The following is an 83,144-nucleotide window of genomic DNA, read 5'->3' as shown; positions in this document are numbered from 1 at the left end:
AAGCTGGATCATGTTATAATATTGCACTAATCTATAGCAATTGGAACACTTTATCTCAATCATCCCGTTAAGATTATAAATTTCTTACAGTTTATTGGACTTTAGTTTTGTTTACGGACATGCTAAATATGATGAATAATTGGAGATCNTTATTGTAAGTATTAAGAATGTTTATTGCTTTTGTAATATAAATGNATTACGAAGATTTAAGTTATTTAATCTTCTCATTAACGATTAAATTGACTCTAAGCTGGTTTAATCTACGTTATTTGATGTTTAATGCATTTAGTTATGCTGATCTTATTGAATTAGTAATTGGGTATATCAAGCTCTAAATATTCGATATAATATGGCTAGTATTGATTCTTAAATAATAATTCTATATGTTTATTAAACTTAATAATCAATACTTTAATTATGAAAAGATTAATTCTATTAGCCTCATTGATGATTGTTTGTCTGTCTATGAGTGCACAAGGTTTAAAGGGAGTATGGTTTGCTGGAGGTAATGTAAACTTTGGTAAGCAAGAGATAAATGTTACTTCAGGAGTTGAAAAAGTAACTCAAACATCTATTATGCCTTTGGTTGGTAGATTTATTTCTCCAACAGTTGCGGTAGGTGGTGCTTTGGGTTATAGTCAAGTAAAACATGACGACCTAAAGTCTAATACTTATACGATTATGCCTTTGGCTCGTAAATATTGGAATATTGCGGGTAATCTCTATGTGTTTGGTCAAATGGCTTTGCCTGTTGATATCTCTAATACCAAGAATAGCAATCCAAATACAGATGGTTTTGGCATTCATTTTCAAGTTGCACCAGGGTTTGACCTTATTGTAAATAGCTGGTTCTCGATTGAAGCCTCTTTTGTGCTTGTTAATGCTGGATATTCTCAGCATAAGCCTAAGGGTGGTGATACTGCACGTGATTGGAGCTTGAAGGGTAATACTATAGGTAGTAGCTCTTTTGGAGATCTATCAGTAGGTGTTAAGTTCTTATTCTAAGCGCGTTTATTCTTATTACATCTTAATAATAAAATCCCCTAAAACCTGTAGGCTTTAGGGGATTTTTATCTTATTGTAGTATCTACTGATCTCTTATCTCAACTGATCAGGAGCAAATTTGTCCATATCGTTGTAGTCGAGGTTTTCACCCGCCATACCCCAGATGAATGTGTAGTTGCTAGTCGCAGCTCCTGAGTGGATTGACCATTCTGGAGAAATTGCAGCTTGCTCATTTTGCATCCAAATGTGACGAGTTTGTTGTGGTTCACCCATAAAGTGACATACCGCTTGGTTTGCTGGTAGGTCGAAGTATAGGTAAGCTTCCATTCTACGGTTGTGTGTATGTGCTGGCATTGTGTTCCAAACACTACCTTCGTGAAGCATAGTCATACCCATTTGAACTTGACAAACATCTACTGTTTCTTTAACAATTAGTTGGTTGATTGTTCTACGGTTTGATTCTGCTGCACTACCCGCTTCGATTACGTTCGCATCTTTAAGAGTAATTAGTTTTGTTGGGAAAGCCTTGTGAGCTGTTGCTGAGTTGAAGTAAAACTTAGCTGGATTCTTAGCATCTTTCGAAGCGAAAACAACCTCGTGGTCACCTGCACCAACGTAAAGAGCTTCTTTGTTCTTTACTGTGTAGCTTTTCTTACCCACCTTTACAATACCATCACCACCGATGTTGATAATACCAATCTCTCTTCTGTGAAGGAAGTTTGGAGCTTTCAAGATGTCGATTGTGTCTAGAGCTAACTCTTTGTTAACTGGCATAGCACCACCTACGATAAAACGATCGTACATAGTGTATGTCATGTGGATCATATCTTTTTCGAATACTTTCTCGATTAAGAAATCTTTACGAATCTTTTCTGTCTCGTATTTTTTGAAATCTTCTGGGTGATGTGCATAACGTACATCCCATTCGATGTGTTTTTGAGCATTTAAGCTAAAGCCTGCAAACAGTAGTGATACTGCAAATAGAATCTTTTTCATGTTCATTGTTTTTTAATTAAGTACTTTATTTATACGTTTTCTTTGATATTACGTCTACGGTTAATCCACAGTAAAGCAAGTGTTCCTGCTCCTAGGATTAATGCACCAACCAACTTAAGGTTATAGTTTAGTTCGTAGATTATCCAAGTCAGTGGGCTGGCTGCAAAGTCAATTGTACCAACTTGTTGACCCGTTGTATATTTGTCTCCCGTAGCAGCAATTACCGATTCGGTAAAGATACCCGAAAGGCTTGTTACCATATAGTTACCCATAATCATTAAGATCAAACCAATTAGGAATGTCTTAAATACATTACCCTTAGTAAAGGGCAAGATCATAGGAAAAATATATAATAGACCAGCAAGACTCGTTAGGGGTAAAAACTTATTTCCAGGTAGGATAACCGATACGAATAGCAACACAGGAATCAAAAGAATAGTTGATACTAGTGTAGCTGGGTGACCAATTACTAATGCTGGAGTCATACCAATATAGAGTGAGTTGCTGTTTTTGAATTTCTTCTTAACAAGCTCGCGTGTTGCCTCAGAAATAGGAAGTAAACCTTCGATAAAGAGTGAGGTTACACGAGGAATGAGTTCCATTACGGCACCCATAATAATTCCTAATTGAAGGATTTTGGCAAAATCATACTGTGCTAGAGCACCTAGCAAACAGCCTACAATTACACCCAAAAAGATGGGCTCACCAAGTAGTCCAAATCTCTTTTTCATCTGATCGGCATCAATCTGAATCTTATTGATTCCAGGAATCATATCTAAGATCTTATTAAGTACCAAGGCAAAAGGAGCATAAGCCACAACAAAGGGTTGAGGAATAGAGATACCCTCCATCTTGTCGTAAAACTTAGCAAATGGTTTTGCTGTCATATCGGCAAGAACAAGAGAGATAACATAACAGATCACAGCTGCAAATAGACCATAGCCAAAGCTATCGGTCGCTAGTGCAACGATTGAACCCACAAAAGCATGATGCCAAAAATTCCAGATGTCGATATTCACCGTACGAGTTCCTTTGAAAATAAGTAGAACCACGTTAAGTGCAATACACACTGGAATCACCACAGCACCTACGGCTGAATTATAAGCAACCTCTGCAGCAGCAGGCCATCCAATGTCTAGAATATCTGTCTCTAGGTTGTAGATTGTTGCTAGTGCATCAACAGCAGGCCCTAGGTTATCGGTCAGAAGCTTGGTAATAACACCAAGTCCAACAAAACCAACACCCACATACAGACCCGAGCGTACAGCCTTTGTGATGTTAACACCCATGCAGACACCAATTATCGTAAAGATAATTGGCATCATCACACTGGCGCCCAATCCAATTACATAACCAACTCCTAAATTAAGGGAGTCTAAAATTGAATTAAGAAAATCCATAATTAAGCTTGTTTATATTTCTTAGCAATAGCAATAACCTCTTCGCATTTCTTAGAGATTACCTGCCAATCACCACTTTGAATTACTTCGCTTGGGAATAATTTAGAACCCATGCCCACACAAGCAACACCACCCTTGAACCAAGCAGCTAGGTTCTCTTCAGTTGGCTCAACACCACCTGTAACCATTGCATTTGTCCAAGGCATTGGAGCTTTTAGGTTCTTCACAAAGCTAGGGCCACCTACATTACCTGCAGGGAATACCTTAACCACTTCAGCACCTAATTCTTGAGCTTTATTGATCTCAGTTACTGAACCACAACCAGGGATGTAAGCCACTTGGCGACGGTTACAGATTTTAAAAATCTCTTCATTCATCATTGGTCCAACAACAAAGCTAGCACCAATTTGAAGATAAATAGCTGCTGTAGCTGGTTCAACAATCGAACCAATACCTAGCACCATCTCTGGGCAGTTCTTGATGGTCCATTTGTTTAGTTCAGCAAAGATCTCGTGAGCGAAGTCACCACGGTTGGTAAATTCGAAAGCACGAATACCTCCATCGTAGCAAGCCTTTACTACGGCTTCTGCTACCTCTACGTCTTTGTGATAGAACACAGGAACGATAGGACGTTCCAACATTGTGTTATAAACATGTAGTCTTGAGAATATTGACATATTGTGTTGTTTATTTTGGTTGTTTTCCGATATAAGCTAGAATTCCACCGTCAACATAAAGAATGTGACCGTTTACAAAGTCTGATGCACCCGAAGCAAGGAATACCACAGGACCTGAAAGATCTTCTGGATTACCCCAACGTGCAGCAGGAGTTTTCGAGATAATAAATGAATCGAAAGGATGTGGCGATCCATCTGCTTGTTTCTGGCGTAGTGGAGCAGTTTGAGGTGTAGCAATATAACCTGGGCCAATGCCGTTTACTTGGATATTGTGCTCACCAAACTCGCATGCAAGATTCTTAGTTAGCATTTTAAGTCCACCCTTAGCTGCTGCATAAGCTGAAACCGTCTCACGACCTAGCTCGCTCATCATTGAGCAGATGTTGATGATCTTACCTGCCTTCTTAGCAATCATACCTGGAGCTACAGCTTTTGATACGATAAATGGACCCACTAGATCGATGTCGATTACCTCTTTGAAGTCTTCAACCGACATTTCAATAACAGGAATACGTTTGATAATACCTGCATTGTTTACAAGGATATCAATAGTACCATGTTTTGCTTCCACATCTTTTACCATAGCTACGACTTGATCCTCTTTAGTTACATCACATACGTAACCATAAGCGTCAACACCGTTTGCTCTATATTCTGATTCTGCAGCTTTAACTGCATCTGCTTTACGTGCATTAAAAATTACTTTAGCACCAGCTTTTCCTAGAGCTGTAGCCATTCCCATACCGATACCATAAGTACCACCCGTTACAAGAGCTATTTTTCCTTCTAATGAAAAGTTGTTAATCATAATTGATTTTGTTTTTAATGAATAATGTTATTAGCGAGATACACGGCCCGATCCATCTCCACCCATAAGGTTTTCAACCTCAGGAACAGAAACCAAGTTGAAGTCGCCATAAACGGTGTGCTTCAAGCAAGAAGCTGCTGTTGCAAACTCTAATGCTTTTTGATCGTCATCCGTGTAAGTTAATAGACCGTAGATTAAGCCACCCATGAAAGAGTCACCACCACCTACTCGGTCTACAATATGAGTAATGTCATATCTCTTTGACATGTATAGTTTGTCTGAGTAAAGACAGCCACCCCAAGTATTGTGATTTGCATTGATAGAACCACGAAGCGTAATGATTACCTTCTTAGCTCTAGGATATTTTTTCATCATCTGTACACATACAGACTCAAACTCACGAGCATCAACCTGACCGCCAGTTTGAGATACATCGAAACCTTCTGGTTTGATGCCGAATACTTTTTCGAAGTCCTCTTCGTTACCTAGGATAACATCGCAACCCTCAACAAGCTTTGGCATAACCTCTTGAGCTGTTTTACCGTATTTCCATAAGTTCTTACGGAAGTTAAGGTCAGTCGAAACAGTAACACCCATCTCATTGGCAATTTGAATAGCCTCTAGACAAGCATCAGCTGCACCCTGTGAGATAGCAGGAGTAATACCAGTCCAGTGAAACCAATTTGCTTCTTTGAATACCTCTCTCCAGTTTACCATACCTGGCTTAATCTCAGCAATAGCAGAGTTAGCGCGGTCATAAACCACCTTAGAGGCACGAGAAACAGCACCTGTTTCTAGGAAGTAGATTCCCACACGATCACCACCTCTTACGATGTGATTGGTACCTACATTGTATTTACGAAGGTCAGAAATACACCAGTTAGCAATATCATTCTGGGGTAAACGAGTGATAAACTCTGTAGGGATACCATAGTTTGAGAGTGATACGGCAATGTTAGCTTCACCACCACCAAATGTAGCATTAAGTGAAGTAGACTGAATAAAACGATTGTAACCAGGAGTTGCTAAACGTAGCATGATTTATCCGAAGCTTACGACTTTCTTCATAATGGATGAATTAAAATTATTTTGACAAAATAGCAAAAATAATGATTATTTTTTATTAATGACACATTATAACTTTATTTATTAATGCTCATCAAGTGTCCTGAATTAGGGGTTTAGGTATTTCTTCTTTGAAAATAGGCATATTTCTCACAAGAACTTCCAATTCTTGTATTAAAGGTTGTTTATTAGAAAGATTGTGAATCTTTACATTAAGCTAAGATAAAATATTTGGTAAATTGAATATCCTGTATAGGTCATATCTAGAGGATCTTCTATTGTTTTATTGTTATTTATCGTATAAGTCGGCTTTAGTTGATGATTTAGTTAATAAGTAGTTCCTTCTTTAACTTAAAGTGTTGATATTCTTATGAAAGCCTCTGAATGTTTTTATATTTGTAGGTAACCTTAATCATAAGTCTTAATGAGAAAAATATATTTGCATTTTCTTTCATTATCAGCTACTCTATATCTCTTGATGATGACTTCTGTCGCTTATGCTCAAATTTCATCATTGAAGTTAGATTCCATACTTCTTCAGTCTAAAAATATACTTCAAGCTAACCCCCAAGAAGCTTTACGTAAGTCAAAGATGATAATGGATTATCGAGATTCACTTTTAAATACTGAAATACTCACCGAAGCTCTATTTATTTATGGTAGAGCTGCTAGCTACTTGGGCGATTTCGATACAGCTATGTTGTCGCTTTTTGATGCCATGTTGATTTGTCCTAGTACCTCTCAAGGTTTAAAAGCTGATATTTACATGGAAATATCAGATATCTATAATCGTTTAAAAGATTATAGACAAGCTTTTGAGTATAATGATAAGGCTTTGGCAATCTTTAAATCGCAACAAGATTCCATAGGGATTGCCTCTTCTTTTAATAACCGAGGGATTGTTCATGCCAATTTGCTTGAATTTGATGTGGCAGAGCAATTCTTTAAAAATGCTTTGGCTATTAATAGGCGTTTGGGTAATATTAAGAGTGTAGCCGCCAATTTGAATAATCTCTGTTTGTATGAAGGTAATTCAAAAGAGAAGCTAGGATTTATTGAGGAATCGATCGTAATCAACAAAAATCTTAATGCAAACTGGGCCTTGTGTGAGAACTATAACAATAAAGGTAAACAGCTTTTTTATGCAGGAAAATATGATGATGCTCTGGCTACTTTGCTTTGTGCTCAAAAAGAAATAGCTCAGGTGGGTAGCAAGGAGTTAGAGTGTGATAATTATGAGTATCTATCTTGGGTTTATAGTGCTATGGGGCAGTATGACAAGGCTTATAATTCACTTTATAAGTTATTTCTTCTTTCTCATGAGCTTTCTAATGGTCAAAAGCTCCGTAGTTTGGATAAGAGCATTGCTGATAAGAAACTTCAAGATGCGCAGAGACAGGTTGAGTTTAAAGAGAATGCAATGAAGATTGAAAACCTAAAGCGTAATGTCGTTTTTCTGTTCACGATTATTGTATTACTATTTGTTGTTTCTCTCTTTATTTACCGTTGGTCTAAGAAACGTAAGGATCTTGAGCTAGTGAGAGCTAAACTCGATTTGGAAAAATCGCAACGTGAACTTGCTGAACTGAAGATTTTGAAGCAGAATAAAGACTTAGAGAGTATCCAAGAAGATTTAAATCAAGTTAATAAAGAGGCCACTACGTTTGCGATGTTTATCAAAAGTAGAAATGAGTTGCTTGAATCGATCCAAGATCAAATTAAACATGGTGCTAAGCTCCCAGATGCAGAACTTAAGAGGCACTTACGACAACTCAGTTTATTCTTGATACAATATCAAGGAGGTAATCAGGTTGACAGTCTCTTATTGAAAAGTATAGAAGAAAAGAACCAATCCTATATTATTAGACTTGAAGAAAAGCACCCAGGTCTAACTCGTGGTGAAATTAATTTAGCCCTTCTTCTTCGTGTTAATTTATCGACAAAGGATATCGCTTTACTTTTAGGCTCAAATCCTAAGAGTGTGAATATGAATAGATATCGTCTTAGAAAGTCGCTACACCTAGACAGTGAAGATAACTTGGTAGAGTATCTTCAGCATGTTTAGAGTGTTAATTTATATATATGTATATAATGGTGATATACATGCAATGTAGATTGCTTTGTTGTTGTAATAGATTGATTTATAGTGTGGTGTAGTTTTGGATGTAGATATAAAAGAGCCTATTACTTATTGTTTGTAGATACTTTATTTGGATTAATTTAGTTTTTATTTCATGTTTATTGGTAATTATGAGTGTGAAAGTTTAATATTATTAATCCTTATACGAGAAGCTATGAAAAACAAGTATTATTTATCAAACAGATTTAAATACTTTCTGATTTGTTTGATGTTATTTTTCTCTACAGCAGTTCATGCTCAAAATATTCAACTGCGAGGTACCGTTCACGATACTAGTGGACAGCCCATTATTGGAGCAAGTATTTTAGTCAAAGGTACTGCTACCGGTACTGTTAGTGATTACGATGGACAATTTTCTTTAAATGTGTCTTCAAATTCAATCTTAGTTGTTTCTTACATTGGTTACAAAACTCAAGAAGTTTCTGTTAAAGGTAAATCCAATATTGATATCATTTTAGTTGAAGATGCGCTAATGCTTGACGAAACTATTGTCATTGGTTATGGTACTATGAAAAAGAGTGACATGACTGGAGCTATATCATCTGTAGATGTCGATCAGTTGGCCAATCAGGCTACAATAAACCCAGGAGAGGCTCTTCAAGGTAAAATAGCAGGTGTTAATGTTCAGAAGACTAGTGGCTTGGCAGGCTCAGGAGTGAGTATTAAAATCCGAGGTGTAAAGACTTTTGGTAGCAATGAACCACTGTGTATTATCGATGGCTTTCCGGGCGATCTAAATAGTGTGAACCCACAGGATATCGAATCTATGGAGGTTCTTAAAGATGGGGCTGCAGCGGCTATTTATGGTTCTGTAGCGGCCAATGGTGTAATTATCGTAACGACCAAAAACGGTAAAAAAGGTGACATTAAAGTTGACTTCTCGACTTTCTTCAGCTTTAAGAGTATCGCTAAATCTCTAGACATGCTTAATGCTACTGGTTATAAATCAGTACATAAACAGATGTATGATAACTGGAACGATTATGCAGCACTGACAGGAGAGAGGCCAGTTCAATTGCCTTCGTATATAACAAAGGAATCTGATGTCAATACCAATTGGGAAGATGCCATGGAGCGCTCGGGGCTTATGCAAAACTATATGGTAAGTGTACGGGGTGGTTCTGACAAGGCACAGTATTCGATATCTTATAATCACGTTGACGAAAAAGGAGTATTCTTGGGTAGCGATTTTAGGCAAGAGAATGCTAGAGCTAAACTCTTTATGACGAAGTATATCTTTGATTTTGATGCAAATATGTCGTTCAAATACACCGATTCTAAATCGCCTCAATATCAGATTAAAGAGATGTATATGATCTCCCCTCTAGTGCCTATCTATGATAAAAATCAAGAATATGGTTATGGTTTGACCGATTTTGACGATTTGCCAAATAACAGAAATATTATGGCAGACTATCATTACCGAAAGAGAACTAATAAAACTTATCATACTACAGCAAATATTGGACTTACGATAAATATAACGGACTGGTTAAACTTTAAGACCAGTTACGCTTACCGAGGAGAACACAACCGAGGTACTTATCATACTCCAAAATATATTGCTGATAGAAAATCTAAAACAGAATACCCCTCAAATAGTGCCAATACAGCCTATTGGGATGAGCAGATTTTTGATAATGTATTAAACTTCAATAAAGGCTTTGGGCGACATGGTGTAAATGCTATGGTAGGAAGCTCGATTACTACTGAGAAATATAGATGGGAAAGTGTTGGTGTAGAAGGAAAAAATACTACTCATAAAATAGTGGATGGCAAGCTAGTTTCTACTGATGAGCCAGGAGGTTTCCTGGATGAGAACTTCCCTACAATTAATGCAGGTATTGGTGGAACATTTAATGGTACGGGTAGTTTCTGGGAGTACAACCGTGCTTCTTTCTTTGGGCGACTCAATTATAATTATGCCGACCGCTATCTTTTCCAAGCAACTATGCGTTATGATGGTTCTTCAAAATTTGGTTCAGATGAGCGATGGGGTTCTTTCCCTTCGTTAGCTGTTGGTTGGAGAATTTCCGAAGAAGCTTTCTTTCCAAAAGACATTGCTTTACACAATTTGAAATTCCGATTTAGTTGGGGGCGTCTAGGTAACGAGGGAGCTTTGGGTAAATATGATTTCTTGGCTAAGATTACCACATATAATACATTCTATCAGGGTTATGTTAAAGGTAATGGAGCCAATCCTTGGCCCGGTAGTATTGCTCGAAGTCTCGAAAATAGATCACTAAAATGGGAAACTACAGACACGAAGAATATTGGATTTGACTTTGGCTTTTTCCAAAATGCACTTAGCGGTTCTATCAACTATTATCACAACATCACAAAAGACTTATTAATAACGAAGGTTTTACCTCCTTCAGCTGGCCTTGATAGCCCCGTATTAAATGTAGGAGAAATTGAAAATAATGGTTTTGAGTTGGAATTAAACTGGGTACACTCCGTTAAAGACTTTAACTATAATATTGGTCTTAACCTATTTACAACTCGTAACCGTGTTAAAGCGCTATCGGATGCCTCACAAGTACTCTATGGTGAGGGTTTGAAATATGGTGATGAGCATTTCCCTACGCAAACTAAAGTTGGAAAGCCCATAGGTAGCTTTTACTTATATAAGACTGCTGGCATATTCCAAAGCAATGAAGAGGTACAAAAATATGTTAATAAAGATGGTGGATTACTTCAGTCAAGTGCAGGTCCTGGTGATATCCGCTTTGTCGATGTCAACGGAGATGGTGTAATCAATGATGACGATAAGGTTTATTCGGGTTCGGGTATACCTAAGGTCGAAGCTAACTTAAGCTTCGGCGGATCTTATAAGGGTATTGATTTCTCACTACTATTTGGAAGTGCTTTTGGGCATAAATTGTATAACGGAAATAAATATTTCTATGAAGGTATGAACTCGGGATCGAACTTCCTCAAATCTACACTTCATGCTTGGACTCCTGAAAATACGAACACTAGTGTGCCAAGAGCAATCTATCAAGACCCTAACAGTAATACCCGTGAGTCGGATCGATTCTTAGAAAGGGGTGATTTCTTACGATTAAGACAACTTCAGATTGGTTATACACTGCCTAAGGCATTGACCATGAGAGCTTATTTGGAACGTTTACGATTTTACGTAAGTGCAGAGAATTTATTTACTATTACTGGCTACGATGGCATTGACCCTGAATTTTCAAGGGGGGTACTTAATATTGGTGTTGATCGATTGATTTATCCTTTTACTCGTTCGTTCACCGTTGGAGCTCAAGTAACATTCTAACACTTAAATCAGTTTATTATGAAAAAGTTATATTATATATTCTCCATTTTATTGGGGCTAACGCTATATTCTTGCGACGACTTTCTGTCCAAAACGTCACCCGATGAATTGACTTCTGGTTCGTTTTGGCGTAATCTTGACGATGCAGAAGCTGGAATCTCTGCTGCTTACTCTCAGTTAGAATACTCTATTGATACTTGGGCTTTTGCAGAAGTGCGTTGGCCAGTAGAGGCTTACCGAGAAGACTTAGTAGAATTAGGTAGTGATGCTATGAACTATCTGAATTGGGTTGAACTCTCTAACTTCAACTATACAAATGGTAACTCTCAGGTGAGTTCTTATTGGTGGAACAACTACGAGGGTGCAAGTTTCTCAAGTCAAGTTATCGATAAAGTACCTACAATACCTGAAGGTAAAATTAGCCAAGACTTGAGAGCACAAATAATCAATGAAGCTCATTTCCTGAGAGGTTATTATCACCTAAAATTAATTTTAAACTGGGATCAGATTATAATCCGTGATACATATATTACTTCTCAGGCTGACCTAAGTAAAGCTTTATCTACTCGAGTAGATGCGTGGGATTTCATTATTAATGAGTTTAATAAAGCGACCAAGTTGCCCAATAGTTATGATGCCGATAATCTAGGACGTGCTACTTCTGGTGCTGCTTATGCTTATCTAGGTTTAGCCTATTTGACAAGAGCCTACGAAGAGCCGACTGAAAAACAAGTGTTTTTACAGAAAGCTCTTGAGGCTTTCCAAGAAGTGAAAGGTTATGAGCTTGTTCGTGATTTTGGTAGTCTTTTCAACGGTAATGATCAAAACTCCAAGGAGTCTGTTTTCGAGCTTCAGTTCTCAAAGGTTACTGCCAACGGGGCTTGGTATCAGACTCAAGCTCATAAGTGGTTAGCTGTATCTGAACTGGGAGGTTGGGATGAGATCTTGCCGAGTCAATTTTTGGTTGACGAGTTTATGAAAGAGGGTGAAATCTCAAATTCTGGTGGGTACGATAAGCGATTATACCATACCATATTCTGTGATATCCCTTATTTTAATGACGGATCGGGTAAGGTTTATGGTGCTAACTATAACGATTGGTTTAGTGGTGGCAAGATTGCTTTTCATAAACTCTTACCTGCGACCAAAGAGCAGTTGTTCGAAAACTATATAGCCAATAATATTCCGTTAATGCGTTATGCTAATGTTTTGCTTATGCAAGCTGAAGCCCTAAATGAGCTGGGACAAACCCCCCAAGCTATTTCTTTAATCAATCAGGTTCGGGATGCTCATGGGGATATGCCTCCGATGGTTGGAACATCTCAAGAGGATGTCCGTAAGCAGATAGAGCATGAAAGAATCATTGAGTTTCCACTCGAAAACTGGCGTTGGTACGATCTACGTCGTTGGGGTAAACTCGAAGCAGCTATGCAAGCAGCGCAACGACCAAGCTTTAAAATGGATAAAAATGCTTTCTACCCTATACCTTTGACAGAGCTCAATGCGAACGAACTTCTAAAATAAATATTCATTGAATGACTTAAAGAGGGTAGTTGTCTGTTTATAGCTACCCTCTTTATATCTTAAAATACGGTTTATGAAAAAGCTTAATTTATTACTATTATTTATATTTCTGTTTTCTAAGAGCCCTACTTATTCGATGAGTAGTGAGCCTTGGCAAAACCCGACTATAAATGAGATAAATAGGGAGCCGATGCGTGCTCATTTTACGCCCTATATTTCTGAACAAGTGGCATTGGAACAATTAAAGAAACCCATACTAGAGCGTTTAAAACTTAACGTTGATGGAGAACGAAGACTCTCTTTAAATGGGATATGGAAGTTTAAATATGCCAAAAACCCCGAGTTAGCACCTAAAGAGTTTTGGAAAGCCGACTTTAATACATCCAACTGGAAACCCATAGAGGTACCTGGTAGTTGGGAGTTGCAAGGATTTGATGCTCCAATTTATACGGATGTTAGTTATCCTTTTCCTGTTAATCCTCCGTTTGTACCTACCGATTATAATCCTGTAGGGTCTTACTTGCATGAGTTTGAGGTACCTGCGGATTGGAATGGTATGGATATCTATTTAGACTTTGAGGGAGTTGAGTCGGCCTTTTATCTTTGGGTTAATGGCCAAGAGGTAGGTTATAGTGAAGATAGCCGTCTTCCAGCACATTTTAATGTAACCAAGTTTGTAGAAGCGGGTATAAATAAGTTAGCCGTAAAGGTTTTCCGTTATAGTGACGGCTCATATCTTGAAGATCAAGATTATTGGAAATATAGTGGAATTGAGCGCGATGTGTTTCTTTATGCTCGTCCAAAAACAAGGTTAAATGACTTTAAGCTATCTGCAGAGCTTGTTAATAACTATCAAGACGGTGATTTTAATTTGGCACTTGATTTTGACGGTTCTGATAAGGGCTATGTAGTAGATGTCCGTATTCTTGATCCCAAACAGAACACTGTTTTTAGTAAGAACGTTAAGCTTGCTAAGAATTTGGCTACGTATGATTTTCATTCTTCAATTCTACAGGTAGAGCAATGGAATGCTGAAACGCCTCATCTTTACACCTTATTAATTAATCTTAAAGACAGTAAAGGCAAAGAGTTAGAATCCATAGTGCATCCCTTTGGTTTTCGTTCTGTAGAGATGCGGAATGGACAAATACTGATCAATGATAAGGCTGTGCTCTTCAAGGGAGTCAACCGACACGAACACGATCCCATCAAAGGGCGTTCGATTTCAATTGAAAGTATGATTCGAGATATTGAGCTTATGAAACAGTTTAATATCAATGCTGTACGTTGTAGTCATTATCCCAACTATGCAGAGTGGTATGCTCTATGCGATTATTATGGCTTATATCTTATTGATGAAGCCAATATTGAGAGTCATGGCATGATGCACCATCCCGATTATACTTTGGCAAATTATCCCGATTGGGCTGATGCTTTTCAGCAGCGCATGGAGCGTATGGTGATTAGAGACCGAAACTTTACTTCTATTGTCACTTGGTCAATGGGTAATGAATCGGGCTATGGCAAGAATTTTGAGCAAATTTATCATTGGACTAAGGCGTTTGATCCTTCAAGACCTGTTCAGTATGAGGGTGGCGGATTTAAAGGTTTATCCGACATCTATTGCCCGATGTATGGTCGGATTTGGTTATTACAGCAATTTGTTAACCAACGTCAACCTCGTCCGTTAATCTTGTGTGAATATGCACACGCTATGGGTAATAGTGTAGGTAACTTGCAAGATTATTGGAATACGATCGAGAGTTATGAACAGTTGCAAGGTGGTTTTATTTGGGATTGGGTCGATCAGGTATTTGAGGCTAAAGACAAAAATGGTAATAATATTTGGGCTTACGGTGGAGATCTTGGTTTTGTGGGAGTACCCAACGATTCAAACTTCTGTGCTAATGGTTTAGTGACTGCCGATAGACAATTACATCCGCATATTTGGGAGGTTAAAAAAGTATATCAATACATTGATTTTAAGCCTAGCGCTTTTGTTGATCGGGGTTTAACAATAACCAATAAATATGACTTTATTGATCTTTCTGATTTTGAATTCCGTTGGGTGGTAGAGACTAATGGTGCTGTTGTCCAAGAAGGATTTCTTAATCTGCCACCACTAGGACCAGGTAAATCGTATGCGATGTCAATCCCCTATAACGATACCGATTTTAACCCACATAATGAGTATTTCCTTAAAGTGGAAGCTTATACGAAACAAAAAACAGAGTTGGTTCCTGAAAAGTTTTTGGTTGCTTATGAGCAATGGCAATTGCCACAACAAGAAGCTAAAAAAAGGTCCGTTGAACCCTATATCGGAAAGCTTAGCTTGACAGGTAAGGGTGGATTTACAACCTTAAAATCGGACAGGGTCAATCTTAAGTTTGATAATAGTTTAGGCGAGTTGATAGCGTATGACTATGATGGTAAACGTATGCTTAGCGATGGTTTTAGCCCTAACTTCTGGCGCGCGTTGACCGATAACGATGTTGCCAATAAGACGCTAGAGCGTTGTGCTATTTGGAGAGATATTGCCGATCATATTACCCTTGAAAACTTTGAGGTTAGTCTGGCTAAGGATAGTAAAGTGGGTTTGGCTGTTGCTTCATATCTTCATAAAGAAGGGGCATTTAAGTTAGATCTAACTTATAAGCTTAGAGCCGAAGGTATGCTTCAGTTGAGTCTTAAGTTTACGCCTTTAAAATCGGATTTACCGGAAATTCCAAGATTTGGAATGCGTGTAATTCTTCCTAAGGAGTTTGATAATATGACTTGGCTAGGTCGAGGGCCACACGAAAACTATGCTGACCGCAAATCTTCAGCTTTAGTTGGTCTTTATACCGACAATGTATGGGATCAGTTCCATCCTTATGTACGTCCGCAAGAGACTGCAAATAAGTGTGATGTACGCTGGGTTGCCTTGCTGAATTCTAAGAACCAAGGTTTCCTAATTCAAGGACAGCAGCCCTTGAGTGTAAGTGCTTGGAACTTTGAGCAAGAGGATATTGGTTATGTACCGTTTGATATTGAGCGCAAGCATGGAGGTAGCATTCAGAAGAAAGACCTGGTTTGGCTTAATATTGATAGCAAACAAATGGGTGTAGGTGGAGATACTACTTGGGGAGCACAAGTACATCCTCAATATACTATTACTCCAGATGCTCAAGAATATACATTTACTTTTATACCGTTATTCAAATCAGAAGTTGATTTAGTACAGGAGAGTGGTAAGTTATGGTTTTAAATATAGAATATTATGAATAAAATTAAGACATGGGTTTCTCTGATATGTCTATCGGTGGGTGTTTTAAGTTGTACTCAAGCCAAAAAAGGCGAGGATAAACCGATAGTAAGAGATTATTTAAACCAAATTATAGACCTGAGTTATACCCCTAACCAAGAGAGTAGGTGTGGAGGTTGGTTTGTTGACCAAGGTGCTTGGATAGGCTTTACACCTCCACAACAAGATCTGTGGTTGGATGGGTTTTGTGGACCATTTAGTCTTGATAGTAGGCGTTGGTTAGCCAAATCGGCTGTTGTGGTTTCACCAGATAACCAAGAGCAAGAAAAACTTTCATTTGGTGAGGTGAATTACTACCCAGGTTTGCTTTCGATGCAGTCTGTAGGTAAAGGGGTTCAGGTTGATCAGCGACTCGTCTTTGCTGATTCGAATACCGTTTTGCTTCATTTAAAGATTCAGGCAGATCAAGCGCAGTCGTTTAAACTCTCGGGGCAGGACTGGCTGGTTGACTCTAAGTTTGAAAAGAATGGGCACACTCTACTAGTTACTCATCCTACGGGAGAAATAACAGTACTTTCATTTCCATCCGACTTAGAGATTGAGTTGACCGATCAAAACTACAGTGTACAACTTGGCAGTGGGGATACCTTTGTTGCAATTTCTACTTTTGTGAATGAAAAAGAGAAGTTGAGTGGGCTACAAAAAGCTCAGGCTTATCTAACAAATGCAGCTGGGGTCTTTGCAAATAATAATACTCGGTGGGACGGTTACCTTAGTGCAATCTTAAGAGACGATATGCCACAGGCCTACGATCGTGTTGCTGCCAAAGCGATGGTTACACTGATGTCTAACTGGAAAGTGAGTCGTGGTGGTTTGCTTCACGAGGGCATGGTACCCAGTCATGCTGTTGGATACTTTATGGGCTATTGGGCTTGGGACACTTGGAAGTTTGCTGTTCCATTGGCTTCCTTAACCCCCGAACTATCCAAAAATATGATTCGTTCGATGTTCGATTATCAACTCGAAGATGGAATGATCATTGATTGCATCTATGTCGATACTGCCGAAAACAATGCAAGAGATAGCAAGCCTCCTTTGGCGGGTTGGGCTATTGATGCCGTGTTCGAAGCAACTAACGATACAACATTTCTGCGTGAGATGTATCCGCAGCTTCTGGCTTATCACCGTTGGTGGTATGAGCAAAGAGACCATAATAAAAATGGAATCTGTGAGTTTGGCTCGACTGATGGAACAATCGTTGCTGCTGCTTGGGAGAGTGGTATGGACAATGCCATTCGTTTTGATGGAGCTAAGATGGTTCAAAATGGGCCTAATGCTTGGAGCTTTGATCAAGAAAGCGTCGATTTAAATTTCTTCTTAGCATACGAATACGGATTGCTTGAGAAGTTTGCACAAGTGCTTAACCTACCTTTTGAAGAGCCCAATTACACAGAGCATATCCAAGATTATTTCTTTGATCAGGATACAGGTTTTTTCTACGATAAGAGAATTTTCACAGGTGAATTTGTAAAAGATCCGGGTAGTGAAGCTTATATTCCTTTTTGGGCAAGCTTGGCATCGAAAGAACAAATGGATAGGGCTATGACCTATTTTACGGATACCACAATGTTTGCCACTTACATACCTTTCCCAACCATTGCAGCCAATAACCCGAAGTATCTTCCAAATGGCTATTGGAGAGGGCCTATCTGGCTCGACCAAACCTACTTTGGAATCAAAGGGTTGCGCAATTATGGTCAGGATAATTTAGCCGATGAATATACCCGACAAGTTTTTGATCGTCTGGATGGTTTAACGGGTGACAAGCCCATTCACGAAAACTACGATAGCCATACGGGTGGATGTCTGAAAGCTCCTCATTTTAGCTGGAGTGCATCGCATCTGTTACTACTTTATAAAGAATATCGTGGCAGCTAACTGAATCTGTTTACTTGATTGATAAACCACCTTGTGGTTTCTATAAAATGCCTTACTCGCACTTAGCAAACTATCTACTCGGATGCTAAGGCCGAGTAGGGCATTTTACTATTGGCAGAGGTAACTACTTGTTTAAAAAAAGTTTTTCATCTACTGTTCTACCCAAAAAACAATACCTTTGTACTTCTTTAAAAAGATAGTGATGATGAATAGGTATTTTATTTACTTGGCCTATGATGGTTCAAATTACCATGGCTGGCAGATTCAACCCAACGGAAGTAGTATCCAAGAGTCTTTAATGAAAGCTCTTCAGACTTTTTTGCGTCAGGAGATCGAAGTGGTCGGAGCTGGGCGCACCGATGCTGGGGTACATGCCAAAATAATGATTGCCCACTTTGATATTGATCGTGTGCTTGATGTAGCAGTCGTTGCTGATAAGCTTAATCGTATTCTCCCTCAAGATATTGCAGTTTACAAGGTTGTAGCAGTTAAACCCGATGCGCATGCACGTTTTGATGCAACAGCTCGGACGTACAAATATTATATAACTACTCGTAAAGATCCTTTTCAGCGAAACTATGCTTACCGTATCCCCTTTGAACTCGATGTGGATAAGATGAATGCTGCTGCTCAGATTCTCTTTGAATATACCGATTTTACGAGTTTTAGCAAGTTGCATACCGATGCAAAGACTAATCTTTGTACCATTATGCAAGCCGATTGGGTTGTGGTTGATGCGCATAGCTTAGTCTTTACAATTAAGGCTAATCGCTTTCTTCGTAATATGGTGCGTGCTGTTGTTGGGACTCTTCTTGAGGTAGGTAGAGGTAAAATGGATTTAGACGGCTTTCGTCGAGTTATCGAATCCCACGATAGGGGAGTTGCAGGTACCTCGGTTCCTGGGCATGCTTTGTTTCTCTTTGATGTAGATTACCCCAGTGATTTGTTCGAAATTTAATTTATAACTATGTGGTTACTCTTAGCTTTTTTCTCGGCTCTATTTCTGGGTTTATATGATGTTTCTCGAAAAGTATCTCTTCAAGGAAATTCGGTTTTACCCGTTCTCTTTCTAAATACTGTCTTTTGTAGTTTGATATTCCTTCCATTTCTTCTTGTCTCTACATTCTTTCCAGATACGCTATCGGGGACTATATTTTATGTCCCCCCGATTGATTGGAAATCGCACGGACTCATCTTTATAAAATCAACTATTGTGTTGACCTCTTGGTGTTTTGGTTATTACGGTATTAAAAACTTGCCTTTGACCTTGGTCGGCCCTATCAACGCGACTCGTCCAGTAATGATTTTGGTTGGTGCAATGCTGATCTATGGAGAGCGTTTGAACCTTTATCAGTGGATTGGTGTAATACTTGCGATAACTTCGATTTTTTTGTTGAGCCGGTCTGGAAAAAAAGAGGGAATTAATTTTGTCAAAAACAGATGGATCATCTACGTTGCTATTGCTTCGCTTGCAGGTGCTACAAGTGGTCTGTATGACCGCTATTTGCTTAGAATCGTCGAGCCTATGGCTGTACAGTCTTGGTTCAATTTATATCAAATCCTTATCATGGGGACGATACTACTTATTATTTGGTATCCCCGCAGACGACAAAATACTCCTTTTCAGTGGAGGTGGTCGATTTTAATGATATCAGTATTTTTATCGATAGCCGATTTTGCTTACTTTTATGCACTTAGCTATTCCGACTCCATGATATCTATTGTATCCATGGTCCGACGGGGTAGCGTATTGGTTTCCTTTTTGTTTGGTGCTTTTGTTTTGCATGAGAGTAACCTGAAAAACAAGCTGGTCGATTTATCATTAATACTCATAGGTATGATCTTTTTGTACCTAGGAACAAAATAAGAAATATGAAAAAAGTAGGATTTTTATTGTCTTTACTCTTTTTGTGCTCTACGCTTGGAGCGCAACACATGAAAGATGTTTTCTTGAATATGCCCGACTCCATAACTCCGCTGCTTTCTGCTGTTAATAAAGCCGACTTTATCGACTTTTTGGACAGTAAGATGAAAGCCGAAGTAAAAAACTCACTGGGTGGTGATAGTGAAATGCAGGTTTTGAGTGATGACTATACACGCATTCAAATGACAAAAAACAGTTCTTGGCAAATGAAAATCTTACCCTTTAAAGAAGCTTATATTCTGGGTGTTATTCAAACCGTAAAAGGACCTGTTGAAAACAGTTGTATCACCTTTTATGACTCTGAGTGGAAACCTCTGGATGTAGCTGATTTTGTAGCATCTCCAAGGGCTTCTGATTTTTTGAATTTGGCTGAGTTTGAATCTTCAACTAGTGATACGAAATATATTGATCTCAAAGGACTTGATATGAGCTTGATTCGTTTCGATTTTGCTGTTGATCAACCCATTTTAGTGGCTACTTATACCACCCCTGAGTATCTAGATGAACCGATGCAAAAACAGGTAAAACCTTTTTTGAAACCTACACTCAGCTATTTATGGAATGGTACGGTTTTAGAAATTATTAAATAATCTAATTTTCGTAGAGAATAATTAGACTATGCTGTAGACAAGTGCTGTCTGCAGCATTTTTTTTAGATAAATCTATTTCAATCGTTAGAATTTCATCTAAATCTAATTATCTTTGCATAAAAACTGCAAGAATATGTCAAAGTTCTCTGTGATAGCATTTATGGCGGTCGGTATTTTACTCGGTTATTTGTTCCGTGGTGTAAAGATTACTTGGCTCCAAAAGCTAATTACTTTTTTAATTTGGTCACTGTTATTTCTCCTCGGTGTTGAGGCTGGAAGTGACGAATCTGTAATCAATAGTTTACCTACCATCGGAATGGAAGCTGTCATTATTACTGCAGCTGCTGTGCTGGGTAGTGTGATTTGTGCCAAATTGCTTTGGAATTATTTAAAGAGGGAAAAGAATAAATAAAGATACTATGTTAGGAAGTCTTATTATTGTTGCATTCTTTGTGATTGGTGTTTTACTAGCCATGTATGGGCTAATGCCCGAATCTCTTATTGAAAGCCATTTAAGTTTTTATGCGCTTTGTGCTTTGATGTTGTTTGTAGGGTTTAGTATTGGGCACGACAAAAAAACATTGAATAGTTTTAGAAGCCTCAATCCTCGCTTACTACTGCTTCCTTTGATGACTATTATTGGAACATTGGCCGGGACTTTTTTAATTAGCTTTGTACTGCCTCATCGTTCTCCATCCGACTGCATGGCTGTAGGCTCAGGTTTTGCTTATTACTCTCTTTCGAGTATTATTATAACCGATACTAAAGGGGCAGAATTAGGCGTAATTGCTTTGATGTCGAATATTATACGTGAGCTCTCTGCTTTGCTACTAGCTCCATTTTTTGTCAAGTACTTTGGTCGTTTAGCTCCAATTTCTGTAGGAGGTGCTACTTCGATGGATACCACATTGCCAATCATTACAAAGTATTCTGGAAAAGATTTTGTTGTTACTGCTATCTTTCATGGTTTGGTAGTCGACTTTAGTGTGATATTCCTAGTGACATTATTCTGTTCGTTCTAAGACAGATCTAAATTATATAATATACAATAGGCCGTATCTAAGCTCGAAACAGGGTTAGATGCGGCTTGTTTTGTGATTCCAACTCACTATAGTATGCCCAATAGAAGAGTGCACTTTATTTTATGCTCAAATATTGATAAGTATCTACCACCTAACTAGAATAAAAATTGTATTTTTGCACCAACTTTTAAAAACAACAACCATTTATGGATAGGATACGAGTAAAAGATAAGGAGTTTAAGGTATCGATTTCCCAAGCGGAAATAGCTAAGGAGGTAGAGCGTGTAGCCCAAGAAATCAATGAGGAACTTAAAGGTGAAGAGCCTTTATTTATTAGTGTACTCAATGGTTCGTTCATGTTTACTTCTGACTTGCTAAAGCATATTAGAATTCCTAATCAAATATCATTTGTAAAGTTGGCCTCTTATGAGGGCGTAGCTTCGACAGGTGAGGTAAAAGAAGTAATAGGTATAAACGAGGATATTACAAATAGAACCATAGTAATTATTGAAGATATTGTTGACACAGGACTTACCATGCAACGTCTTCTAGAAACTTTAGGTACTCGTAATCCAAAGAAGATTTATATTGCTTCTCTTCTTGTTAAACCAGGTAAGTTGAAAGTGGATTTAAACATTGATTTTGTTGCTTTCAAGATTCCTAATGACTTTATTTTAGGATACGGCTTAGATTATGATGGCTATGCTAGAAACTTACCAGAAATTTATACTGTAGTAGATTAATATCAAACTTAAATAATCATGTTAAATATCGTAATTTTTGGTGCGCCAGGTTCTGGAAAAGGAACACAAAGCGAGCGTATCGTTGAGAAGTATGGTTTAAACCACATCTCTACTGGGGACGTTTTGAGAAACGAAATTAAAAATGGCACTGAGTTGGGTAAAACAGCTAAAGGTTATATCGATCAAGGTCAGCTTATTCCTGATGCTTTGATGATTGACATTTTAGCACATGTTTTTGATGGCTTCAAAGGAGGCAAAGGTGTTATATTTGATGGTTTTCCAAGAACAACTCCTCAAGCTGAAGCGTTGAAAGAGATGTTGGAAAAACGTAACCAAAAGATTGCTGTTATGTTGGAACTTGATGTTCCAGAAAACGAATTGATGACTCGTCTAATCAAACGTGGTCAAGAATCAGGTCGTGCTGACGATAACGAAGAGACTATTAAAAAGCGTTTGGATGTTTATCATTCACAAACTGCACCCCTAATTGATTGGTACAAGAAGGAAAACCTTCATGCACATATTCAAGGTTTGGGTTCTATGGACGAAATTTTTAATAGCATTGTTCAAGTAGTTGATAATTTATAATTACTGAGTTATATAAAGTGTGACATATGGTGAGGGTTAGGCCTTCATCCTAGTGTCACACTTCTTTTTAGAACCTTTATAAGATAGTAAAATGGCTGAATCGAATTTTGTTGATTATGTAAAAATATATTGCCGTTCGGGCAAAGGTGGCCGAGGCTCTACGCACATGAGGCGTGAAAAATACGTACCTAAGGGAGGTCCCGACGGTGGCGATGGAGGTAGAGGAGGCCATGTAATCCTTAAGGGTAACCGTAACTATTGGACTTTATTGCACCTTAGATATGAGCGACATGTGTTTGCTGATCATGGTGGGTCTGGTAGTGGTAAAAAGTGTTTCGGTAAAGATGGTGCCGACAAGGTGATTGAAGTACCTTGTGGAACTGTCGTTTACAACGGTGAAACAGGAGAGTACGTTTGTGATATTACCGAGGATGGTCAAGAAGTAAAGCTTCTTCAAGGAGGTAGAGGTGGTTTGGGTAACTGTCATTTTGCGACATCAACCAATCAAGCACCACGCTATGCTCAGCCTGGAGAGCCAATGCAAGAAATGACCGTTATCCTAGAGCTTAAGCTTTTGGCTGATGTTGGTTTAGTTGGTTTCCCTAATGCAGGTAAATCTACTTTGCTTTCGGTTGTTTCGGCAGCTAAACCTAAGATTGGCAACTACCCGTTTACAACGCTTGAGCCTAATTTAGGGATTGTTTCTTACCACGACAACAAGTCGTTTGTAATGGCTGATATTCCTGGAATTATTGAAGGTGCTAGCGAAGGCAAAGGTCTGGGTTTACGATTCCTGCGACATATTGAGCGTAACTCAGTGTTGTTGTTCATGGTGCCTGCTGATGCAGATGATATTAGTAAAGAGTACGAGATTCTTCTCAATGAGATTAGAACGTTTAATCCACAGATGTTGGACAAACAACGAATCTTAGCAATTACAAAGTCGGATATATTGGATGATGAATTGATAGAAATGTTGACGCCAACTCTACCCCAGAGTTTGCCTTATGTGTTTATCTCTTCTGTCACACACAAGAACTTGAACGTGCTGAAAGATATCATTTGGGAAGAACTAAATAAAGAAGAAAATAAGATTAGCATTGTTCACGGTCCCTTAGAGATTGATAAGTCTAGACTTGAAGATGATGAGTTAGATTTCGATTATACATACGAAGATTCTGGTGAAGACGATGAGTTTGACGACGAAGATTTCGACGATGTTGAGTTCGAATACGACGAAGAATATTTTGAAGACGAAGAGGCTGATGAAGAAGCTAAAAACGAAAAATAATATATGTATTATTTGACAGAGAATAAAGAAATGTTGGGGTTTGGCAGTTTAGACTGCTACCCCAACATTTTTAATTTTACCACTACACGTAAAGGTGGTTTTAGTAAGGGCAATTATGCCAGTTTGAACGGATCTTACTATTCAGGAGATGAAAAAGAGTTAGTTGATCGGAATTGGGATCGAATACTATCTCATAGCAACATTCAGCCCCGCTTAGTAGTTCGACCCTATCAGACTCACGAAGATAAAGTCTTGAAGATTGATGAGGCATTCTTAGAGTTAACGCACCAAGAGCAAGAAAATGCAATTCAGGGTGTTGATGGGTTGATTACCAATATCCCAAAAGTTTTGCTAACAGTGGCAACTGCCGATTGTGTACCCATTACAATTTCTGAACCGGACTCGGGTGTAATTGCTGTGGTTCATGCTGGTTGGCGTGGTACGGTAAATAGAATCGTCAAAAATGCTATTCAGCTAATTATTGATTCTTATGGCTGTGATCCCACTAAACTTCTAGTTGGGATTGGTCCAAGCATCTCACTCAAAAGTTTTGAAGTAGGAGATGAGGTTGTTGATAAGTTTGAACGAGCTGGGTTTGAATTAAACAAAATTCTTTGGTATAATACCAGCTCAGACAAGCATCATGTCGATTTGTGGAAAGCCAATGCACTTTTGATTGCGTCTTGTGGCGTGCCTTTTGGTAATATATCTGTTGCTAATATTTGTACTTATGAACGACATGAAGAGTTTTTCTCTGCTCGTAGGCTAAGCATTAAGTCGGGAAGGACAATAACTGGAATCATGCTAAAAAAGTAAAACACAAAATGAAACTAACTATAACTGTATCTGATGAGCTGAAAGAGGTAGCTCCCGAGTTTAGAGGAGCTGCTATTATAGCTCAAGTTCAAAACTCTCCATTTAGCGAGTCGCTTTGGACCGAGATTAATCGAGTGAGCCAAGAGCTTAAAGAGGAGTTGACAATTCCTGAAATAAAAAACTTATCTACAATTGCGGCAACCCGAACGGTTTACAAACGTTGCAAAAAAGATCCCAACCGCTACCGACCTGCTGCCGAAGCATTGCGTCGTAGGATAGTTAAAGGTGAAGCACTTTACCAAATTGATACATTGGTGGACTTGGTAAATCTTGTTTCTATTGTTACGGGGTACTCGATGGGTGGTTTTGATGCAGCTCAAATCAAAGGATCGAGTTTGGTTTTGGGTATTGGTAAAGCTGACGAGGTTTTTCACGGTATTGGTCGTGGTCCTTTGAATATTGAAGGTCTCCCCGTATATAGAGATAAACTTGGAGGGATTGGTACTCCTACTAGCGATGAAGAGCGAACAAAGATGTCTGTTGATACAACTGAGCTTTTGATACTTATTAATGGCTATAGTGGTGAGGAAGGCTTGCAAGAGGCTGTCAGCTATACTATCGATTTGCTAGAAAAATATGTAGATGCACAAGAGGTAAAGTATGTTTTATACTCTTAATTTACAAAACCCTATTTAGGTGTGGTATGTTAATAAGCTAGGAGGATATTTAAATGTCTGAAGAATTAGAACTAAGATTAAAAGAACGAGATATTCGACCAACAGCTGTTCGGCTATTGGTCCTAAAGGAGATATTGACCATCCAGGAGCATCAAGCATTCAGCCTGATGGATCTTGAAACTCGACTGGATACAATAGACAAATCAACCATCTATCGAACATTGATGCTCTTTCATGAGAACTTGCTTATCCATAGTATCGATGATGGTACGGGTTCGATCAAGTATTCCATCTGTAAGCGTGGTTGTGACTGTTCTGTAATGGCTTCTCATGTGCATTTTTCTTGTACCAACTGTAACAAAACCTATTGTTTAGAAAACATAGCCATACCTAAGGTAACTCTGCCAGGTGGGTTTGAATACGAAAGTGCTAACTTCGTGTTCAAGGGCTTGTGCCCCGATTGTAGCAGAGGCTAAGCTTTAGATTGCAACCTAGTTGCACAAACTATGTGTTATCTTTGATATATACGAAATATCACAACTAAAGCAGTTACTTATGTCAAAAGATACACACAATAAAACAACCTCATGTTGCGGTGATAATTCATCCCATGCAACTTGCTGTGGTAATGCCGAAAACAAATCAGCAAACTTCTCTTGTTGCTCACACGATCATGCCCAGCACGATAGCTTGAGTTCTATTCCGTGGAAAACCATGCTTCCTATGCTTGTTAGTGCTGTCCTTCTGGTTGGTGGGCTAATCTTGCGTTCAGTAGGCTTTGAACTTCACACACTATTTTATCCTATTCTATTTGGAGTATCCTATCTCTTGGTGGGAGTTCCAGTAATCAAAGAAGCAGTGCAAGCTGTAGTTCGTGAAAATGACTTCTTTAATGAGTTCTCTCTCATGAGTATCGCTACTATTGGAGCTTTTGCTATTGGAGAATATCCCGAGGCTGTAGCAGTAATGCTACTCTATAATATCGGAGAACTGTTTCAGTCGATTGCTGTGGGGCGTGCAACCAAAAATATAGAATCACTTTTGGATGTCCGAGTTGAAGAGACTCGGCTTATCGACGATAAGGGTGCAATCACCACTGTTACTTCCGAAGAGGTACAAGTTGGGGATAGGCTGCAAATTAGAGTAGGGGATAAACTTCCTGTTGATGGGGTTTTACTATCCGAAAAAGCCAGCTTTAACACCGTTGCCTTGACTGGTGAAAGTGTTCCTCAAACAACTTATCTTCGTGAGCCTGTACTTGCGGGTATGATTAACTTAGATGGAGTTATCGAGATGGAGGCAACAAAGGTGTATAGCGATAGTGCCCTATCTAAAATCCTTACTATGGTTCAAGATGCAACCGAACGTAAGGCAAAGACAGAACTTCTAATCCGTAAGTTTGCCCGTTGGTACACACCTATTGTCTTTGGCTTAGCTGTGTTAGTAACTTTCTTACCCGCTCTATTTGTTGCGGATTATCAGTTTCAAGATTGGTTATATAGAGCATTGGTATTCTTGGTTATCTCTTGTCCTTGTGCATTGGTTATCTCTATACCTTTAGGCTATTTTGGTGGTATTGGTGCGGCATCTCGTCAGGGGATTCTTTTTAAGGGAGCCAATTATCTCGACCTAATGACAAGTGTTAATACCGTTGTTGTTGATAAGACAGGTACCATGACCGAAGGTGTATTTGAGGTACAAGATATTTTGGTTGCTGGTGATAAAGAAGAACTTCTATCCCTTACAGCGGCTGTTGAAACTTTTTCTTCTCACCCCATTGCAAAAGCGATCTTAAAATACCATAAGCCAAGTGATGCACTGGTAGCGCAACTTTCCGATATTGAAGAGGTTGCAGGTCAGGGACTTATCTGTAAGTTAAACGCAGAGCAGGTGCTTGTTGGTAATTACAAACTTCTCGATAGTTTTGGTATTGTTTACGATAAAGCAGTTCTTGATATAGTAGGTACAACAATTCTAACCAGTCGAAACGGAAAGTATCTGGGTGCAATATATATTGCCGACCGCATTAAATCCGATGCCAAAGAGGCTGTTCATCTCTTACAAAAAGATGGATCCGAAGTCATTATGCTTAGTGGTGATAACGATAAAATTACACAAAAAGTTGGTCAAACTTTGGGTGTCAATAAGGCAATCGGTGGTTTGTTACCCGAAGATAAACTAAGTTATATTGAAAAGCTAAAAGAGGATAAGAGTAGGGTAATCTGTTTTGTTGGTGATGGAATTAACGATGCACCGTCTTTAGCCTTGAGCGACGTAGCTGTTGCTATGGGTGCGATGGGTTCGGATGCAGCTATTGAGGTAGCCGATGTAGTGATTCAAACTGATCAACCCTCTAAGATACATCAGTCCATAAAAATAGCTAAAGCTACTCGAAAAATAGTATTTCAAAATATAGCTTTAGCTTTTGGTGTTAAGCTTCTCGTAATGATTCTTGGTGTTTTAGACATTGCTACCATGTGGGAAGCTGTAATAGCCGATGTTGGTGTTACCATCTTGGCTGTGCTAAATGCTGTTCGCATTTTGTACATGAAGAAGTTTTAGTCTAGTATAGCCCAAAAAGCTTTAGGTAGATAGACATTGTCTAAGGAGGTAGCTGCTTTGAAAAGAGTAGCTATCTCTTTTGGTTTAAATCCAGCAATACCACATCCTACGGGTGTTACCAAGAATTTTAAATCTTGTCTGTTTTGGGCAAACTCTATAAAATCGTTTACATAAGGTTCGACAGTCTCTAATCCACCCTGCATTGTTGGAATGGCATAGGTTTGTCCATGAAGTCCAACACCCTGTCCCCAAACGGCGCCCCATTTGTTATGTGCTACATTTGCAGCTCCTCCGACATGAAGTCCGGGTAAGTTACTGCCAAAAACAAAAATTTCGTTCTCATCCAAAGAGTTAATGTACTTTGGAGTGATTCTTTTTTCTAATTCTATTTCCATGAGTTAAATGTTGGTTTAGGCTAAATATAGCGAAAAAAATCGACAATCGGAAAAAACAAGTTTTAGGACATCAAATATTCTAGCTTATATCACTTTTGTTGTAGGCTTTTTCACCTTGTTGGGTTGAGCTTATTTAACTCCCTAAAAATGAGTAAGTCGTTTGGGCACGACCACTAGTTCGCATGGTATTAACTACCGACTGGTTTTAAAGAAACGAGTCAGCCATAAAAAAAGTGACCTCTACGGGGAGGCCACTTCAAATTTATTATCTCTAATTTACTTTAAATCTTGTCGAGTGCTTGTTGGATATCAGCAATAATATCTTCGGGATCTTCAATCCCTACCGAGAAGCGAATTAGGTCTGGGCGGATACCTGCATCGGCTAGTTGCTGGTCGCTAAGTTGACGGTGCGTATGGCTTGCGGGGTGCAATACGCAGGTGCGTGCATCGGCTACATGAGTAACAATTGCAGCTAGCTTTAGCGAGTCCATAAATTCAATAGAACTCTCACGTCCACCTTTAAGTCCAAATGAGATTACTCCACAAGAACCTTTGGGCATATACTTCTTCGAAAGTTCGTAGTATGGGCTACTTGGCAGATCACAATAGTTAACCCAAGCTATCTTATCGTTTGCTTCGAGATACTGGGAAACAAGTAAGGCATTCTTGCAGTGCTGAGGCATTCTTAAGTGAAGTGTTTCTAATCCTAGATTGAGTAGAAAAGCATTCATTGGGCTTTGAGTACTACCCAAATCTCGCATCAGTTGTACTGTTGCTTTCGTTAGGTAGGCCATCTTGCCAAAAGTTTCGGTATAAGTAAGTCCGTGGTATGATGGGTCAGGGGTGCATAGACCAGGGAATTTATTGGCATGAGCTGCCCAATCGAAATTGCCACTATCTACTACACAACCACCAATAGCCGAAGCATGTCCATCCATATATTTGGTTGTAGAGTGGACAATGATGTCGGCTCCCCACTCGAATGGGCGACAATTAATGGGTGTGGGGAAGGTATTGTCGATAATAAGTGGCACGCCTTGCTGATGTGCAATACGGGCAAACTTTTCGATGTCTAGCACTTCTAGTGTTGGGTTTGATACGGTTTCTCCAAACAATGCTTTGGTGTTGGGGCGGAAAGCCTTTTCGATTACTTCATCGGTATCGTTAGGATTAATGAAGGTCACGTCAATACCGAATTTTTTTAGTGTGACACCAAATAAATTATAAGTACCTCCATAGATTGATGCTGAGCAGACAAAGTGGTCGCCCGCTTCACAAATATTGGTGAGGGCAAAGAAATTGGCTGCCTGACCACTAGCAGTTAGAATGGCACCAATACCACCTTCTAGGTCAGCTATTTTTGATGCTACGGCATCGGTAGTTGGGTTTTGTAGGCGAGAATAAAAATAGCCTGCATCTTTTAAGTCAAAAAGACGTCCCATTTGGTCACTTGTGTCATACTTAAATGTAGTACTTTGGTATATAGGTAGCACACGAGGATCCCCCTTTTTTGGATTCCATCCTCCTTGTACACAAATTGTTGAACGCTTGGCTTTTGTTTTCATTTTTAGTTATTAAAGTATAATAAATAAGGATTGTTTGGATATACAATATTTACAAAAATAGAAAATTTAATGTACTTTTGAGACAATGAAAATTATTTAAGAATAAATACGCCAAAATGAAACATAGACTTTGTGCATGCTTGAAGCGAATTATATGTGTAATAGTCTTATTATATATTCCCATTTTTTCTCAAACTGCTTATTCTCAAGAACAAAAAGTTGTTCGTTCTCAACCCAAAACGGGTGAAGGAGTCTATGATTTATTACTTCGAAATGGCCGTGGATTGGAATATTTTAATGAGTTCGTAGCACTGAATAAAAAACGCTTGGGTAAGGACAACTCCCTTAAAATGGGTTTTTACTACATTATCCCGCCTAAAAAAACGGGTAAATCAACAGCTACTACCAAAACTGATGCTACTGTAACAAGCAAAAAAAAGCCGGCAGCTGATAATGTGAAAACACCTGAGGTAAAACCCGCTTCTACTATTATAGGAAAAACAATAACGGAACCTTTGTTTGGTCCCTCTAAGCAGACTTTTAAGATTGAATCTGAGCAACTAAAGGATGCTTGCTTTTATATTGTAAGTGGTCATGGTGGTCCCGACCCTGGTGCCATTGGTAAAATGGGGCATCACCATTTGCACGAAGATGAATATGCTTATGACATTGCTCTACGATTGGCTCGTGACTTGATGATTCAAGGGGCAAAGGTGCATATTATTATTCAAGATGCTAAAGATGGTATCCGTGACGATAGAATCCTATCGAATAGTAAGCGTGAAACCTGCATGGGGCAAAAAATCCCTTTGAGCCAGCTCGGAAGACTAGCTCAGAGAACCAACAAGATTAATGAGCTATATCAAAAAGACAAAAAGAACTATAAATATTGTCGGGCTATTTTCTTGCATATTGACAGCCGTACCAAGAATAAACGTGTGGATGTATTTTTCTATCATTACGGTTTAAATCCTAAAGGACTTGATCTAGCTACTACCATGAAAAATGAATTTTCCTCGAAATATAACCAGCATCAACCGAGTCGTGGATTTACCGGCACGGTAAGCACACGTAATCTATACGTGCTCAAAAATACACATCCGATAGGTCTGTTCGTGGAGCTTGGTAATATTCAAAACTCATTCGATCAAAAACGCTTTGTGGTGAGTTCCAATCGCCAAGCATTGGCTAAATGGATGTCACACGGGTTTATACTAGACTATAAAAAACAAACAGGTCGTTGATTTTGGAGAAAGATGAAATGAATAATAAACTGGCTTCTGGCTATTATGATACACTCTATTCTATAGCTTTGGATGTTGATTCTTTGCTGCTGTTTAAGTATAAGCAGTTACGAGATTTACTCGAAAGAATCTGTAGGACAGAAATGAATTTTGTTGACCTTCAAGCTACCGATTTATCGGCTCGAATTAGCTATGTTGCTGATAAATTTGACATCTCTTATTTAGAGCAACAGCGGCTTCATAGTTTTCGGTTAACCTCTAATGAGCTACTTCATACCAATACGGAGCCTCGTGAAGACTATTTCTTAAGAGATTTGAAAACAATCTCTTTTTTTGTACGCAAGCTTTATGCTTTAGATATTCCTTACGAGCTCTATCGTATTTTACCTACTCACGATGCTACATACCATGTGATGAAGCTTGGTGTGGAACTCAAGAAACAGATGCGAGTATGTTTCCAATCTGCGGATGATGAGTTTTTATACGTTTTGCCCGCCGAGGCTTTGGTCGATGAACCTCTTAAGGTTAGATATACTGTTGAGGAGGTTAACGACGAATTTACAAAGCTAAAGACCGTTGTGTGGAAACACGCTCAGCTCAATTTGCTCGATGTTAGCATTGATGATCAAGGTATCCTGACTCCTCGAATCATTGTGCTTGAACCGGACTATCTGTTAGACATTAGCTCCTTGGCCGAATGCTTTAGACCTTACGGGGCACACCCGCTCAATTATATCTTGGCACGAGTCAAATCGATCGATAACCCGAGACCTTTGCTGCTGGGAAGTATTGCCAATCACTTTCTTGATGAGTGGATTCATTACGGCGATCAGATTAGCTATATAACCAGTATGAAAAAGGTTTTCAAGAAGTATGCAATTGAACTAGCTTCTTGCCCTGACCTCGACTCACGCGAGTTGGAAGTGCAGTTTTTTAGCGACTGCAAAATGCACTTCGATAATATTGGGCAAGTAGTCAATCAAACCTTCAACCAAGAGGGGTATAAGCTCGATAAGCAGAATGCGGTTTTGGAGCCTTCTTATATTTGTGAGGCGTTGGGCATCCAAGGGCGACTCGACTATATGCAAAAGGATATGTCGTCTTTTATTGAAATGAAGTCGGGAAAAGCCGATGAATATGCTCTGCGTGGACGAATAGTTCCGCATCAGAACAATAGGGTTCAGATGTTGCTTTACCAAGCTGTACTACTCTATAATATGAACCAAGATAAGGAGCAAGTACGTGCCTACCTGCTCTATACTCGTTACCCCTTACTTTATCCTGCTCGAACTTCATGGCGACTTGTTCGTCAAGCCATTCAGCTTCGTAACGAGATTGTAGCCAATGAATACAAGACGCAGTCGGTTAATAGCCTGGAGTTTACAGAGCAGTTATTCGGTCAAATTCAAGCCGATAACCTGAATCAGTTAAAACTGGAGGGTAAGTTTTGGGAGAAGTACTTGGTACCCCAAATAAATGTAGTTAGTGAACGACTATTCAAGCTTTCAAAGGCTGATCGTTCTTACTTTTACGCTGTCTACAACTTTATAACTAAAGAGCTTTACACCTCCAAATCGGGGGATGTGGCCTATGAGGGTAAGCGAGGAGCAGCTACTTTATGGAACTCTTCGTTTAGTGAAAAATGTGAAGAAGGAGCTATACTCTATGACCTGAAGATTGGTCATAATAATGCGGCTGACCTGCATAAGCCTCATTTGGTTTTTGAGCGGAATAGGGAGTTAGAGGTTTCGGGTTTAGCTCTACCCAATTTCAGGGAGGGTGACGCTGTGGTACTTTATCAGCGTAACGGCTTAGGTGATAATGTGACTAATAAATTAGTCTTCAAAGGCAATTTAGAGCAGATTACAGATGACTCCGTTACCGTGCGCTTGCGTATGGCTCAGCAAAACTTAGATGTTTTGCCCGACGATTCGCTCTATGCTGTTGAGCCTGATAGTATGGATACTAGTTATCGTAATATGTACTTGGGTTTGGATGCTTTTCTGATGACTAATCAAGAGCGTCGAGATCTTATACTCGGAAAAAGAGCTCCTCGATTCTCGTCAAAATACGACACTCAAATTGCTAATGCACCTAATGATTTGACTAGAATAGTCTATAAATCGTTGGCTGCCGAAGATTACTTCTTGCTTGTAGGGCCTCCAGGGACGGGTAAAACTTCATTTGCTCTTAGGAGCATGGTCGAAGCCTTTCGCGAAGAGGGCAAAACAATCTTATTATTGGCTTATACCAACCAAGCCGTAAATGAAATCTGTAAGGCAATTAGTAAAATAAGCCCCGTGTTAGACTTTATTCGAATTGGGAGTGAGTTGTCGTGTGACTCTGTTTATCGCCCCCATTTGTTGGAGAATGTGCTCGAAAATTGCAATAATCGGTTGGCTGTTCGCAATAAGATAGATGCTTGTCGAGTTTTTGTTTCGACAGTGGCTAGTCTGAGTGGTAAACCCGATCTTTTCAGGCTTAAGCACTTTGATGTGGCTATTATTGATGAGGCTTCACAAATATTGGAACCTCAGCTTTTAGGATTACTCGCTGCTTCTGGTCCAAAGGGTGAAGATGGAATAGGTAAATTTGTTTTAATTGGAGACCATAAGCAACTTCCAGCTGTAGTACAACAAAAAGAAGCTACCTCTAAAATAGAGGCTGAAGAGCTCAATGCATTGCAAATATTTAATATGCGTGATGCTTTTTTTGAGCGTCTGTATCGAATAAATGCCCCCAATAGTGTGGAATGGTTGACTAGTCAGGGTAGAATGCATCCTCAAATTGCTGCTTTTACCAACTTCTACTTTTATGAGAATAAGTTGAGTTCTCTAAATTTGCCTCACCAGCTTGAGCACGAAATGCCGTTAAATAAGATTCTTAAATATCCAACCGATCAGGAGGTGACAGTATTGAAAAGTAGGGTGACTTTCATTGAGTCGGAGTTAGAGGTTTCCCCTGAGACTTACAAGATGAATAGTTCCGAAGCCGAAATTGCTGCTCATATTGCTTATCAAGTTTATCAGCGCTATAGTCAATTGTTCGACTCCGAGCATACCTTAGGAATCATTGCTCCTTATCGTACGCAAATTGCTTTGATTAAAAGCTGCTTGGAGCGTTATAAAGTGCCCGAACTCTCGGATATCTTAGTAGATACGGTAGAGCGATTTCAAGGTAGCGAACGTGATATTATTATCTATTCGTTCTGTGTAAATGCTCCTTATCAGCTCGATTTTTTGTCGAATATAATGGTTGAAGGAACTCAGCAAATCGATCGAAAACTTAATGTTGCCCTTACACGAGCACGCAAACAGTTGTTTCTTACAGGTGTACCTCATTTATTGAGATTAAATCCCATTTATAAGAAGTTATTAGCGTTCATTGACAATCGGTAGGTAGAATAGCTTAATCTTTTATTTTATTCTTGCAGAATATTATATTTATTAACTAGCTAAATATATTTCATGTTGTATCTTTGCTGGAACGTTTTTTCATAAAGAAAATATTTAAGGTTAGGAAAAAGGGAGTTGCGTATCTGATATGCAACTCCCTTTTTTGTTTTTATCTGATTTTTAACAATTATCTACTACAAGCCAAATAGACTCCAGCTGTTTCAATATCGGCTCCCATTGGAGGATTGTTTTTATCCAAATGAATCTCAATCTCTTCAACTTGCTTGAACCTTTCAAATAAGGCTTCACAAATCCGATAGACTACATGTTCTAGTAGTTTGGAAGGGGTACTCATCACTTCTTTAACAATACTGAAAACATCTGCATAACTTACCGTGTCTTCAACAGAATCGGTCTCGCCAGCTTTGCTGTAATCTACCTTTAGTTTTAGGTTGATTATGTAGGTGTTACCGACTTTCGTTTCTTGTGGAGATACGCCATGATAAGCGTAGATTTCCAAATTATTGAGTGTGATATAGCTATTGATTACATTCATCTGTTTTTGTGTTTATTGGTTTGATGTTAATTGATTGATGACTTCACTGAGTTCTTTATCCTCTAGTAATTGCTCCAAATACCCCGCCATTCTAAATTTCCATCGATGCTTGGGATTGGCAGGGATATTGATTTGTTCTTCGTTAGCACTGATTGTATCGTACCATTTTGGTGTGAGTGCCATCCAATCTTGTAATGCTTCAATACGGAGCATTGAGGCACCACAAAGTTCTCTATTTAATATCGAATAGGCAAGGGGCGGGTTCAATTTGTCGGGAACGGAATCTTTATTTCCCTCCAGCTCACGATATAGTTCTCGAGCTTGTACTCGATCATTCTCCCACCACCCACGCATCGTACTCATGTCGTGTGTTGAAAATGTACTAACTGAGAGATAAGGATTATTTGCAGGATTTCCTATTATTTGATTATGTGCTTTGGGCATGCGTTGTACTTCCAAACTCAGAATATCCAAGGCATTCATAACTTCGGGGACAGTTTGCGGAATCATACCCAAATCTTCTCCACAAACCATCATATTGCTTGCTCCAATAAGTTGGGGGAGCTTGAGAAGTGCTTCATCCATCCAAAACTGATTATGCCTTTCGTAATAAAAGCTGTGATAGAGCCTATCGAAAGCTAACTTATCTTCTGCACTTAGTGATTGATAGGTTGAAGTTTTGAATGCTTCAATTCGTGGATGAAAGAAGTTGGCTTGCTTCATGTCTTCAATAAACAAGACTTGTGTGTGCAATCCCATCAATAGTGGTAATACCTCTTTACCCATTCCTAGGTCCGTATTCTTTAAAAAGTAATCCCGTAATTTAGCTTGTGTGTTTACTTCTTCTTTAAAATGATATCGTGAAGTATCTATCTGTGTTAAGAGTTTGGATTTAACTAGCTCCTTATCTTCGCTACTTAGCGCGTCAAGGCTTTCTGTGCTGATATAGGGTTGAGTCTGTAACTCTTCGTTGAAGTTAAATCCATAACTAGATATTTCTCCAACAGATAGTGGTAAAGCGGGTGAGAACTGTCCGAGTGTGCCGTAAATAGCCGATCTTGGGATGCTCCAAATTCGGAAGAACCCTAAGATATGGTCGATACGATAGGCCTGAAAGAAATGTGACATGTAGTGAAGTCTGTTTTTCCACCAGCTGAAATCGTCTTTCTGTATATTTTCCCAATTGTAGGTTGGGAATCCCCAGTTCTGACCCTCTGTAGCAAAATCATCGGGTGGGGCACCTGCTTGGCAACTTATATGAAAAAACTCTGGATTGGTCCAAGCATCAGCGCTGTGTAGTCCTATACCAATCGGCAGATCACCTTTAAGCACTACACCTTTGCTATTGGCATAGTCGGACACCTCTTTAAGTTGAGTATAAAGATGGTATTGCATGAAGTAAGTATACTGGAGTTTCTCATAACTCTCATGCTGGGGATTATCAAACTCTTCGATCCATTCGATTCTGAAGTTTTGGTATTTGTCCCAGCAGTTGATGTCCGATGTCTCGTACTTATCTCTTAGCACTAAGTATACGGCATAAGGAGCGAGCCAATGTTTCTGCTCAGCATAAAACTCTTTAAACTTAGCACTCTTGAAAGTCTCTTTTCCCTTGAGTTTAAATATAGCATGACTGTAGGTTTGTTTTTTAGTCTGCACGTAGGGGAAGTCTATAGTTGTCAGTTGATTTATTTGTTTCTTCTCTTTTTGGTAAGTCGCTCCATAAGGGGTGTCGGCTATATCGAGCTCGTCTAGGTTTAGGTAGATTGGGTTGAGAGCAAAGACAGAGATACAACGGTAAGGGTAGGCGTCGTCCCAGCTGTTTGAACTTGTAGTGTCGTTTATCGGAAGTATTTGTACGACCTTTTGATTGGTAAGTAAAGCCCAGTCCACAAGTTGTTTGATGTCTAAAAACTCACCAATGCCCCAGCTGCGCTCACTTCGGAGTGAAAACACAGGCACTGCCGCACCACAAGCTTTCCAATGTGTACGTTCGAATTTAGCAAAGGCATCAAGTTTTGAATAGTAACTGTTTTGGCTCGGTGTAGGTGAGTGGTAATATCTATTATCACTTAACTCCCACGAAATAAGTGAACGGTCTTCTCTATTTAAAATAACGTACTTGTATTCCAATAGATTTTGCTTGTCTAAATTAAGTTTTGCCTTCCATTTAGGGAAATCGGAATCATCCATCATTAGCGCATTCTCAATATTCCAACTGCCTAGTTCTGCTGTATTACCACAGATGGCTAGTGTCTCGTGTGGAGCAATATTTGCTTCAATAAGAGTCAACTCAAAATTCTTATTTGTTACTGAGTGATGCTTGTTTTCTATAGATTCTCTTTTGTTCCACACCTTTGTAAAAGCACTCGTATAAAGTGGTGCTAGTTCGGGTTTATCTATCCAAGAGTCTTCAATATATATATTGGCTTTGTTAGATGTTGGTAGCTGATGCTTGAGTAAATAGAATTCCTGTCTTACTACTTGACCTTCCTTAAACACCAAATAGCTATAAGTCATATCAGATAATACCATATCGTTGAGTTCGACAGTCAGTTCCCAATGTTCGCCATTCTGGGTAATCATGGGGACAGCTCGTGTTAAATCATCATTTCCCAGTTGGGGGATATTTCCCACCATTCTGAGTTGTTCTCCCCACTGTGTGTGGTATTGTATTTTGAAATGGTACTTCATAGTTATTTTAGGTTTAGTGATTTAATACAATAATAGGTAATATCTAATAAGATTGAGGGCAAATGTAATGAAAAAACAGAGGATGTATACGCTAGCATATACATCCTCTATCTTTATCTGATTTTAAATTACAATTCTATCCGCAACGTGATGAACCACAGGTAGTACAAATCAAACAACCCTCTTGGTAGATAAGTGTTTCATTTTGGCAATTTGGACATTTAGTTCCTGTTGCTCTTGTTCCATTTTGTACATAGCGTTTCAAAGCTCTCTCAACACCGTTTTTCCAGTTGTTGATATTTTCGTTATCAAGCTGAAGTGAACCTACAAGTTTAACTACTTGATCGATTGGCATACCCCAGCGCAGAACTCCAGAGATTAGTTTTGCATAGTTCCAATAAACCTTATTGAATTTCTCTGATAGACCTTCAATAGTGGTTTTGTAGCCACGTTTGTTTACGAATTGGAAATCATATCGGTTGTTACCGTTTTCATCGACATTCTTGATGATATTTCCCGAGACTACACTCTTAGGCAATAGAATACCTTCGTCATCGTCTTGTAGACCTGTGAAAATCTCATAAGGTCTGTCTTCATAAAGACCTACAAATGCAACCCATTTTTCTTTATTGTTTTGGAAACGAACTACTTCTGCTTCAAGTACCTTAGGACGTTTAACTACTTCAGGGTTTGTTAACACTGAGCTGGAGGCTTGTTCTCCTTGTGTTGATTTATCTTTGTCTTTCTCTTTATTCGACTCTGTAGCAATCAGCACTCCTGAACGAGAACCGTCACGGTAAACTGTACAGCCTTTGCAACCCGCTTTCCATGCTTCAATATAGAGCTTGTTTACGAGTGCTTCGTCAACATCGTTGGGAAGGTTAATTGTTACGCTGATTGAGTGGTCTACCCATTTTTGGATACGTCCTTGCATTTTTACTTTCATCAACCAATCAACATCGTTTGATGTAGCTTTGTAGTAAGGCGATTTGGCTACAAGTTCATCTATCTCTTCTTGTGAATATCTTTTAGAAGGGTCATAACCATTTGCTTCCATCCAAGTCACAAACTTATGGTGGAACACGGTATACTCCTCGAAGGCATCACCTGTTTCGTCGACAAAATCAATACGAACATTAACGTCGTTCGGATTCACTTTTCTTCTGCGTTTGTAAACGGGTAAGAATACAGGCTCAATTCCAGAAGTTGTCTGAGTCATTAAGCTAGTAGTCCCTGTTGGCGCAATGGTCAAGCAAGCAATATTACGGCGACCATATTTTACCATCTTCTCGTATAAAGCAGGATCAGCCTCTTTAAGACGATTGATAAATGGGTTGTTTTCTTCACGCTTAGCGTCATATACATCAAAAGCTCCACGGTCTTTTGCTAGGTCAGCCGAAGCGTTGTAAGCAGCAAGAGCTACTGTTTTGTGGACAAGTTCAGAAAAATCTGTAGCTTCTTCGGTACCGTAGCGTAGATTCATGCCTGCAAGCATATCGCCTTCTGCAGTAATACCTACACCTGTACGGCGGCCTTGCCCTGTTTTAGTATATATTTTTTTCCAAAGTAAGTATTCTGTTCTTTTTACCTCTTCGCTTTCGGGGTCGTTTTCTATCTTCTTGATAATCGCCTCGATTTTTTCAAGTTCTAGGTCGATGATATCATCCATTATTCGTTGAGCTTTGCCTACGTGATCTTTGAATAACTCAAAGTCGAAGCTAGCTTGAGGCGTAAACGGATTGTTTACATACGAATATAAGTTGATTGCCAACAGACGACAAGAGTCGTAAGGACAAAGTGGAATCTCCCCACAAGGGTTAGTTGAAACTGTTTTATAACCAAGATCTGCATAACAGTCTGGAACAGATTCTTTTATGATGGTATCCCAGAACAATACGCCAGGTTCTGCTGATTTCCATGCATTATGAACGATCTTTCCCCAAAGTTGCGATGCATCAATCTCTTTAACTGTAGTAGGGTTTTCAGAGTCGATGGGGTAGGTCTGTGTATAAGACTGGTTATTGGTTACGGCAGTCATGAACTCATCGTCTAGCTTCACTGATACGTTGGCTCCAGTAATTTTACCTTGAGTCATTTTTGCATCGATAAAAGATTCTGAGTCTGGGTGCTTGATTGAAACCGATAGCATCAGTGCACCTCTACGTCCGTCTTGAGCTACTTCTCTAGTTGAGTTGGAGTATCTTTCCATGAAAGGTACAATCCCAGTAGAAGTTAGTGCAGAGTTTTTTACAGGAGAGCCTTTTGGGCGGATATGCGATAGATCGTGACCAACACCACCTCTGCGTTTCATCAGTTGGACTTGTTCTTCGTCCATTTTGATGATGCCACCATACGAATCTCCAGCTCCTTCTACACCAATAACAAAACAGTTTGACAATGAAGCTACCTGGTGATTATTACCGATACCTGTCATTGGGCTCCCTTGAGGAACAATATATTTAAATTTATCCAATAGCTTAAACAACTCTTCAGCCGATAATGGATTAGGATATTTCTTCTCCATTCTTGCGAGCTCATTGGCTATACGCCAGTGCATATGTTCAGGTGATTTTTCGTAAATGTTGCCATACGAATCTTTCATCGCGTACTTATTTACCCAAACTCTTGCTGCGAGTTCATCACCACCAAAATAGTTGAGTGACTCCTCGTAGGCTTCTTCATATGTATAAGTTGATACTGCCACAGATAGTGTTATTATAGGTTAATATATGGGTGATTATTTGCTTTTTTAGTGAACCTTTTATTGTCTATTGTGTCTGTTATTTGGAACACTAATTTGCTATGCAAAGCTAGAAATGTTTTTCTTTTTGAGCAACTAAAGTAAACTATTTATTTTTTAGTTGTCTGAAACAAAAATCTAAGTCTTTGATTAATAGTTGTTTGTGGTATTTGTGTTAGTTCGTAGTTACTCTTTTAGGTAAGTTGTGTTTTTTACGGCATTAAAATGTTATACTAAACTTAACTTAGTAGTAACATTTTGTTTGGCTAATTGTTTTGCTTAAATTAGGATTGTTAAAAAGTATTATCTCTTGTGTAGTAATTCTTGAATAGAATCCATATCTGCTCGGTAGTTTTTGTCAACCTCACATTGGTGTTTTACAGTTTTACACGCATGTAATACCGTCGAATGGTTTCTATTTCCGATAAACTTCCCAATTTTTGGTGTTGAGTAATCGGTGTATTCTTTGGTCAAATACATTGCAAAATGTCGAGCTTGTACAACCTCTCTTTTTCTAGATTTGGAGTGGATTAGCTTGGCTTCAATCTTAAAGTATTCCGAAACCGTGGTAATAATTTGATCGACCGTGATAACTTTCTTTTCGTCGCGCACTACTTTTTTTACGATACGCTGTGTCAGGTCAAGATCAATATTTTTATTGTAAATTGTAGAGTGCGCCATAATAGAAATTACGATGCCTTCAAGGTCTCTTACGCTGTCGTCTACGTTCTCTGCAATATAAGTAATAACCTCAGGAGGAAACTGCAAACCGTCACGATGAATTTTATTACGTAGGATATCTTTACGGAGCTCCACAGAGGGTCGTTCTAGTTCGGCTACCATTCCCCACTTAAAACGAGTGAGAAGTCTATCCTCCATACCCTGAAGGAGGACAGGTGGAAGGTCTGATGTCAAGATGAGTTGTTTGCCGTTTTGGTGCAGGTGATTAAAGATGTGGAAAAATGTGTTTTGTGTTTTGACTACACCTGCAAATTCTTGTATATCATCGATTATCAAAACATCGATAGTCTGATAAAAATTGATGAAATCATTGGTCGTGTTATTACGCACCGAGTCGGTATATTGAACCTGAAAAAGGTGGGCAGATACGTAAAGAACTCTCTTCTCTGGATACTGTTCTTTAATCCGAAGCCCTACAGCATTGGCTAGATGGGTTTTACCCACTCCCGAATTGCCATGAATAAATAAGGGGTTAAATACTGTTTTAGCAGGGTTTTCTGCAACTGCCTCTGCTACACTTCGTGAAAGCTTATTGCTATTGCCTTCAATAAAGGTTTCGAATGTGTAGTCGGGGTTAAGTCTTGGGTCTAATTCCTGTACTGCAGGTGGATTGGGTGCCTGGGGCCCCTGATTGATTCGTGTTTGTGATTGGGTAGTTGCTGTTTTTCTTACAGCTGTCGATCGATTGCTAGCCTCTAAATTAACTGTTGTACTGGCACTTTTGTCTACCATTACATTATACATCAGTTTTGCTCCTTCACCGATAACTTGATATAGGGTATGACGTAGCAAGTCAACAAACTTCTCTTCCAGAAATTCATAGAAAAATTGGCTTGGAACTTGAATTACTAGTGTCTTGTCCTCAAATTTTAACGGTGAAATAGGGGCAAACCAAGTATTGTATGTAGACTCCGCAACATTGTCTCTAATTATAGCTAGACAATCATTCCAAAGTGCAACATGAACAGGTTTATTCATAGGTGCTTTACGCTTTTAGAAATTTATAAATAAATTCTTGATACACAAATTTGATAATCTTATTTGATATAAACAAATGGATTTATTCTTGGATAATTAATTAAAAATACAAGGATAATCTTAAAGGATATCTTTTGATATACCTGTGTTTTTTTTACGGCCACTTAAAGCCGACAAATGTTTGTATGTCATTGATACATACACTCAATTGTCGAATTACTCTTTTATTTATCTTCGATAAAAAGAAGAAATATTAAATAAATTATTTAATAAAAAAGTAGTTTAAAGCAGGTGCTTATTCTAAAGGGTCAAACTACTTGTTTTTCTTGCCAAAGACAGAGAAATGAACATAACGTTTTGGGTTCAGCTTGATATCTTCGAGAAGTTTTGCTGCATTATCACCTGTTTCTGTTAGGCGATTGTATAGCGTTGAATCGTTTAAGAATAGGCCTAAAGTATTGTCTTTCTGACTTAATCTATCGGTCAGTGAGCTTATATTAGATACAGCGTTGTCGATTTTTGAATAGGTTTGCTGAATGTCTAACTCTGCTAGAGAATCACTAATCTTGACGAAGTTATCACCAATCACGTTCATCTTCGCTGTGAGTTGTGGAATATCATTTTTCATTAGTTTATTAAACTCTCCTGTCGCCAACTCTAGGTTTTGACTGCTTTTTTCAACTGCTATCAATGTATTGTTTAGTGCAGGGTGGCTTAATAATAAGTTGACAGAAGTTAGGATTGAGTCGAGCTTAGGGATTAGCTTTGATACCTCGGGTAGCATTTTACCCATTTCATCGGTCATTCCACTTTTAAGTACTCCGGGGATTGTGTCTCCTACGGCGTAGCTTTCACGAGGATTGTTTGCTAGTAGGATATTCATTTGAACTCCACCCATCAGTTCGGGTACGAGCTCACCACTACTGCCCTTAGGTATTCTTAAATCGGTTTCGAGTTCAACCTCTACAATAACATTGCCCGATTGATTGAAATCGTAGCCTATATCTCGCACTAGCCCGACTTTATAGCCATCGGCAAAGACGGGGCTTGACTTAGCAAGTCCATTTACATTCTTAAAAGAGACGTACATATAACTTGAGGGCTTGAACATGTCGATACCCTTTAAGTAATTGATGCCATATATCAATAGAAACAAAGCGATTACGCCAGCCAAACCTATTTTAACCTCTTTAGTAAAGAACTTCATTCATTAAATTTTAGTGTACGATATTGATTGATTTGTATCAGATGATTATTGTCCAATGAATTTATCCGATGCTACAAATTTAGCATAAAAAGAAGGAAACTACACCATAAACCAAAGTTTTTGCTCTTTAATGCTTTATCATCTTTAAAGCCGTTACATCTTAAAGCCTAAAAAGGACCTAGCCGTTAATACCTTACAACTTACTCGGTACAGGTAAATGAGTAAGTCGTTTTGGGTTTTACAGCTAGGTCCTTATTTTAGTAATAGTAATGTCTACAGGTTGAAATTACATTTTATTCCAGCCTTAAACCAAAATCCAGCTTGTGGGATATTACCCAAGTCAAAATAGGTACGGTTCAAAAGATTATTGGCTTCGGCAAAGACTTGATATTTATGCTCAGTCCACTGCACTTTCAAGTCAACTAAACAAAACGATGGATAGGGCCTCAGCACACCATCGGGTAGTTCTTTATTGCTAAAGTCGGTGTAGTCGCCCATTCGGTCTTGCCAACGGAAAGCCCAATTCATTGTAAGCTTATTGCTAAAGACTTTATGTTGTAGATTGGCGACAAATTTATGCTTTAGGTAGTTGAGTGCATAGTTTGACCTGTAAATCTCTACATGATCTTTCCTTTTTTGATCTATATAGGTGTAGCCGAGTTGTAAATGCTTGATCCATGAATTTCTTCCGTACCAAGCTTCTATGTCAAAGCGCGAGTTGAGTTCAACTCCTCGGTTGTCGAGCTTGAAGTTGGCCGAATGATAAACATCTTGTGCGTTATACATTACCCAATCGATCATGTGTTTGCCTTTATGGTAAAACCCTGTTACCGATGCCGATAGTATGCTGTTATGATACTTTACTCCGATATTATAAGCCTGTGTCTCCTCAGGTTTTAGACCGACATTTCCCTCTTGAGTTGGGCTCTTATAGTAGAGGTCTGTAAAGGTGGGCATGCGAAGTGCTTTATTCCAGGATGCAAATAACTTCCAATTATCAGTCGGTCGATAGGATAGATCCACTCCAGGATAAAACCTGTATTTATGATCTAAAGCGGTGTTCATATTAGCCATTACCCCAAGAGAAGCGGTAAACTTATCCAACAAGATATTATGTTCTAAATAATAACTAATGTTGGTGCGGTTATCTTTGTGGGTATAATAAAGATCTTTTTGTCCTGCAATTTTGACTTCTTGATCTTTGGTTAGTGGTTTTCCCAAATTGGTACTTAATATTCCTTCATTTCTGAATTCAGCACCAAATGCTGTTTTACCAATTAGTGATGAAAAATGCGCATTCAGATTGGCTCCATAAACATCGGTCATATGAAAGTTTTCGCCAGCAAGCTTCCCTTTGATAAGCTGAAAATTGTCGTACGTCCGATTCCAATATACTGTTGGAGCAAAGGTAAACCAACCTTTTGTTTTGGCTTGCACTGAGGTTAGAATCCGTTGGTTCTTTTCGTACTGGTCGTCGTATTTGGCTGAATAAAAAGTGTTAGCTCCATATTTTTGGTTGCTATATCCCAGTTGCCAATTGACATCAACGATATTGGAAACAGCACCTCCCTGATAAAACGCTTTACCTGTTTTGAAATCGCTATTCAGCGTTGCACCATCCGATTGCCTATAACTACCTGAAAGCTGATGTTTGAAATTTTTGTGGACTAGAGCTCCACGGGCTCCTGCGCCAAATAATCCGTAACCACCTGTTATCAGGTCGGCTCCTAACTGATTACTATCAGCGCCCTTGGTGACAATATTAATTGCACCATTAAATGCAGATGTGCCAAAGACACGTGCTGCAGGTCCTTCCAATATCTCAATACGCTCGATGTCGTCCATAGATACGGGAAAATCGGTAGTTAAATGACCAGTTTGTGGGTTGTTGATGTTGACTCCGTTTAGGAGTACCGTGATTTGATCGAATGTGCCCCCTCGGATGGATATGTCGGTTTGGATTCCGAATTCGCCTCGTTGACGGACGTCAATGCTAGCGACATGTTTGAGAAGGTCGTTAATACTTTGTACTGCCGCAGCCTGAATTTCAGGTTTCGAAAGTACAGTTACCATGCGTGCAGACTCTGTTTGTGTCAGAGGCACACGGCTACCTGTTACTTCAATTTCCTCGAGTGTGTAAGTTTGTAGTTCTTTAGAAGTTTCTTGTTGCGCAATTGCTACAGTTGGATTTGCAAAGCTAAGGGTAGCCAGTGTAAGTACTCCAATGTTAACTTCTCTTTTTAAAGAACTAAAAACAGAAAAACTCTTGTTACTGAAGCGTTTCCAGCGAACAGGATTGCTTTTTGTAAACTTGTTTTTTTTCATTTTAGAATTATTTTATAATAAAAAACGCTACAAAACTAAGGTTAATCATCGATATTTGTATACTATTGCTGTAATATAATTAGATAATATGTTGACATTCTTAAAAAACTGGACGCTGCCAGTTGCTATGGTCCTAGGAATCATAGGCTACCCCCTATTTTTAGCGCTAGAATTTACGGTTCCCTACCTGATTTTTTTTATGCTTTTACTTACTTTTTGTAAGGTTCCGATTCAGAACTTACGCATCAGGTTGCATCATTTTATAATGTTAGCGATTCAACTCGGTGGGGGAATGTTGGTGTTTTATCTACTTCGTCCTTATAATATTCTAATAGCAGAGGTTGGAATGGTCTGTTTTATCTGTCCAACAGCTACGGCTGCTGCAGTAATAACCAATAAGCTCGATGGTAATATGAACAGTGTGACAGCATATACCCTACTGAGTAATATTGTGGCAGCTTTTGCTATACCATTACTTTTTACAATGATTCAGGATGTTCCAACACTGAGTTTTACAGAGAGTATGTTAGCCATATTATATAAGGTGTTCCCCATTTTGTTTCTTCCTATTCTTGCTGCTTGGTTTATTAGTAAGCAGCTGCCCAAGGTTCATCATGTACTTGTCAATAAAACTGAGTTTGCATTTTATCTTTGGGCCTTATCGCTGTCAATTGCAATAGCAAAAACGATTCAAGCACTTAAGGACTACGATTTCAGTTGGTTACTTTTGCTAGGTATCTCTCTGATGGCTTTCTTTGTATGCTTTATTCAGTTTTATTTTGGTAAAAAACTAGGTACTCGCTTCAACGAAAAGATAGCTTGTGGACAAGCGCTGGGTCAAAAAAACACTATATTAGCAATTTGGATAGCCTATACTTACCTCAACCCTTTGGTTACCATTGGACCAGGTGTTTATATATTCCTTCAAAACGGTTTTAATGCGTGGCAACTTGCTGTTCATAGAAGACGGAAGGAAAGCAAGTTGGTTTGATTGAAAATAAAAGATTCCGACTATCTTTACATACATAATAAGTTATTGCATTTATGGATCCATACCATATTCTAGATAAATATTACTCGGATAATCCTGAGTTAAAACATGTTTTGATAACACATAGTCAGTCTGTTGCCGACAAAGCTGAAGCTATCGCTTTGACACATCCTGAGCTAGAGGTTGATGTTGAGTTTATTCGCCAAGCAGCTTTACTCCACGATATAGGGATTTTTCTAACTGATGCACCTGGCATACATTGTTATGGGCAGCACCCGTATATCGCTCATGGATATTTAGGTGCAGATATCTTGCGAAGTGAGGGTTTTCCTAGACATGCTTTAGTGTGTGAGCGACACACAGGAACAGGCTTAAGTCTTGATCTGATAAGGGAGCGAAACCTGCCTCTACCCCAGCGAGGTATGAAACCGATTAGTATCGAAGAACAAGTAATATGTTTTGCTGATAAATTCTTTTCGAAATCTCATATCGATCGTGAAAAATCGGTTGATCAAGCTCGTAAAAGTTTATTACGCTTTGGTAACGAGGGTGTTGAGATATTTGATAATTGGTGTAAGCTGTTTTTATAGCTTACAAAAATTGCTTAAAAAAGAAGTTTCACAAAGTTAATTAGATAGGAATATGTACTTTTGCAAATTAAAGTGTAATTTTGTAGGCCAATGAAGCCATTAAAAGCCCATTACTTGATCTTCGCATTTGCACTTCTGTTTCTTTGTTTGCCTTTATTTTTAATGGCTCAAGGTAAAAAGGAGAGTAATGTGAATCCAAATGTTAATGCTAAGGATAAACTCGTTAGTGATACCTTGGTTGCTGATACGACTCAAACAGATTCGTTGTCGGCTGACTCTTTGGCTACACCCAAGAAAAAAGATCCTATCGATGCTCCCGTCATATTTGAGTCGTCCGACTCTATTATTTATGAAATGGGTGGACTGGCCCACCTCTTTGGTAATGGTAAGGTAAATTACGAAAACATAGAACTTGATGCCGATATTATCACGATGAACTTAGACAGTAGTAATGTCTTTGCCCGTGGTGTTGTTGACTCACTAGGAGTACAGGCGAACACTGTCTTTAAAGATGGTGATATGAGTTACGATACGAAAGGTATCCGCTATAACTTTGCAACTCAAAAAGGCTTTATTAATAATATTGTTACTCAGCAAGGAGAGGGTTACGTGACCAGCTACGAGGCTAAGAAAGGAGATGGAGACGAGTTCTTTATGCAAAATGGACGCTACACCACTTGTGACCATCACGATCATCCTCACTTCTATATGCAACTTACACGTGCTAAAGTGCGTCCCAATAAAAACGTAGTGACTGGTCCGGCTTATCTTGTTGTTGAAGATGTGCCTTTGCCCATAGCTGTACCTTTCTTTTTCTTCCCTTTCTCTAGTAGTTATTCGTCTGGTTTTATTCTTCCCTCCTATATGGATGATTATAGCCGAGGCTTTGGTTTGACTGATGGTGGTTACTATTTTGCTATTAGCGATCGAATGGATTTAAAACTAACAGGAGATATCTTCACAAAAGGTACTTGGGCTCTTCGTGCTGAAACGAACTATAATAAAAGATACAGATTTTCGGGCTCTTTTATGGCCGATTATCAAACTACTAAAACTGGTGATAAAGGCCTAGACGATTATATGGTTGCCAAAGACTTTAAGGTTGTTTGGTCGCACCGTCAAGATCCTAAGGCTAGTCCAAACAGTACATTTTCTGCGAGTGTAAACTTTGCAACAAGTAGTTATGAGCGTTCGAATATCAATAACTTATACAACTCTCAGCTACTAACTCAGAATACAAAGACTTCGAGTGTGAGTTACACGCGTTCGTTCCCCGAAAAACGTCTGACTCTATCGAGTACTTTTAATATTGCTCAAACAACGCGTGACTCCTCGGTTGCCATTACGTTACCTGATTTAAACGTTAGTTTAAGTCGTTTATTTCCCTTTAAACGTAAGCAAGCTGTAGGCGAAGAACGTTGGTATGAAAAGATATCATTAAGCTATACGGGTCGTCTGACCAATACCTTGAAGACCAAAGACGATATGATCTTTAAGTCGGACTTCCAAAAAGACTGGATGAATGCAATAAATCACAATATTCCAGTTAGTGCAACTTTTACTCTTTTCAAATACTTAAATATTACACCTTCGTTCAACTATACAGAGCGTTGGTACACCCGTAAGGTTAATAAAGAGTATGACCAAACAACAGGTAGGTTGCTTCCTGTGGATACTGTTTATGGTTTTAATCGTGTTTACAACTACAATGCTAGCTTAGGGTTAAGCACAAAGATGTATGGTCGATATCGTCCTTTATTCATGAAGAAAAAAGAGATTGATATTCGTCACGTTATTACTCCTCAAGTAAGTTTTAGTGCTGCGCCAGACTTTGGTAGCTCTCGTTATGGATATTATGAAACCTATATTGATAATAACGGAAACGAACAATACTATTCTCCTTACGATGGTCAGGCATTTGGTGTTCCCGGAAGAGGGCGTCAAGGAAATATTAGTTTCGACCTTTCGAATAATATCGAGATGAAGTTTAGAGATAAAAACGACTCAATTCGTAAGGTGAGCATCATTGATGAATTGGGTGGTAGCTTGTCTTATAATACTGCGGCTGAGAAGCGCCCTTGGAGTGACCTTTCTTTCCGTATGCGTTTGAAGCTATCTAAGAGTTACACACTAAATATGAACACCTCTTTTGCTACCTATGCATATGAATTTGATGAGCGTGGTAATGTTCGTGTAGGTGATAGAACCGAATGGTCTTATGGTCGTTTCGGTCGATTCCAAGGTTGGGGTACTTCGTTTAGCTATACTTTCGATAATAACAGTTGGAAAAAATGGTTTGGCAAAGATGAGGTTGAAGAGCCTGGCCCTGATGATAATGCTGCCGAAGCAGAAGGAGTAAGTGAAGAAACAGGGCGTAAGAGTGCAATAACGAAGAAGAAAAAAACTAAAGCTGCTGTAGGCCGTGATGGTTACCAAGCATTCAATATGCCTTGGTCGGTTAACGTAAACTACTCTTTCAATATTCGTGAGGATAGACAGGCAAAGATTAATGATAAAACAATGAGGTATCCTTATAGATTTACTCAAAATATCAATGCTTCAGGAAACTTGAGACTAACTAATAAGTGGTCTTTCAATTTCAATACAGGTTATGATTTCGATGCTAAGAAAATTACACAAACTTCTTGTACGATTTCTCGTGACCTACACTGTTTCAATATGTCTGCTAGCTTCTCTCCATTTGGTGTTTGGAAGTATTATAATTTTACTATCCGTGCAAATGCGAGCATGCTACAAGATCTTAAATGGGATCAACGAAGCCAAACTCAAAGTAATATTCAGTGGTACTAATTAGGCTACAGATTTATAAATAAATAAAAAGAGCATATCATCTGATATGCTCTTTTTGTTATATAATATTTGCTCTATTTAGTCTTCTAGTAGATGCTTTAAGAATCCGTCCAACTCATCGTCTAATCCTTTCAGAAGCTCTGAGTTTACAATTAATAAGTCGTCATCAATCAGTAGCAAGTCTTCTACGATCTCAGTATCATCATCAATAAGTAAGAATGAATAGGGTTTGAGTATGTCTAGATGCTCGAATGCATTATCATTTTGTAGTTGTTGCAAAATATTTCTTAGCTGGGTAGCTGAATCGGCATAAAAATCCTCTTCATTAAGGTCAGTCCATTCTTGAATGTTTGCTTTAGCAAGTACCTCATCGTTATCATCTAGGATTGCAAGTGCTCCCGAATCGGTATCAGGTTGTAGGTAGATGTCCGTAACTAAGGGTTGATCAGCCTTTTGTCTGAGTTCTTTGATAGCCTTTTTTATAGATAACTTGATGGCATCGATAGAAGCTACTGATAAATTCATAATAAACTAATTTAATTTTATCCAAAGTTAAAAAACAAAACAATAATATATGCCAATTGAGCAAATTAATATTCAAACTTACTAAGTTGTTGGTTTAATATATTCATAGCCTCTATCCTTTTTTTTAGTGTCGTGTTGTAAGACTGCACATAAGAAAAGATAAGACTTTGTGGTTGCTTTGCATACAAATCCTTAGCAAGATCTAGTGCAATATTACTCCACGCATAAGCTGTGTTAAGCTGATCTTTTAGTTCGTATAAGTAAGCTATATTATTGGCTGCTTTGATTTGGTTAATAGGCTTTTTGTTATTTGTATAGATCAATTCGTTCTGGGCTATGGCTTCATCTAAATTATTTTCCTCAATATTTTTTGCACTTTTAGAGAATAACGGGTAGTCTGTAAACACTACACGTTCCACAGTTTTCCAATGTGGTGCGAAATGTGTGGTCAGTTGTTTCCCTATTATGCTTCCTCCTTCTAGCTCCTTTTGGTTGCTTGTTTCTTGTTCAGCATACTGCGATCCAAGAGCTCTTAAAAGTAGAGCATCGAATAGGTCAATAGTATCCTTGGGTTGATAAAATACACTTTTCTTTGTTTTGGAATTGTATAGCTGGAATATGGGTTGTACTACAATTAATGAATTTGCTATAAACTCATCAGTTTCAACTTGAATATCTAAATCTTTAGGATTTAGAACCCCTAAACTGATAATGAAATCGGGCTTTATGGCCTCTTCCATCTCTTTAAATCTGCTCACATCAATCTTTCCTCCAAGAGGATCCTTCCACTTGCTGTCTGCAATGGTAATTTGATCATAGTAGCCAGTTTGTGCAAGCTCGTCTACGAAGCTACTGAAGATATCAGCTCGCTTTGTATTGGCATATTTTAGTACATTTGAACTTAGAGTTTCGTCTTCGATTGGGGAGTTATTGAGTACTGCAACGTGCTCTATTCGTTCTGGAAATATTATTTTGCCAGGTTCTAAATAGTCAATACTTGTGATCTGTTGACTTGTAGCACATCCCGAAAGGCTCGTGATAAGCAACATCGGGACGATAATGTGGAATAGCGACTTTTTCATAAATCAGTTACCATTTGTATTAAGGGCTAAAATAATTATAATTACTTATTTATATTAACAAAAAGGAGTAATCATTTGTTGATTACTCCTTTCATATTTAATAGTTACTTAACTATGCGTTTTTGCCATGGCATTGCTTGAACTTCTTTCCACTACCACAGGGGCAGGGATCATTTCTACCAATCTTTTGAGGTGCAACATAAGGCTCAGGCTTTTGCTCTTCGCGCGTGTCGCGTTGAGCAGCATTTGACATGCCTGGGTTAGAGAGGTCTTGTTTCTCTTCTCTGTAATTGACCTTTTGTTGTTTTTCGGGAGCAGCTTCTTGAACTTGAGCTGGATCCTGAATTGGCACTTGACCTCTCATCAATACTGAAATTGTTTTATCGTTAATCTTATCGACCATATAATCGAAGAGTTTAACCGATTCAAGTTTGTAAATCAAGAGTGGGTCTTTTTGCTCATAGCTAGCATTACGAACAGATTGTCTTAGTTCATCAAGCTCTCTTAGGTTTTCCATCCAAGCTTCGTCAATGAAGTGAAGTAGAATTGATTTTTCAAAAGCTTCAACTACAGCTTTACATTCTGTGTTATAGGCTTTTTCTAAGCTACAAGAGATGTTGTAGATGCGTTTACCATCGGTAATTGGGATGAGTATATTCTCATACATTGCTGCGTGCGCTTCGTAAACCTGTTTGATTACAGGGTTAGCTATCTTAGCAATAGTTGCAGATTTTTCTTTGAATTTCTCAATGGCTTTTTCAAACGTTTGATCTACTAGCTTATTTACATTGGTAGTGTTGTTATAGTCTTCGGCTGTAAAAGGACAATCCATAGCCAAAACTCTTAACATTTCAAGCTTGCAGTTTTCGTAATCGCCAAGATTATCTTCAACAATAACAGCGCATCTATCCCAAATCATGTTTACAATATCCATACCGATACGTTCACCCATTAGCGCATGTCTACGCTTTGTGTAAATTACAGTACGTTGTTTATTCATAACATCATCATACTCAAGAAGGTATTTACGAGATCCAAAGTGATTCTCTTCTACTTTCTTTTGAGCTTTCTCAATAGAACGTGACAACATCTTGTGCTCAATCATTTCGCCCTCTTTGAAGCCCAATGTATCCATCATTTTGGTTACACGTTCTGGAAGCGATAAACGCATCAAGTTGTCTTCAAGTGAAAGGAAGAATATTGAAGAACCTGGGTCACCTTGACGTCCTGCACGTCCACGTAGCTGTCTATCAACGCGTCGTGACTCGTGGCGTTCGGTACCAATAATAGCTAGACCTCCTAGGTCTTTAACCTCTTGAGAAAGTTTGATATCCGTACCACGACCAGCCATGTTAGTAGCAATAGTTACGGTACCTTTTTGTCCTGCCTGTGCTACAATTTCGGCTTCTCTTTGGTGAAGTTTAGCATTCAAAACATTATGAGGAATATTTCTCATGGTTAGCATTCGGCTAAGCATTTCAGAGATATCAACTGCAGTTGTACCCACAAGAACTGGGCGTCCCTGTTCTACCAATTGCTCAATCTCTTCAATAACAGCTTTGTATTTTTCTCTTTGAGTCTTATAAACTCTATCGTTTTTATCGTGGCGTGAAATACCTCTATTGGTTGGAATCACGACCACATCGAGTTTGTAAATATCCCAAAACTCTCCTGCTTCAGTCTCAGCAGTACCCGTCATACCCGCTAATTTGTGATACATACGGAAATAGTTCTGTAGTGTAACCGATGCGAAAGTTTGTGTTGCTGCTTCAATTTTAACACCTTCTTTGGCTTCGATAGCTTGGTGTAAACCGTCAGAATATCTACGACCTTCCATTACACGACCCAGTTGCTCATCTACAATTTTAACCTTGCCGTCAACAACGATATACTGATCGTCCTTTTCGAACATGGTATAGGCTTTTAAAAGCTGGTTAATTGTATGAACACGTTCAGACTTGATGGCATAATTGTTCATTATTTCATCTTTCTTGATCAGTATTTCTTCTTCAGTAAGACCCTCTAGGCTTTCTAATTCCGAAAGTTCTGCTGCAATGTCTGGAAGAACGAAAAGAGTTGGGTCGTCAGAACCACCAGTAATCAGATCAATTCCTTTATCTGTTAGGTCAACGCTATTTTGTTTTTCGTCTATAACAAAGAATAAGGGGTCTGTAGCCTCGTGCATTCTTTTGTTATTTTGTTCCATAAACATTTCCTCCGTGCGAAGCATTGCTGTTTTGCTACCTGGTTCACTTAAGAACTTAATCAAAGCCTTATTCTTAGGCATTGCTTTATGGCTTCTAAACAAGGCAATATATCCCTCTTCTTGTTCCTTAGAATCGTCCGAAGCTATGAGTTTTTTTGCTTCAGCTAGATAGTTGGTTGCAAGTTTTCTTTGTGCTTCAACAAGACGTTCTACTAGTGGTTTAAGTTGGTCAAAAAGCTGTTCATCGCCTTTTGGTACTGGACCCGAAATAATCAACGGAGTTCTTGCTTCGTCAATAAGTACAGAGTCCACCTCATCGACTATACCGTAGTTGTGTTGTCTTTGTACAAGATCTTGAGGAGTTCGAGCCATGTTATCTCTTAGGTAGTCAAAACCAAACTCATTGTTGGTACCATAAGTAATGTCTGCCATGTAAGCTCTTCGGCGAGCTTCAGAGTTAGGCTGGTGTCTGTCAATACAGTCAATCGAAAGTCCATGGAACATATAAATAGGTCCCATCCATTCGGAGTCACGCTTTGCTAAGTAGTCATTTACCGTTACTACGTGAACACCATTTCCTGTTAGGGCATTTAAGAAAACAGGGAGAGTTGCTACCAAGGTTTTACCCTCACCAGTAGCCATCTCAGCAATCTTACCTTTATGGAGGACAACTCCACCAAAGAGCTGCACATCGTAGTGAACCATGTCCCATACTACGTCATTACCACCAGCTTGCCAGTGATTTTTGAATATTGCTTTATCACCCTGAATGGTTACGAAGTCTTTTTCAGCAGCAAGATTTTTATCAAACTCTGTCGCAGTTACTTCAATCTCTTCGTTTTCTTTAAAACGGCGAGCAGTCTCTTTTACTATAGAGAATGCAACAGGTAAAACCTCGTCTAAAGCTTCTTCGTAGATATCAAGAATCTCTTTATCTAGCTTATCAATTTGAGTGAAAATATGTTCTCTCTTTTCGATAGGAGTGTTTTCAACAGATGCTTTAAGCTCATCAACTTTTGCTTGTTGTTCTTTAGCTTTGTCCTTTATAAAGAGTTGAAGCTCTTTTGTTTTGTTTCTTAAGCCATCGTTGTCAAGCTTTTCGATCTCTGGATAAGCCTCTTTGATTTTTTCTACCCAAGGTTTGATTTCCTTCATGTCTCGAGCAGACTTATTACCAAAAAGCTTACCTAATAAATTAGTAAATCCCATGTATAATTGTTGATTATTTGTTTTGTAATATATTTTGTTGAATCTCAACTTTGTAAGATACAAAGTTAAATGCTGACTGAATAGATTGCCTGTCCAAATTCTCCTTAAAGAAGGTCTTTATTTGAAGGCAGTCTTAGCTTTAGAACCGTTGGGGGCTCTAATGCGAATTGATTTTGCAATAGTAGGAGCTATTGCTTCGGCATTGATTGGGGTATCAATGACTTCAGCTTTAAATGGAGCACCAAGAAAAATTGTAGGTGACATAATAGCTGAATAGTTAACAGTTCTCTGAACCTTATCATTTTCGATAATTTCCCACCCTGGTAATACCTCTATACTTAGGTCACCAGATCTTTTTTTATGATAGCTATTACGCTCAACCTCTTTGTAGGGGTTCCATGAGCCTAAAAGTAGCTCAGTAGAGTAATATACCTCATTGACTCCACTAAACTGTGAGAGAAATTCGGCAGACTTTTCTTGTACTTCAGTTAAGCTTAGTGTTTTCTCTTCGAGAAGTTGGTGATTTAGATAAATTTGAAGATCATAATAACCTTCAACATACTGACCTTCACCATAAGTGGCCATTAAATACATATTTAATAGAGCCGTACATCTATTTAAATAGAACTCTCCAGTTGGAATTTTATGCTCTTTGAGTTGAGATCCCGAGTGTCCTTGAGTATATCCCGTCGAGGTCAGATAAAAAATAGCATTCTTTAATCCTACTTTCTTATCAACAGTATGAAGGAGTTCGGCTATGTTTTTATCTAGACGTAGGTAAGTGTCTTGTAGCTCTAGTGAATAACCCTCGTTGGTGCCAAGCTCATTTCCTGCGTAGAAATTTAATTGTATAAAGTCGGTTATATCATCTTCAGCAACCCCAGAACTTTCAAAAAGTTCTTTTGCCAATATCGTAACCTCGTCATTAATAATAGGGCTGTTAACCACTTTGGAATACATGTTCTGTCCCGAATTGGTTAGACTATGTCTGAAAGCTTTCTTTTTTCCGTTGGATGAAATATTATATTGTTCTGTTTCTAGGCTTGGAGTCCACTCAATGTTATTGAGTCTGTAGTATATGGGGTTTTGTTCGTTATGTTTATTTACCCACCAAGGGAATTCTGAATAATAAGTTGAACCAGCCCATTCTCCTGTTTCTTGGTTAAACCACAATGCTGCATCCGCAGCATGTCCTGCTGATAAAATCGCCATGTCTGCAAATGGAGCAATAGAGTAGACTAAAGCTCTGCCTTGTGTTGACAACTTTAGCTCATCAGTAATTGTTGAGCTTAGTAGGTTTGTTGCAGAAGAACTTAGTGGAGTATTATTACCCATAAAGTTTGGGTCAAAAACGCAAGACCTTGGTTGCATTACCGATAAATCAAGCCACTCATTGCCAATAATCCCATGCACAGATGGTGTTGCACCTGTGTTTAGTGTAGCCGTGGTGTTAGATCGATCCCTGTTTACAAGCGAAAACTCGGTGTCAGTATAGACAAGTCCTTCTCGCCATAACTTTTTGAATCCTTCCTCACTGTATAAATTCCAGTAGGCCTCAATAAGTTCGGTACTCAACTGATCTACGTTTAAGCCCACAATAACTTTAGGCCTGTTCGTTTGCGCCACTTGGGCTTGAAGGCTTGTTATTGCTATTGCAGTTAAAATAGATGTAATGAGTCCTCTCATAATTAGTTTTTTCTCTCAATTAAGATGTATGTTGCAGAACGTAGTAGCAAACATATTGCCAAAGGTACAACGGCAAAATTAAAGTTTTGAGGAATTAGTGGTAAAAACACTAAAAAAAGCGTTAATACCATTCCGTTAACGTAGTGATACCAGATTTTGGTTCGTTTTATCTCTCCGCGAATGATATACGGTGCAAATATAAGATGAAAAGGATGAAATAAAAATAAAATGTAGTTCGGACTTACGGTTGGATGTTCTGAGAAAAAGCTTAGAAAAGCTAATATGCATCCTGCAACTCCATAAATTGGGAAAAGTATAGCATCTATTCCCCAGAATATATTTCCTCGTTGATACTCAATGTAACAAATTATCGCTAAAACTAAAGCCAAAGTTGTGAAAAGTCTTATTGGAGTAATTATATCCCAAATAGAGTCTTTAGCAGTGTCCGTGTCGTCGGGTTGGTATAAGTTTACTATTGGTTTGGTAATTATTCCAGATTCTGAATTGGCTCCGTCAATGGCTTGCATGAGTTCAATAGGTACAAATATTTTTTCTTTTACGCCTACTATCATATCGGCCTTACTTCCTAAACAGAGATCCATACCAAACTCACTCCAAGGGTGCTCTTTGGTGTAACGATGGATTAAATCACGAAAAGAATAGAGGTTCTTGTCTGTTTCGATAAGTTCAATTGAACCTGATTTTATATTGTTTACTTTGTTGAGTGGGCGAGTGGCGCAGTTGTCATATAAAAAGTTGTAGCGATACATTCTATTTTCTGGAAGATAGTTATTTTCCAAGTCATTAACTAGAGTTGTTTTTTCATCAAAAGAGAGATCTAATTCTTGTTCCCAGACCGCTCTGTCACTAGCTATATATTCAGATATAAAATACTCAAATGGATATTTACCTAATAAATAGTCTGTTTGGCCAAGCGAAAACCTCCATATGAAATTCTCACTATTGAAGTCAAATATCCCATAATTATAGGCAATATCATAATTTTGGGCAGGAATTGTGACGCGAATTGCTGTGTGTCCAAATAGAGAATAAATATCTTCTCCTGGAGCACAAGTGATTAAGCTTATGCGTATTGAGTCATGAGCCAACTTGCTGTTTTGGGCTATGGATAGTGCACAACTGAAAAATAAAAAGAGTGTAAAAAAATATTTTTTCATAATTTTAGCTTTCCTTTGGGGCAAAGATAGATTTTAATTTACTCAGACATTGATATTATCTTTAAAATAACTTCACAAGTTTATTTAATCTTGCTTATCTTTGTCAACTATAAATAAAATAAAGTGAATCTGATTATTGACATAGGAAACACAGTGGCGAAAGTTGCTGTATTTAATCTAGAAGGATCAATCATAGATATACAATATTACTCCAATCAATCTCTTGGCTGTATTTGTGAGATATGTAGGAAGTACCCCATTGAGAAAGGCATTGTTGCTTCTGTTATTGACCTCACTGATGAGGTTGTGCAGAAGTTGAAAACATTTACTTTTCCACTCTTGATGTTGGATCATACTACACCATTACCAATCAAAATTGGTTATAAAACTCCCAAAACACTAGGATACGATAGAGTTGCTGCTATTGTGGGTGCATTTACGAGGTTCCCAAATAAAAACATATTAGTTATCGATGCTGGAACTGCTATCACCTATGATTTTATTGATGCTGAGGGTTGTTTTTATGGTGGTAATATATCGCCAGGCATAAAAATGCGTTTCAGCGCTTTACATCATTTTACAGGAAAGTTACCCTTGATTAGTGCTGAAGGTGAAATCACAGACTTAGGACAAACCACTGAAGATGCTATCCGTGCAGGAGTTATGCGTGGGATAGAATTCGAAATGCTTGGTTATGTTCAGGAAATGCAAGCAAAACATGCCGATCTTTTGGTTTTTTTAACGGGTGGTAATGACTTTTCTTTTGATACGAAGTTAAAAAGTAGCATATTTGCAGATAGGTTTCTTGTAATTAAAGGATTAAACAGAATATTAAACTATTATAAATGGGACGAATAAACAAAATTGTATGTGTTATTGTGCTCACTCTCATCTCGGGAGTCACTATAGCTCAAAATAACACAAACTCTCCCTATACGCGCTATGGATTAGGCCAGCTAGCTGATCAGAGTTTTAGTAAAAGTAAAGCGATGGGTGGTGTGGCATATGGACTGCGTGATAATTCTCAAATAAATCCGCTTAACCCTGCATCTTATACTGCTATGGATTCATTAACCTTTCTTTTTGAAGGGGGAATTAGTCTTCAAAATGGTAACTATAACGATGGTACCAATAAAGTGAATGCAAAAAACTCTAGTCTTGACTATTTAGCTCTTCAGTTTCGTTTGAAAAAGTGGATGGCTGTTAGTGCTGGAGTAATGCCAATAAGTAATGTTGGTTATAATATGGTTGAGGTTAATAGAACTGAAAATGCTGAAGCTATACATCAAATAACCCGTATGGGTGATGGTGGGTTGCATCAATTCTATGCAGGTATTGGTTTTCGTCCATTAAAAGATCTTTCGTTAGGTGTTAATGTGTCTTATATTTGGGGTACAGTAAATCATAATACTACGATTTATTTTCCTAATGCAATCTTAGCATCTGATAGAAATAAAACAAGGAATAAAAGCACTTCTTTCAAAGGCGCAAAACTTGACTTCGGTGTACAATACTCGTATCCTTTGAGTACAAATCAGAAATTAACTTTTGGTGCAGTGTTCTCACCCAAAATGAAACTAAGCAATGAAATCGAAACTGTATCTAAACAAAACGTTTTGGTAGTTCAACATTACTCCTCAGAGTATGATTTGCCTACAAGTTTTGGGTTTGGTTTTGCTTATAATTGGAAGAATAAGCTAACTGTTGCCGCTGACTACAGTCAACAAAACTGGAGTGATGCAAAACAGGAGGGTGAAACTGGTACTCTAGAAGATTACCGAAAAATAGCCTTAGGTGCAGAATACGTACCAAATGAAATATCTCGTAATTACCTCCAGACGATTAAATACCGTATCGGTATGTATTATTCTGATCCATATTACAAGATAGATAACGTTAGAGCAGCTCGAGAATATGGATTTAGTGCAGGTCTTGGGCTATCTCTTCCAAAGATTAAATCTCTAATAAATATCTCTGCTCAATATATAAGAGTTAATAATAGAAGTGCTCATTTCTTGAAAGAAAACTATTTTCGCATTAACTTAGGGCTTATCTTTAACGAGCGTTGGTTTGTAAAGCGCAAAATTTAAATTAGTAAAAATCGTAATATACATAACTTAAGAAGATGAAGATTAAAAAACTATTAGCTGTTGGATTACTGTTGTTGGGTACTTCTGCGGTATCTGCTCAGGTAGATGAAAACTGTCTATCGAACAGTAGTATCTCTCATGAGTCTGTTAAAGCAGGAAATTTTAAAGATGCTTATGCTCCTTGGAAAGAGGTAATTAAGGATTGTCCGTTACTTCGTTATTATACTTTTACAGACGGATTTAAAATTTTGACATCATTCCTGGATGCAAACGAAAAGGGATCTGCTGAGTACGACCAATATTTTATTGAGTTGATGGATTTGCATGATAAACGTATTGAATTTATCCCTCAATTTAATGCAAATGGCGTAACAAATATTCCTACACCAGCTGGTGCTTTAGGGTTAAAGCTTATCGATTATTTAGCTTATGCACCAACACCTGATGTGAATCAAGCTTATGCTTGGGCTAAGGAATCGATTGAAGCAGAGAGAGAAAATTCTCAACCTGCAGTTTTCTTTTACTTTGTGAATATGTCTGAAACAAAGCTCCAACAAGACCCTTCATTAAAAGAGACCTTTATAAATGACTATCTGTTGGCTAGTCAGCTAGCCGATGAGGCTTTAGCTGTTGCTAAAGATAATCATAAGCCAGTTTATCAAGGTGTTAAAGATAACTTGACAGCATTGTTTATCAATAGTGGTGCTGCTGACTGTGAATCTTTACAAAATATTTATGGTCCTAAGGTTGAAGAGAATAAAGATAATCTTGAATACTTGAAGAAAGTACTTGAAATATTGAAGAATATGAGATGTACTGATCAAGAAGCTTATGCTCAAGCAGCTTTTTATTCATACCAAATTGAGCCAACAGCTGAAGCTGCGGTAGGCTGTGGACTTAGAGCTTATAAAAAAGGAGATATCAATGAAGCAATCAAATTCTTTGATGAGTCGATAGAATTAGAGGCTGATGCTACTAAAAAAGCTGAAAAGGCTTATGCATCTGCTACTGTACTCTTCTCTGCAAAACGTCTAAGTCAGTCAAGATCCTATGCACTTAAAGCTCTTAGCTATGATGCAAATTATGGTAATGCTTATATCTTGATAGCAAAACTTTATGCATCTAGTCCTAACTGGAGTGATGATCCTATTTTGAATAAATGTACTTACTTCTTAATTGTAGATAAGCTCCAGCGTGCAAAATCGGTTGATTCAAGTGTTTCTTCAGAGGCTAACGAACTAATCAGATTATACTCACAATATACACCTTCAGCACAAGATTTATTTATGCTAGGTTATAAAAAAGGTGATTCAATTACTATCGGTGGTTGGATTGGTGAGTCAACAACAATAAGATAGGGATATGTTTTTTAACAAAAACTGTTCTATAAATAAATTTATTAAAAGCATTACAGTAGCTCTAGGAGTTACTGTAATGCTTTTTTTTATGGCATTACCAACATCTTGCTCTGGTAAAAAAGAGAAATTTGATACCATAGTCACCTCTCGTGATTCATTAGCTTTAATGGATACTAAGGGGATGACCTCACTGGTTTCTGACTCTGGATATATTCGTTATCGAATTATTGCAGATGAGTGGTTGATTTTTGATAAAATGGTGCCACCTTTTTGGTCTTTTGAGAAGGGTGTTTATGTCGAACGCTTTGATACATTGATGCAAGTCGATGCCCATATTGAAGCAGACACGGCTTATTATTTCGATAAACAACGCCTTTGGGAACTTCGAAGTAATGTAAAAATAGTCAACCTAGAGGGTGTGACTTTTACTACAGATTTGCTATATTGGAACCAAGTTACTGAAAAAATATATTCAGATGCTTTCATAACCATTGTTGATGATGATAATACGCTCTATGGTTATGGTTTTGACTCTGATCAAACCCTTCAAAATTATGTGATTCGTAAACCAAGAGGGGTAGGATATATTGAAATGAATAATCAAGAAAAACGTACAGACTCAATACAATAATGTTGCTAACAATATTCTTACTAATTTTAACTATGCTTTTTTCTGCATTCTTTTCGGGTGTGGAAATAGCTTTTGTATCTGTTGATAAGCTTCGGTTTGAAATGGAAAGAGGCTTAGGTATAAACTCAAAAATCCTTTCTGTCTTTTTTAAGCACCCTAATAACTTTATTTCGACGATGCTTGTTGGCAATAATATTGCACTAGTTATTTATGGTATATTGATGGCTGTGGTACTAGATCAGCTCTTTCTTGATGCGCTTGTACCTAATCAGTTTTTGAAAATGTTGATTCAAACGGTTGTGTCGACTTTTATTATTCTATTTACTGGTGAATTTATTCCTAAGACTCTATTTAAGATTAATCCAAATCTAGTTCTTCGAATCTTAGCCTTTCCTGTTTTTGTTTGTTACGTGATTTTATATCCTATTTCGTTATTAGCTTCTTTTTTATCGTATGTTTTACTTCGACTCTTAGGTGTTAAGGTGAATAGTGAAGTTTCTAAACGCGCATTTACTAAGGTGGATTTAGATTATTTCGTTCAAACTGGGATTGAGCATTCTGAGAGTAAAGAAGCTATTGAAAATGAAGTTCAGATATTCCAAAACGCTTTGGATTTCTCTGATATTAAGATTCGGGACTGTATTGTTCCTCGTACGGAGGTTCGTGCTCTTGATGTTATTGCTACTCGCGAAGAGTTGATGAATATGTTTATTGAAACAGGTTTGTCAAAGATTATAATTTATCGTGATACGATTGATAAGGTTGTTGGTTATATCCATTCATCCGAAATGTTTCGTTCTAAAGATGATTGGCAATCGCGTATTCAAGAAGCTCCTATTGTGCCCGATACAATGTCGGCTCATAAGCTTATGAAAATATTCATGTCTCAAAAGAAAACTATCGCAGTTGTTGTTGATGAATTCGGTGGTACTGCAGGTATTGTTTCGTTGGAAGATCTAGTTGAGGAAATATTTGGAGATATTGAGGATGAACATGATATACTTTCATTGGTTAGTAAAAAGATTAATGATAAAGAGTATATATTATCTTCTCGTTTGGAGATTGAGAAGGTAAATGAGAAATATGATCTTGAGCTACCTGAGTCTGATGAATATCTCACTATTGGAGGGTTGATTCTTCACTTCTATCAGAGTTTTCCCAAGCTAAATGAAGTGATCGTTATTGACCAATATCACTTTAAAATATTAAAAGTATCTACTAATAAAATAGAACTTGTACGCTTAAATATAATAGAATAAGCATTTTGTTGAAATATTTATTCTATATAACTTAGTAGCGTGTGTGGTTTTTTGTATCTTCGTGCGCTTATATAACAAGACTAATAAAAAATAAAAATAGTATAAAATTAAAATGGCAACACTACAGAAAATTAGATCGAAAGGCCCTTTATTGGTCGGTGTGATCGCTTTAGCACTTTTTGCATTCATTGCAGGTGATGCATTAAGAGTATTCCAACCTACTCAGCCTCATGACGTGGGATCTGTTGATGGTAATTCTTTATCAATTGCAGAGTATCAAAGGTTAGTTGATGAGTATTCAAACATTCAAAAAAGCTTCTCTGGTAGAAATACATTAACTGAAATGGAAACAAACCAAATCAAAGATATGGTTTGGAATACTTTTGTTGATAATCAATTAATTGCTATTGAAGCTGAAAAGTTAGGTATAACCGTAACTGAAGCCGAACTTAATTATGTCTTAGATCAAGGTGTAAATCCTTCTTTTCGTCTTGTACCGATGTTTTTAAACGAACAAACCGGCAGATTTGATAAGGATAAGCTGTTTATGTTTTTAGCTGAGTATGCTAAACTAACTAAAACTCCTGGTATGGATCAAGGCTACCTTGAGCAAATGTACCAAGTACACACTATGTGGGCTTTCGTTGAAAAATCATTAATCCAAGAGCGTCTAAATGAAAAATATACAGACCTCGTAATAGCTGGTTTCAACACAAATAAAGTTGAAGCACAATTTGTGTTTGATGGTCGTGTAAATTCAGCAAATCTTTCAACAGCAGTTTTCCCTTTTGCTAGCATTACTGATGATAAAGTGTCTGTTACAGATGCCGATATTCAAAAAGAGTACGATGCAAAGAAAGAGATGTTCAAGCAAAATACTGAGTCTCGTTCTATTAAATACATTGATGTTAAAATCACTCCTAGTGCAGCAGATGTTGAGGCATTAGAAACTGAAGTTGCTGAATCTGCAGAATTACTTCGTAATGCTACCGATAACTATGCATCTATTGTAAATAATACTTCTGGTTCAAATATTCCATACAACGATCTTTACTTAAGCTTAAACTTATATCCTCAAGATGTAATTGCTCGTGTTAAAGGTGGTCAAGTAGGTGAAACATTTGGTCCTTATACAAATGCTCTTGATGCAACAATCAATGCTGTTAAAATCGTAGGTGTTAAAAATCTACCTGATTCAGTACAGTTTAGAATGTTACAACTTCAAGGTATTGAAGCTGAAGCATTGGCTAAGAAAACGGATAGTATTGTTAATGTTTTGGCTAACGGTGGCAGTTTTGCTCGTATTGCTGAAGAAGAACAACAACCAGGTGAGGCATTTTGGATTTCGGAAAGTACTGTTGCTAATCAGGAACAATTTTCTTTATACACTACTCTTACTGAAATGAAGCTAAATGAAGTGAAGACTTTGCCAACTCCTGTGGGCAATATCATTATTCAATTAGTTAATCGTAAGAACTTCTCTGATAAATATAAGTTAGCTGTTGTTAAACGTGATATGGAGATCAGTAGTGAAACAGCTAATAATGCATATAACAAGTTCAGCCAATTCGTTGCCGAGAATAGCTCTTTAGACAAAATGGTTGCAGCAGCAGAAGATGAAGGTTACCATGTATTAAGCCAAGAAATAACTACAACAGACCATACAATTGGCAATGTGCCTTCAACCAAAGAAGCTCTTCGTTGGTCATTTGATGCTAAAGTAGGTAGTATTTCAAATATTTACGAATGTGGTGATGGTGATCATCTTATGGTTGTCGGTTTAACCGATATTATACCAGCAGGTTATAGACCGCTTAAATTTGTTGCCAGCGACTTGAGAAATATTGTTTTAAACAATAAAAAAGCTGACTATATCAAAGCTGAGATTGCTAAAGCAAACCCTAGTTCTGTTGCTGATGCTGCAAAACTTGATGATGCGGTACTTGATACTATTAAACATGTTACATTTAATTCTCCAGCATTCCTTGCCGCAACTAATAGTAGTGAGCCCGTGATTAGTGGTTATGCTTCTGTAGCTAAAGAGGGTGTGTTAAGTAATCCTGCGCTTAGAGGAAACTCTGCAGTAGTTCTTGCTGATGTAGTTAGTCGTGAAAAGTCTTCAGAAGAATATAATGAAGCTTCTGAGCGTTCTACAATCCAAAGTGAGTATTCTTATTTTGCGAATAGAAGAACTATACTTTCTGACTTGATTAAAAAAGCTAAAATCGTAGATGTACGTTATTTGTACTTCTAAATAGTTAAATATATTTTCTAAAAAGCTAGTGCATGATTCTATGTACTAGCTTTTTTTATTTTATATTGGAACTAACGTATTCTTTAAATACTTCTTTTATTGATTACCTTTGCAGTGTCAAAATTAAATTTATCTATTATGAGTAAAAAGCCTTTACTAGGCATGACATTAGAAGAGATTGTAGAAACAGTTTCTTCGTTGAACATGCCTAAATTTACAGCGAAACAGATTGCTTCTTGGCTTTATGAGAAAAAAGTCACATCAATTGATGAGATGACTAATATCTCTTTAAAAAATAGAAATCTCTTGAGTTCTTGTTTTGAAGTTGGGTGCTCTAAACCTGTTCATGAAGCTAAATCTTCTGATGGTACTATAAAATATTTATTCTCTGCTGGAAACCTTCATACTGTCGAGTCTGTTTATATTCCAGATAATGATAGAGCTACACTTTGTGTTTCTTCTCAGGTTGGTTGCAAAATGAACTGTGTCTTTTGTATGACGGGTAAGCAAGGTTTCGGAGCTAATTTATCAGCTAATCAGATATTAAACCAGATCCAATCCATCCCTGAATCAGATCAGTTAACGAATATTGTTTTCATGGGTATGGGAGAACCCATGGATAATATTGAAGAAGTACTTAAGGTTTTATCTATTCTAACTTCTGACTATGGATATAAGTGGAGCCCTAAACGTATAACAGTTTCTACTGTTGGTCTTCGTAAAGGGTTTGAGCGCTTTTTAAAGGAGAGTGATTGTCACTTAGCTGTTAGTATTCATACACCATTTCCTATTCAAAGAGCCAAGCTTATGCCTGCAGAGAAAGCCTTCTCAATTACCGAAATAGTCGACATCCTTAAGGATTATGATTTCTCAAAACAGCGTAGACTCTCGTTTGAATATATAATGTTTAAAGATGAAAATGACGACTTGAATCATGCACGTGAGCTTGTTAAGCTTCTTAAGAATGTGGATTGTCGAATTAATCTTATTCGTTTTCATGCCATCCCAAATGTTGATTTGGTAGGTGCTGACTTAGAAACTATGACAAAGTTTCGCGATTATTTGTCAAATAATGGTATATTTACTACAATACGTGCTTCTCGTGGAGAAGATATTTTTGCTGCATGTGGAATGTTATCGACTATAGAAAAACAAAAAAATACTGCATTATGAAAAATATAAAGTTTATAGGTCTACTAATGCTTTTGAGCATTGTATTTGTTAGCTGTAAGCAAGGTAATAAGCGTGGTCCTTTGACACCTACTTCTAGTGGATTACCCTATGAGTTATTGGTTGTTATAGACCAAAAATATGTTGATTCACCTTTGGGAGAAGCTGTTACAGAGGTCTTAACTAGCAATGTGCCAGGACTACCTCAGCCTGAGGCTGCATTTAAATTAATGTATACAGACCCTCAGCACTTTGATGGAATACTCAAGCCTATTAGAAACTTAGTTATAGTTAAAGTAGATAAGATTTATACTGAGCCTCGTTTCAATACCGCTTCCGATGTGTATGCCTATCCTCAGTCTGTAGTAACTATTCAAGGGCCGACTGCAGAGAGTTTAGCTGCCTACGTTACTCAGAATGGAGCTTCTATAGTGGATTATTTCACAAAAGCTGAAATGAATCGGCAGATTACTATTTTAGAGAAGAACCATAGTCAACAAATTGCTTCAACCGTTAAAGAAATGTTTGGAAGTGATGTTTGGGTGTCTGGTGATTTAAAATCAACTAAAACAGGTGAAAACTTTTTCTGGGCAGGAACTAATGAAGGAACCTCAGAAAGGTACTTTATGGTCTATTCAATCCCTTATGTAGATGACGACTCTTTTACTCCTGAATATATGATTCACAAGAGGGATTCTGTATTAAGAGTTAATGTTTTAGGAGAAAGTGAAGGGTCTTATATGACAACTGTCGCTGAAGTGACTGAGGTAAAACCCATTAATGTTCAAGATGAATATACTCTGGAGGCTAGAGGCCTATGGCGTGTTGTTAATGATCGTATGGGAGGGCCTTTTGTTGCTCAAATGCGTTTAGACAAACAAAATAAACGATTAATATTTGTAGATACTTTTGTTTTTGCTCCCGAAAAGATGAAGCGCAACTTGATGAGACAAATGGAGGCTTCTCTCTATACATTAAGATTGCCTGGAGCTTTGGCAAAGGAGATTGAAATCGCAAATACTGATTCTAATTAAGAGTAATTTATTTAAATGAGAAATAATAAAGTTATTGTAGGTATTACCCAAGGGGATATCAACGGAGTTGGATATGAAGTTATCTTAAAGACATTTGCATCTTTAGAGATGCTTGAGTTTTGCATCCCTGTTGTTTATGGTTCACCTAAGGTCGCGGCTTATCATGGTAAAAGCCTTGAAGTTGAGACTAATTTTAGCATCATAAACTCTATTGAAGAAGCTTCAGATAACACGTTGAGTATTCTCAACTGTATCGATACAGATGTTCGTGTAGAGTTTTCTACTCAAGATAAAGAGGCTGGAGCAGCTGCTCTAAAATCTTTAGAGTGCGCTGTAGAAGATTATAAGAATGGGCTTATTGATGTTTTAGTAACTGCTCCTATTAACAAACATGTGATTCAGTCGGAAAACTTTAATTTCCCAGGGCATACTGAGTACCTCGAAGATAGGTTAGGTGACGGTCACAAGTCATTAATGATATTATTGAAAGATGATTTTAGAGTTGCTGTTGCCACTGGACATCTTCCTTTGAGAGAAGTTCCGTTAGCACTCACTAAGGAACTGATAGAGCGTAAAATCAATATTTTCAACCAAAGCTTAATTAACGATTTTGGTATTGCCAAACCTCGTATTGCTGTTTTGGGTTTAAATCCTCATGCTGGTGATGATGGCTTATTGGGTAACGAAGAGATTGAAATCATTAAGCCAGCCATTCAACAAATGAATGAAGATGGACTTTTCTGCTATGGTCCTTTCTCTGCTGATGGTTTTTTTGGTTCCAATGACTTTACTAAGTTTGATGGTATTCTTGCTATGTATCACGATCAAGGTCTGATTCCATTTAAGGTATTGGCTATGGAGGATGGTGTTAATTTTACTGCAGGTTTACCCGTTGTAAGAACTTCTCCTGCTCATGGTACAGCTTACAGTATTGCTGGTAAAGGTATTGCTAGTGAGTCATCGTTCCGACAAGCTATTTATACTGCTATTGATGTTTTTCGATACCGTAAAGAGCAAGAACGATTGTCTGCTAATCCTCTTGGGCGACTTTACTTCAATAAAAAAGACGATAGTGATAAGCTCGTATTAGATAAAGAGGACGATCACGATGATTTTTAAAGGTTAATGGAATATATTATGACTAGTGCTGAAATTCAAAAAGTTAAATTGCGTTTTGGGGTAATTGGCAATTGCTCGGGCTTGCTTAGGGCGATTGATATTGCTATGCAAGTTGCTCCAACGGATTTAAGCGTACTGGTTACTGGTGAGAGTGGGGTAGGAAAAGAAAGTTTCCCTCAAATAATCCATCAGTATAGCAGGCGTAAGCATGGTAAATATATTGCTGTCAATTGTGGTGCTATTCCTGAAGGTACTATTGATTCTGAGCTTTTCGGTCACGAAAAAGGATCTTTTACTGGTGCATTGGGTGATCGTAAAGGTTATTTTGGAGAAGCGGATAAGGGTACAATTTTCTTAGATGAAGTCGGTGAGTTACCTCTGCCAACTCAAGCACGATTGCTACGTGTTCTTGAAAGTGGTGAGTTCCTTAAGGTTGGTTCTTCCAAAGTTGAAAAAACTGATGTTAGGATTGTCGCAGCTACCAATGTTAATCTTCGTCAGGCAATAGCTGATGGTCGATTTAGAGAAGACCTTTATTATCGTCTAAACACTGTACCTATTGAAATTCCACCTTTGCGTGAGCGAGGTAATGATTCGGTATTACTATTTAGAAAGTTTGCTGCAGATTTTGCAGAGAAATACAATATGCCTTCTATACAGCTTACCGATGATGCTAAACATGAATTAGTTTCCTACTCTTGGCCAGGAAATGTTCGTCAACTAAAGAATATTGCTGAACAGATATCTATTATTGAAACTCAGCGTGAGATAACTGGTGAAATACTTCTAAGATATTTACCAGAAAAAATTAAAGGTGGGAATCTTCCTGCTCTCTTGGGCAGAAAATCAACAGGGTTTGAAAGTGAGAGAGAGATTCTATATCAAGTACTTTTTGATATGCGAAAGGATATTACAGATCTTAAGTCATTAGTACATGATATTATGAATGATAGAATTTCGAACTATTATCCAGATGATACACCAATTGTGCATACCCCGAATACACCTGCTACAATCAACTTAGATTCTCGTCTTGATACTGTAGATAATCATATTCAAGATACACAAGAGTATATAGAAGAAACTTTATCTTTAGATGAAGTTGAAAAAGAAATGATCAAAAGAGCTTTATTAAAGCATAATGGAAAAAGAAAAAGTGCAGCTAAAGATTTAAATATCTCTGAGCGTACATTATATAGGAAAATTAAAGAATATGACTTGGATTAAAAATAACCCCTTGTTATTGAGTGTTTTTTGTTTGTTTCTAACAGCTTGCACTATCTCTTATAAGTTTAATGGATCTTCTATTAACTATGATAAGGTGAAAACCATTTCTATTGCTGACTTTCCAATCAAGTCAGCATATGTTTATGCACCACTAGGAACAAAATTCAACGAAGACATAAATGATATATTTATTCGTCAAACCCGTTTGGAAATTGTTAATCGAGATGCTGATTTAGAGATTGAAGGAGAAATCACAGGCTATAATCAATATAATCAGGCTGTTGCTGCCGATGGTTATTCGTCTGAAACTAAGCTTACTCTGACTGTAAATGTTAGATTTACGAATAATACCGATCATGAACAAGATTTCGAACAACAGTTTTCAGCATTCAGAACTTATGAGTCAACTCAAATGCTCACAGCAGTCCAAGATCAGTTGATTGCTGAAATGGTTAAAGAAATCACAGAACAAATATTTAATGCAACAGTAGCTAACTGGTAATTGATGGATGAAATTATTTTAAAAAAGCTTTTGAGTAATGGTTCAGAATTAGGGATTCAATCAAATTTAGATTTACTCTCTGAGGCTGTAATTGACTATCCTTATTCACAGCCTTTGCGTATTTTGTACCTATCAGCTCTCAAAAGAATGGGTGCTCATAACTTTATTGATGAGCTTAAAAAGGCTGCACTCTATATTGCAGATCGCAAATTGCTCTATTTCCTATTTGAGGATACTAGTGTTAGCAGTTTGGGCGAAACTATTGTCGAGCCTCTAAACACTGTTAAACCTAAGGTTGTTGTAAGTGATGAAGTAAAAGAGGAGGATAAAACTTTAGATTTAATTGACTCTTTTTTATTGACTTTACCTCAAGAAGAAACTTATTCAGAAGGTTTAGAGCTCTCGTCAGACTATACAGGTTATTTACTAGAAGAATCTGTTTCGCAGACTAAAGCTGAAGATAATAGTTTGGATGGTCAGGATTTGATAGATGAATTTCTTCGTAGTCAGAAGAATAAAAGTGTAGGTGAAAGGCATCAAGTTATACGAGTAAGTGATGAGTGTAAAAATAATCTAAATCCTGTGGAAATCGGTACGTTAGCTCTAAAAGAGGAGCCTGAGGCTGAAGATGAAGGTTTCTTTACTGAAACATTAGCTAAAATATACGTTAAACAACAAAGATATGATAAAGCTCTTGAAATTTTAAAAAAGTTAAGCTTGAAATATCCAAATAAAAATGCTTACTTTGCAGACCAAATAAGGTTCTTAGAGAAGTTAATTATAAATGACAAATCGAAATAATATAATAAAACAACGATGTATACATTTTTACTAGTATTGATTATAGTGCTTTCAATAGCACTTTGCCTAATCGTTTTGATTCAAAAATCAAAAGGTGGAGGTTTAGCTTCAGGTTTTTCTTCGACTAATCAAATTATGGGTGTGCCTAAAATGACCGACTTCATTGAGAAAATGACCTGGGGACTTGCTGCGGCAATTGTTATTTTAAGCATTGCTACTGCTCACGTTTTACCATCAACAAATGCTGATCAAGACGGTAACAGATTTCTAGAGCAAGCTCAGAAACAACAAGTTGAGAACCCTTATAACTTCCAAGACCAAGGAGTTGCTCCTATTGAAACTCCTAGTGTAGCTGAAGATTCTGCATCATCAAATTAATTTTGATGTATACTTAAAGATATCACAATTATGGCTGTAACCTTGTAAAGTTACAGCCATAATTGCTTTTAGAGACTATTAACTGTATATAAAATGAATAAAATTTCTCACACAACGATGAGAGAGTCGACGCTGCTTCGCTGGACTGCATTGATTCTTGTCTCAGCAACTATGTTCTTCGGATACATGTTTGTTGATGTTCTTTCTCCTTTACAAACGCTTTTACAACAACAAAAAGGATGGACTCCCGAAGTCTACGGAACTTTTGCTAGTTCTGAGTATTTCTTAAATGTGTTTGTACTCTTCTTGTTTTTTGCAGGTATTATTCTTGATAAGATGGGGATTCGCTTTACTGGACTTCTCTCTTGTACGCTGATGATAATTGGTGCAGCTATTAAGTTGTATGCAATATCTTCTTACTTTGTTGAAGGTGGTGCTGTTTATGACTTTCTAAATAGCTTTGTACCTTCATTTCCAGCGTCAGCTAAGCTGGCATCTATTGGTTTTGCAATTTTTGGCTGCGGAATCGAAATGGCTGGAATTACTGTATCTAAGACTATTGTAAAATGGTTTACCGGCAAAGAGATGGCATTGGCTATGGGTATTGAAATGGCTATTGCTCGTTTGGGGGTTTTTGCAGTATTTCGTCTATCACCCTATGTTGCTAACCTTGGTACTCCTGATATTGTTCGTCCTGTTGCTGTTTGTGGTATTTTACTTTGTGTGGGTTTATTGTCTTTCTTTGTCTATTCATTGATGGATAAGAAACTTAATAGTCAAGACAAAACTATTCAATTGGAGGATGATGAAGAGTTCGAAGAACCATTCAAATTTAGTGATCTTACCAAGTTAATCTCAAATAAGGTTTACTTAATCGTAGCTGGTCTTTGTGTGCTTTATTATGCTGCAATCTTCCCTTTTCAGAAATTTGCAACTAGTATGCTTGAAAACAATTTAGGACTCGATACTACTGATGCTGCGGACTTGTTTTCTTATTTTCCAATTGGAGCTGTTGTTTTGACTCCGATCTTGGGATGGTTCTTAGATACGCGAGGTAAGGGAGCTACAATGCTGATTATTGGATCTGTATTGGTATTTGTTTGTCACTTAACATTTGCTCTATATCCATTTCAGTCAGGAGATCCTACGAGTCTATTTGTAGCTTATGCTGCTATACTACTGTTGGGCGTTTCTTTCTCTTTAGTCCCGGCAGCCCTTTGGCCTTCAGTTCCTCATCTTGTTGCGCCTGCGTACTTGGGCTCAGCTTATAGCATTGTATTCTTGGTGCAAAACTTTGGTTTATGGTTGTTCCCAATCCTTATTGGTTTTGTTCTTGAAAAAACAAACCCTATTGCTATCCTTAATGCCAATGACGGGGTGTACGATTATACTTATGCTATGTTAGTGTTTGCATCTTGTGGTATCTTTGCTGGTCTATTGGGTATCTGGCTTAAAAGAGAAGACTCTAAACACGGATATGGTCTTGAAGAACCTAATGTAAAGAAGTAATGAGATCGGAGAATAAAGTATTTATTATGGATGTTATCCCCTCTAAGCTGGATAACATTCATACGCTTATAGCTGAAGATGGAAAGGTAACATTAGGTATTCAACGCTTCAGATCAAAATGGATTAATAAATACTTCATGCCTAAAAAAGTATCACCTGTTATTCGAGTTCCACTTGACAAGTATGGTTCTCAGGTATGGAAGCTTATAGATGGCCAGTCCGATATATCTAAAATCATAGAGCAAGCTCAATCCGAATTTCCAGAAGAAGAAAATTTTGATAAGCGCATCATAACTTATTTATACCAACTTAAAAAAGATAAGCTGATAGACTTCCTTATCGTTAATAAATAGTTATTCTTTTAACTCTTCAATATATTATAATAGTAATGGCTATAAAGCTCACTCTTTACACAGTGAATTTTATAGCCATTATATTTTGTGTGGTATAACTAATTTAGTCTTTCCAAAATCCTGGTGTAAGTAGCAGTAAGATGGTAAATAGTTCAAGTCTTCCGATAAGCATCAGAAATGAACATATCCACTTGGCAACTTCGGGCAATCCACTCCACGAAAAATCGGGACCAAACCTACCAAAGCCAGGGCCCATATTACTAATACTAGATATTACGACCCCAAAGGATTCAAGAAATTCAACCCCTGTAGCCATAATCAAGAGAGTAGATGTAAGTGTTATTAGAATAAACGTAAAGCTAAAGGCCAAAATAGTACTTTGTATCGTATTGGGTAGTGTCTGCTCATTAACTTTAACTCTAAGCACCACATTGGGGTGAATCATGCGTTTAAACTCATGAAAGGTGATTTTGGATAGGATGACCATTCTGATGCACTTAAAGCCACCTGAGGTGCTTCCTGCGCAAGCTCCAACAATCATAGGAATAAATAATAACCCCCATAAAAAAGGAGCCCAACTCATGTAGTTGTCTGTTGCGAACCCCGTTGAAGTGTGTATAGAACCTATTTGGAATAAAGCTACTCTAAAGGCTTTTTCTAAGTCGTAATTAGAAGTATAGTTTAACCCTACTGTAATAATTAGGGTTAGTATAATAACAGAAGTTAAGTAGTATTTTAACTCGGAGTTTTTGATAATCTTTTTGAATTTTCCAGTTAGCATGAGTAGGAGTACTGTGAAGTTGATCCCTGAGAAAATCATAAAAAAAGATATCACATATTCTATGTAACTAGAGTGATAAAAGGCTATACTAGACTGTTTAGTAGAGAATCCGCCAGTACTTGTTGTAGCAAACGAGTGGCAGATACTGTCGAAAAAACTCATATCACCAAGCCAAAGTAATCCTGTTTGTAGTGCTGTAAGTCCAGCGTAGATACCCCAAATCCATTTGGCAGTAACACTGATGCGTGGATGAACTTTATCATAACTAGGGCTCGACGACTCTGCAGCAAATAACTGTATACTACTTACGCCAAACAGAGGTAAAATCGCAATGGTAAACACGATAATGCCTAAACCTCCTATCCATTGGCTTAAACTTCGCCAAAAAAGAATCCCATGAGGGAGTTCTTCAATATTGTCGAGTATGGTACTTCCCGTACTGCTAAAGCCTGATATAGACTCAAAGTATGCATCTGCTAAATTGGGGATGTATCCACTATGGTAAAAAGGAATTGTTCCAACTATTGAAACTACTATCCACGATAAGGCAACAACCAAATAACCATCTCTTCGGCTAAGATACTTCTCAGCCCCTTTGCTTAGAAAAGTCAGGAGTACCCCAACTATAGCAGAAATAATAGCCGTATAGATAAAGCTTGTCAAGTCATCTCCTTGGTAAAATAATGAGACGCCTGAGCAAAATAGTAACATCGCCGATTCAATTAAAAGTAGAACTCCTATGATCCGTGCGATTAGTTTTAAGTTGATCATTTAATTGAAAAGTTTTTCTATTTTTTTGATCATGGTGTTGAGACAAAAAACTACAACATGGTCTCCTTCCTTAATTTGTGTATCTCCATTGACTAAAATTCCTTCGCCATTTCTAACCAGTCCGCCAATTGCAAAACCTTTAGGAATCCCCAGGTGCTGAACAGTTTTCTTGGTTACGCGCGAGTCTTTCTTGACTGTAAACTCAGCAACATCTGCATCCGCGAAGGTGAGACACTTTACATTCGATACGTCAACATCTAACATCATCTGATAGATATGGCTCGCAGTTATAAATTTTTTATTAATTATGGTTCCGATATCTAGGCTTTCGGCCATAGGAATAAAATCAACATTCTCTACCTCTGCAATGGTCTTAGCAACGCCCATGCGCTTAGCAGCAAGACAAGCGAGTATATTTGACTCAGAATTGCCCGTTAAGGCAATAAATGCATCTGTATGGCGGATTCCTTCATCTATGAGTAGATCCATATCTCTAGCATCTCCATTGAGAATCATGATTCTATTATCTAGTGCTTCACTGAGTCGGTTACAACGATCAATATTAGTATCTAATATTTTGATGTTAATGTAGTCGGGAGCATATTCAGCTGTGCGCGCAGCAATACGGCTGCCTCCCATAATCATGATGTTCCTCACATCAGGATAATCTTCTTTGCCCGTAACTTTCCTTATGTAAGAAATATATTTTTTTGTTGTGGTAAAATAAACAATATCGTTTAGTTCAATGGTATCCTTACCTCTAGGAATGATTGTTTCTTGATTACGTTTGATAGCAACAATATGGAAAGGGCTTTCGCTACTGCTCAACTCACTAAGAGTTGTGTCTAGTAATTCAGCATTCTCTCTGATTCTTACGCCTATTAGAACAATGGCTCCATCACAAAACTCCCACCATTGGCGTACCCAACTCATTTTCATAGCTGAGATAATCTCTTCGGCAGCAAGAAGCTCAGGATAGATTAGTGAGTCTACACCTAGCTCCTTGAAGAAGTCCTTGTTTTTTGGTTGCAAATATTCGTGATTGTCAATTCTAGCTACAGTCTTGCCTGCTCCCAAATTTGAAGCAAGCATACAGGCCGTAATATTTCTACTTTCATCTGGAGTCACTGCAATAAATAGATCGGCCGATTTAACATCAACTTCTTTGAGACAATTAATAGAGGTCGGTGATCCTATATGAGTCATCAGGTCAAAATTTGAGTTTAAAGTCTCTAATCTCTCCTCATCTTCATCTAATAAAATGATGTCTTGTTTTTCGCTCGACAATAATTTGGCTAAGTGTGTGCCTACTGCACCAGCACCTGCAATAATGATTTTCATAGATTCTTATTTGTTGAGTATATCCAGCATTGCTTCTTCAATGGCTGGAGTATCTAAATTGCACAAATGATAGAGTTCTTCTACTCTGCCATGTTCTATAAATTCATCAGGGATGCCCATACGGTGTATGCTTGGGGTATAGTTGTTTTCTGACATAAACTCTAATATTGCACTGCCCATACCTCCTTTGATGACTCCATCTTCTAGGGTTATGATTTTATTGAATTTTTGTCCAATGCTGTGCAGCATTTCTGTATCTAGAGGTTTTAGGAATCTCAAATCGTACAAGGCGATTGATTTTCCTTGTTTTTCTAAGTTTTCAATCGCTTCTTGAGCTTTGACTCCTATCGGGCCCAATGAAATTACCGCAAGTTCATCGCCCTGTGTAATTACTCGTCCTTTGCCAACGGGTATCTCTTCGAGTTTGCATTTCCAGTCTTTACAATTACCTCTTCCACGTGGATATCGAATCACAAAAGAACCTTTGTCTGGAAGTTGTGCCGTAAACATCATTCTACGCAGTTCGGGTTCATCCATCGGAGAAGCAATTGTTAGGTTGGGTATTGGTCTTAAAAAAGCAAGATCAAATACTCCATGATGTGTAGGACCATCTTCACCCACAAGCCCCGAGCGATCTAGACAAAGTACCACTGGTAGGTTTAGTAATGCAACATCATGTATTACATTATCATAGGCTCGTTGCATAAACGAGGAGTATATGTTGCAGAAAGGTTGTAGACCCTCCTTGGCCATACCTCCAGAAAATGTTACTGCATGCCCTTCGGCTATTCCTACATCAAAAGCTCTATTGGGTAGCTTATCCATAATTATATTCATTGAGCAACCCGAAGGCATAGCTGGGGTGACTCCTATAATATTGGAATTAGCTTGAGCTAGTTCTAATAAGGTTTCTCCAAAAACATCTTGAAACTTTGGTGGCAACCCACTTGAGTCCGATACAATACGTTCTCCAGTTTCGGGATTGAACTTTCCAGGAGCATGCCAAATGGTGGCCTGCTTCTCGGCAGGTTTAAATCCTTTGCCTTTAATGGTATGGACATGAAGAATCTTAGGGCCCTCCATATCTTTGATGTCATTAAGTATGCGTGTGAGAGTCTTTACATCGTGTCCGTTAACGGGACCAAAATACCTGATGTTAAGCCCTTCGAATATATTCTGTTGTTGCATAGCAACCGATTTGAGGCTGTTGCCAAATCGGATCAGTGTATTTTTACGATCTTCGGTCAAGATATTCATTCTTCGAAGCACTTTTGCTGCTTGATATCTAACCTGATTATAGGGTTGAGAAGTTGTTAGGTTGACTAAGTATTGCTTCATCCCTCCGACACTTTTGTCGATAGACATATCGTTGTCGTTTAAAATTATAAGTAAGTTATTGGGGATCGATGAGGCGTTATTTAACCCTTCAAACGCTAAACCTCCACTCATAGAGCCATCACCAATAATAGCTACAACGTGGCGATCATTCTCACCTTTAATCCGTGCAGCAGCAGCCATACCCAGTGCTGCCGAAATAGAGTTCGATGCATGGCCACAAGCAAACGTATCATACTCACTTTCTAGAGGTGATGGGAACGGTCCTATACCTTTGAACTGGCGGTTAGTATAAAAAATATCTTTTCTGCCCGTTAATATTTTATGCACATAAGCTTGATGTCCAACATCCCAAACCAAACGGTCGTAGGGTGTGTTGAAGACATGATGAAGTCCCACCGTCAACTCTACTACTCCTAGGCTAGCACCAAAGTGTCCAGGGTTACATGAAAGCTCATCAATGATGTCTTCGCGTAATTCTGAGCAAAGTTGTTCGAGTTGACCTACTTCAAGCTTGCGTAAATCAGCAGGTGAAGATATATGATTAAGTAAGTTGAATTTTGACTCCTTATCCATTTTAAAAAAGTTATTGTGCAAATCTACAAAAAGAAGTAGAATACTCTTGTTTATAGATTCATAATCTTAGAGGCTTGTTCTAAGCTAATAATCAAAAATAAGTATAATAAACCATATTCGATATACATTTCATTAGAAGCTTACGACGTATCGATCTTGTGAATGCCTACTGAGTGTATAACAGGTTAATTAATAAATGCTTATTTAGTATCTAAATCTTTTAAGTTCATTCTATCTTTGTCAAAACTTAATCTCCCAAAATCTAGCCAAGCTGGTTTTTGGGTAGTTTATTATTTTATTTAAATAGGATGTTATGCAGTTTACCACACCTTTGGATATTTCTCCTAAGAGCTTTCCTAAAATGGATCACACACATACTATACTAAGTTTAGGGTCTTGTTTTTCTCAACATATTGGAAACAAGCTAGAGCAGGCTAAGTTTGATTGTATTAATAACCCTTACGGTATACTTTATAATCCTGCATCAATAGCTAAGGCCTTAGATGAAATAATAGAGGGTAAGAACTATGTGTCTGAAGATGTTTTTTTTCATGCCGAACAATGGCATAGTTGGATGCATCACGGTTCTTTTTCGAGTTCTAATAAGCAACAGGTAATCCAAGAGATAAACAATAAACGTGAGTCTGCATCTATAGCTATTAACGATCTGGATTACCTCTTAATTACTTTTGGTTCGGCCTGGGTATATCGTTTGAAGCAGAGCAATCAGGTTGTATCCAATTGCCATAAAGTAATTTCCGATAATTTTATTCGTCAGCGCTTGAGTGTTAAAGGAATTGTAGAAACTTATCGAACCCTGATTTATAAGTTGGTAAAAAAATCACCCAAACTGAAGATTATATTTTCTGTTAGCCCTATACGGCATATTCGTGATGGCTTACACGAGAATCAACTTAGTAAATCAATTTTGCTTTTGGCCATTGATGAGCTTGTCAAGGAGTTTGAAAATATCATTTACTTCCCCTCTTACGAAATTGTATTAGATGAACTGCGAGACTATCGCTTTTATGCCGAAGATATGCTGCATCCATCGGGTGTTACAATCGAATATATTTGGGGGAAATATCAAAAAGTATTCTTTTCTAAGGATACAGTCTCTCTAATAACAGCATGCTTGAAGATTGAAAAAAGTTTAAAGCATCGACCATTAAATCCCAACACCCAGAGCTATTATTCTTTTTTACAAGATTTAATAGATAAAATGAATCTAATCTCGAATAAATATCCGAAATTAGATTTTAGAAAGGAGATAGATACATGTCGTATACCATTGAAAAAATAACCAAGCTACTTAAGGCTAAACGAGTAGGTCAGACCAACTCAACCATTAACTGGTTATTGACTGACAGCCGGTCGTTAAGCTTTCCAGAAGATACACTGTTTTTTGCTCTATATTCTCTGCACGGAGATGGAACAAAATACATTAAAGATTTATACGGTCGAGGAGTAAGAAACTTTGTCATTGCTCCAGCTCAAGGACACAAGCAATCTCAGGGATTAGATTTATCGTCATACCCTGATGCAAACTTTTTGGAGGTTGAAAATACCCTTAAAGCCCTTCAGCGTCTAACGACTTATCATCGGAGTCAGTTTAAATATCCTGTTGTTGGAATAACAGGCAGTAACGGAAAAACAATAGTTAAGGAGTGGCTACATCAGCTACTTTCAACCGATCGAAAGGTTGTTCGATCTCCTCGGAGTTATAACTCACAGATTGGTGTACCGCTTTCGGTTTGGCAAATGAATGAAGATTCGGACATTGCTATTTTTGAAGCTGGAATTTCCGAACCCGATGAAATGGGCGTTCTAGAGTCGATTATTAAACCTACTATTGGAGTTCTAACCAATATGGGGGGGGCACATCAAGAGAACTTCTTTTCTATGCAAGAGAAATGTATGGAGAAGCTCAAACTCTTTAAGGATTGTGATGTGATTATATATGAAGCCGACTCCGACTTGATATCTAATTGTATGGCTAAATCTTTATTAACCTCCCGAGAAATTGCTTGGAGTAGGTATAACATGGAGCGGCCTTTGTTCATTTCGAATGTTGATAAGAATGAGTATTCTACTCGTATTTCTTATCGATACTTGGGATTGGATAATTTCTATACTATTCCTTTTATAGATGAAGCTTCAATTGAAAATTCCATACATTGCTTGGCTATTTGTCTTTATCTTATGCTCTCTCCAGCAACAATTCGTGAGCGTATGGCCAAGCTAGAACCTGTTGCAATGCGCCTTGAAGTTAAAGAGGGTAGAAACAATTGTTTAGTTATTAACGATAGCTATAATTCGGATCTTTTATCACTCGATATTGCCCTGGATTTTCATTACCGAAGGTCACTTCAAAACAACTTAAAACGCACATTGGTGTTGTCTGATCTGCTCGAGACTGGGCAAAGTACACCTGCACTATATCGTCGAATTGGCCAGCTGATTTCTTCAAAAGATATACAGCGCCTGGTTGGTGTAGGTAAAAACATGTCTAAAGAGTTTGCTCAATTTTCTGTTGGCGAAAAAACATTCTTTAATACTACCGATGAGCTGATCAAGGCTATCAAGCGTGGTGATCTAAAATTTAGCAATGAAAGCATTCTCTTAAAGGGTGCACGTACCTTTGGATTTGAAACAATTCTCGAGGAAATTGAGCTCAAGCGTCATGAAACTATCTTAGAGGTCAATCTCAATGCACTGGTTCATAACTTAAAGTTCTACAGAAATCAGCTTAAGCCCGAAACGAAAATAATGTGTATGGTAAAGGCTTCAGCTTATGGTGCAGGAGCTTATGAAATAGCCAAAACGCTTCAAGATCGCAAGGTCGATTATTTGGCTGTAGCTGTAGCCGATGAAGGTGCAGAATTACGTAAGATAGGGATAACGACTTCCATAGTAATAATGAATCCAGAGGTTTCAGCTTTTCAACAGCTTTTTCAGTATAGTTTAGAGCCTGAAGTATATAGCTTTCACTTACTTGAGCAACTTATCGAAGCTGCCCAACGCGAGGGTATAGCCAGTATGCCTATTCATATTAAGATTGATACGGGTATGCACCGTTTAGGCTTTATGCCCGATGAAATACCACAGTTAATTGCTAGACTGAAAAGTCAGAATTCATTGATTCCAAAGTCAGTGTTTTCGCATCTGGTAGGTAGTGATTCAGTAGATTTTGATGAGTTCTCTGCTCTTCAAATAGCCTGTTTTGATCAGTCTTCTGCTCTGTTACAAGCAGCATTCAGCCATAAGATTATTCGCCATATATGTAACTCAGCTGCGATACAACGTTTTCCATCAGCACATTATGATATGGTGCGATTGGGGATTGGTTTATATGGTGTTCACCCTTCGGGTGGGACAGGGTTAGAAACTGTTAATACTCTCAAAACAACAATCTTGCAAATTAAAGAAATAGGACCCGATGAAACCGTGGGCTATAGTCGCAAAGGTATAGTTGATCGGGTAACCCGTGTTGCAGCTATTCCTATAGGATATGCCGACGGGCTCAATCGCCGCTTGGGCAATCGAAATGGATACAGTTTAGTCAACGGACAAGAAGCACCTTATTTGGGTAATATTTGCATGGATGTGAGTATGATTGATGTGACCAATATTGATTGTAAAGAAGGTGATGAGGTTGTTATTTATGGCGAAGATTTACCTGCTCAAGTGCTTGCCGATAAATTAGATACAATACCTTATGAGATTTTAGCAAACATATCAAATCGTGTGAAGCGTATTTACTTTTTAGACTAGAAATTGCTGTTTATTTCGTACTTTTGTAAGAGTAATTTTAAATTAATCTAATATGTTTTTACTAACAACAACGCTAGCATTTATTTCAGGTTCGGAGTGGATAATCGTAGCATTTTAGTCTTATTATTATTCGGAGGAAAGAAGATTCCTGAGTTGATGAGAGGGCTAGGAAAAGGAGTCAAAAGTTTTAAAGATGGTGTGAATGACGCCAAAGAAGAAATCAACAAAACACAAGAAGAAATAAAAAATAACGATAAACCTAAAGCTGAATAAAATATGGGAGAGATGACCTTTTGGAATCATCTAGATGAACTTCGATATTTAATTTTTAGAGTTTTAGGCGTTTGGCTAGTGATAGCTATCGTGTTTTTTATTGCAATGGACACTGTCTCAGGAAGTGTGTAAGTAAATTAAGCTTGGGTTGGGTTATTGTTATAGCCTGACCCTTTCTTTGTAAATAATTAGGA

Annotated in this window: 61 protein-coding genes and 2 pseudogenes; 42 read left to right on the top strand and 21 right to left on the bottom strand. The window is 38.0% G+C overall.

The window, feature by feature from the left end; genetic code table 11:
• Positions 1-417: 417 nt before the first annotated feature.
• On the top strand, positions 418-1,005 hold the full coding sequence (locus tag B091_RS0103715) for a porin family protein (protein ID WP_244847790.1): 588 nt from the start codon (positions 418-420) through the stop codon (positions 1,003-1,005).
• 93 nt (positions 1,006-1,098) lie between these two features.
• Here the strand turns inward: B091_RS0103715 and kduI are convergent, their stop codons facing one another.
• From kduI to B091_RS0103690, 5 genes are read right to left on the bottom strand one after another with little or no spacing between them, the layout of a single operon-like run.
• Positions 1,099-2,001: a 5-dehydro-4-deoxy-D-glucuronate isomerase gene (kduI, locus tag B091_RS0103710; RefSeq protein WP_018108663.1), complete on the bottom strand. Its 903-nt coding sequence runs from the start codon at positions 1,999-2,001 to the stop codon at positions 1,099-1,101.
• Between the two features lie 29 nt (positions 2,002-2,030).
• Entirely contained in the window at positions 2,031-3,401 is a 1,371-nt protein-coding gene (locus tag B091_RS0103705; protein ID WP_018108662.1) for a PTS galactitol transporter subunit IIC, read from the bottom strand.
• A 2-nt stretch (positions 3,402-3,403) separates the two neighbouring features.
• On the bottom strand, positions 3,404-4,078 hold the full coding sequence (locus B091_RS0103700; protein ID WP_025069651.1) for a bifunctional 4-hydroxy-2-oxoglutarate aldolase/2-dehydro-3-deoxy-phosphogluconate aldolase: 675 nt from the start codon (positions 4,076-4,078) through the stop codon (positions 3,404-3,406).
• A 10-nt stretch (positions 4,079-4,088) separates the two neighbouring features.
• Positions 4,089-4,886, bottom strand: a complete 798-nt coding sequence (locus tag B091_RS0103695) for a gluconate 5-dehydrogenase (protein ID WP_018108660.1) — start codon at positions 4,884-4,886, stop codon at positions 4,089-4,091.
• A 30-nt stretch (positions 4,887-4,916) separates the two neighbouring features.
• Positions 4,917-5,924: a sugar kinase gene (locus B091_RS0103690; protein WP_018108659.1), complete on the bottom strand. Its 1,008-nt coding sequence runs from the start codon at positions 5,922-5,924 to the stop codon at positions 4,917-4,919.
• A gap of 451 nt (positions 5,925-6,375) precedes the next feature.
• Here B091_RS0103690 and B091_RS0103685 point away from each other — a divergent pair, with 451 nt between their 5' ends.
• The 17 genes from B091_RS0103685 (at position 6,376) to B091_RS0103605 (ending at position 28,296) form a co-directional block, all read left to right on the top strand.
• Positions 6,376-8,016, top strand: a complete 1,641-nt coding sequence (locus B091_RS0103685) for a tetratricopeptide repeat protein (RefSeq protein ID WP_155888247.1) — start codon at positions 6,376-6,378, stop codon at positions 8,014-8,016.
• Between the two features lie 283 nt (positions 8,017-8,299).
• A complete protein-coding gene (locus tag B091_RS0103680) occupies positions 8,300-11,377 on the top strand; it encodes a SusC/RagA family TonB-linked outer membrane protein (protein WP_244847793.1) in 3,078 nt (1,025 codons plus the stop codon).
• Positions 11,378-11,395: 18 nt separating this feature from the next.
• Entirely contained in the window at positions 11,396-12,901 is a 1,506-nt protein-coding gene (locus B091_RS0103675; protein WP_018108656.1) for a RagB/SusD family nutrient uptake outer membrane protein, read from the top strand.
• A gap of 73 nt (positions 12,902-12,974) precedes the next feature.
• Positions 12,975-16,148 (top strand): beta-galactosidase, LacZ type, encoded by a 3,174-nt coding sequence (gene lacZ / locus B091_RS0103670; protein WP_040368809.1) that lies wholly within the window; start codon positions 12,975-12,977, stop codon positions 16,146-16,148.
• A gap of 12 nt (positions 16,149-16,160) precedes the next feature.
• Positions 16,161-18,083: an MGH1-like glycoside hydrolase domain-containing protein gene (locus B091_RS0103665; protein WP_018108654.1), complete on the top strand. Its 1,923-nt coding sequence runs from the start codon at positions 16,161-16,163 to the stop codon at positions 18,081-18,083.
• A gap of 205 nt (positions 18,084-18,288) precedes the next feature.
• Positions 18,289-19,041: a tRNA pseudouridine(38-40) synthase TruA gene (gene truA / locus B091_RS0103660; protein ID WP_018108653.1), complete on the top strand. Its 753-nt coding sequence runs from the start codon at positions 18,289-18,291 to the stop codon at positions 19,039-19,041.
• Positions 19,042-19,050: 9 nt separating this feature from the next.
• Positions 19,051-19,950, top strand: coding sequence for a DMT family transporter (locus B091_RS0103655; protein ID WP_018108652.1), 900 nt, complete (start codon positions 19,051-19,053; stop codon positions 19,948-19,950).
• A gap of 5 nt (positions 19,951-19,955) precedes the next feature.
• Positions 19,956-20,597, top strand: coding sequence for a DUF3256 family protein (locus tag B091_RS0103650; RefSeq protein ID WP_018108651.1), 642 nt, complete (start codon positions 19,956-19,958; stop codon positions 20,595-20,597).
• Between the two features lie 133 nt (positions 20,598-20,730).
• Positions 20,731-21,009, top strand: a complete 279-nt coding sequence (locus B091_RS0103645) for a LysO family transporter (protein WP_018108650.1) — start codon at positions 20,731-20,733, stop codon at positions 21,007-21,009.
• A 7-nt stretch (positions 21,010-21,016) separates the two neighbouring features.
• A complete protein-coding gene (locus B091_RS0103640) occupies positions 21,017-21,619 on the top strand; it encodes a LysO family transporter (protein ID WP_018108649.1) in 603 nt (200 codons plus the stop codon).
• Positions 21,620-21,825: 206 nt separating this feature from the next.
• Positions 21,826-22,362 (top strand): hypoxanthine phosphoribosyltransferase, encoded by a 537-nt coding sequence (gene hpt, locus B091_RS0103635; protein WP_018108648.1) that lies wholly within the window; start codon positions 21,826-21,828, stop codon positions 22,360-22,362.
• 18 nt (positions 22,363-22,380) lie between these two features.
• Positions 22,381-22,950 carry an adenylate kinase gene (locus tag B091_RS0103630; RefSeq protein WP_018108647.1) on the top strand — a complete coding sequence of 190 codons (570 nt, stop codon included), beginning with the start codon at positions 22,381-22,383 and terminating at the stop codon, positions 22,948-22,950.
• A 91-nt stretch (positions 22,951-23,041) separates the two neighbouring features.
• Positions 23,042-24,241: a GTPase ObgE gene (obgE, locus tag B091_RS0103625; RefSeq protein ID WP_018108646.1), complete on the top strand. Its 1,200-nt coding sequence runs from the start codon at positions 23,042-23,044 to the stop codon at positions 24,239-24,241.
• A gap of 3 nt (positions 24,242-24,244) precedes the next feature.
• Positions 24,245-25,057 carry a peptidoglycan editing factor PgeF gene (gene pgeF / locus B091_RS0103620; RefSeq protein WP_025069510.1) on the top strand — a complete coding sequence of 271 codons (813 nt, stop codon included), beginning with the start codon at positions 24,245-24,247 and terminating at the stop codon, positions 25,055-25,057.
• A gap of 8 nt (positions 25,058-25,065) precedes the next feature.
• Complete coding sequence (locus B091_RS0103615; protein ID WP_018108644.1) at positions 25,066-25,734, top strand: B3/B4 domain-containing protein; 669 nt, start codon at positions 25,066-25,068, stop codon at positions 25,732-25,734.
• A 53-nt stretch (positions 25,735-25,787) separates the two neighbouring features.
• Complete coding sequence (locus B091_RS0103610) at positions 25,788-26,210, top strand: Fur family transcriptional regulator (protein WP_018108643.1); 423 nt, start codon at positions 25,788-25,790, stop codon at positions 26,208-26,210.
• A gap of 79 nt (positions 26,211-26,289) precedes the next feature.
• Positions 26,290-28,296, top strand: coding sequence for a heavy metal translocating P-type ATPase (locus B091_RS0103605; RefSeq protein WP_018108642.1), 2,007 nt, complete (start codon positions 26,290-26,292; stop codon positions 28,294-28,296).
• On the opposite strand, the gene B091_RS0103600 is transcribed toward B091_RS0103605, so the two are convergent.
• Both B091_RS0103600 and B091_RS0103595 read right to left on the bottom strand, forming a co-directional pair.
• Positions 28,293-28,691, bottom strand: coding sequence for an A1S_2505 family phage non-structural protein (locus B091_RS0103600; protein ID WP_018108641.1), 399 nt, complete (start codon positions 28,689-28,691; stop codon positions 28,293-28,295). The two genes, B091_RS0103605 and B091_RS0103600, sit on opposite strands and share 4 nt — an antisense overlap.
• A gap of 281 nt (positions 28,692-28,972) precedes the next feature.
• Positions 28,973-30,256: an O-acetylhomoserine aminocarboxypropyltransferase/cysteine synthase family protein gene (locus B091_RS0103595; RefSeq protein WP_018108640.1), complete on the bottom strand. Its 1,284-nt coding sequence runs from the start codon at positions 30,254-30,256 to the stop codon at positions 28,973-28,975.
• Positions 30,257-30,372: 116 nt separating this feature from the next.
• Here B091_RS0103595 and B091_RS0103590 point away from each other — a divergent pair, with 116 nt between their 5' ends.
• Both B091_RS0103590 and B091_RS0103585 read left to right on the top strand, forming a co-directional pair.
• Positions 30,373-31,500, top strand: a complete 1,128-nt coding sequence (locus tag B091_RS0103590; RefSeq protein ID WP_018108639.1) for an N-acetylmuramoyl-L-alanine amidase family protein — start codon at positions 30,373-30,375, stop codon at positions 31,498-31,500.
• 17 nt (positions 31,501-31,517) lie between these two features.
• Entirely contained in the window at positions 31,518-34,898 is a 3,381-nt protein-coding gene (locus tag B091_RS0103585) for a DEAD/DEAH box helicase (RefSeq protein WP_025069511.1), read from the top strand.
• A gap of 184 nt (positions 34,899-35,082) precedes the next feature.
• On the opposite strand, the gene folB is transcribed toward B091_RS0103585, so the two are convergent.
• From folB to B091_RS0103555, 6 genes are all read right to left on the bottom strand, one after another.
• Positions 35,083-35,451 (bottom strand): dihydroneopterin aldolase, encoded by a 369-nt coding sequence (gene folB, locus B091_RS0103580; protein WP_018108637.1) that lies wholly within the window; start codon positions 35,449-35,451, stop codon positions 35,083-35,085.
• A 12-nt stretch (positions 35,452-35,463) separates the two neighbouring features.
• Positions 35,464-38,145 carry a 4-alpha-glucanotransferase gene (locus B091_RS0103575; RefSeq protein ID WP_018108636.1) on the bottom strand — a complete coding sequence of 894 codons (2,682 nt, stop codon included), beginning with the start codon at positions 38,143-38,145 and terminating at the stop codon, positions 35,464-35,466.
• 136 nt (positions 38,146-38,281) lie between these two features.
• Positions 38,282-40,864, bottom strand: coding sequence for an adenosylcobalamin-dependent ribonucleoside-diphosphate reductase (locus B091_RS0103570; RefSeq protein WP_425303980.1), 2,583 nt, complete (start codon positions 40,862-40,864; stop codon positions 38,282-38,284).
• 324 nt (positions 40,865-41,188) lie between these two features.
• On the bottom strand, positions 41,189-42,604 hold the full coding sequence (gene dnaA, locus B091_RS0103565; protein ID WP_018108634.1) for a chromosomal replication initiator protein DnaA: 1,416 nt from the start codon (positions 42,602-42,604) through the stop codon (positions 41,189-41,191).
• A gap of 313 nt (positions 42,605-42,917) precedes the next feature.
• A complete protein-coding gene (locus tag B091_RS0103560; protein WP_018108633.1) occupies positions 42,918-43,811 on the bottom strand; it encodes an MlaD family protein in 894 nt (297 codons plus the stop codon).
• 273 nt (positions 43,812-44,084) lie between these two features.
• Positions 44,085-46,136 carry a TonB-dependent receptor plug domain-containing protein gene (locus B091_RS0103555; RefSeq protein WP_018108632.1) on the bottom strand — a complete coding sequence of 684 codons (2,052 nt, stop codon included), beginning with the start codon at positions 46,134-46,136 and terminating at the stop codon, positions 44,085-44,087.
• Positions 46,137-46,224: 88 nt separating this feature from the next.
• On the opposite strand from B091_RS0103555, the gene B091_RS0103550 reads away from it, so the two are divergent.
• The 3 genes from B091_RS0103550 (at position 46,225) to B091_RS0103540 (ending at position 50,528) form a co-directional block, all read left to right on the top strand.
• Positions 46,225-47,127 carry a transporter gene (locus tag B091_RS0103550; RefSeq protein WP_018108631.1) on the top strand — a complete coding sequence of 301 codons (903 nt, stop codon included), beginning with the start codon at positions 46,225-46,227 and terminating at the stop codon, positions 47,125-47,127.
• Positions 47,128-47,180: 53 nt separating this feature from the next.
• Entirely contained in the window at positions 47,181-47,717 is a 537-nt protein-coding gene (locus B091_RS0103545; RefSeq protein ID WP_018108630.1) for an HD domain-containing protein, read from the top strand.
• A gap of 90 nt (positions 47,718-47,807) precedes the next feature.
• A complete protein-coding gene (locus B091_RS0103540; RefSeq protein ID WP_025069512.1) occupies positions 47,808-50,528 on the top strand; it encodes a putative LPS assembly protein LptD in 2,721 nt (906 codons plus the stop codon).
• 78 nt (positions 50,529-50,606) lie between these two features.
• Here the strand turns inward: B091_RS0103540 and B091_RS0103535 are convergent, their stop codons facing one another.
• The 5 genes from B091_RS0103535 to B091_RS0103515 all read right to left on the bottom strand — a co-directional run bounded on the left by B091_RS0103535 (position 50,607) and on the right by B091_RS0103515 (position 58,414).
• Entirely contained in the window at positions 50,607-51,053 is a 447-nt protein-coding gene (locus B091_RS0103535) for a hypothetical protein (RefSeq protein ID WP_018108628.1), read from the bottom strand.
• Between the two features lie 65 nt (positions 51,054-51,118).
• A complete protein-coding gene (locus tag B091_RS0103530) occupies positions 51,119-52,135 on the bottom strand; it encodes a DUF6340 family protein (protein ID WP_155888245.1) in 1,017 nt (338 codons plus the stop codon).
• Between the two features lie 112 nt (positions 52,136-52,247).
• Entirely contained in the window at positions 52,248-55,550 is a 3,303-nt protein-coding gene (gene secA, locus B091_RS0103525) for a preprotein translocase subunit SecA (protein ID WP_018108626.1), read from the bottom strand.
• Between the two features lie 117 nt (positions 55,551-55,667).
• The gene (locus B091_RS0103520) at positions 55,668-57,236 is read right to left on the bottom strand and encodes an alkaline phosphatase family protein (protein ID WP_018108625.1); all 1,569 of its coding nucleotides are present in this window, start codon (positions 57,234-57,236) and stop codon (positions 55,668-55,670) included.
• A gap of 2 nt (positions 57,237-57,238) precedes the next feature.
• Positions 57,239-58,414 (bottom strand): Lnb N-terminal periplasmic domain-containing protein, encoded by a 1,176-nt coding sequence (locus tag B091_RS0103515; protein WP_018108624.1) that lies wholly within the window; start codon positions 58,412-58,414, stop codon positions 57,239-57,241.
• Positions 58,415-58,537: 123 nt separating this feature from the next.
• Between B091_RS0103515 and B091_RS0103510 the strand changes: the two genes are divergently transcribed.
• The 15 genes from B091_RS0103510 to B091_RS0103440 all read left to right on the top strand — a co-directional run bounded on the left by B091_RS0103510 (position 58,538) and on the right by B091_RS0103440 (position 74,099).
• Positions 58,538-59,272, top strand: a complete 735-nt coding sequence (locus B091_RS0103510; RefSeq protein WP_018108623.1) for a type III pantothenate kinase — start codon at positions 58,538-58,540, stop codon at positions 59,270-59,272.
• A complete protein-coding gene (bamG, locus tag B091_RS0103505; RefSeq protein WP_018108622.1) occupies positions 59,260-60,504 on the top strand; it encodes a BamG family beta-barrel-assembly machinery protein in 1,245 nt (414 codons plus the stop codon). Before B091_RS0103510 ends, bamG begins: the two co-directional genes overlap by 13 nt.
• 35 nt (positions 60,505-60,539) lie before the next feature.
• Positions 60,540-61,862: a tetratricopeptide repeat protein gene (locus tag B091_RS0103500; protein WP_018108621.1), complete on the top strand. Its 1,323-nt coding sequence runs from the start codon at positions 60,540-60,542 to the stop codon at positions 61,860-61,862.
• Between the two features lie 4 nt (positions 61,863-61,866).
• Complete coding sequence (lptC, locus tag B091_RS0103495; RefSeq protein WP_018108620.1) at positions 61,867-62,493, top strand: LPS export ABC transporter periplasmic protein LptC; 627 nt, start codon at positions 61,867-61,869, stop codon at positions 62,491-62,493.
• 2 nt (positions 62,494-62,495) lie between these two features.
• Complete coding sequence (locus B091_RS0103490) at positions 62,496-63,752, top strand: hemolysin family protein (protein WP_025069513.1); 1,257 nt, start codon at positions 62,496-62,498, stop codon at positions 63,750-63,752.
• A 112-nt stretch (positions 63,753-63,864) separates the two neighbouring features.
• Positions 63,865-66,006 carry a peptidylprolyl isomerase gene (locus tag B091_RS0103485; RefSeq protein WP_018108618.1) on the top strand — a complete coding sequence of 714 codons (2,142 nt, stop codon included), beginning with the start codon at positions 63,865-63,867 and terminating at the stop codon, positions 66,004-66,006.
• A 138-nt stretch (positions 66,007-66,144) separates the two neighbouring features.
• Complete coding sequence (gene rlmN / locus B091_RS0103480) at positions 66,145-67,179, top strand: dual-specificity RNA methyltransferase RlmN (protein WP_018108617.1); 1,035 nt, start codon at positions 66,145-66,147, stop codon at positions 67,177-67,179.
• Complete coding sequence (locus tag B091_RS0103475; RefSeq protein WP_025069514.1) at positions 67,176-68,210, top strand: DUF4837 family protein; 1,035 nt, start codon at positions 67,176-67,178, stop codon at positions 68,208-68,210. The genes rlmN and B091_RS0103475 overlap by 4 nt, the downstream gene beginning before the upstream one ends.
• A 15-nt stretch (positions 68,211-68,225) precedes the next feature.
• Positions 68,226-69,329 (top strand): 4-hydroxythreonine-4-phosphate dehydrogenase PdxA, encoded by a 1,104-nt coding sequence (gene pdxA, locus B091_RS0103470; protein ID WP_018108615.1) that lies wholly within the window; start codon positions 68,226-68,228, stop codon positions 69,327-69,329.
• Between the two features lie 18 nt (positions 69,330-69,347).
• Positions 69,348-70,556, top strand: a complete 1,209-nt coding sequence (locus tag B091_RS0103465) for a sigma-54 interaction domain-containing protein (protein ID WP_025069515.1) — start codon at positions 69,348-69,350, stop codon at positions 70,554-70,556.
• Positions 70,543-71,058, top strand: a complete 516-nt coding sequence (lptE, locus tag B091_RS0103460; protein WP_018108613.1) for an LPS assembly lipoprotein LptE — start codon at positions 70,543-70,545, stop codon at positions 71,056-71,058. The genes B091_RS0103465 and lptE overlap by 14 nt, the downstream gene beginning before the upstream one ends.
• A gap of 3 nt (positions 71,059-71,061) precedes the next feature.
• Entirely contained in the window at positions 71,062-71,859 is a 798-nt protein-coding gene (locus B091_RS0103455; protein WP_018108612.1) for a tetratricopeptide repeat protein, read from the top strand.
• A gap of 15 nt (positions 71,860-71,874) precedes the next feature.
• Entirely contained in the window at positions 71,875-72,237 is a 363-nt protein-coding gene (gene secG, locus B091_RS0103450; RefSeq protein WP_018108611.1) for a preprotein translocase subunit SecG, read from the top strand.
• A 93-nt stretch (positions 72,238-72,330) separates the two neighbouring features.
• Positions 72,331-73,746, top strand: a complete 1,416-nt coding sequence (locus tag B091_RS0103445) for an MFS transporter (RefSeq protein WP_025069516.1) — start codon at positions 72,331-72,333, stop codon at positions 73,744-73,746.
• Complete coding sequence (locus tag B091_RS0103440) at positions 73,746-74,099, top strand: PqqD family protein (RefSeq protein ID WP_018108609.1); 354 nt, start codon at positions 73,746-73,748, stop codon at positions 74,097-74,099. The genes B091_RS0103445 and B091_RS0103440 overlap by 1 nt, the downstream gene beginning before the upstream one ends.
• Positions 74,100-74,202: 103 nt before the next feature.
• Here B091_RS0103440 and B091_RS0103435 read toward each other — a convergent pair whose 3' ends face one another.
• The 3 genes from B091_RS0103435 to dxs are packed head-to-tail and all read right to left on the bottom strand — an operon-like array spanning position 74,203 to position 78,903.
• Positions 74,203-75,651 carry a TrkH family potassium uptake protein gene (locus B091_RS0103435; protein ID WP_025069517.1) on the bottom strand — a complete coding sequence of 483 codons (1,449 nt, stop codon included), beginning with the start codon at positions 75,649-75,651 and terminating at the stop codon, positions 74,203-74,205.
• On the bottom strand, positions 75,652-76,992 hold the full coding sequence (gene trkA / locus B091_RS0103430) for a Trk system potassium transporter TrkA (RefSeq protein WP_018108607.1): 1,341 nt from the start codon (positions 76,990-76,992) through the stop codon (positions 75,652-75,654).
• 6 nt (positions 76,993-76,998) lie between these two features.
• Positions 76,999-78,903: a 1-deoxy-D-xylulose-5-phosphate synthase gene (gene dxs, locus B091_RS0103425; protein WP_018108606.1), complete on the bottom strand. Its 1,905-nt coding sequence runs from the start codon at positions 78,901-78,903 to the stop codon at positions 76,999-77,001.
• 313 nt (positions 78,904-79,216) lie between these two features.
• On the opposite strand from dxs, the gene B091_RS0103420 reads away from it, so the two are divergent.
• From B091_RS0103420 to B091_RS12815, 4 genes and pseudogenes are all read left to right on the top strand, one after another.
• Positions 79,217-80,206, top strand: coding sequence for a GSCFA domain-containing protein (locus B091_RS0103420; RefSeq protein WP_018108605.1), 990 nt, complete (start codon positions 79,217-79,219; stop codon positions 80,204-80,206).
• Positions 80,182-82,677, top strand: coding sequence for a bifunctional UDP-N-acetylmuramoyl-tripeptide:D-alanyl-D-alanine ligase/alanine racemase (locus B091_RS0103415; RefSeq protein WP_018108604.1), 2,496 nt, complete (start codon positions 80,182-80,184; stop codon positions 82,675-82,677). Before B091_RS0103420 ends, B091_RS0103415 begins: the two co-directional genes overlap by 25 nt.
• 52 nt (positions 82,678-82,729) lie before the next feature.
• Positions 82,730-82,950 (top strand): annotated as a pseudogene (locus tag B091_RS11695) (Sec-independent protein translocase subunit TatA/TatB).
• A gap of 3 nt (positions 82,951-82,953) precedes the next feature.
• Positions 82,954-83,058: pseudogene (locus B091_RS12815) on the top strand (twin-arginine translocase subunit TatC); the annotation flags it as partial.
• Positions 83,059-83,144: the final 86 nt, after the last annotated feature.

It is taken from the genome of Bacteroides propionicifaciens DSM 19291 = JCM 14649 (assembly GCF_000375405.1).
GTDB lineage: Bacteria > Bacteroidota > Bacteroidia > Bacteroidales > Bacteroidaceae > Bacteroides_E > Bacteroides_E propionicifaciens.
This window is presented reverse-complemented; position numbering and strand designations above follow the sequence as displayed.

What these genes read in the sequence shown, in the direction of transcription:
- lacZ (WP_040368809.1), top strand. Translation starts at nt 12,975, where the DNA reads ATGAAAAAGCTTAATTTATTACTATTATTTATATTTCTGTTTTCTAAG.
- B091_RS0103515 (WP_018108624.1), bottom strand. Translation starts at nt 58,414, where the DNA reads ATGAAAAAATATTTTTTTACACTCTTTTTATTTTTCAGTTGTGCACTA.
- folB (WP_018108637.1), bottom strand. Translation starts at nt 35,451, where the DNA reads ATGAATGTAATCAATAGCTATATCACACTCAATAATTTGGAAATCTAC.
- hpt (WP_018108648.1), top strand. Translation starts at nt 21,826, where the DNA reads ATGGATAGGATACGAGTAAAAGATAAGGAGTTTAAGGTATCGATTTCC.
- B091_RS0103445 (WP_025069516.1), top strand. Translation starts at nt 72,331, where the DNA reads ATGAATAAAATTTCTCACACAACGATGAGAGAGTCGACGCTGCTTCGC.
- B091_RS0103665 (WP_018108654.1), top strand. Translation starts at nt 16,161, where the DNA reads ATGAATAAAATTAAGACATGGGTTTCTCTGATATGTCTATCGGTGGGT.
- B091_RS0103475 (WP_025069514.1), top strand. Translation starts at nt 67,176, where the DNA reads ATGAAAAATATAAAGTTTATAGGTCTACTAATGCTTTTGAGCATTGTA.
- B091_RS0103465 (WP_025069515.1), top strand. Translation starts at nt 69,348, where the DNA reads ATGACTAGTGCTGAAATTCAAAAAGTTAAATTGCGTTTTGGGGTAATT.
- secA (WP_018108626.1), bottom strand. Translation starts at nt 55,550, where the DNA reads ATGGGATTTACTAATTTATTAGGTAAGCTTTTTGGTAATAAGTCTGCT.
- dxs (WP_018108606.1), bottom strand. Translation starts at nt 78,903, where the DNA reads ATGGATAAGGAGTCAAAATTCAACTTACTTAATCATATATCTTCACCT.
- secG (WP_018108611.1), top strand. Translation starts at nt 71,875, where the DNA reads ATGTATACATTTTTACTAGTATTGATTATAGTGCTTTCAATAGCACTT.
- B091_RS0103520 (WP_018108625.1), bottom strand. Translation starts at nt 57,236, where the DNA reads ATGAGAGGACTCATTACATCTATTTTAACTGCAATAGCAATAACAAGC.
- B091_RS0103600 (WP_018108641.1), bottom strand. Translation starts at nt 28,691, where the DNA reads ATGGAAATAGAATTAGAAAAAAGAATCACTCCAAAGTACATTAACTCT.
- B091_RS0103485 (WP_018108618.1), top strand. Translation starts at nt 63,865, where the DNA reads ATGGCAACACTACAGAAAATTAGATCGAAAGGCCCTTTATTGGTCGGT.
- B091_RS0103645 (WP_018108650.1), top strand. Translation starts at nt 20,731, where the DNA reads ATGTCAAAGTTCTCTGTGATAGCATTTATGGCGGTCGGTATTTTACTC.
- B091_RS0103415 (WP_018108604.1), top strand. Translation starts at nt 80,182, where the DNA reads ATGTCGTATACCATTGAAAAAATAACCAAGCTACTTAAGGCTAAACGA.
- B091_RS0103650 (WP_018108651.1), top strand. Translation starts at nt 19,956, where the DNA reads ATGAAAAAAGTAGGATTTTTATTGTCTTTACTCTTTTTGTGCTCTACG.
- B091_RS0103675 (WP_018108656.1), top strand. Translation starts at nt 11,396, where the DNA reads ATGAAAAAGTTATATTATATATTCTCCATTTTATTGGGGCTAACGCTA.
- B091_RS0103560 (WP_018108633.1), bottom strand. Translation starts at nt 43,811, where the DNA reads ATGAAGTTCTTTACTAAAGAGGTTAAAATAGGTTTGGCTGGCGTAATC.
- B091_RS0103595 (WP_018108640.1), bottom strand. Translation starts at nt 30,256, where the DNA reads ATGAAAACAAAAGCCAAGCGTTCAACAATTTGTGTACAAGGAGGATGG.
- B091_RS0103420 (WP_018108605.1), top strand. Translation starts at nt 79,217, where the DNA reads ATGCAGTTTACCACACCTTTGGATATTTCTCCTAAGAGCTTTCCTAAA.
- B091_RS0103640 (WP_018108649.1), top strand. Translation starts at nt 21,017, where the DNA reads ATGTTAGGAAGTCTTATTATTGTTGCATTCTTTGTGATTGGTGTTTTA.
- truA (WP_018108653.1), top strand. Translation starts at nt 18,289, where the DNA reads ATGAATAGGTATTTTATTTACTTGGCCTATGATGGTTCAAATTACCAT.
- B091_RS0103530 (WP_155888245.1), bottom strand. Translation starts at nt 52,135, where the DNA reads ATGAAAAAGTCGCTATTCCACATTATCGTCCCGATGTTGCTTATCACG.
- B091_RS0103535 (WP_018108628.1), bottom strand. Translation starts at nt 51,053, where the DNA reads ATGAATTTATCAGTAGCTTCTATCGATGCCATCAAGTTATCTATAAAA.
- B091_RS0103610 (WP_018108643.1), top strand. Translation starts at nt 25,788, where the DNA reads ATGTCTGAAGAATTAGAACTAAGATTAAAAGAACGAGATATTCGACCA.
- pdxA (WP_018108615.1), top strand. Translation starts at nt 68,226, where the DNA reads ATGAGAAATAATAAAGTTATTGTAGGTATTACCCAAGGGGATATCAAC.
- B091_RS0103605 (WP_018108642.1), top strand. Translation starts at nt 26,290, where the DNA reads ATGTCAAAAGATACACACAATAAAACAACCTCATGTTGCGGTGATAAT.
- B091_RS0103435 (WP_025069517.1), bottom strand. Translation starts at nt 75,651, where the DNA reads ATGATCAACTTAAAACTAATCGCACGGATCATAGGAGTTCTACTTTTA.
- bamG (WP_018108622.1), top strand. Translation starts at nt 59,260, where the DNA reads ATGGGACGAATAAACAAAATTGTATGTGTTATTGTGCTCACTCTCATC.
- B091_RS0103540 (WP_025069512.1), top strand. Translation starts at nt 47,808, where the DNA reads ATGAAGCCATTAAAAGCCCATTACTTGATCTTCGCATTTGCACTTCTG.
- B091_RS0103630 (WP_018108647.1), top strand. Translation starts at nt 22,381, where the DNA reads ATGTTAAATATCGTAATTTTTGGTGCGCCAGGTTCTGGAAAAGGAACA.
- B091_RS0103615 (WP_018108644.1), top strand. Translation starts at nt 25,066, where the DNA reads ATGAAACTAACTATAACTGTATCTGATGAGCTGAAAGAGGTAGCTCCC.
- kduI (WP_018108663.1), bottom strand. Translation starts at nt 2,001, where the DNA reads ATGAAAAAGATTCTATTTGCAGTATCACTACTGTTTGCAGGCTTTAGC.
- B091_RS0103685 (WP_155888247.1), top strand. Translation starts at nt 6,376, where the DNA reads ATGAGAAAAATATATTTGCATTTTCTTTCATTATCAGCTACTCTATAT.
- B091_RS0103705 (WP_018108662.1), bottom strand. Translation starts at nt 3,401, where the DNA reads ATGGATTTTCTTAATTCAATTTTAGACTCCCTTAATTTAGGAGTTGGT.
- dnaA (WP_018108634.1), bottom strand. Translation starts at nt 42,604, where the DNA reads ATGAATAAACCTGTTCATGTTGCACTTTGGAATGATTGTCTAGCTATA.
- B091_RS0103500 (WP_018108621.1), top strand. Translation starts at nt 60,540, where the DNA reads ATGAAGATTAAAAAACTATTAGCTGTTGGATTACTGTTGTTGGGTACT.
- B091_RS0103655 (WP_018108652.1), top strand. Translation starts at nt 19,051, where the DNA reads ATGTGGTTACTCTTAGCTTTTTTCTCGGCTCTATTTCTGGGTTTATAT.
- B091_RS0103690 (WP_018108659.1), bottom strand. Translation starts at nt 5,924, where the DNA reads ATGCTACGTTTAGCAACTCCTGGTTACAATCGTTTTATTCAGTCTACT.
- B091_RS0103550 (WP_018108631.1), top strand. Translation starts at nt 46,225, where the DNA reads ATGTTGACATTCTTAAAAAACTGGACGCTGCCAGTTGCTATGGTCCTA.
- B091_RS0103575 (WP_018108636.1), bottom strand. Translation starts at nt 38,145, where the DNA reads ATGAAGTACCATTTCAAAATACAATACCACACACAGTGGGGAGAACAA.
- B091_RS0103440 (WP_018108609.1), top strand. Translation starts at nt 73,746, where the DNA reads ATGAGATCGGAGAATAAAGTATTTATTATGGATGTTATCCCCTCTAAG.
- lptE (WP_018108613.1), top strand. Translation starts at nt 70,543, where the DNA reads ATGACTTGGATTAAAAATAACCCCTTGTTATTGAGTGTTTTTTGTTTG.
- rlmN (WP_018108617.1), top strand. Translation starts at nt 66,145, where the DNA reads ATGAGTAAAAAGCCTTTACTAGGCATGACATTAGAAGAGATTGTAGAA.
- B091_RS0103555 (WP_018108632.1), bottom strand. Translation starts at nt 46,136, where the DNA reads ATGAAAAAAAACAAGTTTACAAAAAGCAATCCTGTTCGCTGGAAACGC.
- B091_RS0103590 (WP_018108639.1), top strand. Translation starts at nt 30,373, where the DNA reads ATGAAACATAGACTTTGTGCATGCTTGAAGCGAATTATATGTGTAATA.
- lptC (WP_018108620.1), top strand. Translation starts at nt 61,867, where the DNA reads ATGTTTTTTAACAAAAACTGTTCTATAAATAAATTTATTAAAAGCATT.
- pgeF (WP_025069510.1), top strand. Translation starts at nt 24,245, where the DNA reads ATGTATTATTTGACAGAGAATAAAGAAATGTTGGGGTTTGGCAGTTTA.
- B091_RS0103680 (WP_244847793.1), top strand. Translation starts at nt 8,300, where the DNA reads ATGTTATTTTTCTCTACAGCAGTTCATGCTCAAAATATTCAACTGCGA.
- B091_RS0103455 (WP_018108612.1), top strand. Translation starts at nt 71,062, where the DNA reads ATGGATGAAATTATTTTAAAAAAGCTTTTGAGTAATGGTTCAGAATTA.
- trkA (WP_018108607.1), bottom strand. Translation starts at nt 76,992, where the DNA reads ATGAAAATCATTATTGCAGGTGCTGGTGCAGTAGGCACACACTTAGCC.
- B091_RS0103700 (WP_025069651.1), bottom strand. Translation starts at nt 4,078, where the DNA reads ATGTCAATATTCTCAAGACTACATGTTTATAACACAATGTTGGAACGT.
- B091_RS0103585 (WP_025069511.1), top strand. Translation starts at nt 31,518, where the DNA reads ATGAATAATAAACTGGCTTCTGGCTATTATGATACACTCTATTCTATA.
- B091_RS0103715 (WP_244847790.1), top strand. Translation starts at nt 418, where the DNA reads ATGAAAAGATTAATTCTATTAGCCTCATTGATGATTGTTTGTCTGTCT.
- B091_RS0103695 (WP_018108660.1), bottom strand. Translation starts at nt 4,886, where the DNA reads ATGATTAACAACTTTTCATTAGAAGGAAAAATAGCTCTTGTAACGGGT.
- B091_RS0103545 (WP_018108630.1), top strand. Translation starts at nt 47,181, where the DNA reads ATGGATCCATACCATATTCTAGATAAATATTACTCGGATAATCCTGAG.
- obgE (WP_018108646.1), top strand. Translation starts at nt 23,042, where the DNA reads ATGGCTGAATCGAATTTTGTTGATTATGTAAAAATATATTGCCGTTCG.